The sequence below is a fragment of the Spirosoma rhododendri genome, assembly GCF_012849055.1.
GTDB lineage: Bacteria > Bacteroidota > Bacteroidia > Cytophagales > Spirosomataceae > Spirosoma > Spirosoma rhododendri.
In genome coordinates, this window is sequence record NZ_CP051678.1 from 1 (window position 1) to 115343 (window position 115343).

Consider the following 115343-nt stretch of genomic DNA (forward strand, 5'->3'; position numbering starts at 1 on the left):
TTCGATTCGACAGCAATTAAAATTGGATGTCTCAAAATTCGCTCGACCGTGAGACCTCCCGCAGTATCCCTAACGCCAGCTAACAGTGAATCTACGGCGGACTGAAGAGCTGCGACTAGTCCGGAAAGCCGATCTGACCCAAAAGCAGGAACTAACTATTCAGCCAGCGCAAATGCATACTCAAAGTCTGCAGTTGGGCCAGTAATCAACCCGTGAGTAAGCTGCTCTTCTTATGGAGCTAGCCCATGCTCTTTAATGACCCGTTAACAAATGTAGCCGCAACTGGGTATACAAGACACAACTTACTAAGCGGTTATGGTTTTGCTCGAGTTTGAGGAAAGTGATCCTGCGGGTCCTATCCAGACTTATAGACTGGGTATGCCTACGTTCACTGATTGTAGAAAAACGATCAGCTACCTTATTGGTCAGGGGTGGACGGTTCATTCGGTTCGATTGCTACGAGGCAACATAACAATACCCGTCTCCAGAAGCTTCTTCGCCCCGAATCAGCGTGTAACAGATCAGTTACTATAACAGGCCAAGCTGCTCTTAACGGCCAACTAGATGACTGGGAATGCAGCAACAAGTGGTCAGTTCACCTTAGCCTCCGCTATGGCTGCGGGGCTGAGTAGCGTCATTGGCCGAGTCACCACCGCTCCAATGATGTGGTGGTACGGGTACTTGTGCTGACACATCAGCCGAAACCGCTGTTCTTTTTGGGCCAATGAGTCCGCCCCGAATAGGATACAGGAAAAATAGGTGATGCTGGCAGTAAGATGCTGACTTAGGCGAGCCTCGAAGAGAACAGACGTCATATGATTAGCCGAGTAAAGAGCTAACTTATGGCCTAGTGTATGAAAAGCAAGCATTGTTGACAACTGGTTGGTCAATTTAGTTTACTGCCAATAATTACACTAATTGATTAGGGTATTCAAGTCAAAGTCGACTCCCCCAAGTAGAGCTGCCTAATTTCATAATTCTCTCCATTAGTGCTTGGTTTTGATTAGGCTCAGGACGGCTTCCATCTCAGCATCCTGCTGATGTATGTAGTTTTCGCAACTTTGACTGACGTTGTAGGTGGGCAATACCCCGCATCCATAAGCCATACTTCCTCGAGTAGCCACCGCTTGTTGCAGATCAACAATTGAAAAATGCATCCGGATCTTACTCGTAGGCAGCTCATAGTCCACCGACTTATGCCCGGTGTGACCATAGTAGCCCCCCATCGTTTCTTGACCAATCACTACCGCTTGGCCCTCACTGACCACCAAACTGGCAAACAACGAGCCTGCCGAGGCGACTGCGGGACTGATGAGCAGGTACAGCGTGCCCCTAAAGGCTAACGGGTTGGGCTGCCAGAGGGGGTTGTAGCGGGCAGCTTGGTAGTAACGACCTGGCCGATGGTGGGTAAACTCCTCAACCAATTCAGCCTCCAGTTCGGCCCGCTCCTCTTTTTTTTCTTCCACATAGTATTGGGGGAAGGGTACCTTTTGGAAGAAGGTGAACGCCGTTCTATTTTCTCGAAACGGCTGGTGAGCCAGATAAGAGAAGGTCACTAAATCATTGGGATCGTCGCCCCCCTGTTCTGGCGGATATCAACAATGAGGTGGCGAATGTACTGGTGCTTGATGACCCGAAAGCACGAATCCAACAACTGACGATAGCACCGATGCGCAGCCGCTTGTTCGCCCTTGAACTCGAAGGTGTTCACCGTCAGTAGGGCCGTTGAGGTAGATCGTACTAGCTGGAAGGTGTAGTCGGGGAGGTCCATGGGGGAGGGGAAGGGATTGTAACGTACTTGCCCCTGACTGGAGACCAATGACTGAGCGGCCACGGTGATCGAGTGCGGCGCTCGTTGGCCACACAAGTGATACTCCACCCGGAACGAATGACAGGGTCCATAGGCCAAGCGAAAGAACCAACTAAAGTGTTGGTTGATGCCGATCTGCTTACCAGCTGGGTGGTTGCCATCGGTGGTGTAGAATTGTTCAAGTCGAGCCAGTAGCTGGGCAACCGGTATCCCATTGATCTGATCAATGATAGCCCCTACCGGGATGGGACTACTTCGGGCGTCGCAGACCAATGCGCTATCCAGTAGGCGTACGGGGTACGGGAAAAAGACGGCTTGTCGAGCTAAGCGTTCAGTTGTGGAGTCGGGTAGATTGACCCAGTCGTGTAAGCTGCCCAGATAAGTAATAGCCGCCGTTAGATAGCTATAGAAAGCCACTAGATCGGTTGAGTCAGTGATTTGGTGCTGATAGTGAGCGAACACACTATCGACTTGGTTGGGGGTGTGGTATTTGTAGATACCGGCATGAGCCTGTTTGAGAATCTGGGTAAAGAGCAAGAAGTCCGTTTGAAAGCCCTTGCCAGTGGGCGCTTTCGGGGTAGAGCAGTAGGCAAAGAGGCTGCTTATGGCGACAGCAAGTATGGTTGATAGGCGTAGGCGGTTCATCAATGAGGCTGAATGATGCTTAGCCAAGATAAGCTGGGATGACTTAGAAAGGCGACTTGATTACCGCTGAATCAAGGTAAGAGAAGGGGCGTCGTTTTCTAGCTTACCACGCTAATTATAGCTAGCACATTCTCATTAATCGCTCCTCTGTGAGACAAACGACGTTTATTCTCACAGGGGAGAGAAAAATAGGTCCACAGTATGACTATAGACCTATCTCATTTTTGACGTTTTGCGTGCCAATAGCCAGCACAGTTATAAATATACCGTACAGTGGGAAACGTGGAGTATGCCTAACGGACCTATCACTTAGTATAATCGCTTGAAATAAGCCTTATTCTGAGAATACTTATTCAGTAGAGGATTAGCGAACGGAACTTAAGAGGGCCTTAAGTCTACTACCCTCGCTGCCGCCATAACACTGCCCAGCCTACTCAACGGTCGCTATTTTCTGAACCAGGTTGGAGGGAAAGTAACAGTTGAAGCCAGTCTGGTTTTGTAGATCCGCTAACAAGCTAATCGTTTCTACACTACTCAGGCCGATGGCTTCTCGGTGTTGATCGACTTGGGTCTTCGCCTGAGCCGTTAGAGAACTACTCAAGTAGCCGAAGTGCGTCTGCTGACCATTGGTTATAATAGCCATATACCAGTCATCAATCATGGCAAACTCGTAGGGCGAGATCTGTCCAGATTTCAGGGCCTGCATCAGCTTGGGCCGCACATGGGCATACACCGTATCGTTTAAGGCGTAGGCTTTACTAATCGAGTTGTGATGACTCAACATAACCGCAGCCCAGTAGCCATTGTGAATCAGGCGCTCTCCGGGATAGCCATACTGATCAATAATGGGCAAGAGTTGAGCCATTTGCTGCTTACTGTGTGGCGCAAAGCGCTTCTCGGCGTAGCGTTCTTGGGTAGCTCCGATGCGAAACAGGGCTAATAGGGCTTTTCGCTGATCCTTCTTAAACATCTTCTCAACCCGGGCCCGAACGGCCTGATTTCCCCCGGTTCGGTAGAGTGCTCTGAGCGAATCGTACTGTTGGTCAATAACACGCCACTGCGGATCGGCTTGGAGTGGCGTGAGCAAGGCATTTTTCTTGATGTCGCTCAGGGTCCAGCCCGTAGCGATTGCTTTCCGAAGATAGGTAAGCGCTTGGGACTTCTGGCCCACTTGTAGGGCTAGCTGGGTGGCCACCTTGTAGTCCCTGGAAAAGACGAACTGATACCGATCAAATACCTGATTGTAAAGCGCTAATGCTTCAGAATAGTGCTTGTGGGCAATAAGCTGTTGAGCTCGGGCAATAGTTTGATGGTAAGTTGTGTAGTCGTTTTGATCGGTCTTGACAGACGGACTAGCCGAAGGGAATATACTGAAGCAAGCGGCATTCAGCAGAGAGTAGAGGGTAATGAGGTAGTTCATACGAGCGGTTTACCCTCCCGACGCTGCTAGGGGTCAGACGGTTGTAAGCCGTTATGAAGTTTTAACAAATTAGCGCATAATGAAACTGGTCGAAAAAAACTTTTGGACTAGTGCAGTACTAACCGAGCCTGCACAAACCAGAAAATACGAATGGCAGTTAAGAGTGTTTGCCAGTCAGCGTCCGTTTCTGGCTTGGTGTGGTAAGCCGCGATGCCCTGTTGATAAGACTGGCTTACCTGAACCGTACTATCCTCACATTCCAGCAGCAACACAGGATGGCTCCGGATTAGTGGGTGCCCCGTGAAGGCCTCCAAGGCTTCCCCTGAATCGCTGTCAGTGCGTTTATGACTAGCCAGCAGAATTAGCCGGGGGCAACGGCCTTATTCTCCAGATGACGAATCGCTGCCTCAAGCGTGCTGGTCCGGTGAAGGAGAGCTTCCGGGAATGTGCGCGCTGTCATTCTAGCTATGACTAGAGCAACATTCTCATCGGACTCGATTAGTAAGATGGTGAAGGGAATATTCGGGCGGGACATGTCCAAATATACGCGACCTGTACGTTATATGCTACTTATAGGCTACCCAGTCAGTATATATTCCAATCCTTTTGGGCTTAACCCGGGTTATCTAAGCTGAGTAAACCGTCTAACCCATACTTGCTTATACGCATTGATGACTACCAGTTCTACCAGTCCGATCCTTGTAGTCGATAGCGATACAGATGACACGTTCTTGATCTGTACTGCACTCAGTGCCGTCGCGCCGACCCACCCGATATTATGCTTTACGACCGCCGCCAGCGTACTAACGCATCTGAAAGATAATGCAGAGAAACCCTTCCTGATCCTGAGTGAAGTGATGTTGCCCGGTATGAACGGGCTTGAACTAAGGCAGGCTATTGAAGATGACCCGGGCTTGCGCAAACGCTCAATTCCATTTCTATTTATGTCGAACCCCGCCGTGGATACCACTGTCAATAAAGCGTATGACTTGACTATTCAGGGCTTTTTCGAGAAGCCGGATAAGCATGAAGAGCTGAAGGCAATGCTCCAGGCGATCGTTAACTACTGGTCCTACTGCATCCCGCCCCGGTCCTAACAGAAGCACAACAGAGTAGCCTTAGCATTCACTGATGGCAACCCATCAATGGGTACCGTAAAACGCCTGGGGCCATGCTGATAGTCACTTTATTGAGCTTGGGTTAAAGAATAAAATAAGGCTCTTAGGGTGTAATAATCAAGTTAGCCGGGTCCAGTACCCACTTGCCCGTATGCGTATCGTGGACAAACTCGATAAAACCCGCTGTCGTTTGTATGCTGCCTACCGGAGCATCGCCTGACTGGTCAGTGGGCGAGCTGGTGATCTGTCGTATTTCGTATCGATACCGCGCTTGGTCAGCAGTTGGTTCGGGCAACTGTTCAACTATGGCGGCTAATTCGGATAAGGATACACGACGTTGAATTGTCAGGCATAATAAAGCGTTTACAAGGATTGAACTGAGTAGTAAGCCGGGGTTATAGATTATACGAAGTCTGCGTAGGCCGTTTTTTCGTGCCCCCGTATTTTCTGTACTCGCTATCCAACATAGGGTAGAAGATAAACTCATTTTCCTCGGCAACGTATTCTGCTACGTTGGCCTCACATATTTTTGCTCAATGTTTTTTACACCACTTCGCGTTGTTCAGCTTATTGATGTAGAGGCCGTACTGGTCTTTGTTGTTCCAGAAAGTGACAACGTTACAAGTGTTTGTTGTGCATCGTTCCTTCTTAAACATCTGTGCCGTTGCCAGCCTGGTAGGCTCGTCGGCTTTTCCAGGCACTAATACGGCATAATTGATGAAATTGCCTGGCATCTTTTCGCTAAGTATCACGTAACCGTAGCGGGGCATGTAAACTGTCGTATCTGCGCTTGGCGTAGTAGGAGTAACTTCACCCACTCGATTAATGTAATACAGCGGCAACCCTATAAAGAGAATCACTAGCAGGATAGCAACTATTAATGGCGCATTACTAATTGGTTTTTTTAACGAACGGGAACGCTGAAGCGACATGATAGCGTGGGTCTCAGACACAGAGTGTCAATGTAATCAAACCTAAGCAGCCAGCAACAAAATAGCCCTGTTCGTGAGACAAGTTGGCATCGATAAAGAGCGGGACACTTCATCAAAAGAATGCTAGAGTGACTATCAAGCTGTACCGATTTGCTGAGGAGGTACGCGCCTATCTTAAGAAAGCGACGAACACGCTCAAGTAGGATCATATAGCAGGAGCATAATGCAGTAAACAGGTCGAAGCAATGGGTAGTTTTAGCGGTCGTTCGCGCCACTAATTGACGTCTTTCGTATCTTTAAGCAACCCGCGTCTCGCTCAACTGCGCAACTCGTCGTCATGGCCCAGAACACACCCCCTGCCGCCCCAACATTACCCGAATTAATTAAGCACTACCAAGCACTCACCACCGGTGTTATCAACTTCGAGTTGTATAATCAAATGGTGCATACTCACCATTCTACCGCCATCGAAGGTAGTACACTGACCCTGTTAGAGACGCAGACCCTGTTGGAAAAAGGACTTACCGCGGGGGGAAACCCCTGGAGCACCATCTGATGGTTGTTGACCATCAGACCGCTCAACAGCAGGTCCTCGACTGGGCCACCCAACACGAGCCCCTAAACCGGGCCCGCCTACAGGCTATTGCCGCAGCAGTTATGCGTCAGACGGGCGGTCCGACAAACACCCTGTTATGCACGTTTGACTCCAGTCTGGGCGAATTTCGTACGGTCAGTGCCATGGCTGGCAGTCGTATGTTTATGGATGCCAGGAAGGTGCCGGCCGCCGTTGATACGCTGCTTAAAGAAATGAATACGTTATTGCCCGCGGCTAAAACCGTCCGGCAAGTCTATGATCTTTCCTTTAAAGTGCATTTTCAGTTGCTCAGCATACATCCCTTCGGCGACGGCAATGGACGTACTTCCCGGCTGCTAATGAACTATGTTCAGCAATATCATGGTCTGCCCTTGAGTTTAGTCTATGCCCACGATCGGACGGCTTATATTGCCGCCCTAGAAGAGTCGCGTCGGCAGGAGGACACCAAGCCGATAGCCGATTTTATGTATGGTCAGCTCACCCAATTTTTACTTCAGGAAACCGCTCGATTAAGCACCCCCCAATCGCCTAAGACAAGCAATCCACTGAAAAGTAAGGGGGGACTAACATTGCTTTTTTGACAGGTGACCGGCCCCTACTAGTTTGTGGATAAGCCATTAGTTTAAGCCAATTTATCGCACATGCATTTGCTTCGTGAATAGAGGGCTTCTCAAAAAACGCTTGATATTTTTTACTTCAAGGATCAGCAGCATCCGAAGAAGCCGCTCATCGCTATTGATTCGGCCAATTCGCTAACTCTCAAAACGGTTGAGCCATTTAATACCGAGTCCATACCGTTCCGCGTTGTAAACGCATGATAGCGCTGCTTTTATCGACTATCTACTGAACAACTAACCCACTGATCTCCCTCGTTTTAGACGTCAGCTTCTGTTCGATAATGAGGTAAGGTGCATAGGCAACGGGTATACCGCCACCCATCTATACTCACCCTGCCAACCATGAGAAACCACACCTCTCGACGGGAGAAAACTATGTTTGGTGTTTTCCTATTCCTGTTTCTCTCTCCTGACGCCTATGCGCAAGCCGACTCGCTGCTAAGCAGCCATCGGGTACTTCCAAGAACCCCCGCCCTAAAGCTGGATATTCCGTATCTGGATTATCCCTACCAACTCGATGCCCGCAAAACGACGGGGAATTTCTTCAACGCGTATGCCAATCCCAGCATGCAGCAATCACTGGCGTTGACCACTGACCTGTATGCCTCCGCCCACTTTGGCCTACAACGGGCCGTTGAACCGATTGGCAACAAAGCCGTCCGGACTCTTACGCGGGTAGCCGCCGTCTTGGCCACCGATGTTATCCTCTCCTATGCCCCCGGAGGCGATGGCTGGCTGCATGAAGAATACCACCGATCCCTACTAACCCGCCATCACACCCCGAGTAGGAACGATATGAACACGTTTCCTATTGGGGCTGAGACGGTCAGCGTGAGCCGGGTTACCGACGAGAACCTGGTCCGCTTCAAAGCCCAAAGCCCGGCTGATTTTATCCGATTACCCGTTGCGGGCATCGAAGGGCAATACCTGTTGGTGGAACGGTTACAGCGCCATAATTTTTTTTATAAACAAAATCAGCCGCACGAGATCCAGTATTGGTTATCCGTGCTCAATTCAATCCTGTATGTGAAGACCAGCTCCGACCCCAAACAAGTCGACCCACTGACGGATGAATTGAATGCCCACGAGCCGGACGTACGAACCCGTGACTTTACCGGCCTTGACTTCATGGCCTGGGCTTATGACCTTTTTCGACCGACCGAGTCCTATGCCGATCGGGGTACCCATCCTCTGGGGAATGGCATCAACCGCTACCGTAAAACGACTGATTTGACGGCTGCGGAGTTGCAGTACCTGAGAAAACAGGGAAATCTGCAATGGCTCAATGTACTTTCGCCCATGATGGTTGGCATCAGGCGCATCAATCTTAGCCCGAGTCTATCGGGGAATATAGCCCTGCAACACTGGTTAACTTCATTCGGCAACGACATTGCCCTCAAACTTTTTTTCCGTAAAGAGAGCCTGATAAAAGACCTCAATGCAGTTCTCACGGTGCATACTTACCATAATTTCAGTCATTATTTTCCAGCGGTGGAAGCTGAAGTAGTCGATTATGCGCTGGGGTCAACCAACCGAAGGTGGCTCGTTTCGCCCAGAGTCTTGCTAGGCTTGCAACCCTCTGACCAGCAATTCACTACGGCCAAATCCGAATTTGTGGGGTTACTAGGCGGTCGGCTCGATTTGAGGCTACATAAGAATTTGTTTCCCTATGTTGACTTTGCCCTAAAAAGTGATGGCTGGGTCGGGGGCAACGAATTTCTGGTCAGTAATTTCAGCTGCCGAGTGGGTCTCTCTTGTCGTTTTTTTGACTAAGCCAGGGTCGCTGCGGGACCGTGCTGAGCCTTGGGCTGAAATGGCCATGCCAAGCGATAGGCCTTCGCGTCTGACTGGCCGTCATTTGCACTAAGCGGTGTAAATAGAGCATTTCACAAAACGCTCTCATTTCGTTTATTGAATGAATGACTGAATAAACGCTAAGCTGGTGGTCCAGGTAAGCTCTCTATACCGTTCGTTGGCCAGCTGAGTATGGTGGGTGGTGAACATCGAATACAGGTACTGCCCCTGTTGCCATTTGGCATATAACTCCTGTTCGCCGGCGGGGTAATCGGCTCGTTGTCTTTTTATATGCTGGGCAAAATCGTCCAGACTCGCTAGCTGATGAAGCCTGAACGTCTGACCCGTTGCCTGTTTCACATCTTGCCACAGCCCCGTTGGGCTGATCTGAAAAGAGGCAATCTGTAGGTTCCGAGGGGTCTCATCGTCCAGCGCCACTTCAGCAGTGAAAGCCGCCGTGTCGTCCATCGTGGTGAAATCCAGTGGCCAGTTTGCCTTCTCGCCCCAATAACCGATGCTCTTTTCTTTCAGGTTTAAAACCGGCGTATTATACTGAAGTATATCGGCAAAAGCCCCGTTGAAAACCGAAGTGGCTTGTATGGACGTCTGGTCGATGTAGTCTCGAAAGGCTCTTCGTAAATCAAAATTTCGGTTTTCGCCCGGCATCAGATCCATATAATCCGTGCAAAAGTCAGAGGGAATGAAGCGAGGTACGCCAGCCTGGAGAGCCCCATTCAGAATTCGCTTTTGTAAATCAACAATCACATCACCCAAACCCGCCAACGCCGACACCACGCAGCCAGCGCCCTTACTTGCCTTAACCAGGGCATCGACGTTGTCCATATCTACTTCCTCAACAGTGGCTCCCAGTTGCGCGAGTGTTCGTAGTTTTTCGGGGTCGGTGGCCGTTCGCACCACAGCCCGTACGGACGCCCCTCTTTTTACCAGTTCGCGCACGATCCGGGTTCCTAAATGGCCGGTTGCCCCGAACATGACAATAGTGTTTTTCATCGCTCTTTTCGTTTTACGGATGCATGGATTAATCAGGCCAGAAAACTTAACACGGCATCAAGCACCTGCTCAGGTTGCTCTTCGAACAGGTAATGACCACTGTCTAAAATCCCGACTAGTCGCAGGTCTTTAGCCACGTATGGTAACCCCATTTTCATGTAGCTATAACTTACATAGCTGCCAATGCCTAATACCGGCATGGCGAGTGGGGGATACGTTTTAGCATCGTCTATATCTTGTTGAAAGGTTTGATACCACGCATTCGCTGCCCGAATGCTCTCGGCGTCATTGTACGAACCGGCATACACCGCTCTTTCCAGGGAAGACATCTTGCTATCGTCAAGCATGACATATTGAAAAAGCCAGTCCAGCAAGTACTGGAAACGCCCCGCCAAGAGCTTTTCCGGCAGTTCTTTTACCTGATTGAAACCCATCCACCAAGCGTAGGGTCTATCCGCATCCATTTTCCCGGCAAATGTACCCGGAGCGGGGATCAGACTCATCTGCAGGATACCCTCCGTGGGGTGTGAGCCATCCAGGACAATCAGCTTTTGGGTGAGCTGGGGATAATTAAAGGCAAAACTTATGGCGACCATACCACCGATGTCGTGACCCATTATGTACGCTTTTGTCAAGCCCAGTTGCTCCAGCAAGGCCGCAATATCGGCGGCCATTGTTTTCTTATCGTAGCCGGATTGGGGTTTCTCCGAGCTACCCATCCCTCGGAGATCCACAATAAGGACACGGTACGTTTTGGCCAGCTTCAGGGCAACCGGCTTGTACGAAAACCAGGTCTGCGGCCAGCCCGGCAAGCAAACCAATGGCGTGCCCGTCCCCCCTTCGACATAATGGAGCCGTACGCCATTCAAGGTGGCATACTGATTCGTAAAGCCCGGAAAGTGGCTAAGTAAGTCCTCGTCAGAATATAGATTCTGATCTATCCCTAGGTTCTCGTTGTGCTGAGTCATTGCTTCTTGTTTTAGCGACTCAAAACTACCAGGGGTATCGGCTGATGAAACTACCAAATGGTAGGGAATGCCAATCAGCGAATTTTTTTTCGGATTCGGCTTAAGGCATTAGGGGTAATGCCAAGTACAGCGGCTATCTGCTTGACGGGCGCTTTTTGGATGAGCTGGGAATTCTTCAGGAAGTTCAGATACCGTTCCTCAGCCGACAGCGTTTGGAAATTCATAATCTGGTCGATCATTCGGATAGTGGTAGCCTCCCATAGTTTACGGCCGAATTCTTCCCAGGCTGCCACCTGACCGTATAAAAAGTCCATGTCCTTTTTGTCGATCACGATCAGCCTCGTTTCTTCGATCGCTTCAATGTTGAATCGGGAGGGTGCCTGGGGATGGAGGCTTGAGATTTCCGTGAAAAACTCATTCTCAAACATCACCCAAGTAGTGTTCTCTTGGGCAAGAGCTTGGTAGAAAAACCGGACGCCCCCTGACACGATGAAGAAGTATTGATTGGCAATTTGTCCCTTTCTCAACAGCAGCTTACCCTTAGCAATTTGTCTTTCGCGGCATCGGGACAGCACGAGTTGCAGGTCCCGCTCATCGATCCAGATAAGGCCTTTGATAAATCGAATTAACTCGTCCATTGCGCCTGTTTACGACTTCTTGTGGCAGGGAAGTGTCTAAAAGGCAAAAGTAGTCGTTCTTGGATACATTTTTGACTTATCGCTTAAAACGCTGGTAATAGGGCGCAGGGAGTCGTATCCGGCGTCCTCAGCTACCAGGTAAATCCGCTAAAAAGTAAGAGTTGGCTGCTGGAAACAGGTCGAGCTCGCGCATTCGGAATAGACCAATTCAATACCACACGGAGAGGGGGGCGTAGTATCGATCGGGTGCGAATAGACTAGGCCTATACGGCAGCCCAGTGTCTCGGCTTGCTCGAGCATATCGAATAAGCGGGTTACGCCCACCACGTAAAAAGCATCACAGAGCAGATTGCCATAGCGCCAGTCGGCAGAATCGCGCTGGGCCCGGTCAGCCTTAGCCAAATACTGTTTGTAGAGTTGAAAGCCATTCATAACCGTAAGTATTTTAAGTACAAGTACACGTTTACTTCTAGTAAGAATAGAGTACTTATACTTATCACATACTGTTAGATCTTTAAAATGCAATTAAAAAAATAATTAAATAACTAACTGTCAGCTAATTATAGCTAAGTACAAATGATACATGCTGCAGGTAAAGAATTGGGCGTGAGCTCAATTCGGCTCGTCATCTACTAGGTAATAATACATATTAACATATAGTATGTTAATATTCAGGCATTTATAAAAAGTTAAAATGATCAAGTACACATGTATTTAATTAGGATGTATCGACTTTTTGACACTATATTGTATACATATTTAGACAAGTATATACTATGCATTTAGAATCCACCGTTTGGCGATTTATGCCTCTACATGACCTTGCTTGCCTACAGGTAGTAGCCTATAGTACTATCACTATCGACAGCTGGTTAATCTTCCTTAATTAAGCCTACCTTACCTGAAGTCTACTACTTCTATCCGCCAAGCCGATACAAAACCTGCTGCCAAGCCCAGCGGGTTTTTAGTTTAAAAAAACGACGGCCAGTTGACCGGGCCGCCGGGCGGCGTCGTTTCACTAACGAGCATCATCATTGACTCTCATAAATCATCGACTCGCCAAAACGGGCGATTAATCAAACACTATCCCCGAGCTGTTAGACTGTAAATTTCTATATGATTTTTGTGCAGTTGCGACCAAAAAGCTAAAGGCCCAACTGATTAATGGTTGGGCCTTTAGCTTTGTATAATCTTAGTCAACTGGCTACTGCCGGATCAGCTTGACGGTCTGGTGCTGCGTGGCCGTGCTCACTTTCAGGATGGTCATGGCCCGACCAGCCGGAATCGGAACCACGACTCGCTCCGTGCCGGACACCTGCGGAAGCTGCTGCCGATGCAAGCGATTCCCCGCCAGATCAGTCAGACTCAAGTCCACCGCCTGGCCGGCCACTCCGCCAATCAATACCTCGACCGACTCACCGATGACCGGGTTGCCCAGTACAACGACTGACAGCGGACTACCCGCTTCCGCCACCGCCTGACGACCGTTCGGATTGGTCGCACAGGCGGCCAGCCAGTTGAAGCGGTAGCTCGCCGGCGTGCCGCCTTGAGTCGCCGTCAGGGTGATGGCTGGGTTGTCGGTGTAGAGCCGTAGCGCGTAGGGACCCGGTGCGGTAGTGGTGACTAGCTCGTTGGTGACACCGAAGCTTACCGGCGCGCCCGTCAGCCCGGTGTAGACCGGCGAGAAGCTCAGTTGCCGCTCACCCGCGCTCAGCGTCTCGCAGCGTACGCCCGTCACGCCGGCGATGGAGAACCCGCCCGGTGTGGGGTTGGTTGAAGCGGGCTGCACCGTCAGCACAAAGCTGGTACTGGCCGACAAACCACCCGGATCGGTCGCACTCACCTGTACCGTCGACGTGCCTGCCTGGGATGGGGTGCCCGTGATGGCGTTCTGAGCCGCCGAGAAGCTCAGGCCAGCCGGCAGGCCGCTGACGCTGAGTTGCAGCTGATCGTTGTCGGGGTCAGTGAACGTACCCGCCGGAATAAACAGCGTGTAGCCCTGCCCAGCCTGCGCCGTCTGGTTGCCCAGCCCCGTGCCCACCGTGGGTGGGCGGTTACCCGTCGGGGGCGTGGTCGGCTGGTTCGTACAGCCGGCCAGCCAGTTATAGCGGTAGGTAGCTGTCGCATTAGCCTGAACGGCTTCCAGCGTAATGGTCGGATTATCGGTGTACAGCTGCAGCGTGTAGGGACCAGGCGTCGTCGTTTCACTACTTTCGTTGACAACCCGGAAGCGTACCGGCTGCCCGTTGAGGCCGCTATATACCGGGCTAAAGCTAATGCGTCGCTGACTACTGCTTACGGCTACGCAGGAGAGATTAGTGACGCCGGTGATGGCAAAGCCAGTCGTGGGGGGAACAGGCACGTCGGGTGCACTGACGGTAAAGACCACAGCGGTGGTTGCCTGCAGCCCATTCGGATCGGTTGCGGTAATCGTAGCGCTGGTGGTGCCACTCGTTGTGGGACTACCACCAAGCTGACTGCCCGTCAGCACGATGCCGGCTGGTAATCCGCTGGCCGAGAAGCGCAGCGGCTGCCCATCGGGGTCCGCGAAGTAGCTGGTCAGCACCAGTTGATAGGGCTGGTTTTGCTGGAGTGGCTGGGCCGGAATGGCCGACGCAACAGGGGGGCGATTGGGACTCACGTTGCCAATACAGGCCGCCCGCCAGCTATAGCTGTAACGAGCTTCGGGGCTACCGGCCTGCGTTGCCGCCAGGGTCACGACCGGATTGTCCGTAAACAGGCGGACGGTGTACGGAGCCGGCGCGGCCGTAGCGGCTACTTCATTAACCACGGCCAGGCTCACCGGACTGCCATTGAGCCCGCTATACTGGGGCGCGAAGGTAACCAGGAACTCCCCCCGCGTGGCATCGACCAGCTGGCACTGTTGGGTGGTGACGCCGGTGATCGCAAAGACGCCGGCGCGAATCGTGACGATGACCGGCGGGGCGTCAGCGCTGGTGCAGCTGCCGGTGCTGCAACGGGCCGAGATGGTGTAGGTGCCGGGTTGGGTCACCGTGTAGATGGTTCCGGCTGGCTGACCACTACCGCCCTGTACGAGCCAGTTGATCGCCCCCGGGCAGCCAGCAGCGGTTACTGAGATGGGCTGGTTATCCGTCGCCGGAGCTGAGGCCTGCAATGTAGGGGCAGCCAGTGCCGTCTCACTGGTAACCGTTGTCTGAGCGATGGCCGAGCACCCGCTCGGAGCCGTTACCGTTACCGAGTACACCCCCGCCGTCAGTACCGTAGCCAGTGACCGGGTAGCCAGCTGGGTTGCTCCGGCACTGAAGCGGAAACTGACCCCAAACCCGTTTTCGCCCGCAGCCAGCGTAACCACCGGGTTGGTACAACTTAGCGGGCCACTGTTGACCAGCGTCGCCACGGGCAGTGGGTCAATGATGATTGAACCGGTGGCCGTAGCCGTGCAGCCCCCGAGCTGACGTACTGGTAGACAACGCTATGCGGACCAGCGGACAAATTGCCGGGGATCAGTTGCGTAGCGGGTAGGCCATCGATGGTAAACGTACCCCCCGCCGGACTACCAACCAGGGTAATCGGCGCGGCACACTGCCCCAGCCGACCGGGTAGGCCCACAATTGACACGGCCACCGCTGGCCGTATGGTCACGGCAATTGTTGACCGGGGCCCTTCGCAGCCATTGATCGACTGGCTCACGTAGTAGTAGCGGGTGGGTGGTTCGCTTTCGGCCGTCGAGGGGGTCGGGTAAACCGGTGACGGCGTACCACCCACGGCCTGGGTATACCAGCTAAGAATGCCATTCGGGGCGGTGGCCGTAGCCGTCAGGGGGCTGGCGAGGGCACCCTGACAATACACAACGGGTGTCGGGCTGACGAGTGGCGCGGAAGGTACCGGGTTGACGGTTACGGTTATCACAGCGCGCTCACTCTGACACCCCTCGGCGCTGGTCTGACTCACGGAGTAGCGAACTGTACCGGTAGTGCTCGTCGGGGGGTAGGCGCACCAGTCAATGGTTGGCCATCGGTCCCGTACCAGGTCAGCGTGTTAGTGGAAGTAACCGTTGCACTCAGCGGAGAAGCGGGTGCCAGCTGACAATAGGTAACGGGTGTGGTAACGGCTGGGCTGGGCGGCAGCGCATTGATCGTCACCGTAATCGAAGCCCGTGTGCTACTCTCGCAGCCATTGACCGTCTGGCTCACGTAATAGATCTCACTGGCCTGGGTTGAGGGCGTCAACTCGATAGAGGGTACCCCACCCGAAGCCTGGGTGTAGAAGTTAAGTATACCACCCGGCGACGCGGTTGCCTGCAAGGGCTGGGCGACCGCGTTCTGGCAATAGGTTACCGGAGTCTGTACCGCAGGCGGATTGGGTCGGGCGTAGACCGTATAGGTAATGGCCGCCCGGCTACTCTCACAACCACTGGCGTTCGTCTGACTGACGTAAAACACCTGCGAACCGGTTGATGCCGTCCCGACCTGCGGGGCCGCGGCCAGACTGGCCGATGTGGGCGAGGTATACCACTTGAGCGTACCCGTAGCCGTCACGCGGCTCACCAGTGATACCGGTGCGCCCCCCTGACAGGCACTGGCCGGACTGGTGGCGGGCGCTACCGGCAGTGCATTGATGGTCACTGTAATCGGAACGCGGTCGCTTTCGCAGCCACTGGTATTGCGCTGACTGACCTGGTAGGTGCTTGTTCCCGGATTGGTCGTTGACGGGGTTGGGGCCGTACTACCCAACGCCGTTCCCTGACTAGTGTACCAGTTGAGTGTATTGCCCGATGTAGCCGTCGCTTGTAGCGGCTGCGCGGTCGTATTCTGACAGTAGGAAACTGCCGTATTGGTAACCGCCGGTGCCGGTGGGGCTGCGTTGATGGTCACCGTCAGCGGTGTGCGCGCACTTTCACAGCTGTTGTTATCCGTCTGGGTGACGTAGTAAGTCGTCGAACCGGCCGTACTGGTCGAGGGCGTAACCGTGGTGGAAGGCGTACCGCCACCGGCAGCGGTGTACCAGCGCAGGTTCTGGCCGGAAGCCGTCAGTGGGGCCGCCGTCGCATTCTGACAATAGCTGATGTTGGTTGTTGTGGGCGCGTTTGGCAGGGGATTGATGGTGACCGTCAGCACAGCCCGGGGCCCTTCGCAGCCGTTGATTGTCTGGCTGACGTAATAGGTTGTTGATCCGACCGTTGAGGTTGGTGGCGTCGGGGCGGTAGCACTGCCTACGCCCCCGTGCTGGCGGTGTACCACTTCAGGTTTTGTCCTGTCGCCGTCAGGGGGGCACGCCCGTTGTGCCCTGGCAGTAGGCTAGATTCGTTACCCCCGGTGCGGCCGGTACTGCACTAATGGTAAATCCGGCACTTCGAGGGCTGTTGTAGGTAGAGTTAGTGGCGGATACTCGTGTAATACCGACCGTGTAAGTCCCGGTAGGCAGACCGGCCGGAATGCTTAGATTATCGGAATACGACCCGGGCACCCAATTGACGGTTGTCGGTCCTTTTACCGATACCGCCGACCCATTCGCGTTATATAAGTATAACGTGTACGTTCCTGTGCCAACAAACGAATGTACGTACGAAACCGTAACTGCCGCACCAGCACAGACGGGATTGGGATTGACCGCCGTAATAACGATCGATTGCGCGCTGGCCATGCCTGCATGCAACAACAGTAGTGCCAGGACACCCTGGTAGAGTACGAGCTTTACGACGGTGTCGGTCAACAAGGTTATTCTTTGTAGCGTGTGTTTCATAAGCTGATCAATTTGCGGCAGCCATTTATTAGCTGTTAGCAAAAAAAGTTAGCTTATTGTTATCTACTCTCGCATAAAGGCAAATACGTATATCAGCTATATTTATTTGTATGTGAAGCCTGATTAAGCCGTAGAGCAGCACTCCTGTGGTAGCAAAAACCCAAGCGGGTTAGCCATCGACTTGCTTTCGGTAACGCTTCTTTTTCAGCCGTTGGCTAACATAACCGCCCGGATACGGTCAGTCAAAGCATCTCTCCGATCCGCTCGTTAGTTGTTCCCCATTCTATTCACTTTGTAGCTTGATATGATGTTAGACGGTTGCCGCGATGTTGCAGATCGCATCCAGCATTAGCTTCAGTTGTGACTGTCCGCTGGTTCAGACGAGCGTTTTCTCATAAAATGCTAGGTTAATGACGCCCTAGCGCTCGCACAATTAATCGTGTCGTGCCGTACTTTTGCAGGGGGTAACCCTATTCCCGTTGCCTCTTCTAGATGACTGGCTCTCTGCGTTGCGCGATTATCGAAGACGAACCACTGGCTCAGGAGCTACTCCAAAAATACGTCCGGCGTGTCCCCTCGCTGGACCTGGTAGCCACCTTCGACGACGCCATTGCCGCCTTCGAGCGGCTACCCGCCCTACAGCCCGAGGTTATTTTTCTGGACATCAACATGCCCGAAATGACGGGGCTGGAATTTTTACGGGCCTATCCCTCACCCCATCCCTTGTCGTGATGACAACGGCCAATCCCCATCATGCCGTGGACGGGTTTGAGCTGGGGGTGGTCGATTATCTGCTCAAACCTATTGCCTTCGACCGGTTCCTCAAAGCCATTGGCCGGGTTAAAGAGCGGGCGCCCAAATCCGTTCTGCTCTCATCAGACACCGGGTTTGTGTCTGATGAGAGCAGAACACTTTCGGCCATTGGGCCGGTAGCGGTTGACTCACCGGCCGCCGAATTCATCTACCTCAAGACTGACAAGAAACTTGAACAGATCCACCTCCATGACCTGGTCTACGCCGAAGCGCTGGGCGATTATATCAAGGTCTTTCTGCCGGATCGGTTCGTGGTGACGCATCTGACAATGGCCAGACTGGCCGAAACCCTGCCTCCGGACCGCTTTCTGCGGATCAACCGGTCGTTCATTGTTCAGCTCCGTCACGTGACAGTGCTGGAAGGCAACTCAGTCCGCTTATCAACCGGCGAGAGTCTGGTGGTGGGGCCAAACTACCGGGATGCTGTTAAAGAGCGGATCCGGCGGGAGCAGATTGGCTAACCGGTGGGGTTTCCTAGCGCATACGGTCCTTCTCGTCATCGTTGCCCAGTGTCGCGGGCCGGGCCATCTTAACGGTCTTTTTACCGAAACTATAGCTGAACGACACTTTGACGCGCTGGCTGTCATTGTAGCTCCGCATGGTGAAGTTCACCTGCCCGTAGTTCGATTCCAGTCGGCTGGCCATCGTCCGGAATACGTCGCTTACGTCGATCCGCAGGGTCGCCTGTTTGGCCAGCAGGGATTTCGTTACGCTCATCGATACACCCCAAAGCCTTTCTGGGTGAACAAGCCCGACCGGGCGGGCGACATGTAGTGCGCCGTCAGCTCGTATTTCCAGTCGCGGGGCAGGGTAATGATGTTCGACGACGTAGCCGTCACCCACAATCCGGTGGCCTGATAGCGGCTCAGTTCGTTAACGGGGCTGCTGGTGTAGTTGCCCATGCCCATCAGCGTGGTATTCGTCTGCCAGACTTTCGTTACGTTCTTGGCGTAGGTCGCGCCCAGATAAACCTCATGCCCGTGACGCAGATTATCCATCACCTGGGTGTAGACCAACGTGGCCGGATCAGCGCGTAGTACGGTGGTCATCTGATCGCGGATGTACGAATAGTTGGCGAACAGATTCAGACTGCCGAGCGAATAAACCGCGTCGAGCGTGTGGGCGAAGGACGGGCGAATCAGCGGATTCCCTTCGATGATCGTGTACGGGTCGATCAGGTTGCGGTAGGGAACTAGGCTGCTGAGGCTGGGACGGCTTATTTTCCGGCTAACCGTCACGCCCCACGAGTGTCCGTTCGACAGGCTTCGGTTCAGCCCCATACTGGGGAATAATCCCGCATAGCTGCGAGCCAGCGCCGATTGAGTCAGGTGCTGCTCGGTCCGTTCGACCCGTAGTCCAGCCTGCCACGACCAGCCGTGGCCAAACGAATGGCTCAGGTTCGAATACGCAGCGTAGGTATGCTCCTGATAGAGCCCCGCCTGACTGAAGGCCGGATCGAACTGGTACTGGCCGTCAACAAGGTTGTCCTGCCGAAGCGTGTTGTCATTGCGGATAAAGACGTACTTCGCGCCCAGGTCCAGCCGCCAGTTGCTGCCCAGCACGGGGGTACCGTAATCAAGCTGGCCGATCAGATTTCGTTGCTGATTCGGGTTCAGAATACGAAGCCGGGTCACCGGACCGCTGGCGACCTCATCCGCACCGATACGCTGATAGGTAATGAGTTGGGACGCGTCTACATCAACCAGTGACTCGGTCACCAGAACGGTCAGCTCCCTGGCTTTCGTCGGACCGAAGCTCGCTTTGTAGCTCAGGTTCAGGTCATAGACACTGGCCTGGTCCAGCCCGGCATTTTCCGTGCGGATCGTCGAGTCAACGAGCGGTGCGGCTATAGACCGGGTACGGGTGTCGGTATTCCGATTGTCCCGGCGCCAGTTGCCATTCAGCCGCAGACTCAGCACGTGCTGGGGGTTAAAAGCATAGTCGAGACTTAGATTCGTCGCCAGTGAGCGGTAGCGGTTGAGGGTAATCAGGTTATTCTGCTGCGTAATACCGGGGAACGTCCGGTTCAGGTCCTGAGTCGAATACGATGTCGAGGGCAGGGTAGCGTTGAGACTGCCGAACACCGTCCATTTCCCCTGCCGGTACGTCAGCGACCCATTGGCCGACGAACGACTATATTGGCCCTGCGAATACGTCAGCGTCGAGCGGCCATTGATGCCCTGCTCCCGGCTCTTTTTGGTGATGATGTTGACGACCCCGTCCACCGTCGCGTCGTAGCGGGCCGACGGGTTGGTGATGACTTCGATGCGGACAATATCTTCGGCCGAGAAGGTTTGCAGAAAACTGGCCAGACTCCCCTGCCCCAGCTGCCGCCCATCGACCAGCACCAACACGTTGGCCTTATTGCCCACGCTGATCGTTCCGCCGTCGTAGCGGACGCGGGGGATGTACCGGAGTAGGTCTTCCGCTTTGTTGCCGCGTGTAATCACGCTGCCTTCTACGGTCAGCACGATCCGATCGGCCTGCTGACTAACCAGGGATTGCGGTGCCTTTACGGTGACTTCGGCCAGGTTACGGGCGCTGGCGTCCAGAGTCAGCACCCCCAGGTCAATCGTTGGTGTATCCGCGTTTAGCGTCAGCACGGCCGAATACCGGTCGTTGTACCCCACGGCGCTGATCCGGGCGCGGTACGTTCCCGATGCGAGTTTATCCATTCGGAAGCGCCCGGCTTCATCGGTGATGGCCCCTTTGACGATTGATGAATCAGCGGATTGCAACAGGGCTACACTGGCGTACAGCATGGGTTGATTGGCGGTATCTGTGACCCGGCCGGTTAGCTGGTGCTGGGCGAGGGTCTGTAGGGAGAGAAGGAACAGAAAAAAGGTCAGACGTGCGTTCATGGGGTAATTTGTGCTGCGTGATTGATGAGGCAAACCTACCCTTACCCCATCGGCAGGCCCAGTTAATTCGGTGAACCCGCTGTTCTTTTCGATCAACCTTTCTCGCTCATGTTCATCGAAAAAATGGGCAGGTTGGTCGAAAAAAGGGGGACCAATCCCGCGAACACGCGATGTTTGACCCATGAAATTTCCCCGCATCCAACAACCCTTTCTTACCACGTCAGCCCGTGGGATACTGGCGCACGCCGTCGTTGTTGTCACCCTGTACGTGCTGGTCAATGCCGACGGGCTGGCGGTCAATCTGCGTTACCGCTACGACGGCATCGGGCAATGGTTCACGTACGGGCAGTTCGGGTTGCAGTTGGGTATTTACTATAGTTGGGGGTACTGGCTTTTTCCCCGCTACCTCTACCGGTTCCAGCCACTGCCGCTGCTCGGTCTGGTGCTACTCACCTACATCAGTGCCTATCTGGCTAACTATGCCGGTTTCGCCTGGCTTCATCAGACCGTAGGCTTCCCCGATACGGTTTCTTCGTCGTTGCCCCGTTCAAGTTTATGGTTGAACCTGACCGCTATGTGGCACCGGATGGAGCGACACGGCCCACTTGGCCTGTTTACCAATGTGTCCTTATTTGGCTGGAACTTCCTGCTCTCGTTTGCTTATCCAGCCTTACTGCTGGCGATCAAGGCGCTGTACGACAACATGGCCGCCCAGATCAGCAACGCTCAGCTGAAACAGCAAAACGTACAGCTGGAACTGGGCTACCTGAAATCGCAGATCAACCCTCATTTTCTGTTCAACGTACTCAACAGCGTGTACGCCCTGACGGAAGAGGATTGCCCGCCAGCCGCACAGCTGGTCCATCAGTTGTCCGGCCTGATGCAGTATACCCTATACGAAACGGCCGAGCCGACCGTACCGCTGCAAAAGGAGCTTCAGTTTATCCGGGATTATATCGCCCTGGAAAAAACCCGGACGGGCAACCGGGTTGATCTTCAGCTATCGCTGCCCGACACCATTGACGAAACCCGTCACATTGTCCCGTTTGTGCTGATTCCTTTCGTGGAGAACGCCTTCAAGCACGGGGTTCAACGCAGTGCGCGCAAATCCTGGGTCCGGTTAGCGGTAGTAGTCGATGAGGCTGGCCTGCAATTGACTATCAGTAACAGTAAACCCGCCAGGCCGGAAGCCAGCGTCGGTGGATTGGGGCTGACCAACGTGAGAAAGCGGCTGGATTTATTGTACCCGGACCATACGCTTCGCATCACCAGCAAGCCGGATGAGTACCAGGTCGATCTGAGGCTTCCGGTTATGGTAGTCACTAAGGGCGCCAATGCAGTGGCATGAGTGGGTAGTGACACGGCTACTTTTGCCCATTCGACAGTAGACATAGACGTTAATGATAGGCAGAAATGCGATCCATGGCCCATCAGCTATTTGGCGTGCTATCGTCCTGCTGGTTGCTGGTCAATCCTGCCTGGGTAGCGTATACTTTCTCTTTGTATGAGCCAACTGCTAGCCCTTGGGGGTGCCTTGTTCAGGATCAACACCCTATTGACTTGTCCTGAAAAATGTTGACCATTAACAATCAACTTATGGACAGACTTGTTAGACTACGTATGAAAAAGCCAACCGGTGTCGTACGGCAGATCGTCGCCCAAATTCTACTGGGCGAACTCAACATTGACCAAGCCGCTGAGCGCTTGAAAATCAATTGTCAGCTGGTACAACACTGGGTCGAAAAGATTGAAGATGAGGTTGACGCCAGTAAGCGGCCGGCTCCAATCGACACAAGTCCACCGCCCCAACCGACATCAGTTCCTCAGCGCACCCGGAAGAAGAAAGAACCAGAAGTAGATGAGCTGCGAGCTAAAGTCCAGGCTCTTGAAGAACAACTGGAGGTAGCCAACTTCAAAGCGCTCTATTACTCAACCTTAGTCCGAGTGGCTAAATACGAACTGGGGGTGGACGTCGAAAAAAAGTCCGTTACCAAGCCATCCGGTTCATGTTGACGAATCATCCCACTATCTCAATTCGTCAGCTAGAGGGTGTGCTTGGCTTTACCCGGCAGGGCTACTACCAATATTGGCAACGGCAGACTGAGCAACAGGACGATCTTAACGTGCTACGGTTAGTGAGACCGATTCGGCGGGATCATCCCCGCATTGGTGGCCGTAAGCTCTACAGTTTGTTGCAGAAAGACTTTTTGGAAAGGGGAATAAAGCTAGGCCGGGATGGGTTCTTCGAGCTTTTAGCTCGGAATAAGATGCTGATTCGCCAGCGTCGACGACGCGTAAAGACCACTTTCTCGGGTCATCGCCTGCGCAAATACCCTAATCTAATTAAAGAACTAGTTCCAGACCGGCCTAACCAACTGTGGGTAGCTGACATCACGTATTGGTTTACGCAGTACGGCTGTCTGTACATTTCACTGGTAACAGACGCCTATTCCAAACGCATCATGGGCTACTGCGTTGGCCCCACGTTGGCAACGGCTTACTGCCGGGAAGCCCTGCAAATGGCCCTCAAGAAGGTCAATAAACGAACGGCCAAAGCGCTGATTCATCACTCGGATCGGGGCATTCAGTATTGCAGCACAACTTATACTGGGTTGCTGGATGATTATCAAGTTCAGATCAGCATGACTGAGACGGGTGACCCTTTGGAGAATCCCGTTGCCGAACGCGTCAATGGCATCATTAAAAACGAATATTTAGCTCATCTGTCTCGTCCTGAAATAGCTTTACATTAAGCTCATCAGGATGACCAATAACAGGAGGAGAAAAACGACCGCTGGCATCGGAAACCGACGGCCTTATCAGCGTCTAACCGAAGCCCAGAAGCGAAACATTGTTGGTGAAGTCAACCAAGGGCTGATTGGCATACGAGCCGCCTGTCGCAAGTATGGACTCAACCGTAATACATTGAGAAGTTGGCGGGTTGAGCTTTCTTTGCTAACGCCGGAGGAAACTCTCCCTACCGAGCTATCACCCGACATGACTGATCCGCAACCTAATTCAACATTGAGTCGGCAAGTCAAAGCGTTGACCAAAGCCCTCGCCCAGGCCCAACTCAAGATCAGTGGTTATCAGACCATGATCGAAGTAGCTGAGGACAAATTGAAAATTAAAATCCGAAAAAAGTCTGGTACCAAACGGTCAAACGAATGAAGCAAAGTCATCCTCACGTGAGCCTGGAGGAGCTTTGTGACCTGTTTGGTGTGACGCGTCAGGCCTATTATGAAGCGGCCGTTCAGGAGAAGAAAACGAGCGTCGCCCATATGCTCGTGCTTCGATTGGTCAGCGATCTACGCCGAGATATGCCCTTACTGGGCACCCGTAAGCTGTTTTACTTATTGCAACCCGAACTGGAACAACACCAGATTAAAATGGGACGAGATCAACTGTTTGATTTGCTGGGCTTTCATGGCCTATTGATTCGTCGGCGCAAACGGATGGTCAAGACAACGGACTCCTACCACTGGCTGAAGAAGTACCCGAATCGGATCAAGGACATAATCGTAGATGGGCCAGAACAATTATGGGTCAGCGACATAACATACATTAGGACTGTTAATGGCTTCAGCTACCTGAGCCTCGTCACCGATGCCTACTCCCGTAAGGTGGTTGGTTTCAGTCTCTATCCAACGCTGGAAGCGGTGGGTTGCGTACTAGCCTTGAAAATGGCGCTTAAAAATCGAAAGCGGGGTTCAGGGCCTACCTTAATTCATCATTCTGACCGGGGCATTCAATACTGTTCGGCAGATTACATTGCTCTGTTAGAAGCCGATCAGATTGCCATCAGTATGACCCAATCGGGCAGTCCTTATGATAATGCGCTGGCAGAGCGGGTGAACGGCATTATCAAGAATGAGTTCTTCTCCCAGAAAATACACCAAAACCACCAGCAAGCGGAGGAAGAAATTGCCCGGGCCGTTGCTCATTATAATCAGAAGAGGCCCCATGCCAGTGTGGATTACTTAACCCCCGAGTCAGCTCATCTCCAAATCGGGATACTCAAAAAACGGTGGAAGTCGTACCGTCGCCGACCATCCGCGAAGCAGAACGAGCCAACGGAATCGGTAATAGACTGAGAGTCTGATGAGTTAGCGAAAGGGGATAAAACAGGGAAATTACGTGAGTAGTCTTCGCGCCAGCAAGGGGGTATATTGTGGGGTAGTTAGTGTCAAACAGTTTCAGGATTAATTATCGAAAACTGTAAGGTTTTTCCAGGACGAGACATATACTAATACTAAACAAAAGGTATCACCACGTAGCTTCGCCAATATGGCAAAACGGACCAGGTTTGATATCGTCAGTAGCCATTACTTCACGCGTTATAGACCTGAATCAGCCGGGTTGCTCACCCTGGGGCCGCTTGCTCAGAGGCATCCAGCCGGGCCATCGCCAGATCAATCCGTCGTTCTGCCGTTCGCAATACCTCATCACTAAAGTGCTTCTCGGTTGCCAGTGCCACCAGCAGCGTCTGCTGGTAATGGCCCAGCGCGCGCTCGGCAGCCCACTGCTGATTCACCAATCCCTGATCCGTAACCAAGTCTGGAGCCGAGTACGTCTGGTAGAGCGTTGCGTCCAGTTCATGCACCAAAGCCCGGTAGCGCCGGACCAAGGTTTGTTTGAGCTCGCCCCGTAAGTCCAACGGAAAGTCGTTTTCCAGATATGCCAGTGATCGACTGGCCAGCAGTAGCTCCAGGGCCTGATCCGTTCGGGCCTGATCGGTTTGCGGGGGCAACCCTAACAGGCGAATGAGTAGCGGTAAACTCATCCCCTGAAGCACCAGCGTGACTAAAATGACCACAAACGATAAGAACAGAATCAGCGGGCGTTGAACAAACCCCTGACCCGAACTCAACGTCAGAGGCAGGGCCAGCGCGGTCGCCAGCGAGAGGACGCCCCGGGTGCCGGTCCAGGCTACAATCAGTACGTTCCGCCAGTCTACGGCAGTAGCCCGATCATCCGTATCCGAAGCGGTTGACCAGCCCAGCAGGCGTGGGTAGTAGGTGCTGAAAAACACCCATAAGATGCGAATCAGAATGGTAACAACGCTGACCGTAACGCTGTACAGGAGCAACTGATTGGTCGTATACCCGTGCAGATCGGCTACAATGGCCGGTAGCTGCAGGCCAATCAGGAGAAAGACCAGGCCTTCGAGCAAAAAAATAAGGGTGTCCCATACCGCCCGGGATTCCAGGCGTGCCTGCGGTAACAGGACTTCCGGTGCCTAACGGGTAATAAATAGCCCCGCGCTGACGACAGCCAGAATACCCGAGGTATGTGCGTGTTCAGCGGCCAAATAGGCAACATAAGGCGCCAGTAAGAGCAGGCTGGTTTGACTGGTAGCGCTGCCGATTCGACGGAGCAGTAGGGTTACTAACCAGCCCAGCAAACCACCAATCAACAGTCCGCCCCCGGCCACCAGCGCAAATTGTAGACTGGCCTCCCACAGCACGAAATGGCCCGTCAGTACTGCCCCCACAGCGTAGCGGTAGGCAATTAGCGCGGAGGCATCGTTGAGCAGGCTTTCGCCTTCCAGAATGGCAATCACGCGTTTGCTCAGGCCCAGGCCTTTGATAATGCTATTGGCCGCTACCGCGTCAGGGGGCGAGACAATGGCCCCCAACACAAAGGCCATCGGCCAGCTAAAGTGGGGAATAACGTAATGAGCCGCCAGGGCCACGGCGCTGGTGGTAAAAAAGACCAGCGTAACGGCCAGGGTAGTAATGGGGCGAATGGATCGGGTAAATTCCTGCCAGGCTGTTTTAGAGGCGGCCTGATAGAGCAGCGGTGGAAGGAAAATAACGAAGGTGACCTCCGGATCAAGAGCCAGATCAGGCAAAAATGGGACGAAACCAATCAACAGCCCGGTACCCACCAGTAAAACCGGGTAAGGCACCTTAATTTTATGGGTGATCGTCGACAGCCCGATCAGCACCGCCAGCATAAAGACAACTGTTTCAACGTGGACCATATGTCGCCAGTTTGGATGATGAATACGGCCGATCCGCTGCGTTAGAACCGATACACCAGGGCATTGATATTCATACCGGCCCCCACCGAGGCCAGCACAATCGTGTCGCCCGCTACAAGCCGTTGATTCGTTAATTGCCCCCGGTAAACCAGGTCCAGTAACGTGGGTAAGGTTGCCACTGAGCTGTTGCCCAGCCAACCAATCGTCATGGGCATCAGAGCCCGATCAGGACGCCCATAGTCGTACAATTGGAAGAGCCGCTCCAGCAGGGCTACGTTCATTTTGTGGTTGGCCTGATGGTAGTAGTACCTTGCTCACGTTTGCCAGCTCCAGGCCCGCTTTAGTCAGGGCGGTTTGGATGATTGCCGGCACATGGTGCAAGGCAAACTCGTAAAGTTTACGCCCGTTCATTTTCAGAAATCGGTCGGGGCTTACTACGGGCTGCGGGGCATAGCCGGGTCCCATGCCAAGCAACCCGGCGTACTCGTAGGCGTGGGTCTGGGTATGATGCGCTAGGATGCCCGCTGACCCGGCGGGAGCCGCTTCCAGCAGGACGGCTCCACTGCCATCACTGGACAATAAGGAATCCCGATCGGCAGGATCAATCACCCGCGACAGGGTTTCGGCACCGATCACCAGGCAACGCCGGGCCTCCCCGGAGCGAATGTAGTAGTTGGCCTGAATAAGGGCTTCCAGCCAGCCCGGGCAGCCAAAAACCAGATCATAGGCGACACAATTGGGGTTGTGAATGCCTAAGCCGGCTTTGATACGGCTGGCCACTGAAGGCACCATCGTCACGCGATTGCTCTCGACCGCTACATCACCGAAGTTGTGCGCCACAATCAGATAATCCAGCGTTTCGGGATCAATACCCGCGCTGGTCAGGGCCTGTTCGGCGGCTAGTAAACCCAGCTCAGAAGCCTGCTGATCTGGACGGGCATAGCGCCGTTCAGCGATGCCGGTGATGGCCTCAAACTGCTGTAAAAGGACCGCGGGCTCGGTGGCAATGGCCTCCCCCAGGGGTGTAAAAAACTGAGCCCCCAAAAAATCCTGGTTTTTGACGACGGTATCGGGGATGTAGCTACCCGTAGCGATGATAACGGATTGAATCATTGATCAGTGTTTACAGGCGAGCGTTCGATGACCACCAAGCGTCAATCTAGTGATCTACCTTTGCTTAGTACCAGTTCGTAACAACCCCTTTCTTGCCCTTCCCCCGATTGGTCCCAGGACGCAGCCTGGGACCAATCGGGGGAAGGGCAAGAAAGGGGCTCGATCGCTTACGATTTAGTTGGAAGCGGGGTATCCTGTTTGGTCAACCCGCTTGTGAGCAGGAGCACGACCGTCAATCGTGGTGGCCGGTAGCTGCTGAACAGGAGGCTGAATTCGATCCGATGTAGGCGGATTTTCTCGGCCAGGGGATACAAATGTCCAGTGTAGGGCATCTGCTGAACAGTTGTCGTGCTTCAGCGTAGCCTCGGTTGGCGACTCGTTCTGAGCTAGTCCCCTGCCGAGTTGATAAGCTTCCTGGGCCGTAATTGATTCGGAAGCGGGTTGGGCGGGGATGGACTGCGCCTGAGACGTAGTGGTAACCAAACCGGTAGCTACTAAGAATAATATAAAAAATGTTGATTGACTATTCATTGGATGGTCCGCCACTAGAGGAGGATATACAGTCAACAGGTCCTACTAAAAAATAGTTACAAACAACTGATAACTAACATATTAACGAAACTTCATTGTCACCTATAAGCCCTAGTAATTATGCCTTTCCTTATGTATCCCTCTGTGAACGTGCTCTAACAGGCTGATCACCGAGTATGAAAAACACAATTTATTGACTGTCGGCCGCCGACCGTTGGTCTTGCTCCTGGCCTTGATTCTTTACCGTTTTAGAAACCGGGGTGAATGCTAGTGTTAATAGAGCTACCTTGCGTAAATGCATACGCTAACTGAATCGGAACGGTATTATAACGACTGGCACTTTACCAGTTACCCAAGCGGTACGGCCTATAATCAACTGACCGCTCAGCAGCAACACTATATGCGGCAAGGGGCCGGCTATTCACTTTGGCGAGCGAGTCAGGTAGCCTGGCCCTTTCAGCGGGCTTTCTGGCAGCGAAGAAATACATGAGTTGATCCGCGCCGTACTGATCAGGCAGCGAGACTGCCGATTAAACGCTACTTCAGGCGCACACGTCCAGGGTTTGTTACCTTGACTGAACTAATACGACAGCATCTAGCTTATGAATCGTATCTCGTTGACAGCTGCTTGATTCGACTGGTTGTCATGATCAGTTAAGCTGTCCACCCCAATGAGGCAACGGACTGATGTACGTGCTCCCCACTTCCTGTCAACGTCTGCTGTTGATTGATCTCCGAAACGCTACAAGCTAGCAATTATTAGTTCCTTCGCCAGCCAGCGATTGCTGCTGTCCGCTACGTAGCCACAACGCTACAGGTGGGAGTTGATCTCAACGCTCATAAAGGAAGCTAGCAAACAACTCACGAAAGACCGCCACCCTGGCGGACAAGCAGGTAAGCGGCTTGTCCGGTAGCCTGTTTTGGTGGGGCAAACGACCGCTTTTCTGGAACAAAAGGCTGACATTGTACGGCCGGGATGGCGCTGTCGCAGCGCTCATCTGTAGCCAAACCGGCCAAGAAAAAAGGTCGTTAACTACCTCACCAGACTACAGAGTAGGCTCTACTTCTGTATTAATCACCTAAGCTAACTGTGACTCTCATGGCTAATCAAGACAAGAAAAACAAGAACGTCAAAAAAGCGCCGACCAAGTCTGTCAAGACGAGCGGTCTGGCTAGCATACCCGCTTACCTACGCCGGGAAGCGGCCTTTACGGCGGCTCACCCGACTGATAAGAAACCGAACAAGTAAGCTAACGGCTTCCATAAACGCCGGTGTCTATCCTAGGGAGTTCGACAACGCTCCTGTCAGCCCGCTCAGATTGCTCGCTCAGTTCTCCGCTAATCGATATAAGCCCATGCCTAATCCGCTGCTTGGTAGCACCGCCCCCGCCGATAGTACGCTGATCCGCCACCATCTGGACCATCACCAGACCCGGTTGGTTGTCTTCGATGATCACGATCCGCATCGATTGCCATCGCTAAAGGCTTATGCCAGCGAGGGGTATCTGCCGACAAAACGATCCATTCGGCATAAAGTGATCCACACCTTGCTGGGGGACGAGACCCAGCTGACAGAACATCAGTTGGCTGACCTGCGGCTTTACCAGGGTTTATAACCCGCCCTTTCATTACCAACAGCTGTCGTAACAGCCTCTGGGTCAGCACTCCTATCCTTACCAATTGCCTTTACAACCGAAGTTTTTCGTTCTGATGACTCATACACTACTGATTATTACTGGCTACGGCTCGGTGAGTCCCAAGGCCTGGAAACGAGGCTACCTCGACGTAAGTGAGCCCGAAGCGAGACGACGGTTTCTGGCCAACTATCCCAGTGCGCGGGACATCAGTTTACAAGCAGTTGTGTTTGCCGACGAACTAACCATCAGCTCGAACAGCTTGATTGCCTCCGCTTCGAGCCTGGTACTGTAGCAGATAATGGACCCGTTTTACTCCTTCTCTTATGAACTACCCCGCTAATCCAATCCCGGCCAAACTACGTCAGCTGTTACCGACGGCACGCATTCCCGCTCACAAGCAGCCTTATTTGCTACAGGGCAGCCCGGATACCATCTTATATCTGACGCTTAGTCAAGCCAGTAACCGCCGTGATCTGATTGCCCAGTTCTCGGCTATCGCCCCCTGTTAGGGGGCCACTAGGCTGCTGTTCAGCATCCAACAATCGTATTTCAACTGACCATGAGTTACGCGACCCGAATGAATTTTAATCAACTTTTTACCGTCGACGGTCCGGTAATGACCCCCAACCGGTTGGTTAACATCATGGGTGTTTTCCGGGGTGGTGCTGAGATGAGCATGAGCCATAATTCGATCAACGGTGTTGACCTGTTGAGCTGGCAGGGGAAGGATTTGTTGGTAGAAGTACGCCAGTTTGCTGGTCAAGAAGAGCACTATATACTGGGTCTGGCCGTGCAATAGCCTGATCGCATGTTTGTTTACTCTTGCGCGCTAATGCCAGCGCTGCGGTTAAGTGCCTGCAAACCAATCAATCCCGCCGACTCTGAAGAGGGCTACAGACAAACCTCACGTCATGACGAAAAAGTTACTTTAGACGGCCCGCCAGTGGCCCACTCATTGATGAAGACGTACACCGAAATACCTGATACCAGTGATAACGAGTATTGGCAGATTAAGCCCAACGATGGTCAGATCCGAAGCACAACCTTTATCCCACGCGATAAGGAGCTGCATCAACAACTTAAAGTTTTAGCCTGGGCTATCATTCAGGCCGCTCAGCCCCGCCGAAAACGTAATGCCAAAGACTAACTGATTGTAATGACCCGGTTCATGCTGGCGAATTGGTCGTGCACGGGGTGGGCAGGCTCAGTAAGGGACTGAGTTCGCCCAGCTCACAGCGCCGGGATTGATACAGTTCCAGCGCTTATCACAGTGCTTATTTCTGGTAGCAGGCCAACCTGGTCCTGATCGACCGCGATGATCGCTTTAGTTAGCCCCCGGAAAACCGAGGCAGCCTGTAGTGGCCACACCCTGCCAGGTATGAACGGGGGTTTGTGTCGACGCAAACCTGCCTGACCTCTAAGCAAGCCCTGCTCAGTGACGGGTGCATGATTGATTGACTCGTTGACGAGCGCGTTGGCACATCCGCTCCCTTTGTTTTTTGGCTTGGTAAAGACCCCTAAAAACGATCCGACTGCCCGTGACAGGGTACCATCCGTCTTTAGCTCATCGTCGTAACTACCCGCTGGTATGGGCCAGACCGCCTAGGTAACGCGCTCATTAACTTCTTCCCGCTACCATGCGTTTAGCTAATTTTTTTACCAGCGACATTGCCATTGACCTGGGTACGGCCAATACATTGATCATGTACAATGGTCGCATCTTGGTAGATGAACCATCCATCATTGCCCTCGACCAACGAACTGGTAAAGTGCTGGCCATCGGCAATCAAGCTATGCAAATGCAGGGCAAGACTAACGAGCATATTAAAACCATTCGCCCCCTGAAAGATGGGGTGATTGCCGACTTCACTGCCGCTGAGTTATTGATCCGGGGCTTAGTGAAACTACTCCCCACAGGTAATACCCTGTTCAAAGCCTCCCATCGGATGGTGGTTTGCATTCCGTCGGGCATTACAGAGGTGGAAAAACGAGCTGTTAAGGATTCGTGTGAACATGCTGGGGCCAGAGACGTGTATATGGTGTACGAACCCCTGGCGGCCGCTGTGGGCATCGGTATTGACATCGCACAGCCTACGGGCACCATGATCATTGACATCGGTGGGGGCACCACCGAAATTGCCGTCATTGCCTTATCGGGCATCGTTTGTGAACAATCCATCCACATTGCGGGCGATGTTTTTACCCGGGACATCGTCGATTATATGCGTCGGGAACACAATCTGTTGATTGGGGAGCGGTCGGGGGAAGCAATAAAAGTGCACGTCGGTTCGGCGTTGCCTGAGTTGATTAGTCCCCCGGCGGATTATCAGATCCGGGGTCGGGATCTGATGACGGGCATCCCCAAAGAAATTAAGGTAACGTATGGGGAAATCGCCTACTGCCTCGATCGATCGATTGCCAAGATTGAGGAAGCCACGTTAAAAGTGCTGGAAATGGCGCCCCCCGAATTATCAGCTGATATTTATACTAATGGTATTCACCTGACGGGTGGTGGGGCGCTGTTACATGGGTTAGGAGAGCGCTTATCGGTCAAAACCCACTTGCCGGTCCAAGTGGCCGATGACCCCCTACGCGCTGTGGTGAGAGGGACGGGGGCGTTCCTGCAGGATTTGGTCCGATATGAGTCAGTCCTGATTCGGTAAACTGAAGTTGACGGGGTTACTAAACCGGGAAAGTTGGGACTGTTTCCTTCCTGGGTTTGGGCCGTCTGCTGTGCCTTGAGTAGGAATAGATAACCAGATAAAGTAAAGCTTACGCGCTGGGCTAAGCGTCAACGGGGCCAATTGATTTGGCTAGCGGCTGGCGTTCCGTAAAGGACCGATTAAACGCAATCAGCCGTATGCGATATCTCTTTCGTTTCGTATAGGAGCGGATTGTGAGACTGAAGCAAATTGGCATTTACCAGTGAGGTCCGAGTTGACTTTTACCCCTCTCCACGAATACGAACCCCTCACTAGGCCGGCAAATACACGCAGAACGTGGCTCCTTCGCCGGGCGTACTGTTGGCCGTAATACCACCCCCATGATTCTCCACCACCCGCTGACAAATCGCCAGCCCGACGCCCGTTCCGGCAAACTCATCTCTACCATGCAGGCGCTGAAAGACCTGGAAGATGCGGTCTAGATACTTGGTATCAAAACCCACCCCCTGGTCGCTCACGCTGATCTGGTGATAAAAGGGCGTCTCCCGGTTAGGTCTTACTTCGGGCGGCAATTCACCCATTTGGCGGCAAAAGTACTCCACCTTTATCTGCGGAGGCTGCCCCTGGGGGGTAAACTTGAGGGCATTACTGAGTAAATTCTGAAACAACTGACCCAACTGCGAAGGATCCCCATTGACAATGGGTAACTCAGCCGTCTGAAGCTGGGCCTGACGCTGCTCAATCTCTAGCGAGAGTGTCTCCACTACGTTCGCCATGACTGCGTTTAACGAGATGGGGCCAAAGATTTGCTGGCGTGTGGCAATGCGCGAATAGCTTAACAAGTCTTTGATCTGGCCCGACATGCGGGCCGCTGCGCCCGTAATTCGTTGAAGGTACGTTCTGCCTAGGTCGGTGAGCTGGCCTTCAGCCTGCTGTTCCAGAAGGGTACTAAAGGATTGAATCTTGCGTAGGGGCTCCTGCAGATCATGGCTGGCCACATAAGCAAACTGTTGCAAATTGTCGTTGGAACGCTTCAGGTCCTGGTTGGCTAGCAGCAGGTCCTGGGTACGCTCGTGTACCTGGCTTTCCAGAGTCAGTTGGAGGGCCCGGATGGCCGTAATGTCGCGGCTAAAGCCCTGAAGTAAGGCGGGCTTGCCAGCTGAGTCAAAATACATTTGACCCACTGAGTGTAATAAGTAGACCCGACCCGTAGTAACGTTTTTCAGCCGGTATTCCACATCAAGCTTGCCGCCTGATTCGACCGAATAGGCTCGGCTAAAGGCTGCGTTAAAAGCGGGGAGATCATCTGGATCAATAGCCGCCACTGCAGCGGGTAACGTTAAGGGGTCAGGGCTACCAACCCACTCGTTGACCAGCGGTGAAAACTCAGCCTTTTGCGTGGTAACGTCAATTTTCCAGATGCCTAGCTGGGCTAAATCGACGGCGTTCTGCACCGATTGCTGGCCCTGCTCAACTTGCTGATGCAGTAAAAACTCCTGGGTTACATCAAGGGCTAAGTCCATGATGGCATACACCCTGCCATCGGCATCGTGAATGGGCTGATAGGTAAAGTCAAAGTAGTGGGTTTTCAACTCCCCGTCCATCACTAGATCCGCCCGCATCCCGTGGCCCGTATAGGCCACCCCGGTCGCGTAAACCTGATCAAGAAGCGCTGGAAATGGCTGGCCGACTAATTCGGGCAGAGCTTCGATCAGCGGTTTGCCCAGCACGGAAGCACCTTTGCCCCACACGGCAATCATCAGCTCGTTGGCCATCTCGATTCGCAGATCCCGACCCACAAACAGGCCAATGGCTACGGGGGACTGTTCGATCAGGGATCGGAAACGGGCTTCACTGGCTTGAAGGGATTCCCGGGCCTGGATCTGCTCACTGATATCCACGGCCAACACAATTACCCCCAGCACCTCCCCGGCCTCGTTTCGGTGAGGGGTGTAGGTAATATCCAGCCACCGCTCCCCGGCTAAGGGCGCAGGTCCCTGCATCTCGTAGCGTACCGGATTACCCCCGTACGCCACGGCCAGATAAGGCGCTACGACCTGGTAAGCCTTCTCCCCCAGAAACTCGCGTACCGTCTGGCCAATCACCTGGGTTCTGTCCACGCCAAACCAGTCCATAAAGGTTCGATTATAGGATTGGTAACGCTGCTGCTGGTCCAGATAAAAGATCATTGAGGGCACGGTGTCGCTTAACAGGTTCAGCTTGGCTTCGCTGGCTTCCACCTGCTGGCGGGCCACCACCTGGGAGGTCACCTCGGTGGCGATCATCAGGATGGCTGAGGGGAGATCATCGCTCAGCCAATGGGGCTGGTAGGTAAAGGTAAAGTATGCCGTCTCCAGGCGCCCCTGACGAATGAGCTGGGCGGGTACTTCCTGAGCGGTGTAGGGCTGTCCGCTGGTCAGAACGCCCCGCAGCAGCGTATCAAAGCCCAGCCCCCGGACTTCGGGAATGACCTCGAAGAGGGTCCTGCCCACCAGTTGTTCCGGTGAGCGGCCCACGATTTGGCCGTAGAAGGGGTTGGCCGAGCGAAACGTCAGCTCTTCACCACTTATGGTGGCAATGCCTACCGGGGCCTGTTCAAATTGGGTCAACAACTGCTGCTGGGTACGTTCCAGCTGCTGGCGGCCTAGCACTTGCTCGGTGACGTCCTGGGCCATACCGCCAAATCGCGTCAGTTCACCCGATGAGGAGAAATAGCTCCGGCCCCAAAAGCGGACCCAGCGCAGCTGAGCATCATCCACACCCAGGGTACGGTAGGTCTGATCAAACACCCCATCGGATAGGGGATTGATGGCCCAGGCAACGGCCTGATCGACCCGCTGTTTATCCTGGGGATGGATGTGCTCAATGGCCTGCTCATAGGGCATGCTGTGGCTTTCTGAGATGCCAAACAAGGCCTGGGCTCGTCCATCCCAGTTCAGCAGTCCTGTAACGGGGTCATAGTCCCAGACGCCAAGTCCAGCGGCCTGGAGGGCAAATTGAAGGTAAAGATGGTGGACAGGATTGGGGCTGGATTGCTGCTCAGTCATGGCTAGTGCGTCATGAATTGAGGAGCAAAAATAGAAAAATTGGTCAAATCTGAATCGATTCCCAAGCCGTTGATTAGGTTAAGCAGCGTCTTAAACTAAGCTGTTGTCAGCCAGAGCCAGGTGTTTAATAAGTGTCTTGCCAAACGCCCGTTTATACGAGTCAATGAATTCCTAACGCCCATGATCATAGCTCGCCATGTAGTCGATTCTCAAATTGCCATCTCATTATTCAACGTCTCTTTTTCGGCGATGAATTAAGTTTGTGAAACAGAGGTCGCTCCGTTTGTAGCGTTTCACATTTATTAAACGTCTGTTCAATAAATGTGAACTGGTTATGTGGGAATGAGTGTAGACTTTTCGAAGGACCGTTATAAACAGGTTGCAGAACATTGACAGCGTTCCTAGGCTTGGCTGTTCAGCGAGTCGTGTGTCTCGGGGCTACCTTTGAAGGCTAATTAACTGTTCATCATGGCCGCCCTGTTGTTCAAAGCCCAACTCATCAATCAGGACCAGGAAGTGAAAGCGGAGTTGGCCCGCATTCTGTTCGGGGTTGACTCTGTAGAGGATAAGGAGAAAGCGTTTCGCGTCATCTGCCAAACCGTTTATCCAAATCTTCGCATCCGGGAGCCCTTGAGTATTTCGCCAGCCAATCCAGGCTGAACTCTACCCGGCTACTCAGCCAAGCCTGGATTCGTCAATGTAGTCGACATCGCTACAGTGGGTGAGCAGCGTAAGCTTAATTTTAGAGCCGGTCAAAACTTGTAAGTAGGCCCCAAAAGCCGACATTTGTCAGGCGTCAATACCTTACTTATGGAGGGATTAAATCAGTATCTAATTGACCATATAGTTTGGTTAAGTTGGTTGGATTACGTTGATACGGTTATACTGACTGCTTTCGCCGGTTATGGTTTGTACCGTATCGATAGTAAAATCAATCCGCTGGTTCGGCAGATTGAGGAGTTGACCCAAACCAACCGCCAGCAGCAGGACCTGATCGATTCGCAGACTGACGAGTTGTTCGACTTACGCCAACAGGTGCAGGAACTGGGGTACCAGCACCGGGAGGTGACCGAACTGTTTAGCGAGCGCAACCGGTACCGCGATAACTGATGCCGCGCCGTTCGATGACTACCCGAATCGAAGTAAGCTAGCTATCGACCGTGAGCGGTTCGGCTGTGGCCAAAAGCTTCTGGTAGTTCGTTTAGAAGACAACCTCCAAGCCTGTATCAACCAAAGCGGATAAATATGAAGGTCACATTATTAACTCTGTCACAAAAGACCTTCGCTTGATCGATTGTTTAGCCGAGCTAACGGTTTGATCCGATTATTAACTAAAGACCTAGTTTACCCGAGGCATTGTGTTTGCGAATATTGCGTCGTCGGTCATAGCGCTGGATCATGGTCGTAGTGCGATGCTTAGTCTGATTCATCACCTCCAGATCGTCCGCCCCGTTGGCTTTGGCCACAGTCACGAAACTGGCCCGCAGGGAGTGGGCGGTAAAGGACTCGCCCAGCTGCTGCTGGACCAACACGTTTACCCACTCATCCGACAGTCGGGCCTGGGTCACTCGTTCCCCTTTCCGAATACGAACGAACAACGGTCCCTGCTCCCGATCAATCACGGCTAACCACTGTTGTAGTGCCCCGATGGGACAATACTCAGGTTCATTGGCGTAGGCCACGGCTTTTTCCTCGATTTCCCCGAATTGATTGGTTTTCGAGCGGTGTAGCCGGATGACCAGGCCAGCGTCATCAATCAGCAGGTGATTCACGTCGAGGCTAGCCAATTCACTCCGTCGAAACGCGCCGGTAAAGCCCAGCAGAAGAATGGCCCGGTTACGTATTCCCGTGGGCGTGTGGGGCAAGCTATCGATGGCCTGCCGCAACTGCTTGACCGAAAAGTCCGGTGCCTGCTTCTGGCGCGCGGTCTTCTTCAGCTTGACGCCTTTCATGAAGACCTTGAACTGCTCGTCGGTGGTGGGTGATGGCACGTTGTGCTGGCGGTGCAGCTTAGCCAGGCTGGCCAGGTGGCGCTGAATGGTAAAGAACGAGCGTGTCCGTCCCAGGAAGGTGACGTACTCAACCAGGGCCACGGCCGACAGGGGTGTTAGCGGATAGCTATTGTGCTCACACCAGTCGCTGTACTGGCGGATGTCAGTGGTAAAGGCCCGTTGCGAGTTGGCGGATCCTTGCAGGCCCGCCCGCAGATACTCGCGGGCTTCCCCATGGAGCTGCTCGTCGACGCGTAATGACAGGCGCTGCTCTTGGGCCAGCGTAATCGTTACGGCATTGGGATCAGTGGCGGGTTGCTTCATGGGAAAGGGGAACGAGCAGCAGCGGACAAAAAGGGGCCAACTTGACTTGTTTTGACAAAGATAGGGTTACTCGCGATAAGTGGGTTTTATCACAAGTAATAAAAAGTATACCTAAGAATTAATATTGTTTTTCTACACCATCGGTAAATTCATTGACCGACTGTGAAACATGTTCCACGATTGTGTCTACAACAGTTACTATGGCGTTACCATAAGCAATAAAAAAGCCTCACCCATTGATTGAGTGAAGCTGCTGAATCATAACAGATAGAAAGGCGGTAGAAGGAGCCGCTTATTGTAAAGATTGAAACATAGTGAGCCTAGTTTTCTCATTTTTTGGGCGCAGCAGATTACACCGGCGTTTTCTAAACGAGCGACTGAAAACAGCCATAAGCTACTCTACCAAGAGCCGATTTAGGAATTAGCAACCGAAAAAGCTTATTTAGCCATTGGCTTACGCCTGCTGGGCTTTCCCAAGTAAGGTGCCTTGGGCGGAACAATCTTAGCCGTCAATGCTAACTTGTAGCCGGTGATACCTTCCTGATAGGCGAAAGGCTTTAGGGTAAAGCTGTACTTATCAATTTTATTTACCGTAAACTCACCTAGTATTTGAATATAAATTTTCACCATATTAATTTATATTCAGACCCCACAACACAGGAAGAAACTCTTATTGTATTAAGTGATGTTGCCAAAATGAAACTTCGTTTATGAAAAAAATTTTGATAAAAGAGCTCTTTTACTATTCTAAAGCGTTAATGATATGTACGATTTAAAAGCGACAATTGCTAATTACAATCCTACAGTGGAGAAATTAAAATCTAAATTTCGCTACTGGCATATAGAAGCTTTATTAAACCAAGCAGCAGATCTAGTTGAAAAGTGTATTCAAGAATTAAAAGAATATAATGCTCTTAATTACGCATTCAATCAACTGCTTATCGAAATAGAAGTAGAAGAAAAAGCCCTTGAGCTTGACAGGGTTCGTTTGGAAGATGGTTACTTTAATCGGGAAGAAAGACTTGCTGATATGAAATTAACTTTCTTTGATAAGTCTATAAAAGATTTTGATATGTCTCTTGCCGAGGCACAAAAGCTTCATAATTATCAGACTAATGAGGGTCAGGGTGCTGCCGGTTGGACACGAGCTGGTCAAAATTTGAATGAGAAGGAAATTGAGTATTATTCAAGGGTTGTTGAAGAAGATTTAATCATGTTACAACGAAAATGGGCTAGGCATGAAGTCGATTATAATATTCAATCCTTCCGAGATCGTTATGATGCCCTAGAAAAGAAAAAGAGTTTTGTAGCCGAGGGTATGCCGTTTGCTATAGACAGACAGAGAGATGAGGTTGCAAAAAGAGTGTCTAGAAATTACGTAGATGCATTAGATCGTTCTAAGGTCACTGAACAAGGTTTAGAAATAATATACGGTTATAACGAAAAAATTCCTACAGATAATTTTGATAATAAACCTACTGATCAACTTGTCACATCTCTGGCGATCTGGATTCGTAACGCAATTGAATTTATTGTAGCTTATCAACAAAGGGAGCAAGGGTTCACACGAGTTGTTTCGGTTCGCTCATTGCTAAGCAACCAAGAATGGATAGATCTTGAAAAACATGATGTTCTTTTGCGTATTCCTACATACTATTTTGAAAACCATGACAATGTAAGAATACGTGGTATAGGAGCGTCGATTGTCGGTAATGCAGGTAAGATTCCTTGGACCATTAAAATTAAAGTTCCAAACAGTGCGCTTTACACCAGAGAATTAAACGAGATTAGAGTCGATCAATCAGATCTACCAATGTGTTTGTTAGGTCGTGTAGAGAATCGATCATCTCCCAATCCAATTGAGATATGTGGTATGACTTCGTTAATAAACTCAAGCCCTATAGGAATAGATCCAATGGAACATGTAGATAATAAAAGTAAGTGGTTAATAAAAATTAATGACTCTGCTAATCACAATGAGAAATTTAGTGATATTGACGACATACTTTTAGAACTTATTTTGGTGGGCATACCTAAAAATTAAATTTATTTCATCATGAATAAAGGTCTTCGTGCTACAATCGGTACACATGATATAAGTGGGGGATTTGTAAATTTGTCAAACCCTCATAATAATATTGGTACAGGGGTTGCTGATGCAATTGAAATAATAAAAGAATATAATTCAATGCTAAGAGATATTTCAGAAGTTGGTCGCTTGGTAGAATTGACTAATTTGAAAAATTATTTGGAGCAACGTTTGCCAAGCGGACAGGAAGCGCAACTGTACGTCAGTGATTTCCAAGTTGGTAAGGGTTTTAATGAAGTTAGAGTAATAGCGGTCAATCAGTATAGTATCGTAAATGATGATAAAGTTACATTACAACGTCCAATGATAATTAAATTAATTGGTAAAGCTGATAATTTTTCAACGCATCAAAGTATTCGTGCCCGACCTACTAGCATTTCTATGAGTAATGAAGTGAACTCTTTTAATTCACCTCAACAACAAAAAACTAATAGTCGAGAAGATGGAATAAGAATTGAGCCAAGGCGCATTGATCATATGGGTAAGGCAGAGCGAGATTTTTATGAGCATCCTGATCGCCGAATAGCATGAGTTAAGATCAGGATGGCAATGACTTGATACATAAATCACTAAATATGAAGATTAAACTATGTGTAAATAATAGGGGGAGCTACCTAATATACATTAGTTGTAAAGGTCATCTTCAATGTAATACAGATTAACACAGTAAGGATGGAAACACTGGTTGAAATACCCGTTCGAAGAAAAGACAACGAAAATTCTTTTTGTTATTCGAGTCAAGATCGCTCCCGAGCCATTTTATGAACCAATTCGACACCACTCTTATGTGGACTTATCTGCCTGTAATTTAGGAAATTACGAGTCGATCAAACTCGTTGAATGTACTAATTATTTAAATAGCGCTGAGTTCTCGTAAAGTAAAAATTGAGCCTCATGGCACATGCTTGATTGTCGACAAGCCCCCCGCTCGCTGCCTATCAATAACCGGACTACCCGAGTACGTTATTACGCTGACACCGTCTGCCGAGGCCGACAAATTTTCGGTTACATCCACGGTAGCATGACTGGCACCGTTCAGTGTCAAATCGGCTTTGGCAATGCGTAGCTGTTCGGCATAAACACGACTCGCTCCGTCTAGTTGGAAGTCAGCCTTCTGCGCTTTCCCCCGAAGCGTTACCGACGAAGCCGCCTGTAGCCTGACGGTGAGTTGCTGCACGTCGAGATCGGCCGTTAGTCGGCTGGCTTCGTTGAGCGAGACGGTAAGCTGATCCGCGACAACCGGTACGTCTGCGGTAATCGTGCAGGCAGTGTTGGCCTGAATCGACCGCAAGGCAGCCCGGTGAATGGTTACCGTAACGGGTTTGGTGTCGTTGAATTTGGCCTTGCGTGACAGACCAATGCGCAGTTCACCGCTATTAACGGCAATTTCTACGTAGGGCAAGACATTGTCTTCGCCTTCGAGAACCACCGTTCCGGGCGCTCCTTCGGCAATGTGTACCTTTATCGTAAAGTCGACCAGTAACCGGTCGTAGCTGGCTACCGTGCGGGTTTCCTCGATGGTTTTTCCGCTACCAACGATACCGCCACTGGTACGCTGGGCGAGCAAAGGCGCGCTGAAAAGCAGCAGGCTCAGTAACAGCAGGACGCGAGTGTTTTTCATAACAGCACTGGTTTTAACTTACTTTTTTTTGACAATGGGTTGACTGGCAGATAGTACCGAAACTGCTTTGTCCAGCACCACGTCCTTACCGCTGATCAGACTTTGCACGGTAGGCGCGACCAGCACGTCAGGGATCACCCCCACCCCAACGAAGTCGGTTCCATCGGCATAGGTGTCGCGTTTGGTACAGATGCGGGCCGAACCACCACCGGGCAGGGAAAACGACATAGGCTGACCGGTGGACCCAGTCGACGGCTCCCCAATAATGGGAATCCGGGTTGACTTTAACTGACGAATGATAATGAGGAAATCTTCGGCCGCCGACCCCGTGTTGTTGCCCGCCAGCACGACCACCGGCGCGCGTAGTCGGGGTTCACGAACAGAATTGTCGAAGGTCATCGTATCGCCTTTGTACCAGAAGTCGCCTTTGGCCGTTTTCAGTGCCCGCTGGTAAAAATCGCTTTTAGCCTCGGCCGAATCCAGTTTTTGCGTAGCGTAGTAGTTGCCCCAGGCTTTGAAGGCAGCCCGGTGTTCCCGCGTACGCCAGACCGACCCGACCAGCTTTTTCTCGTCGGTGAAATACTTCAGAATTTCGGCCCCGATACCCGTATCGCCACCACCGTTCTGCCGGATATCCAGGATTATCCCTTTAGCCGTCTGTAACTGGGGCAGCATCGCCTTGAATTCATTGACAATGGCTTCCCGGCCAAAGCTATTCAGTTCAACACGCGCGATACCATTGGGTAGCATCGTCAGCCGCGACAGTTGCCATTTGGCCGGGCTACTGCCATCGCCCAGTATCGCCTGCGACCCGTCGCGCTCGCGCTGGGAAAACAACCGCGAGTTAAACGAGATGACCTTTCCAGCCGGTGTTCGGAACGTCATGGGGTAAACCGTCGACGTATCCGTCGTGGCGCTCCATATATTCGTCAGCGCCGTATTCCATTTTTCATGGTCAGTCGACGCTGAGATATAGGGAATTACCTCCGTAGTCAGATACGACTGAACCGGCTGGTTGTTGACGGTCAGTAATTCGGAACCGATCGGTACGCTGTCCGACAAACCTTTCAGCACACGGGCGACATACGGTTTTTTGTCGATCAAAACAAATCGGAGCGGCACATAGGTCGAGTAGGTGTAGAGCGATTGGGGGGCGTTGATATTGGTATGCCCGTCTTTCAGGAGCGCGCAGAAGCGTGCGAGGGTTCGGTAGTAGTCGTAGGTGGTTTTGGTCGCCAGCACCTGCGGAATGAAGGCGTGGTAGGCGCTGTCCCAGTTGATGTGGGCTTTGTCGAAGTAAGCGAAGTTGTAGCTCGCTTCGGACCAGAATTTCGACAGACCAGCGATCTTGTCGGTATCCGACAGGTTGGCGGTACGACTCTGTGCGCTGGAAGACAACCAGCTCATACACAGGAACAAAGGCACTAGAAACAAGGAACTAGTTTTCATCGGTAGGCAGAATTTATGGTAGTTAACGGGCGCGGTTTTCTTCGTCGGCGCTTCCGGAAGTGCGGTTGGTCCGCGTAAAGGTCGAGCGGCCGAAGGCGTACGTAAATCGAATAGATAGCTGGCGGCTGTTGCGCTTCTGTAGCGTCCAGACGTCCAGGTTCTGGAACTGCCCATAGAACAGCTCCCGGTAGGTGTTCAACAGGTCGCTGGCGTTGAGTTGCAGGTTACCCGCTCCGCCCAGCACGCTTTTCTGTAACCCCAGCGACAGGCTTCCGTTGGAGGCCACAGTATAGATGTAATCGACGGTGGGCGAACTGTAGTAGTAGCTCAGATCGATTGTATAGCCTTTCCCCACCGTAAACGTGTGCCGGCCATCCAGGTAACAGCTCCACGCCTGCGAATCGATCTGCCCACCAGTCGGGTAAGCCGAGCGCGTCTGGGCGTACTGCACCTGCGCGTAATGCTGCGTCTTCCACCAGGGGGTCAGGGCGTGGGTAACGGCCACGTCGAACCAGGCCCGTTGCTGGGTGTTGAGGTTTACCCGCGTGTATCGAACGATTTTGGTCCGATCGTCCTGAATCGGTAATTGCACAAACACGTCCTTGTCCAGCCGGTAGTTCAGGCTAACCGTAATGGCGCGGTGGGTGTAGGTCAGGTCGGCGGTGTTGTTGGTGACGGGTAGCAGGAAGGGATTGCCTTCGGTATACATGTACGGATCGACGTACAGCGTAAAGGGATTCAGCTCCCAGAACGCCGGGCGACGCATTTTGCGGGTAAAGCCGGCCGACAGTACGTTGGCTTCGCTTAGTTTCCACTGCACATTCAGACTCGGTAACCAGCGGAAATAGCGCCGATTGATGACCTCATTTAGGGTCAGTGAGTTGCCCGTCGAACGGGTATCTTCAACACGTAGACCGGTGTTAAACTCGACCTTTCCAATCGTCCCGCTCCATTGCCCGTAGGCAGCCAGGATCGTCTCGTCGTACAAAAAGCGGTTGCTGCGCGACGGGTCGAAGACGAAGCCGGTAGCCGCCAGTGTGTCGTAGCGCAGGTCGCTGTCAGTCGTTGTCCAGGTCAGTTTGGTACCCGCTTCCAGCTTACCGGCCTTGCCCAGCGAATGGCTGTAATCCGTACGAAACGAACGAATGTAAATCGTACTGGGAAACTGCCCGGTCATGACCATCGGCGACCGCACAGCATTTCCTTCCGGCGTCAGGTAGTCGTTTCGAAAGTCCTGACTCTTCTGCGTCGCATACGACGCATAGTCCAGAAAAGCAGTTAGTTGGTCACCCCTGGCGTTGATGGTGCCTTTGTAGTTCAGATCGAGCGCCACGCTTTGATTGCGCCCTTGGGTTACGTTGAGCGTTTGCAGTAACTGCGTGTTAATCGTGTTGGCACTATAGTCCTGCTGCTGATTCAAGTTAGTCAGCCGGTCGATATTAGCGGTGCGGTTGCCTTTAACCAGCAGCCCGAACTGGTGCGCTGAATTAGGGGTAAAGTCAGCAGAGAACTGATAGGTCAGCGGCATAGCCGTTCGCTTGTACCACGAATCGGTCACAAATTCCGTTCGTGTGGTATCGCTTCGCACCACCCGATGTCCCAACCCCAGCAGGTAGTTGTTGTTGATGCTGTAGCCCAGTCGCCCGTAGTACGACCACTGCCGGGTTTTGTAGGTTGCACTGCCGCCCAGCTCTCCCCCGCTGTAGCGTTGATTTTGCAGGAAGCCACTGTACAGACTTCCTTTCCAGCCCAGCGTCTTGTCGCGTTTGAGTTTGATGTTGATCACCGCCCGCGTTTCGCCGTCAAACTGAGCCGAGGCATTGTTGATCACCTCGATCTGTTCGATATCGGATGCGGCCAACCCCCGCAGCTCTTCGGCCGTCAGCGGTAACTGCTTTCCTTCGATGTAAACGACTGGCGCGTATTGCCCCTTGACCGATATACTGCCATCCTGACTGACGATCAGCCCCGGTGCGCGCCGGAGCACGTCAAGCGCGTTAGTAGCAGTCTTAAAAAACGAGTTGGTTACGTTGAGTATCAGTTTACCCATCGACCGCTCAACCACGGGCCGCTCTCCTTTTACGGTCACTTCGTTCAGATTCCGGCTGTCGGCGCTAAGCTGCACACGCCCGACATCAACGAGCGATTCTACCGTTTCGACCGTATGCCGTTGACTAAAAAAGGGTCGATAGCCAAGCGCCGTAACCCGTAGGAGGTAGACGCCGGCGGACAGCTGTTGCAGCGTGAAGTGACCGGTGGAGTCAGCGATACCGCCTTTCACGAACGACGAATCGGCCGGTTGCAGCAGCGCGACGGTTGCGTATTCAACGGGTTGCTGGCGTTCGTTCAGGACAACCCCCGTCAGGCTACCCACCTGCCCTATGCAGCGCAGGGTGATCAACCAGAAGAGAGCGATAACCAATAGCGTTTTCATGATCTATGTCGTGCATTGTATCGCACAACCCAGACAGATCAAGCCGCATACCACAAAGTTAATTCATTCATTTACAACCCCTTCCCAAAAATGTCCAATGTGAAACTGTTCGAAAACGAGCACGTATCGTTCGGATACGAACAGGCTCAGTCGGTGCGCAGGGCGCGTGCCGGGTTGGTTCGGGCGGCTCGCAACGTATGCACCAGCACGGTTAGCAGCGTCGTTATCGTCACCAGCAGCAACCCCATTAGCAGCAGGTCGGGCGTGAACGCGATGTGGCTTTCGTATCGGCTTAGCCACTGATTCATCACCCACCAGACCACCGGCGTGGCCAGCCCGAACGCAATAGCCAGCAGGAGGGCAAATTCCCGCAAGAAAAGCCAGACGATGGCTCCTTCCGACGCACCCACCGCTTTCCGAATGGCAATCTCCCGCGTCCGGCGGCTGGTCAGAAAGATGACCAGGCCCAGCAAACCAACGGAGCCGATCCCGATGGCTACCCCTGCGGCTAGCTGTACGAACCGAAGTTGCTGGGCTTCCTCCGCGTAGAAATCCGTCATGATCACGTCCAGGTGTACCTCACCGTAGATATTGTTCGGGAAGTAGCGCTCCCAGACGGTCTGTACGCGGGCCATAATCGCGGCCTTCCGACCGGTTGCCAATCGTAGATGACAACTGCTAAAGCTGTGGTGATTGGTGAACAGCACCGTGGGTAGAATTGGACTTTTGAAACCACTTTGCCGCCAGTCACCTACCACCCCAATAATTGGCTTGGTAAGCGTGTCTCTGTACGGAATCGTCAACAGCTTACCAATCACTTGCTCCGGCGATGAGAAGCCCAGCATCCGAACGGCGGTTTCGTTAAGCAAAAAGCCACTGACCGTGTCGCGGTTCGGTAACTGTTGTCCGGCTAGCAGTTTGATGGCATAAATCGGTACATAGGCCGAATCAACGACCATCGTCACTAGTTGGTATGGCTCCACGGCCGGACGATCCGCGAATCGAACTGGGTACGTATTAATCGTACCACCAATGGGGGCCTTACTGCTATAACTGACAGCCTCAACCCCGTCGATTTGCAGCAATGCCCGCCGGAATTGAACGAGGTCCTGATTACCGTTCTGGTATACCGGAAAAGTGACGCGCTGGTCGGCATCAAAACCAGCGTCGGCCTGCAGCCAGAACGCCAACTGCCGGCTCATGACGATGACCGCTGTGACAAACGCCATGTTGATCGCCAGTTGCCCAATCACCAGCAGCCGACGCAGGGGCAAACCCTGAATCTGCTGCTGTGTGGCCTGTCCATTCAGCACCAGTACCGGTTTGAAGCCCGCCAGCACCAGCCCAGGGTACGTGCCCGCCAGCCCGGTAACCAGCCCGACCAGCATCAGCAGAAACCCCCAGTCGATCAGGTCCAGCCCGAACGGTACCGGCGTCTGCGTCCATTGCCGCAGAATGGGCAGAAACGAATAGGCCAATACGATCGCCATACCCGCGGCCAGGCTGGCAATCAGTGCCGTCTCGGTCAGGAACTGCCAGAATACGCGTCGACGCGTAGCCCCGATGACGCGCCGAACGCCAATTTCACGGCCCCGGCGCAGGGCCTGCGCGGTGGCCATATTGATGAAGTTGACACAGGCCGTCAGCAGGAGAAGCCCCCGATGGCGGCTAACACTAGCAGCACATCGCCCCGAATACCGGTATAGTAGTTAGGAGCGGTATGCTGGGCGGTCAACGGGAGCACCCGGTACTGGTATGTATTCAGACTAGCCGGATGCCGCTTCCGGTGGAAGGAAACCAGTTGCCGCTCCAGCCTGGTCACAGACTCGGCGGTTGGCAGCAACACCCAGCACTGCGTCGGTGAGCTGATGCCAGCCCACTGATCCAGCGCTGTTCCGCTGTGAGCGTAATACTCCAGCGTTTTGTAGGAAACAAACAGTTCGTAGGGTTGGTCGGTATTGTCCGGCAGGTCAGCCAGTAGACCGGTGATGGTCAATTCCAGCCGGTTGTTCATGCACAGGCGCCGACCGATGGGATTGCCCACACCAAAGTACTTACGCGCCAGCCGCTTCGTCACGACGGCGGTAAACGGCTGGCGCAACGACGTATCGGGCGACCCGCTCAGCCAGGTATAGTCCAGGATGCGAAAGTAATCCGGCTCGACATACGCCATCGTCCGGGCTTCGGTGAACTTGTCGGTTAGTTGGCCGGCCCGGCTTTCTACCTGAATCAACCGATACTCCTGCCCAATGACCATCGCCACCGCCGTCAGCCAGGGCATATCCTGACGCAAGGCAGGCCCGACGGGCGTCGGAATCCCCGATGAGTAGCTTACCGTGCGCTCATGCAGTTCGGTTACCAGCCGTACGACGCGGTCGGTCTGTCGGTGGTACCGGTCGACGCTTTGATGAAACCGGATGTACCAGAACAACAGCAGGCAACTACCAATGGCCAGCGCCAGACTCACCGTATTCAGGGCCACGTAAGCCGGATGCCGGCGCAGCGTACCGAACGCGTATCGAAAGCCAGTCATGCGCATCAGTCCATCAGTTGTCCGTCGAGCATCCGCACGATCCGGTGGGCATACAGCGCATCCAGTTCGGAGTGGGTGACCATAATGATTGTTGTGCCAGCCTCGTTGATGTCCGTCAGCAGGCGCATAACAGCTTCCCGGTTTACCGAGTCGAGATTACCCGTCGGCTCGTCGGCCAGCAGCAACGACGGCCCGACGGCCAGCGCCCGGGCGATGGCGGTTCGTTGCTGCTGGCCGCCCGACAACTGAGCCGGGCGGTGGTGTCGGCGGTGCATCAGCCGCAACTGCTCAAGCAGGTCGGTCACGCGCCGGCTCCGTTCCTGGCTGGCCACCCCTGCATACACCAACGGCAGCTCTACGTTTTCGTAAATACTCAATTCATCGATCAGGTTGAAGCGCTGAAAAATGATGCCGATATGCCGATGCCGAAATTGGTCTTTCTGCCGCTCAGACAGCCGCGTTACATCCGTCTGGTTAAACACGTATTGCCCGTCATCAATATCATCGAGCAACCCCAATAGATTCAGCAGGGTCGATTTACCGCAGCCCGACGGCCCCATAATCGCCACAAACTCCCCCGCCTGAACCACCAGCGATAGATTCATTAACACCGCCGTTTCGTGCGCGGCCGACGGGTACGTTTTCTGGATGTGGCGCAGTTCGATCACGGCAAGTCGGGCAACGTCGCTGGATGTTGTATCTTTCCAGTCAAATATAGATGCTTTCGACCAACGCTCAAGCCGGTGCCCGTCGGTTCGGTTGTGGCCTGAGCAGCGGGCTATGTGGTTTCCTATGGCAGTACAGTTACTTAAAAAAGCGTCGGTGCTGGTGGTGGATGACGACACGGATGTGCTGACGTCGATGGCCATGCTGCTGCGTCCCGAAGTCCGGGTTGTTCAGACCGAAAAGAACCCGGAACGACTACCGGCGCTGCTCCGGCAGGAGACCTTCGACCTGGTTCTGCTCGACATGAATTACCACCGGTCAGTCAACACCAGCAACGAAGGGCTTTACTGGCTTCAGCAACTGCGTACGCTGGCTCCGGCATCGGCGGTGGTGTTGATTACCGCCTATGCCGACATTAACCTGGCCATCCGGGGCCTGAAAGACGGAGCCGCCGACTTCGTTGTCAAACCCTGGCGCAACGATAAACTACTGGCGTCGCTGGACGAGGCCCTGACCCGACGCCAGCTCACCAACAAATCGCACCGTCAGTTGCCTAAACCGGCGGTATCACCCCTACTCGGCGAGTCGACGACCATGCAGACGCTGCGCCGTACTATCGAGAAGATCGCGCCCACCGATGCCAACGTGCTGATTCTGGGCGAGAACGGTACGGGCAAGGATGTCGTTGCCCGGCTGATTCATGCCCAGTCGATGCGGGCCAGTCAGCCATTCGTTGGCGTCGATTTGGGGGCACTGAGCGAGCCGCTGCTGGAATCCGAGTTGTTTGGCTACGTGAAAGGCGCCTTCACCGACGCCCGGCAGGATCGGGCGGGGCGGTTTGAAGCGGCAGCGGGCGGCACGCTCTTTCTGGATGAAATCGGTAATCTGTCTCTGCCCGGACAGACCAAGCTGCTGACGGCCCTGCAACAGCGACAGATCACGCGGCTGGGTAGTCACACGCCGATTCCGGTCGACGTGCGGGTGGTGTCGGCGACCAATGCGCCTATTCAGCACCTCGTACAGACCGACCGGTTCCGGAAAGATCTGGTCTACCGCCTGAACACCATCGAGCTGACATTGCCCCCCCTGCGCGAACGCGGAGACGACGTTCGGTTGCTGGCGGCACATTTCCTCGAACAGTACGCGACCAAATACGGGAAACCTACCCCCCGACTGGAAGGGCGAGCCCTGGCACGGCTGCTAAACTACCGGTTTCCAGGCAACGTCCGGGAGCTTCAGCATACGATGGAGCGGGCCGTTGTTATGAGCGAATCCGAGGTGCTGACCGCCGAGGATCTAGTGTTTTCATCGGTCGAAACAACCCTGACTGCCGGGCCGGAAACAACCCGGCTAGCGGAACTGGAGAAAGGAACGATTCAGAAGGTCGTCGACAAACATCACGGCAACATCACCAAGGCCGCCAAAGAGCTGGGTATCACCCGAATGGCGCTGTACCGGCGGCTGGGCAAATACGATTTGTGAGATGAACACGTCTGATTTCGCCCTCCCCTGCGCGCGAGTTTACTGCTGCTTACCCTGACCGGACTGGCCTACGCCCTGGTGACCCGGCAACCCGTTTACTGGCTGCCGGCATTACTGGTTGGGGGTGGACAGGTTGGGGAGCTGATGTATTACCTGAACCGACAGAACCGGGAGCTAACCGACTTTCTGGACGCGCTCCGCTGCCAGGATTTTTCGAGTAATCTGAGCGCCATTCACGCGCCGACTTCCGTTCGACAGGCGCGGCAGTTACTGAATCAGATCAATCAGACGTTCAGCGCCCTGACCCGCGAGAAAGAAGCCCAGCATTTGTATTTGCAGAACGTGCTGGCGCTGGTAAACACAGGCATCCTGTCGTATCGCGACGATGATCTGACGGTGGGCTGGATGAACGAATCCCTAAAACGATTCCTTCAGGTGCCTTACGTCAAAACGCTGGAAGGGGTCCGACGTCGTAATCCGGCCCTGCACGCGCAGTTGCTGTCGCTACGACCGGGGGAAAACAAGGTGTTCAAAATGGGCGCTCAGGCCGTACTATTGTCTGCTACAGCCTTCACGGATGAGACCGGCCGGTGGCGGCTGATTGCCTTTCAGCCCATGAGCGAAGCGCTGGAGGCAAATGAAGCGCTGGCCTACCAGAAAATTCTGCGGGTGCTCAACCACGAAATTATGAACTCGATTGCGCCCATTGCGTCGCTAGCGGAAACGCTGCACCAACGGCTGCATACGGAACAGGGCACAGTCGATGAGCTACGGACGGGCATTGGCATTATCCGCGCGCGCAGCGAGGGTTTACTCCAGTTTTCGCAGACCTATCGGAACCTGAGTAAATTCTCTGCTGCGTCGCTTCAGCCGGTGCGTATCATCGACCTAATCGAAGCCGTACTGACGCTGTTCGATCCTACCCTCACTCAACGCGGCATCGACCCGGACGTCATCGTACCCGACATGGACCTGATCGTACTGGCCGACCCGGTGTTGATCGAGCAGGTACTCATTAACCTGCTTACCAACGCGCTGGACGCGCTGCGTAATCAGCCTACCCCAACACTAGCCATCACCGCAGCGCGCAACGACGATAACCGCCCGCTGGTTTCCGTAACAGACAACGGGCCGGGTATTCCCGACGACCTGATCGACGAGATTTTTATCCCCTTTTTCACGACCAAACAGCACGGCAGTGGCATCGGCCTCAGTTTGTCGCGTCAGATCATGCAGTTGCACCGGGGCAGTATTCAACTGCAATCAACAATTGGACAGGGCAGCACCTTCAGCTTATTATTTAGTGCAGTATAGTCAGCCCAAGATAACCAAGTTCAATCTGAAGCCTTTCATTGAACGATTCAATCAAGACTGTAATTTGTATTCAATAGAGAAATAATTGATTCAGGTATTGTCGATACCGGCTTGATCAGGTGTGACTTAATCTGTGCTTACCAAAGGTGAGAAACAGGCCCGCTAACAGCACCGCAACACCTAACCCAAGAACAACTTTTTCTGTAACCGCTGACGCTTTCGTCGCCGTGATCGGTTGAGGTTGTCGTTCATAGCGGCCATCCGTTACGGCCAGAATAAGCGCCACCGTTTCTGCCGGCACATCCAATTGCGGAACGTGCCCACAATTCGAAAACCAGTGTAGCTGAGCGTCAGGAAACAACGTCAGGGCTAGCCGTGATTGACCAGGTGGACAAATACGGTCCTGTCGGCCCCAGCCAATGACCAGATTCGGGATAGAGCCAATCGGTGCCCCCTGCTGGGGAGGGCCATGGGCCAGACTATCCAGTAACCTGGTAAAGCTGGGGGTCGGTAAAAACTCCCGAAATTCATGAAGTGCTACTTGGGATGGGATCGTCCAGGGATGAGCCGAAAATTGAGCGAACAGCACCGTTCGGCTCAGGGGATTGTTGACCAGAGGCGGTAGGATGGGCTGGATGAGCCTGGATAATTGAGCCGATAGCCGAACCGAGTGATAGAAATAGGCGACCTGCCAGCCTTGCCAAAACCCACCAGGATCCAGCGCTACAACCGAACCAACCACCTGACCTCGGCGGCCTAGCTCAAGCACTAGCCGCGCGCCCATCGAATTGCCCACCGCATCGATGCCCAGCAGTTGGTGTTGGGTCAAAAAGTCGGTTACTGCATCGGCTAGGGTAGGAATGGAAACCTCACCCGGTAGAGCCGGTGACTGACCGAAACCAGGCAAATCCAGCGCAATTACATCCCGCTGGGTAGCCAACTCATTCACAATGAGATCCCAAACCTTCAGGGAACTCCCCAAGCCATGGAGTAGTAAGAGTGGTTTACCGGTCCCACGCCGGATATAGTGCATCGTCATACGTTTGAGTCAACAGGTCTAAAAGCTGCGCTGAACCGCTTAGCGTCCTATGAACGGCAACGGGGGCATATAGTTTAGATAGGTGAAGTGGCAACAGGGTACCGGGACAGCTTACCTTAAGCATGCTCTTGCTACCCGGTTCTCTACAGCAAATCCATACCGAGCGTTTACTGATTAACTAGGCTAGGTAAGTGCTGCTAAATCGTAGATTGATTACTACTTGCGACGGTTCACTTAATTTATCACTTAGTTAAACTGCTGGACTTCTCCTCCGTCGATCAGCTCATTAACCAACTGAGTAGTAGCCGTCCCAGCGGTATTCATTTCCGTAAGTCCAGCAAGCTGGCCGAACACTCTACGTACGTTAACACCTGGATACGCTACGTCAGGTATCTGTCGATGACTCAAAAAGCGTCCGCCTTTGACCTTACATATAAAGATGCACTACTCGCCGAGTTGAAAAAACTGTTTCTAGGCAAGAACGTACTTGACAAGCTGCCAACCGTATTGCAGAAATATGGTATTCTGTTAATCGTTCGGAGTAAGCCAGACCATGCGCCCTTAGATGGGGCCGCTTTTTGGTCTAAAGACAATCCTGTCATTGCCTTAACGCTACGGTACCAACGGTACGATAACCTAATTTTTACGGTGTACCATGAATTGGGACATATCTTTTTGCACCTCTGTCACGATAAGGAATCGTCCTTTGTAGATAGTCTCGATGATGGCAAAGATGCGTCCAGTCAGCAAGAAGACGAAGCCAACGAATTTGCCCGGAACACACTGGTACCGTCCGAACGATGGCGACAATTTACGCTGGGCCGGAGCGGGTTTACGGATGAGGCCATTCAGCAATTTGCGGATAGTATGGGCGTACCTGCCCCAACCATTTGGGGGCGGCTCTGTTTCGAGGGGCGAATGAAGTATTCCTGCGCGTCCGTGCATCAGAAACGTAACCAGATTCCCTAACCGCCTAAGCGGAAGTTCTGGCTATATTGCCAGACTATTTTTTTGCTGGTTATAATGTCATCTACGATTACTGCGGGAGTTAACGATCTTTTATTTGACCGAATTCTGAGGAAACAGGAATTCGAGGAAAGCCTCTGGAATGCGGCCGACCAACTGCGGTCGAAGGCCAAACTCAAATCGAGCGAGTATGCCTCGCCCATGCTGGGCCTGTTCTTTCTGCGCTACGCGTCCAACCGCTTCGATAGGCTGACCCCACAGGCCCTTGTCGACTACGAAGCCACCAAAGACAGCCGAAACGCCGAAACCATCGAAGCCGTTTACCTGCGGCTCTGCGGCTACTATCTGCCCGAAGCCGCCCGCTTTGATACGCTGATGAACCTGAGTGGTGAAGACAACGCCATTAAAGCCGTAAAGAAGGCGATGGAAGCATTCGAGCAGGCCAATCCGGGGGCGGGTATCGAACTGCCCAAGAACGACTACGAGAAAATACCGGATGCCACGCTGCGGAAAATTCTCGCCGAAGTAGCCCGGATTACGATGGCCGAAGGCGATTCGTTTGGCAAAATTTACGAGTATTTTTTAGGCAAGTTTGCCCTGTCGGAAGGGCAGAAAGGCGGGGAATTCTACACGCCTACATCGGTGGTGAAGCTGATTGTCGAGATTCTGGAGCCGCACGAAGGGCGCATCTTCGACCCCGCCTGCGGCACGGGTGGTATGTTCGTGCAGTCGGCGAAGTTTATCCGGTCGCACAGCGGCACTAACCACGTCTCCATCTACGGGCAGGAGAAAGTCAAGGAAACATCGAATCTGGCTAAGATCAACCTGTTTGTCAACGGGTTAAAGGGCGACATACGCAACGTGGATACCTCACTGGCGGCTGCGGCTTACGTTGAGAAATACGCTGATACGGAAGGTAAGTTCGACTACGTGATGGCGAATCCGCCCTTCAACGTCGACGGGGTGGCGGTAGACGACATCGATGGGCATCCACTGTTTGCCCACTACGGTCTGCCGGTTAGTGCCGCCAAATCAGGGAAGAAAGCTGATGCGTTTTCGAACGCCAATTACCTGTGGGTGTCGCTGTTTGCTACGGCGCTCAACCCAACCGGGCGGGCGGGGTTCGTAATGGCTAACTCGGCCAGCGACGCAAGGGGTGGCGAGGCCGAGGTGCGGAAAAACCTGGTTAATTCGGGTATTGTGGATGTAATGGTGACCGTCTCGTCGAACTTCTTCTACACCGTTACACTGCCCGTTACGGTCTGGTTTTTCGACAAGGCGAAGACCGACGCGCAACATCCGAACCACGACCGAACGCTGTTTATCGACGCCCGGAGCATCTACTACCAGACCAGCCGCTCGACGCGGGCGTTTACGGAAGCGCAGCTCATGAACCTGACGTCAATTGTGTGGTTGTACCGGGGCGAAACGGCGCAGTACGACGCGCTGCGGCAACGCTACCAATTGGCCCTGACCACTTGGCGCGACCACGACGTAACAACCGGTGCACCGGTGCGACCCGACGACGTAAAAACGTACCGGGGCGTTCAATCCCACCAGTGCCGGGTGGCCGATGCCTTCGGTCAACTGGGCAGCAGCATCCGGTTCTGGCTCAACACCATCGACCTGCTGCTGACCGACGAGGCCCGTCAGGCCCTGACCGACAACCCGACTTTTGCGGCCACGCTGGACGTGCTGACTACCGTAACGCCCGACGCGCTGCCCGACAAAGCCGCTATCAGCGCCCTCTACAAACGGGCTGATGAAGCCGTTACGTTTGCCGACAAATCATTACGGCCCGACAAAGTGGGCGGCAAGCCCGACGCGACGTTTAAAAAAGCCGACCTGCGCGGGTGGCTGCGGAAACTGGCTACCGAGCGCGACGACCTGCTGTTTGTGCTGGAACGAGTGGCGTATTTCGAGTCGCAGCTTCACTGGCAGGACAGCCATTTCCCCGACGGGCAGTACCGCGACGTCGAAGGCCTTTGCAAACTGGCCAGCCGCGCCGACATTGCCGGACAGCAGTACTCGCTCAACCCCGGCCGCTACGTGGGCGTGGCGCTGGAAGACGACGGCCGCACCGACGAAGAGTTCCGCGACTTCATGCACACCCAGACCAACACGCTGACGACCCTGCACACCGAAGCCGACCAGCTCCAGCAACAGATCGAGACCGACATGACGTTTTTATTTCTGGACGTAAACGCGGAGGAGACGGTATGAACGGGTGGGAAATGGTTAAGATTAAGGATATAGTGAAAGGGTTCTATGACGGTCCACATGCTACTCCAAAGGAGTCGGACACAGGAGCTGTTTTCTTGGGTATTGGTAACATAAAACCAGAGGGAGGAATTGATCTATCTGATATCCGATACATTGCGATGGAAGACTTCGCTTTGTGGACTAGAAGAGTAAAACCGCGCAAAAACGACATCGTCTTTTCATACGAAGCAACTTTACATCGGTACGCTCTTATTCCTGATGATCTGCTTTGCTGTTTAGGGAGACGTCTTGCTTTGATACGCGTTGACGACACGAAAGCGGACTTCAGGTTTATCTACTACACGCTATTAAGTCCTTTTTGGAAAAATCAAATTGAAAGTCGATTGATAGCAGGAGCGACAGTCGAACGGATACCCCTCATTGAGTTTCCAAATTTTCAACTTCCCCTCCCTCCCCTGCCTATTCAGCGCCGGATTGCGGACATTCTGGGCCGGTACGATGCGTTGATTGCGAATTACCAGCAGCAAATCAGCACGCTGGAAGGCATGGCGCAGGAACTCTACCGCGAGTGGTTCGTTCGGGGCCGCTGCCCCCACGCTGAACCGGGCGAAGACGGCGGATTGCCGGTGGGGTGGCGTGTTGGTAAGCTCCGGGAAATCATTTCGCACTATATAGGTGGCGGTTGGGGAAACGACGAGCCAAGTGCTGATTTTCCGATAGGTGCTTATGTTATCAGAGGAACCGAGATTCCTAATTTAAAACAAGGTCAAATTAATTCTGAGGTATACCGCTACCATAAACTCTCTAGTGTTGAGAGTCGCCAACTAGCCGCTGGAGACATCGTATTTGAAGTATCAGGGGGTAGTATTGACCAACCTTTAGGTCGTAATGCCTTAATTACTGATGAGATTCTAAAGCAGTATGGTGATACGGTTATTTGTGCAAGTTTTTGCAAACAGATAAGGGCTGATGGAGCAGTTACAAGCTCATATTATCTGCAACTCCTGTTCGACCAACTGCTTGAAACCCAAGAAATGAATCAATTTGAGGTTCAGAGTACAGGTATCAGCAACTTCCGTTTCGAGGATTTATTAGATTATCAGCCCGTCCTTTTACCTGTAAAACACGTACTAGATAGTTTTGATAAGATTGTTAGTCCAATCCGAAAAAAAGTTGGTGTCCTAAATATTCAGCTAACTACGCTCCGTCAGACGCGGGATGCGCTGTTGCCGCGTTTGCTGAGCGGGCAGTTATCAGTTGAAGAAGAAAAATTCGGGTCGGTAAACGGACGGGAGGAAACGGATTATAGCCAATTGTGAACGCGGTGAGTTCACAATTGAGATGGGCGCATCGTAAAGCACTGATGCGGGTCGAGGGAGCCGGAATCACCGACGCCGAACCGCCCATTTGATTTCAAAATGTGTTATCTTGTAGATTCTTTATTCACCCATTTTTATGGAACATGTGTTCAATAGCCTGTTAGCCGACGGTGCCCCTGACGAGAAACCAGTTGGTATTCAGCCGCTGTACGGAGGTAACCCAAAAGCCGTGCAGGACATGAACCCGGACGATTTCCGGGCGGCTTCGGATGCCGTACTGGCGAAGGTGCGGGAGCAGGCATTCAGCCGGGGGCTACCCATTGTCTACGAAATAGCCGGGCGTACCGTTCGTGAGTACGCCGACGGTCGGCTGGAGCCTGTGCGCTGATGATGCCCAGTTGTTACGTCATTGCCGGACCCAACGGTGCGGGCAAGTCGACGGCGGCTTACGCGCTGATTCCGGCGGGCGTTGAGCAGATCAACCCCGACGACATCGCCCGGCAGCTTCGCCAGCACCTCGCCCAGCAGGAGGTCGTACTGCAACAAACCAATGACGAAGCCCGCCGTCGGATGGACGCTCATTCGGCGCGTCGCGAATCGTTCAGCGTCGAAACCAACCTCTACGACGAAGCCACCTGGCAGTACTTCATGGCCCAGCAACGGCGAGGGTACGGTTTCACGCTGCTGTTCCTGTGCACCTCGCAGCTAACCACACTGGTGGAGCGAGTAGTGAACCGGTGTCAGCAGGGTGGTCATTTCGTCCGCGAAGACGTCATCCGGGAGCGGTACGTAAAGGGGCTGTACTGGCTTAATCGCTTTTTCGATCAGCCTGATTCACTGATTCTCTTCGATACGTCCCACGGGCCGCTAAATCCGGTCTACAAACGGGTCGGGGGCGTGGTCGAACAGCAGGCCGACCCATTACCGGATTGGGTCGTTCAGCATCTGGGTAGGCACTTCGGGGTCAACACCAATGTATCCGCCCCCTCCGTGCGGTCGGCAGCGTCGGTCGATGAGGTCCGCAATCTGTACGACCGGCTGAAAGGTAAGCCCCCCACCTCATCTTGATCGATTCCCGCTGCAACGTTAGTCCACAACCTTCTTTGATACCTACCCTACGTGGCCAATTATATTTCCGAAAACGACATTGAAGCCGACTGTGTACGCGTGCTGATGGACGAACTCCGCTACGACGAGCACCTGAACCTGTGGCAACTGCCCGACGACGGCAACGCCCGCTTTGGCCGCTCGCAGTCGGCCGAGGTGGTCCGGCCCGGCACCCTCCGCCAAAGCCTGCGGAAGCTGAACCCAACCCTGTCGAACGCGGTGTTGGACGAAGCCGCGCGGGAACTGACCAAATCCCGCGCCCAGCAAAGCCTGTTCGACGCCAATCAGGCCATCACTCGGCTGCTGCGGGAAGGCCACGACGTACCCACCACCGATGTCGCCGGTAACTACGTAACCGAGCGGGTACGCTTCATCGATTTCACCCATCCCGAGGCCAACCATTTCTGCGTGGTGCAGCAGCTTACCGTCCGGGGCAAAGCCGCCCGCCGACCCGATTTAGTGGTGTATGTCAACGGCCTGCCGATGGTCTTCGTGGAGCTAAAGAACGCCGTCGAATCCACCCAGCAAGCGTACGCCAAAAACCTGACGGATTACCGGCGCGACATCCCCGCCCTGTTTCACTACAACCTGGTGGTGGTGCTGTCGAACTCCATCGATACCAAAGTGGGCAGCCTGACGGCCAACTACGAACAGTTTTTCAACTGGGAGAAAGTAGCCGCTGAGTCGGAAACGCCCGTACCTACCAACGAGGTCGACTTGCTGCGGGTGCTGCGCGGGTTGTTTCAGAAGCACGTGCTGATTGACCTGCTGGAAAATTTCGTGCTCTTCTACGCCAACCGGGCCAAGATTGTCGCCCGGAATCACCAGTACCTGGGCGTCAACAACGCGGTAGATGCCTTTCGGCAGCGAGGGCAGAATGGGGGAAAACTGGGCGTTTTCTGGCACACGCAGGGCAGCGGCAAAAGCTTTTCGATGGCGTTCTTCGTCCAGAAAGTACAGCGCAAAGTCAAGGGTACGTTCAAGTTCGTGATCGTCACCGACCGAGAAGACCTGGAAGCCCAGATCTACAAAACCTTCGTGCGGTCGGGCAAGATCGAGCTGACCCAGGGCACCAGCAAAAGTAGTGGCGCACAAACCTATCGGGCACCCGACGGGGCCTCGCTGCCCGGAATGCTGACCGATGCCTCGCCCTACGTCTTTACGCTGATTAACAAGTTCCGGATTAATCCGAACCATAAGGGCCTCCCCTACCCCAAGCTGACCGACAGCGCCGACGTGGTGGTGCTGGTCGACGAAGCGCACCGCAGTCAGTACGCCGACATGGGCGAAAACATGCACCGCGCCCTGCCCAACGCCAGCTACATTGCCTTTACCGGTACGCCCCTGCTGGATGCCGACGAGAAAACCAAAGAATGGTTCGGCGACTACGTCAGCCGGTACGACTTCGCCGATAGCGTGGCCGACGGCTCGACGGTGCCCATCTTCTACCAGAACCGGGTGCCCAAAGTGCTGTTGCAGAACGACACGCTGAACGAGGAATACGCCGAAATCATCGAAGACGAGAACCTAAGCGACGAACAGCAGGAACGGCTGACCCGGCAGTACGCAAACGTCACGACGGTAATTACCGACAAAGACCGGCTGGAAACCATTGCCAAAGACATCGTGCAGCACTTTCCGGACCGGGGCTACCTGGGGAAAGGCATGGTAATTTCCATCGATAAGTTCACCGCGCTGCGGATGCACGACTTCGTAAAACGCTACTGGGAAGAGCGCATCAAAGAACTTCGCGGGCAAATCAACGCCCTGCCTATTGGTTCGGCCGAACGCGCCCACCTGGAAATGAAACGGAAGTGGATGCGCGAAACGGAGATGTGCGTGGTGGTGTCCTACGAAGCCGACGAAGACAGTAAGTTCAGCAAAGCGGGACTGGACATCCGGCCCCACCGGGCCATGATGAACCGAACCTGGGGCGACGACCACGAAACCATCGAGGACGTGTTTCGCAACCCGGCCGAACCGCTGCGGCTGGTCTTCGTGTGTGCCAAATGGCTGACGGGCTTCGACGCCCCCACGGTATCGACGCTGTATCTGGACAAGCCGATGCAGAACCACACACTCATGCAAACCATTGCTCGGGCGAACCGCGTAGCCCCGGCCCTGCGAACGAACGGCAGCGTAGCCACCCCGGACGATGCATCGGCGGAGGAACTGGTCAGCCACGAGAAGAAGGCGGGTATCGTCATAGACTACATCGGAGTGTTTACCCGTCTGGAGAAAGCCCTGGCCAAATACGCCCGCCCGTCGGGTAAGAAGCGGGACTACCCAGCCGAGGTGTTCGAGGATTTATTGGGTTGTCTGGATGCTGCCATTACCGAAGCCATCCTGTTTATGGCCAGTCAGGGCCTACCCGTAACCCAGCTTACCGACAGCCCGCAAACCTTCGACAAGCTGGCCCAGTTTCAGGCGTTCGCCGATTATCTGTCGCGCACCGAAGAACTGAAAAAGGAGTTTTCGGTCTTCCAGACGGCCATTACGTCTTTTTACGAAGCCTGCAAGCCCGACATCCTGACGGAAGACCTGCTCCCGGCTTCACCCTACCGGGGCCGGTACCGGCGCATCAAAGAGGTATTTGAGTATCTGCGTAAAATCATCAGCCGCAAACTGGACGACACCGGCGATTTCGACGGGGCCCGGGCCAAGGCCGACCAGCTCATCGACGAATCGATTGTGGCGGAAGCCTACGTCATTTACAACACGGCGGCCGTTGATTTGAGCGACATTGATTTCGATGCCCTGCAACAGAAGTTTCAGGCCAAACCCTATAAGCATCTGGCCATCACGGACATGGTCGACTTTCTGCGGCAGCAGGTGCAGAAGATGCTCAACCGAAACGTCAACCGGGTCGACCTGGCGCAGAAGCTCAACGATATTATCGCCAACTACAACACCGTCAGCAGCGACGTCGAAGCGTTTTTCAAGGCCCTAAAAGAATACGCGGAGCAACTGCGGGAAGAAGAAAAACGGGCCGCTGCCGAAGGACTAACCGAAGAAGAGTTGGAAATTTTTGACCTGCTCTTCAAAGACGAACTGAGTCAGTCGGACAAAAACAAGGTGAAAACAGCCGCACAGCATCTGTTGCAGAAGTTGCAGGAAGCCAACATTCAGAAAACCGTGTTAACCGTCGACTGGTACAAAGACGTCATGCTACAGGGGCGGGTCAGGAAGCTGGTTGGTGACATTCTCAACGACGACCTCCCCGATTCGTACGACCGGCAGGTTTTTACCGAGAAGCGCGACACGGTGTATCAGCACGTGTACAACTTGGCCGAACAGGGTCAGCGGTACTGGGCGTAGCAAACCAAATAAACCATCATGATCGACATAAGCCCATCGGAATTAAGTTTATTCGACAGTTATTTACTTGACCTACAGTCATATGTGACAAATGGCGAGTTAGACCGAAAATTCTACAGCCGCTGGAAAAGCAGGATAGAGCAGATTACTGAAATTTCGGCTCGGCTGGACTCCTATCTGGCCAGCAAAGATGCACAAGCAGCCAACGAGGTGGACTATAGTAAACGCGTCGCTCTGCACGATGATGAATACACCGTGTTCAGAAAACACATTGACTACTACCGTTCCGGCATAAAAACGTACCTGACTGAAGTCGAAGCGACTTTGTTACAGGGCGACTTGCTGACTAAGAAAATTCAGGAAATGACCGGCTTTGAGTTCAGGACCCTGCTGTTGGTAACGCTTAGTGAGCATCAGAGTCGCCAGCAGCCCTGATTGATACTATTCCTTTGTATTACACCATGCCAGCCAAGAAAACGACAGTTTCTAAATCGGCCACTCCGAAAGTAACACCTGACACGGGTGGTAAAAAATCGGTAAAACAGGCATCAACCGCTAAGAACCTGGCAAAAACGGGAGCGGTAAAAGCGAAGCCTTCCGGTACAATAATACCGAAACCTGAACGCACTGACGTATTTGTCAGCTACAGCCATGCCGACAAGGAGTGGCTTACCAAATTACAAATTCATTTAAGGCCGCTTAAGACGCATCACAACGTTGTCATCTGGGCTGATACAGAGTTGCGGGGTGGGGATAAATGGCGGACGGAAATCGAGAAGGCACTGGCCAGAGCGAAGGCGGCTATTCTGCTGGTGAGTGCTCACTTCATGGCTTCTGATTTTATCATTAACAATGAGTTGCCGCCCCTGCTTAAAGCAGCCGAAAAAGACGGCGTACTAATTCTGCCCATCATTGTCGGGCAAAGTGGGGGCTTTACCATCAGTAACCTGAGCCAGTTTCAGGCGATGAACGGGCCTACCCAACCCCTGAATTTGATGAGTCCGGGACAAGTGGACCAAATTCTTACCCAAGTCTTTACCCGCGTTTATGAGTTCTTCGTAAAACCGACTACTCCAGCAAAATCCGGTAAAAAAAGCACGTCTAAAATTACACCGGAACCAGTCGTACAACCCTCACCTGACAAACGGCCTGTTCGGATAAAATTGGAATCCCGCCCAAAGCAGACTGAAAACTCTAGGTCCGGCGGGAACAAGGCGCTACTCGTTAAACAAACGGGCGAGTGGGAGATGATTACGGTTACTAAGTCCAGTGTGAAAAACAACCTGACTGTATCGCTCAACGCAACTACGTCACAGCAACGTGCCTTTCTAACGTCACTGCGTCAGCAGAATCAATTAAAAAGCATCGTGTTGGGATTGCAAACGTACGTATGTACGGACGTCGACATTCATCAACAAACAGAGGGAACCAAAGAAACCTGGCATCTGACGGCTTCGGTGCAGGCGCTCGCCCGCAAGGCTCAGATTACGTTCAGCGCCGTGACGCCGGATATGCAAGCTGAAGCGCAGGCAAAACTCTTGCTGCTCAATACGCCTTTACCCAATGATCAGTCCTATCCATATCGACTTACGTCTTTGGCGGCTCCCTTTACGGCTTCCTGCTTCCCGGCGCTATTCAGTCAACTCAGTAAGCAACAAGCACTTTTCAAGCAGGCGGCTCCGCTAATCGCAACCTGGTTTCTCCAGATGAACAACATTGTCGAGCATATCCTGCTCCTCTCATTGACGCTGAAAGGGAAAGTTCTGGACGTTCACTTCAAAGGTCAACGCAGTACGCAGTATCCTCAGGAGAAGCCAGCCGTTGTTGAGATAAAAGGAAAATGTGATCTATCCAAATCGGAGGGAGCGGACTTGATAAAGCTTGGCCCAGTGAACCGCTATTGACTGATTCAGTTGACAATACGATTTAAGCGTTGCATGTCCATTCTAAAATTGAACTCCATTGGGATAGCTACTAAAATGACTCTGGCGGATACAATTGACCAAAAAAAGCGGAAAACGACTCGACTGGCTTAACAAGAAAAGTGGACGGATTTTCTTGTCATGAGAAAGCCACTTTTCGCTTATTGACCTCTCCCCTACCCCGCGTTCAGAAAAGGGTCGAAACTGGTCCGGCTGACCGTCCTTGACCCGTTCTGAAATAAGTTGACCGTCATTGCAAATGAATCATCAAACCCGCAGTCTATCAAGCACCTCAATAACTTTGATCATCTCTTCGGCTTTCCATTTCTCGGGATGCTTGACCCGGTAGTAGAATAGATCTCTTGTCATCTCAGCCTGCTCCAGTACCAGTCCGATTGAGCGGGTGTCCCCGAGTCGTTCGCGCAGGTCGATCTGCGCTTTGACAAAATTCTGAATTATCTGTTTGTCGTCAGTTGATCCGTGAGCGATTACGACGTTTTCAAAATCCTTGGCCGTCAATGGCTTGTGCCCTAGTTTCTTAAGATAAACCGTTCCTGGCTTACCGGATAACTGTCGATCTTCCGCTAAATCCAGTAGTGCGGGGGTCTTTTGTTGAAGTGCGATGTACCGCTGAGCAGCATTCAAAATAGCTGCATCTGATTCTATTAAAGCCATGTCCTCCTCGTCGATAGAGGACAATAATACGCAATTAGTTTGCACTGGACCGGCTATTACACCGGTGTGCGCTTTGAAATATATTAGCTATTCACAATAAAGTTCATCTAATCGCTTTGGATAATAGTAGTTCTTTATAGATTTACAAAAGATAAATATTTATCCTACTTGTTTGTATGCTCACACACGATAAGTTAGTCAAGTTTCTAAGAGCGAAACCTGCGCTAAACCTCTCCCAAATTGAGAAGGAGGCCGGTATTCCTTCTAAAACACTTCACAAGGCACTCACCAATCAGAAAGAAGTACCTGCTAAACACTTTCCTGCATTAGATGCAGCATTGAGACAGTACGGTTACTCAGAAAACTTGTTCGACAAGGCAACTGTGATTTCTGTTGTTAATCACAAGGGGGGGTTGGTAAAACTACGACTACGATAAATGTCGGTAAGGCACTCAGTGTACTAGGCAACAAAGTGTTGTTGGTAGATATGGATTCGCAGGGTAATCTATCACAATGCTTCGGTGTTCACGAGCCAGCCGATCAAGTGATCGATTCTTTACTAGGTAGCTCCCCTCTACCAATGTTAGAAGTAGGTGAGCGGCTTTTTCTCACTCCCTCTGACATTCGGATGGCTTATAAAGAATCGGAGTTAGCCAACGCAATAGGTGCGGACCGGCGTCTAACGGTCAAACTTGAGGAAGCACGGTCACAATTTGACTATATCTTAATCGACTGTCCACCCAGTTTAGGTATATGCACCACGTGTTCATTGGTTGCTTCTAATCATTGTGTTGTACCCATACAGCCCGAAGCGTCAGCTTATCATGGTGTTGAAAGCTTATTCAACCGGATAGCTGAAGTAAGAACATACATCAATCCTTCCTTGACGGTCAAAGGCATTGTGTTCACGATGGTACATAAAAATCAGAGTGTTCATAAAAGTATGATGACTCATATCCGAGATACGTATCGCAACTTTCATATTTACGATGCAGTCGTTGAAGTATCAACTGTTATCAAACAGTCTCAAGTAGCGAAAGAAGATCTATACAGTTATGCACCAAAATCACCCTCATGGCAGCAGTATCATCAATTGGCTACTGAAATTATGACCTTGTAACATGGCAAAGAAAGACTTTATGACGCTGATGAAAGAAAAAACCGTCGATGTGAGACCTTCCCTCCTATCAGCCGAGGAAAATATCAAAAATCAAATTGTTATTCTCGAACAGCTTCGCGACCTCATTCCACCTTTAACAGCAGATGAATTAAACCAGCTAGAACAGAATGTTTTGAAGCATGGTGTGAAAGATCCATTGACAATATGGGAAACGACAGCCAGCGTAGCAGGAACCGGGTCTGAAAGTACGCCCGTATATGTTCTCATTGACGGTCATAATCGCGAGCAAATCATTCGGAAACATCAACTTGACTTTCGTATCAACTTAGTTCGATTTGATTCACTTGATGAGACAAAGGACTATATGATTGCCTACCAACTAGGCCGACGAAATCTAACCCCGGAACAGGCCTCTTACTTACGAGGATTACGCTATAATCAGCAAAAAACGCGACGTGGGAGCAATTTGCAGGCCGGTGTCTCACAAGTGAACGTGGCCGAAGCTTTGGCAAGTGAATACAATGTCAGCAGTCGGACAATAAAACGAGACGGTGAGTTTGCTGCTAGCCTCGAACAAACTGACTCTGACACTAAACACAAGGTATTAGCTGGCAAACTGCCTAAATCAGCACTTCAAACTAGAAACGAGCCTGATTTGAGCCTATCAAGTCATTTGGACGGTGAGTTAAGTAGAACTGATTCTACTGTCTTATCTAAAAAATCTACAAAAAGAGCTGCGGACTTGAAAAACCAGATTCAGAAGCTTGCTAACGGCAATCTAGATTTGCAGGCATGTACTGAACTCATCAAAAAGATAAATGAATTATCGAACTTACTGTCTACGAAGTGACAAGCTGTCACTTCTGGTAGATGGATTCATCACCTAAAGTATGAAAGACCTATTGTAAAGAGCGAAGTGACAGCTTGTCACTTCGCTCTTTTGTCTTGTGTATTATTGAGTTCTATCAGGTTACGAGCTGGCCTAGAACCGCATCATCGACTGCTTACCGAATAATTAAGCCACGCATTACTACATATCACCGTAGCTCTTGCAATACCTCGGTATGATTTCGTATGTACTTCAGATAGTATCAAGCTGGCATCGGTATACACATACAGCCATATAATTGATTTTTGCTAATAGCGCTCACCATAAAAAAATTTAATGTCAAGGTATATATCTAATTGCGAGTAATGTACCGTCGCGCCTGTACTCATTAACATGTAACAGTCCAGTTTAATAATCAATTGGACTTTTTGAAACACGTTTAAAAATGCCAAGCCATTGTATTAATAAGCTTAGCATTAGAATATTGTAAGCTATTATTAAATTAAGATCACGCTAACTATTTGATTATCAATATTTTACAAGGTTAAATTGCGAGTAATATACCGCTAATTACGAGAGATGTACCGTCCAATTGCGAGGGATGTACCGTCAGATGCGAGAGATGTACCGTTTAAATGCGAGGGATGTACCGTCAGATGCGAGGGATATACCGTATCTGTGAGGAAACTACCGTTAATTATGAGAAAACTACCGTGTAGAGTCATTACTTAACAGTTGTGGTGAATAATATCTGAATGCTAGGACGACTATATGGTATCATTGGGGTGCATGCTGTTACTGAGTTGTTTTATTGCGAGTTAGAGTACGTTAGACAGGCAAATGAGGTACACTAACTGCGAGTAAAGTACCGTAAAGAAAGCTATGCAATGTTGTATCCAGTGATCTACATGTTCGTGTAAGCCTAATAATACGAGTAAAGTACCGTTGCCAATAGGCGAAAATCGACGGCAGAGAGTAGAAAAAAATGTAGGCTGTCTGCCCGACGGGTTTTTACTCGCAATTCAATTGTGAACATCGTATGTAGCTCAATAACTGATTTGATTGGGTCTTCACCTGGTGAGATTGTTCGTTGAATGGTTATCTTTAGCTTCGTAATAAGGTGACCTTCTTATGACAAAAAGTAGTACTTCCGCTAGTTCACAAACTGAGTTGTTTAGCAACGACTCTGAGTTTCTGGAAGCAGATCAGCGGGCGACGACAAGACAAATCCGACAAGATAGCCTAGTTGCTCAACACAACGATTTGATTCGGGCGCGTTATGATATGTCATTGCTTGAATCACGTCTGTTTGTTTGTCTGTTAGGCCGGATTGATCGGAAGGATAAAGATTTTGTGCTGTGTCGTATTCCAGTGTCAGAGTTGTATCCAGATGAGAAAGTAGGAGGGAAGGCTTATGCTCAAGTAAGAGAAGCAGTTATACGATTAGCCAGTCGAATCATTCATGTTGAAACTAAAGACGAGCAGGGACGTCGAGAAATAGTGAGTAATCCTCTCATGGCTACATGTCGTTATAAGGAAGGGTCGGGGTATTTAATTGCTCAGTTTAACAACTTCATAAAGCCCTACCTTCTAGAGTTACAAGGCAACTTTACTGTAGCTGAGATTCAGACTCTGTTAGGATTCCGAAGCTTTTACTCGTATCGGCTCTACTGGTTACTTAAATCCTCTGCTTTCCACAAAGACACGATTGTGGTGGAGCTAGCTACATTGAAAAAGACCCTCAACTTGGAGCAGCGGTATCAAAACTTTGCTGACTTCAAACGATTTGTCCTAGATGTAGCTAAAAATGAGCTTAGTCAGACAGACATGGCTTTTGAATATCAGCAAGTAAAGACAGGAAGAGCCGTAAGTTCTCTACATTTTTATCTGAGCCGACCTACTATCATTGCGCAGAGTGATGTCAAATTACCGGAAGGTACACAGCAAATACTCACTGAGATAGGTATTAGCTTAAAATCACTTAATGATATAAAGAACCGGTTTCAGCAGGGAAGGCTTTCAGAAGAATATTTACGGTTCGCAATAAAATACTATCAGGAAGCGAAGAAGAATGGGCGGATAAAGTCACCAGCAGGTGCTATATACAAAGCCTTAATGACAGATCAATTGGATCAAGAGTTTAAGACATGGAAAGCTGAGCAACCCGTTTATAACTCACCAAGAGCTACGGCAAAGGGGCCGAAGACAGAGATTATAGAGTTAGACATGTTAAGAGAACAGTTTACAACCTTGCACGAAAAAGGGCTTTCTAATCATAACTCATTTGATGAATACTTGAATTGGATGTTGCAACAGGATGAATATGATATGGACGTACTTGATGGACGAGAAATACTTACATATACCGAGTCAAAACTATAAGTAGGAGAGCAGAAGTGCCTCATCAGAATGAGTGAGAGACTGCACCAGCAGGCGCAGAAGGACGCCCGAAAACTAGGTCTATCTTTTTCCGCGTATGTACGCTACCTGATTAGTTGGCAAGCGGAAGAGAATCAGAAGAAGGGGTGGGGTTGGATGTTTATAGGGCCAATAGCTACGGATAATAAATATACTTCGTTACGTTCGTGCATGCTGACTATTTTAACTAGATAACAAGCACATTCTTACCCTGAAGTATGCTTACAATAGGAGACATAAGAGAGTCTTTATACGCTGTACTTGATGACGCACTCGAGGCCGAGAAACTGCTAGACACATTAGATACTCCTTTTCATAGACGGACATACATTCGGAGTGTTTTTTCGGGTATCGAAGGCTGTATATGGCTCATGAAACAAACGTGCTTAAAGGCAAAGTCACCGGATGCCAAGCGTCATGTTAGCTTAGCCGATTATCTGATTCTAGCAGAAGTGGAATATGACGTTAGGGACAATGGTACAATTAAGACCCAGTCAAGAAGTATAAAGCTTACCCATAATCTTAGGTATACAATCAATACGACTAATCATCTTATAGGAACTAAGATAGATCTAGGTGTTAGCACGGCAAGTTGGGAGGACTTTCAAAAGGCGGTTAAAGTGCGAAACCGGATTACTCATCCTAAAACTGCCGGAGACGTTACCATATCAGACGAGGAAATAGAGTTATGTAAACGGGTAAGCAGCTGGTTTAATATAATGACCGCGGCCTTTTTTCAGGCTATAGTGGAGAATAGTGAGAAAGCTCAAGAAAAAACGAACAATGACAATAATGACGTGAAGTTGGAAATCGATAACCAGACTAGCTAATGCCGATGAGCGTTAATCTGTTCATGCATAGGCGTGCGCCGAACAGCCTGACTGCTTGAGTTCACATAAAATCCTGTTGCGCTTTCATCCAATCGAGTAGTGCATAGAAGTGACCTCGTCTTGCTTCATTTGACTTTGGCCGGTTGAAGTCTTTATTGTGGATTAGCCCCCATAGCAACAACAGTATCCGGCCAAATTCCCAAAGGTCACTTTCCTCATCTCCATCTGTTAGGTTCTCGAGTATACGAGTAAGACGCTGATCGGTGTCTGGGTGAGACGGGCCACCACTCCAAGTGGATTCGGGAAAAAGAATCGATCCACTACCAAGTAGGGTGCCAAGCTTAATTGAGTTTACTTCATCTAGACCTCTACCTTCAGTAGCTCTACGCATAGTCTTAAGCGCTCCTTCATCTGCTGCAAATTCATCTTTGATGGACTCCTCAGTGGAGATTGGTTCGGAACTATGTCCTAGTTGTTGGTGAGTGAATTCGTGACATAAAACGAATGCTATTCCGTACAGAAATAGGCCGTTCACCGCACTAATATGTTGCGTCTCAGCTTCGTCAAACTCTTCAGGGTTAGCCAAGAGGTGTTTGTCCCAAGGCGACCAGTGCTGATAGAGGGAAAGGCCATAATTAAAAACATCGACATCTGGCTGGAAATTAGGCTTATGTGTTCCGTTTTCCTTGTAAATAGTTAAAACTGCATAGCACAAACACCAAAGAGCTGCACAATAAGACTCTTTGACGTATAAATAAGAGTTAGGTGTTCCTAGTTCACCGGGGCATTCTTGGGGCATTAAACAGGCACGATCAACTATAGGTGTTTTGTGACAATCGTAATAAACCTTGGGCTGTAATCCGCCATATGATAATTCGTGCTTTATCTCATCCGAAAATCCAGTATATAGTTCTTGAAAATGACTAAGAGTGTCTTTGCTGAAAACCCTGATGGGTAAATTTCCTTTGTGCCGCTTTTGCAATACGGAAACTCGCTTCATACTTACATCAATTTATGTACGCTGAATAACACTTCGGGAGGATACTGACCGACATAACATTAATCGACCTAGTTCGCTTTTTCGCCACTGAACACGAAGAGTCAGACACTGTCGAATTTAAGTCATATTACGAGAAGGGTCAAAATAACCACAAGCATAAGGAGGATGCTGTGCTTAAAACGATTTGCGGCTTTCTCAATTCGAGTGGAGGGTTACTTGTGTGGGGCGCGCCCGAAGGACATATTCCCGCCGGACGACAGACCAAAGTCTTCACCGGCGCTTTATCGCCCGTTTCTAAGCTAATTGAGAAAGACACCTTTATTTCCCGTGTCGCCAATGCCATTGTGCCCTTGAGTAATCTGGTAAAGATGCACCGGGTCGAGATCAGTACTGGCGAATATGTGTACGTATTTGATGTGGAGCAGAGCGTTCACAAGCCCCATCAGTTTGATAATCGCTACTGGGTGCGGCTGGATGGGCAGACCAGTGTGGCCCCCCATTATCTGATGGTTTTGTCTGCCTGTGTACAGCCTGAGCGGAAACACTGATACAAAGAGGGCGGCCCACATGACCGTCCTCTTTGTATATATTCCAATGTATATTTACGAACGCGTTGGGCGAAGCACATATAAATGGAAAAGGGGATAAAAGAACAGGTTGCCGAGTTGATACGGGAAAGCCGGAAGGCAAGGGGTCTAACCCTAAAAGAACTGGGTGAACGTATTGGTGTTGCTGAATCAACGGTTAGTCTGTATGAATCAGGCAAACAGAATCTAACGATTGAGACTCTAAAAAAAGTAGCTGATGCACTAGACTTACAATTTGAAGCAGTATTTAAGTAGATATTTTTTTGCCTAAAAACTTTGTATTTATACAAAGTTTAGTTATTATTGTACTGTCGAACGACGACAAAAAAAGCCCCAACGCTTACATTCTTGGCGGAACTAGCGAAGGGGCGCGTATCAACCACTTACAGTTAACACTATGCAAACTTACACCTTACAATGCCCCGTTGCAATCCCCATCGAGCCAACGGACGCCGAATGGCCCTCCTTCGCTGACGTTATCGAGCATTTACAGAATCTCGAATTAACCTCTCGAGCCATTACTCGGCGCGACCCGGCCAACTACCATCTACTACGTTCAGCTGAGGTACTTAAGCAGGAGTTTCTGGACGCTATGGAACGGCTGCATCCTGAATGGTTGGAACTCATCGGATACTCCAAGTGTGAAGTCTACCGGTCCAGCCAAGCCCAAGCACAGTCCCACAATGAGCTATGAAACGGGTAAGTCATGGAGATTCCCCGCCGACATTTACCAAGAGTGTTTAATCATACTCCATGCCTAGCCATGTTCGGCTGGTCTGCTGCCTAACAAGGTGAAGAAGTGTAGCATATGTAATACGTATGAGATGTTATGCTTCTTGGTTGATCGAGCGATCCCTAACTAGTAATAGCTGTACACACAATCTGATGAAGACCGGAAAAATAGAAAGATCTATTTCGGTAAGTAATCTCATTCGTCAAATTCGCTGGATGGATGAGTACGAAGCATGGAAACGAGCCGTATTTGTGCGTGATCGATTCACTTGTCAACATTGCGGAGCCAGAAATGGACGCAAACGTGTCATTGAAGCAGACCATATTATCAGCATCAGCACGATAGTGCGAGATAATAAGGTATGTGACTTGGAGACAGCTCGTACCTGCGTTGCCTTGTGGGATGTGAAAAACGGACGCACTTTATGTCATTCGTGCCACGAAAAAACTGAGTCGTATCCCGTTCGTTTTTCTCGGCATTAAGTTGAGTAATTTGATCGGCTTCTAGACATTACAGTGTCTAGAAGCCGATCAAATTACTCAATACTAAGCGAAATCTTCCCAGCTATCGGAGTTTCCTTGTGCTTCTTTGCGACTACCCCTAGTGGGTGGGAGTGGACCGTCGCTACTTTCAATGCTCTCTTTGAGAATTCGTCTAACATCTTCCTTTATCTGTCGGAAATTGTTACGCTTATCTGCTTCACTGACAGATACGAACGGTTGGATAGTAACAGCTTTAGAGTGTGGAGCGTCAAATTGAGATACAAATTCAGATACGTTGCCCTCTGCTATGAATCCTGCAAATTGACCCGTTCTCAAGTCCCGTATGGATTGCATAGGTAGGCGGTCTCTCTGTTGGACTGACGTACTTATATTTTGACTACTCGAAGAACTTCTGTCACCTGAACTTCTACCTGCCGAAGTGCTTTGGTATTCGACATCATGTTTCCCAAACAAAGTTGTAATTCTTTGTAGCGTCTTAGGGTTAGTCGAACGTCCATAAAACTGGTTCGATAGGTTACCAAGCAACATCTCCGACTGCTGAGGTCCTAACTGGCCCTCCATCTGTGAAATGTCTTGTACTGCATAAACAGTTGCTACTTGATTAGCGCGTGCCGTAGCGGGTAACTCTTGGAAGTTAGGTATGAATAGGGTAGGTGCCTCATCTAGAATAACAATGCTAGGCAGCTTGTTAGGCTTGTTCATGCGCTTGGTAGCGGTGGCAATAATCAAAGAGATTAAAGGTGAATATGTAGCAGGTAGATCAGCATCATTACCCACTACCAGGAAACTTGGCTTTAAGGGATCGTTCAAGTCAAACGGAACGTCATCTCCACTCATTACCCAAAATATCTCCGGTGTATTAAGAACACCCAAGTAACTTTGTACGGTTGTGAATATGCTGGCTAAGGTTTTCTCTGAATCCTGACTGCTAGTGATCGCTGCAATCAATCCGCGTACCTCTTCGTCTTTATTCAGTAATTCAAGTAAAGCTTTTGGATGTGCCTCAATTATAAGGCTGCTAGCGTGAGGTAAGGTGCAATATTCGGGATAGTTGTTACGCAAATACCATATGCTACCAGTTAGCAAAGCCTCCGCAGTCTGAATCCAAATGTCTCGCTTCTGGCTGGCTTTGTAGTCTAGATTACCAATTGTGGTTACTGCGGCTTCTCGGGCGTAGCTAGCATTTGTCAAAAGGTTAGGGCCGACGGGGTTGATTCGATGACTTCGGGTTAAATCTGTGAAGTTTACATAGTAGATCGAAACACTACTGGTTTGGTAAGCACCTGCTACTTCAACTGCCAATGTAGGGAATTTGCGGTCATACAAGATACCCGTAAGATTGGCTGCTGCTGATTGTTGGATGATTGGCTCTATCACACTCTTACTCTTACCGCTACCCGGCCCCCCACATATAAAGATTCCTCTAAATATATTATAGAGATTGATATTGCCTTCCTGTGTTGAAAACGAAAAGCCTTCAGGTTCCTTTGAGTCCTGGTCAGAGTTGGAAAGGACGAAGGGAGAGGGCTTTCCAATGCGAATCCAATACCCATACGCAAATGTTATTATAACGCTCAGATAGAACCACGCTGAGGAAGAGAATGCACTAGGAATAAGTGGCTTTAGCAAAAGAGAAGCGAAAGTGCCACTAGCGGCTATTGCAAAAGCTAATACGCCAAAACGGAGCCACAATTTATTCCATAAAACGTGGCTTCTGAAATAAGCTTTTTGGTCGTACAAAATCATTTGCAAGGCTGTGTTTACAATAAAGTCTACGCCTAAATTGCGTAGCAAGCCTAGAAAAATGGTAATTATTAAACCTATTAAACCGAATGCGACAATCAAAAATATAGCATTAGTCAGCATGAGAGGAAGGGGTAGTTGTTTAAAATCAGGGTAACTTACAATGACAAATCACGGTCGGAATTGTCGCGTGTATTAAACTGGTTGACTTTATTTTCTTGCTTATTTACAGACTTATTAAGTGAGTAGTTAGGGCCATGCTGGAGGGCTTCCAGTCTCAATGCAATTCGTTCTTCTTGACTTCCTTTCCGCATCATATTAGCATATTGGAACGTTTCTGTAAGCGGCCTCTCATAATTGAACTGACGATCGAATTGTGTTTCGACAGCTTGTTTGAAATTACTGCGGTCAAAACCACCTTTGACTGCTCCGCTATCAGTTGCTCGGTGATTAGTCGCAGGACTTAATTTAAGTGGGTTCTTTCGATCTACTGAACCTGTCTCTCTCTGATACTGATAAAGAGATAAATTTTCAGTACGGCTGACAATTACGTGGATATGAGCTTGGGGTCCTTCCTTTGATTGCCCTTCAAATTGTTGTTGCTTCTGTACCGCTTTATCAGTGTGAGAATAGCTTCTTTGTTGTTCAATTTTAGCATACCACAATAGGTTTTGGCTTTCTATCCCCTTTCCAAATTGTTTCGCGTAAGCTTGCATTGCTTCTCGAGTAAAAGATTCTAATTGAGAACGATTTGATCCGATGTGTTTTTGTTCAGATTGACTTGGACTTAAAATGATTTGGTAATACTTGTCATCTTGTTTTCCTAAGTTTCTTTTATTAGAATCGATGTCGCTAACAACTTGAAACATTGTTACATCTCCCTTGTCAGTTGTAAACCATTCGCCTGGTGTTTCTTTTTCTAGATACTGAGCTAAACCTATACAACTTCCTTTTCCTCCTGCGGTGATTTTTGTAATCATTTGACCAACCTCAAATTTTAGTTTGATTTCTTGATTAGTTCTTCATACACAGTTCTGAACCGGTCAGTTTGAAACTCTGGTTTTAGAGCCCCACCAATAGTTTTTATCTGGCCTTGTCTCAACGTCTTTGGTAACTCTTGGCTTACTAGTTGAATCAATAGTTTAATATCATCATTAATCGGTCGTAATAAATCGTTTTCTTGTTGACGGATAAAAGATACAAGCCGCTTGTCAAGTGCTTTAATTGCGTCAGTTGGATTATCTGTTTTCGGATTACGTGGATCAGCTTTAGTTGCTTTAAAATAGAGAATCATTGCTTCTAACAGCCCTTTTTTCGTTAAGCCATAGCTTTCAGCCATACGCTCAAAATCAGAAAACAAATCCACTGAGATAAGTACTTGCTTATCTTTCTCTTTGTTGGGTTCCATAATTATCAGGTTAGTAATCAGTATTTGGTGTCTGATAGTGAGGTAGTTAAGGTAAAATATCAGTTTGCTACTGACATTTTAGTAAACGCACCATCAGAATCTGATTTTGAGACAAAATAAAATGTACTGACAATCAACAAGTTAGATTAGAAGTGTTTGAGACGGAAAGGCGGATATAGGTGTCTATACTGTTCCCGCTCGCTGCCATATCTACTTCCATACCTGTAGGCTCCTCGGTTGATTCTAAGTGATACATGGTCACAGCACATCGTACGAGTCTCGTTCTATACACATTTGTCACTTATAAACGTGTATAGTATATTGATTTAATTTGTACAGGTTCATTAAGTTTAACTGTAACTGCAATAATGATGTGTATCAAAGAAGAACTTAGATAGTAGTATAGCAATTGAAATATGGAGTATTAAATGTAACTTATAAATTTAGGTTTTTATCAAATGTGTATCTAAATAAATAATAGTCTCTCCAAATATTTTCTTATTGAATTAAGTAGTACATTTTCTTTCTTTATGAGAAAGCTCGTTTTTCTGATAAATGTGTTCGTTTGGCGAAGTAGTAAAAATTGGTTTGTAGTTTATTTGGTAGAATACTCCTCCCAAAAGAGGCAATTAGTGTCGTGGCTTTTTTTATTAGTGTCTCTTTCTTGAATACTTGGACCGGGAGTTAGTAGAGAAGATGTAGGGGAGGGGGTAGCCTGCTTGACTTTTTTTGCCAGTGCCTTCATCTGGTCGATGCCCAACGACTTGATTAGGTAAGCCGTCGGGTTTTTGATATTCGTCCGTAGGCCGTTGCCTAATTCGGAGTCGACGCGCAGGAAGGTTGCAAGCAGCTCGGGATCCGAAGCGATAAGGTCTTTCTGCCAGTCTTTGAGCTTGTATCTTTTCATCAACTGCCAAGCGGTAGATACCGCTTCGTTAATTGACATTTTGTTGATTTGTTGACGCTCTTTCTCAATAGCGTCTATAGCCAGCTCCTTGGCTGTCTTAATAGTAAATTCTAGTTCAACGACTTTCTTACCAACCTTCTTACTGGGAAGCCAAGTAATATCAAGGCCTGCCTTGTTAGTAAGTTCACGCTGAGCAACATTGAGTGCATAGAGACAGAAGTCGTTGTACCTGTAAGTCTCTGGACAATTCAATATTACCCGTAATTCGTCTACCTCGTACTTAAACTGATACTGATTCCGATGATAAAACATGCTGACAATTTCAAACATACGTTGAGCATAGGTTGAACTCAATGATAGCATTACATTAATGTCATACTTAGTATACCGTTGTCCTAATTCGGCAAAATATGGAACAACATTAGCCAATAGTGTAATTTCAATCACCTTTATCCCATTTACAACCGCTGATTGAACCAGTGGAAATGGAGTCATGAAAGTAAAATCACCGCTTTTATCATTACGAAAAGACAATCGTTTCTTGCTAAGAGATTCAGCTGCTGTTGCAACTTGATCATATCGTGCTCTAGAAAGTTCTAAAAAAGGGACTTGAAGAACTACATTCATTTTAGGCTCTATTTCATTCTTCAAGGCCATATGTCCAATCTGATTAACTACTAGCGTTACAATCTTCTTCTCCATTTCCGTGAACTCCTGGCGAGATTCGGTGAAAAGATTTGATTGATAATTAGTCGGATACTTACTAAATGTAGAACGCCTTACACTGTATACATCTTGATTATCAGTACTCATAGCTATCATTAGATTAACACGCTAATATAAAAAACAAGTTTGCTTTACGCAACTTGTTTTCTGGTCTCCAGTACCTACTAAACCTTGTTTTTGCTCGTAAAGCGCTTAACATTACCCTATACAACATTCCTTCTCTTAGTTCTAAAATTGCACTTTTTTAATTATAAACAAAATATAAACAAGATTATTTCTTTCACCTACTAAAACTTGTAATTGAACAAGTGTACCTACTGAAACTTGTAATATACTATACCGAATCTTGTTTTTTAAGTATACTGAATCTTGTAATAATGGGGCCGTTGTACCTACCAAATCTTGTAATGGTACCTACCAAACCTTGTAATAATCGATATAAACTACTCACATACAGCGAGTTGTAGACCTCTTAAATCAATCAAATAATATATTGATAAAAGGGGATAATAGATCAACCTTTTTTTGGAAAGGGGAAAGAGAAGGAGTTAAATAAACATTTATTTACTTCTAAGGGAAATAAAACCACTATCTTGCCTCCCTATACCACCCAGTAGGGGAGACGCAAGACACCACCGCCTAAACCTCCGTTTGCTATGGAAGATCAGCAACCACCAAAAACCAAACCCGCTAAACGACCCGATAATGCACCCATTGATGCATTGCGCTTGATCCTTAAGCAACAGGCGGTAACACTCACGCCCATGGTCAACCAGGTCAGTGCTATGCCAGTAGACGATAGTCTGGAGTACTACTTCATTCCTATGCAGTACATGAAGCAGTATGCGCCATACCACCGGCCCGGTAAGCCCTTCAAAAACTTCAAACTCGTCAACTTCAACCAGCCCGCCATATCACTCTCCTTCTTCTACAAGTACAAGTACTCTATCCAACGCAGTCCCACCCATGACGAAGTGATGCTACACCTGCGTAACCAGCGGAACGAATTGCTAAACCGGTCCCTCTTTGAGCAACTCAGTGCTACTCAGAACGAAGAGCTGCGACAGGTCGATGGGCTCATGCGCGCCTTTCGGGATAGTCCCGACGCCTACCAGGCCTGTTTCTCCAACTACCACCACTACTACCGCTACTGGACCTGTGCCTACCGCTATTTTGAAGATGCTACCCTCACCCAAGCTAACAGTCTCACCGAGCACCTACTCAAGCATACTGAGCGCATCAAAGGACAAGTTCATGAGCGCGTCAACGTGATCTTCATCGATCCTCACTACATCACCCGGCCCGTGCCAAACGATAACAAGTTTATCGACCGCGAACTCGATACCTTTCCCCTGCAACTGCGCCAAGGTATCACTACGCTCTATCTGCGCAAAAACCCGTTTACTGACGAAGCTGCTTGACAATGTTTCCTAACGACTCGTACTTTGGGGTAACAGCTAAATAGAGATGAACATGAAAACAGGTAGCGGCATCAAGAATATAATTAAGTACCGGCTCACCGGTACGCCCGATGGTAATCTGCTGGTGAGCTTTTACCACCTGAACGTCTTTGATCAACAGGCCGTCAACTGGCGCATTGCCGAACAACTCGTCGACGAGAAGATGGGCCCTGAAGTGCTCTACGAAGGCAATCTGAACAATAACACGCACTACCAGCCCGCTATTTTCAATCTACTGCGACGGGTAGAGGTGTATGTCAACTGTGTGCGCATCGAACGGACCAGCTGATAGGGTATACCCTATAGTTATTGAAGCCGTGGCGAGAGATACAAGGTTCATGTACGTAAACCCAATATGCCCCAACAACTCCGCTAATGCCTTAATATACTTTTTATGAGCGAACAACCGTGAAATCTAGTTTGGCTCAGTTGATAAGAACGGTTGATCTATTCGAGTTAAATAAACAAATTGCGTTGGTAAGTCAAGCATTCGATCTGATAGTCTACACCCCAGCTATTGCCGGCGTCAATAGGCTCAATACGACTACCAATCACATGCGTTAGTGCCATCATGCCTGGGCTTCATTCGAATGACCCGCCTCGTCAAGGTGATCGAAGATGCCAGTAGAACTACCCGTTTAATTGTAAAAGCGATCACTTGCCCTATTAGTAGCTGCGCCTTGGCTGCGGCATTATTGAGCTAATAGTATCCAGAGATTAATGTCAAACGATCAGCAGCCTACCGGTGCGATAACCTCGCTTGAACAACGACTTAACGTTGACTTTGCCCTGCAGGCCGCTGGCTTAGGCATTTGGGAGTATGACCCGGCTTCCAATCAGGTACGGTGGGATGAGCGGTGCCGGGCTCTCTTCGGCCTGGCGGCCGATAACCGGATGTCTTACGAACAGGCATTCGCGCACGTTCATCCCGACGATGTGGCCCGGGTCGATCAAGCCGCCCGGTGGGTGATGAATACCCAGTCGGATGGTGTATTTGATGAAACCTACCGCACCATCGGGGTGGACGATGGCCAGTTGCGCTGGGTGCGCTTTCAGGGCCGGGTTGACTTTACGCCGACGGGGACGGTGCAGCGCTTCGCCGGCATTGCCCAGGAGGTGACCCAGCAGGTGCAGGACCAGCAGGTAGCGGCTGAAAGCTGGGCGCAGCTACGCCGACTAATTGAGGCCACCCCCGTGGCGATGGGCCTGCACGTAGGGCCTGCACTGCGTGTTGAGCTGGCCAATGACACCCAGCTCAGTTACTGGGGCAAGGATCGCTCGGCACTTGGTAAGCCTTTCCGGGAGGTATTACCCGAGCTGGACGGCCAAGGGTTTTTTGAACTCTTTGAACAGGCGTATGCGACCGGTCAGCCCTACCAGGGACAAGCCGCACCAGCTCACTTAAGCTTAAACGGTAAGTTCGGTACCTACTACTTTGATTACTCGTTCAACCCGATTCGCAATGAGCAGGGCCAGGTGTACGCGGTCCTCAATACGGCCATCAATGTGACCGAGCAGGTACTGGCTCGCCAACAGCTGGAAGAAAGCGAACGCTTTGCCCACACCCTTTTTGAACATTCACCGGTGGCCAAGGCCGTGTTTGTGGGCCCCGACATGATCATCCGTACCGCTAACAAAAACATGCTCAGCATGTGGGGTAAAGAGTCGTCTGTCATTGGCAGTCCGTTTATAGAGGCGCTGCCGGAACTGGTCTCCACCCCGCAGGTAGACCGGCTCCGGCGGGTACTCATGACCGGGGAGAAATTCTACCAGGCCGAAGAGAAATTCGAGTTGCTACGCTACGGACAGCCCTATACGGGCTATTATGAGTACACCTACGAGGCCCTGCGCGCAGCCTCGGGGACCATTTATGGCGTCATCTGTGTAGCCAGCGAAGTCACCCAGCAGGTACTAGCCCACCAGCAGGTTGAAGAACAGGAAGCGGTTCTGCGCAATGCCGTTGAACTGGCTGAGCTGGGCACCTGGACACTGGATATCGCCAGTGGCGAGATGGCATTGTCCCCTCGTCACGCTGCTATGTTTGGTTTAAAGTCAACGGTTATGTCCTACGAGACGGCGCTGGCCATTGTCCATCCCGCTGATCAGCAGCGGGTACGGGCTGCCTTGGCGGCGGCGTTGCAACTGGATTCTGACGGCCGTTACCAGGCTGAATACCGTATTCTCAACGCTAGCAATGGCCGTCAGCAAGTCATCCGGGCCAGAGGTGAAACAAGACGGGATGCCCAAGGGAAGCCCCGGCGTATTGCCGGCACGGCTCAGGATATTACCCTGGAGCGGGCGTTACAGGTGTCGTTGGAACAGCAGGTGCACCAACGGACCCAGGAACTGGCCGCTATGAATGAAGAACTGACGGCGAGTAATGAGGGATATGCGGCTGTTAACGAAGAATTAACTGAATCGAATGGGCTACTGATTCGCTCCAATGAGAACCTGCAAACCTTCGCCTATATCGCCAGCCATGATCTGCAGGAGCCGCTGCGCAAGATTCAGCAATTTGGTGATTTACTCAGGACGCGCCTGGCTGATTCAATCGGTAGTGAGGATCTAGCCTACCTGGAACGGATGCAGGTAGCCGCCAGCCGCATGTCAACCCTGATTCGAGACCTGCTGGCCTTCTCCCGCATTTCGACCCAGCGCAATACCGAAGCGCTGGTTTCGCTTACTGATGTAGTAGGCACCGTGGTAAGCGTACTGGATCTGGTCATTACCGAGACCAATGCCCAGGTGATCATTGACCCCTTGCCGACCGTATCAGGGGATGCCGTTCAACTGGGCCAGCTGTTTCAGAATCTGCTGAGCAACGCCCTGAAATTTCGCCAGCCCGCTACCATGCCCATCATTCGGATCAGGAGTCAGCTCGTAGCCGCTACCCAGTTACCCGCCACTGTCCAACCGACCCGGCGGACTGATAACTACCACCTGATCGAGGTCGCTGACAACGGGATCGGCTTCGATGAAAAGTACCTGGACCGCATCTTCCAGGTCTTCCAGCGGCTACATGGCAAAAGTCAGTACGTGGGAACGGGGGTTGGCCTGGCCATTTGTGAGAAGGTCGTTACCAATCACGGGGGCACGATCACAGCGAGCAGTCAGCCCGGGCGGGGGGCCACGTTTTATGTGTATTTGCCCGCCCAGACTAGCTAACAAGCTGGCTAATTCAATTAACTCGATTACCGTCTATAACTAATCACCCATGCAATCTAACCAGGCAATTGATCTGCAAGCTATGGCTATTCGACTGCTCTATGAGAAGGAGCAGGAAACGATGCGGTTACTAACGCTGGTGCAAAACCCCTACCAGGCCTTACTCGCCCAACACCAGCAGCAGCAAGCCCTGATAGCTCAACAGCAACAGAGCATTAACCAATTAGAGGCTGAATTACGGGCTTGCCGCTCCGCTCAACAGCAAGCATTCGGGCTGGTGCATACAAATTGAACTAATCATACGACGGCAGAAAATCCCCCCCGCCCTGCTCACTTCAGAAGAGTCCGATCCGAAAGGGCACGCTATGCTGCTTGCTATAGCGGGCAGCAGTGCTATTCGGGGTGGGTATACACCCAATGAACATCAGTTCTATTAGCACTGCGAGCAGTACGACCGCTTCGATGACGAACCCGTACCGGGTTTGCCGTGCGAGCAGGAAATCAATAAATGTCTGGAATAGGAAGTGGAGGTGGTCTACCCTAAGGGATACGAAGAGGTCGGATGGGGCAATACCGCTACCCATTGGATGCTAATGCCTATCCACCGACAGAGCAAGATCGCCACTTGTCTATTTGTGAAGGGGCGGGATTATGCTGTAGGCTTACGCATTACTTAGACTCAGCTCGCATCCTCTGAGCGTCCTGCTTTATGATAGAAAAAACAACCGTCAGGCGATCTGTTATCGATCTGGCCCTAACAGCACTGGCTACTCATACACCCCGGCTCGATGCCGAAGGCAAGCTGGTGCAGCGGGTATATGTACCCCATCACCGAGCACCTGGCAGCTTCCCCAGAGACGTAACCAGTGGGGGGCTGTTTTTACGGTTTGTGCGCGGTACGACGTTGGATCAATGGCAGTTTGATTCGACGGACTACGTAATAAAGGAGGATCTATGACACGTACAGTGTAGCTTAACAAACTAGTGCCGAGTGAGTTATAAATGCCTTATCAAGCGAACATACAATTGACTAAAAAGACACCCTACAATGCGGATTGCCTTTTTTTGTTGCTAGTAGATTCTATGACAATCCTACAGCAATGACTATATGGGCGCGGTTGCAGAGTAAGTTTTGTACGGAAAAAAGATAACCGCCAAAAGGCTACCTGCGCTGTAGGTGGCCTTTTGGCGGTTGAGTGACAGCCATTCACATAGTGTCTGTTTCAGCTAGCTTACTACCCACTCATGGAGTTTACGCCGATTACATAACTAATTCATCAACAGTCTATAAGAATACCGGTTTGCTAGATATAAGGTTACCAGTGCCAACCTCCTCGTAGATCTATTTTGCCATGACTAGCCCTGTTCTTGTTTCCTGTCATTTCGATGAAATGGCTAACTTAACGCGTATCACCTGGAAGCACTTTGACAAAGGCTGGCAGTACTTTATAACGCACCATGCGGGTTATCGTCGTAGTGCCCCTGTTAAGCCATTTTCATCGTTTACTGTTAAGCAGTAACAGAAAAGCCCCGACCCGTGATGGGCGGGGCTTTTTTTGTGGTACATTTAGTTGACAGTACGATTTAAACAACTGTCACCCGCTCCGAATGGACAAGCAATTTGAACTTAGCCATAGTCGAATTATAGCCGATAATGAGGCCTGCTTGCGGAGGATTGAAGCGAGTCGGCAACGGGTGTGCAGGCTGCAAACGAGTGTTGAATTGAAAATTGACGTATTTCTCGACGAAATTCTACGGCTCAAGAAGCATAAATGAGGGCACAAAAAAGTCCCGCCCATCACGGGTCGGGGCTTTTTTTACATCTATGGGTTAGTTAGGTGTGTTCAGCACACAACGATTGGACGCAGACACCGCCGGGGTGGTCACAAAAGAAAGCCCCACCCAACACCGGGCAGGGCGTCTATAGTACCCACCGTAAATTGATCATAACTATCCATAGGACGTACTACTTCATCCGGTGTCACTCCCCTTATGCAAGATCCTTAAGAAAAATTGAGGCCATGTATGGGGTATCCCGTATAACTGGTACAAAAGTTTCATCTGTTTGCTCGAAATAAACATTAACTGTTTGTCAATCAGCAGTTTATTGTATAATGATTTCGCAAAAACGGTCCTTTTTTGCGTTGATGAAGCAGCATTTAGCCGCTGAGGAATCGATCTACGTGCGGAGTTTAAGGAGCAGGGGCGGGCTCATCTTATCGCTAAAACTACTGACTAGGCCAGTTTGGATTCATGTTTGCCTGTTCACTTACGGAGTTGTCCCCATTTCAATGACTACTCTATCTGACGTGAGTTCCTGATCCGATGAGCTGATGTCCGAGCTACTAACGGCCTTCGCCACCCGCCAGCACTGGACCGACTTGACTCACTATCATCAGGTAGCCAACGAGATTATCCGGCAGTGTCTAACTGTACGCTTTCATAGTTTTATTCAGACCCAACTAAGTTACTGACACGACCAGACCGCCGTAATGATTGGGGTGGTAACATAGCTATGTTACCACCCTTTTTTCTTCCCTTTTCAACCCCTTTGGAAATTGCACTATTTTGAGGGCTGTTGTGTATCAGTTCTTATAGTAAGAAACTTTTCCAAGAAAAGCCCTTTAGCAACCGGTAGGTGTAAACTAGTATAATCCGGGTAACTTTGGCGGACGTGACGAGCCAAACTAGTGGCTGTCGTCCCCACCATGCATGACCAATCAACAACTCATTACCGTGCTCATTATCGACGATGATGCCGATGATCGCTTCTTTATGGAGCACGCACTAAAGACGGATTCGGCACATACCCGACTCTACTTGGCCGACAGTGGCCAACAAGCACTCGACATGCTGGTACTGGTGCACCCCGCACCCGATGTCATTCTCTTAGATCTGAATATGCCTGGGTTAAGCGGTTTAGAGGTGCTCGGGCAGCTTAAACAGTCCACGCGGTACCAGCACATACCCGTCATTGTCCTGACGACTTCTCATGCGCCAGCGGACAGAGAACGGGCCTATCAGTTAGGGGCGAGTGGATTCATCACCAAACCGACGACACAACAGGGATTGAGCGCGATAGCCAAGCAAATTCGTCTTCAGTACGCTGTTTAAGTCCTGTAACGAATGTTAAGGGATTAAACTCAGATTAGGGATAAGAGGTAAGCGACTAAAATGCATTCTCGGTGGCGTTGACTCACTAGCTGGATCGTCACTACCTTGCGGGATAGATTACTTGACAAGCTCATGCCTGATCCGCAACAGCCCAACCAACTATCCGCTCATCAGTCGTCGCAACCAAACATTACTTTTGCCCTGCAAGCCGCTGGCATCGGCACCTGGGACTTGAACATTCTCCAGCAGGAAGTGTGGTGGGACGAACGCTGCAAAGAACTCTACGGCTTTGATAAAGATGATATCGTGCCGTATAACCAGGTACTCTCCTACATGCATCCTGATGACCGTTCCCGCGTCGATGCGGCGGTGCAGTGGGCGTTGAATCCAGACTCGCAGGGGCACTATGATATTCAATTTCGCACGGTTGGGGCCACCAATGGCCAACTGCGATGGCTGCACTGCCGGGGACGAGCCTTCTTCACTACTCAGCGCGTAGCCTACCGGTTCTCGGGTATTGCGCAGGATATTACCGAGTTGGTAGCTGTTCACCAGCAACTCGACGCTAGTAAGGCCCAATTTACTGACCTGGTAATGGCCACGCCCACGGCCACGGCCGTTTTTGTGGGCCGGGATATGCTCATTCAGCAGGTCAACGGCCCTATGCTGACCATCTGGGGCAAAGACAACTCGGTGATCGGTAAAATCCTGCACGTAGCCATGCCCGAACTGGAAGACCAGCCCTTTCTGGCCCAGCTTCAGCATGTTTTCGATACAGGCGAACCCTTTCGCCATGATGAAAGCTTAACCGACGTACTCGACAAGGGGCAGCTAAAACGGGTCTGGTTCAATCACGCCTACAACCCGCTTTATGACCAGCATGGGCGGATTTATGGGGTGATTAATACCGCCACCGACGTGACCGCTCAGGTAATGGCCCGGCGGCAGTTGGAGGAAAGTAAAGTCGTGCTCCAAAACGCGGTTGAGTTGGCCGAACTCGGCACGTGGAGCATGGATTGCCAAACCGGCGAAACGCAGCTCTCCGAGCGCCATGCCGCTATGTTCGGTCTGACGACGACGTTGATGCCCTATGAACAAGCGTTGATCATCGTGCATCCCGATGACCAGCCGCGGGTGAAGGCCGCTTTCCTGGCCGCCCAGCAGCCGGATTCTGACGGCCGCTACCAGGCGGAGTACCGAATCATTAACGCCCACACGGGTCAGCAGCAATACATCCGGGCCGTGGGGGAAACCAGCTTTGATGAGCAAGGACATCCCATCTGTATCACTGGTACGACCCAAGATATTAGCCTGGAGCGGGAGTCGCAGCGCTTGTTAGCGCGCCAGGTGCAGGAGCGGACCCAGGAACTTCAACTGGTTAATCAGGACCTGCAACGCTCGAATGATAATCTGCAACAGTTTGCCTATGTGGCTTCTCACGATTTGCAGGAGCCGCTGCGTAAGATTCAATCCTTCGGTTCGCTGCTAGTGGAGCAGGACGCCGACCGGCTTAGCGAGACCGGTCAAAGCTACCTTCAGCGCATGATGAGCGCCGGTGCCCGCATGTCCATATTAATCAAGGATCTATTAGCCTATTCACGAATTGCCACCCGTCAGCAGACCTTTGGGCTGATCTCGCTGGAGACCGTTCTGGAACAGGTGCTCGCCACCCTCGACTGGGTAATTGCAGACCGGAAGGCGCAGATTGAGCTGGATGCATTGCCGCTGATCAGTGGCGACGAATCGCAATTGAGCCAGTTGTTTCAGAATCTATTCAGTAACGCCATTAAGTTTACCCCCGCTGGCCAGTCTCCCCGGATCCGGGTTACGTGCTTTCAGCGCGAGCGATCCGAACTACCCATCGACGCAACGCCCACGAGCCCTGCTCTGCATTTCATTCAGATCAGCGTGAGCGATCAGGGAGTGGGTTTCGACAAGAAGTATCTGGCTCGCATTTTCCAAGTGTTTCAGCGACTGCACGGGCAGAACGAGTATCCGGGTACGGGGGTTGGGTTGGCCATCTGCCAGCGAGTGGTAGAAAATCACGGGGGCGCTATCACAGCGGACAGTCAGCCGGGACAGGGGGCTACTTTCTGCGTGTATCTGCCAGCTACTTGGTAGGGCGTATGCTACGGATAGTAGTTGACAATAATTAAAACAAGCCGGCCGATTAAATACCCATTTTTGCAGGTTGTTGAATCTGCGCCGTCGGTGATGATGGCTTGCTAGTAAATGGATTCCGCCCGGCGGCCCGGTCAAATTGTCGTCCGCTTCGGCGGTCCGATCACGAATCAACGTTTCTTTTTTGGTGCAGGGTTGAGTTTGTGATACACTGATCACCATAGTAAGGTCAAGCTTATAAGTAACTATGAATCTTCGATTTAGATTCCTTGGCGGGATGACGTGAAGCTATACATCGTCATCTATATGCCTACGCAGTCCGCCCAACCGCTGCCCTTTCTCTTAACACATACACCCTATGGGCGTGTTGGTGTATACGTCGTCGCGTGCGTGTCGATAGGACGCGTCAAAAACGGCACCGTCGTCAGTATTAAGTGATGAAACTGTCATTTCTCATAGTATAGTATTTTCACACCGTACAATTGATCGCAGTACTGAACGAACACCTTGTTTCTATGCATAGCTATACCAATAGTCACCGGATACTGGTCGCCTTAGACTGTATCATCTTCGGGTTTGACGGTAAATCGCTCAAACTGTTGTTGATCAAGCGAAACTTCGAGCCTGAGTTTGGCAAGTGGTCGCTGATGGGTGGCTTTCTGGAAGAAAACGAAGATTTGCATTCGGCCGCTTCGCGCATCCTGTTTACACTGACCGGCCTGCACAACAACTATCTGGAATATCTTCAGACGTTCGGCGCGGTTGACCGGGATCCCGTCGAGCGAACTATATCGGTGATACACTATGCACTGGTTACGATTGACGATCAGGACCCGGCCGCGCTGGAGGCTCATAACGCGTCGTGGATCGATTTGGGTGATAAACCGACCCTGATTTTCGACCACAATCAGATGGTGGAAACGGCCCTGCGGCAACTGCGCTACAAAGCGGCCATGTACCCCATCGGGTTTGAATTGCTGCCCGAAAAATTCACGGTGCCGCAACTGCATAAACTTTACGAAGCGATCTATAACGTGCCGCTTGACCGGCGGAATTTTAGTCGGCGAGTGATTGCCACTGATCTGCTGCGCAGGACGGGTGAAAAAGACGAAACATCATCGACCAAGAAAGGCCAGTTGTACGCGCTCAATACCGAAAAATACCAGGCCTATCTGAACGGGTACGCCACGTTTATGCCCGAGCTGGCCGAACTCACAGCATGTTAACGTTTTCTATAGCTTCCACTTTTTTATCGTTTCTAAACCGATCATCAATTGACTTACCACCACACTGGCACTGCTGGCAACGGGCTACCTGCGCCTGTGCCGATCAACCAGGTCGAGTTGACCGACAATTTTTTTAATTTGTCCAAGATCAAAACGATGCAGGCAGTGACGATCCCGTTTGGTTTCAATAAGCCGGATAAGGCCTTCTTCCAACGGGGCGGTTTTACATGTTAAACAACTAAGAGTTGTCGGGCGCAGTAAAGGTAGTTCACCCCCATGCGCAATAGGGTTAGCATGGTTTGACGATATTGACGGTGGCTTAATCCGAATTAATATGGCAGTCGCTATTCCATTTGCCACTCGTCAACAAATTATTCAGATGAGAGCTCAGGGCAAGTCCTATTGTCAAATCAGCCAAGAACTAAGCGTGAGTTACGATGCCGTTCGACGCATCAGCAAACGACAAGGCCAGTTTGGGGAAGTCGGACTGCTGCCCCGCTACAAGCAGTGTGGTACCGTCGGCGTTCGCTTGGCGGCTCTTTATCATCGAGTTAGTCTATGGCTGAAACGGGCTCATCCCCTCTGGGGTGCTCCTTATATTCGCTTGCAACTCAATGCACGTTACGCCATGGGATGCTTGCCCTCCATTCGGACGCTCCAGCTTTGGTTTAAGGCGGCTGGTTTGACTAAACCGCGCCCGTAGCTCTTGATCACGCCTAAAGTGTGGGCTGAATATCCTCATAAGGTCTGGCAAGTGGATGCCAAAGAGCACCAACGTACACTGGATGGTAGCAGCGTATGTTGGCTAACGATCGTCGATGAAAAGAGCGGAGCGGCTAACACCGCTCCGCTCTTTTCATCGACGATCGTTAGGTTTGAAGGTCGGTACGATTCCAAGATTTGGTAGCTTACCGATGAACGAAAAACAAAGCGGGCTACCTATCGCTCGGCAAGGTTCGTGGCCTATGGGCCGATTCAGGACCCACCCTGTCTCTACTTGAATGGCTCGTATAGAAATGTGGGACATCAGACCTGTTAGCAAGGTATTGAGCACAAACCAAGTAGACATTCGGCAGCCTTAAATTAGAAAGCATCATGGATATTCACTACTTCGTGGGCATTGGCATTGCGAAGGCCACCCTGGACTGGACCATTTAAAATGGTAAAAAGATGGTGCTGCAAACCAGCACACCCAATTCAGTAACGGGCATCAAGACCGATTTACGACTGCTGAAAGCACTCCCAGACTGAAACCCTAAGCAGGCAGTCTTCTGCATGGAACATACGGGTATCTATAACGCCCATCTGTTGGACTTTCTCCACAAACTTCATTTCCCCATTTGGTTAGAGTCGTCGTTGCAAATCAAAAAAGCGGGCGGGTTGCAATGAGGTAAGACCGACTCCATCGATGCCCAGCGTATCGCAGAATATGCCTACCGCTTTCGCGACCAAATTCGTCTGTGGGAACCGCCCTGTCAAGTCATCCAGAAATTAGCTTTATTAAGTGCTGCTCGTCAGCGACTTCTCAGCGTTTACAACCAGCTTGCCGGTCCACTAACTGAACACCAGGGTTTCATTGATCCCACTCTACAAAAGCAGCTCAACAAAAGTTGTCAAGTCTCTCTGACCGCTCTGGAGAAAGATCGTAAGGCAGTCGATAAAGCCACTGATGCGCTTATAGCAGCCGATCCTCGTCTGAGCCAACTCTTTGAACTGGTCATGTCGATTCGGGGCATTGGCACGGCTACGGCTACTGAGATTGTCAGTGCCACCAATGAAATGAAGACGATCACCGACCCCAAAAAGATGGGCTGCCATGCCGGGATAGCCCCCTTTAACTAGCAGTCGGGCAGTAGCGTCCGGGGACGCCCCAGTGTGAGTCAACATGCTCGTAAGCGGCTGAAGTCTCTGTTTCATTTGGATGCGATGTCAGCTATCCGTGCCAAAGGGGAATTGCAGGATTGCTACCAGCGCAAAGTCAAGGAAGGAAAGAATAAGATGCTCGTCCTCAATGCGGTTCGTAACAAACTCATCCGTCGGGTGTATGCGGTGGTAGCACGGGGCGGGAAATATGACAAAAACTATCTGTCATCAGTTCATAAACCATAGAAATCGGCCCGGCTATGGCCGAATTGGCCAAGTGCCCCTAGGCTCAATCTGTGAGCAACTAAGACTTGTTTTCGAGCAATGGGGGTTGCCTCAGTTCATCAAGATTAATAATGGGCGACCGTTTGGTGACCCGAAGCGATTACAGATTCCACTGCTTCCACTTTGGCTGGTGGGCTATACCATTAAGCCGATCTGGAACCGAGCTGCTCAACCCACCGACAACGCTAAGGTAGAACGGGCCCAAGCTACCACCACCAAATGGGCTGATTTGGCGACTTGCTCCGACATCACAGATCTTCGGCAGAAACTAGCTGGGCTTATTCTCACCCAGCGCGGACGCTATCCGGTTTGGCGATTGAATGAGTAGACTCGCCAGCAAGCCTATCCAACCATCAACACTCTGCTATGCCCCTTTGACGTAAACCAGTTCGACTATCAACAGGCCCTAGGCTTTCTCCAATCGCAGTGCTGACATCGGAAAGCGAGCAAGACTGCGGTTATCTCCTTCTATTATCAACAGTGGTTTGTGAATCGTTCGGTGGCGGATCAGGGAGTGAGTATTCGGTTAGATGCTAGCAGCAATGAATGGCTGATTTTTACCGATACGGGTGAGTTCATCAAATCCTTTTCCAACACGGTCATTACTCAGCAAGCTTTGTTACGCCTACCTACAAGCCAAACGAACTCGGACGAATCATGCTAACTGTATTGCGCATGGGGGTGAGCTATGTTTACTACGCCCGACAGCTCTTAGTTGTTTAACGTGTAAAACCGCCCCGTTGGAAGAAGAAGGCCTATAGCCGCCAAGTTACTGGACATCCATCCATTGGGACGTCAACAGATTCTAAATGATGGATGCCAAATAGCGAATCAAGTGAGTGAATGACTGCGCATGACCAGGTAGACTAGTGATGCTTTGACCAACGAAAGAACCGTTGAACGACTCCCATCCCAATATACCGGTTGCGGCAACGAGCCTTTTCAACCGCTTCTTGCAAGGGCACTCTATAAACCATCACCGCCCGATGGCCCGCAACAATAGCGATGAGCCCCCTACTCTGTCCATCGTTTTTAAACCAGATCGCCAGAGTGATGCCACTCGTCAATGGTGACGTCTTGCGTTTTGACGGGGCCACCCCGCGGCTGTTTACTGCCCGTTTCAAGCCGCTATCAATGCGGTAAGCTTCCGGCATGTCGACCCTGTGAGCAGGACGGGAAGTGAGGTATAAACAAGGTCAATCGAACATAGCGCCGAACAGCAGATAAACATATATAGACGCATTCGTACTCAGAAAATGGTTACATCGGACTCAAAGTAGTGCTACTAAACCCGTTGAAAGAAAAGCTACGTATACTTTTGACTGTGATTCACCCATAATGCTTCAGCTATCGTTCTCGCCTATCTGTTCCGCCCCGAGACAGCTCGGTGGCGTGTTGACCAATGGTCATCGGGGCTACTACGTTTTCAGCCTGCCCAGTTTGCATCAATTAATCAATCACACAATCGCATGGTCAATTCTACCTACTATTTCGGCGACCGGAGAAACCGGCGCTGGTATGGGCTTACCCTGCTTGGCTGGCTGCTGGTAGGGGGAGCCTTTTTGGGCAAACCCAGGACTCTTTTTTCGAACCGGTGTCCACGGCTCAGGCACGCCTGGCGGCAACGACCCCGGCTATGCCTAACGCCAGGCTGTGCAAGCTCAATGAAGCTGGACTGCGCAGCGCGCTGATTAACACGGCCAAGCAGGACGAGCGCGGGAAAACGGCCGTAACGATTGCCCTCCCCTTACCCAACGGCACGAGCGAACGCTTCACCCTGCGTGAAACCCAGGTACTCGCCCCCGCGCTGGCGGCAGCCAACCCCACTTTTAAAACCTACGAGGGCACCGGCACCCTTCATAAGGAGTACATCATTCGGATGAGCCTATCGAGTCTGGGTCTGGAAGCCCTGATCTGGGGCGTTGACAACGATGCCGTTTACGTCGCCAAAGTAATCACTCCGTCCGGTAGCCCGCTGTACCAATCGTATTATGCCCGCGATGCCAGGAAGGCCGGCGCGGTCAGCCAGCCAGCGGGGGATCACCACTGCGGCACTGTCGGTACCACCGACAAACCAGCGTTACCCGGCCTGAAAGCAACCGACAAAGGACTACGCATGGGGGCTGGCACGGCTGCCATCAGCAATGGTAAAACCATTCGCGTGTTCAGAATGGCCATTGCTACCACCGGCGAGTGGACCCGCAACGCCGGCAGGTACACCGAATCGCCCGATGATTTAGCCAAAGTGCGGACCAATGCCCTGGCCGTCGTGATGAGTTCGGTTAACCGCATCAACGGCATTTACGAGCGCGAACTGGCCTGCCGCTTTACGCTGGTTAACCCGGATACCAATGGGCCTGACAATATCATTTTTGACGACCCGGCTACTGATCCTTACGACAATACGTCCAGTTCAGCCCAGTTAGCCCTTAACCAGAAAACGGTCGATGCGAAAGTAAAAACGGCAAACTACGATGTCGGGCATCTGTTCGGCACGGGAGGGGGTGGCGTGGCCGCATCGCCCTCGCTCTGTAGTGCCGGGGATAAAGCACGGGGATACAGTGCCCGGGGCACCAACACGGGTGATCCGTTTGTGGTCGATTATTTTGCCCATGAACTGGGCCATCAGTTTAGTATGGATCATACCTACAACGTGAGAGATGAAGATGGAACGACTTGTTACACGCGGGCCGCAGACGAAGCCTACGAAGTGGCCTCCGGTTCCACCATCATGAGCTACGTGGGCATCTGTAGCGAAGGGCGTAACTTACAGCAGTACAACGACTTTGCCCTGCCGGCCTTCCACATCTCCAGCATCACCAAGGCGACCACGTATCTGGCATCGGCCGATGTAGCAGGTTGTGGTACTGCCGCCGGCAATACGAATAGCATTCCCACCGTTTCGGCGGGCAGCGCGTACGTCATTCCCCGCCTGACGCCCTTCACGCTGACGGCTACCGGGGCTGATGCTGATGCCGGCGATGCGGCCAACCTGCTGTATTCGTGGGAAGAATTTGACCTGGCCCCGGCCAATGGGGCTTCCGGCTTCGGTGGTAGCCCGTCGGGCGTCTACGACATCGATGGTGATGGCGTAGCCCGGCCCATCCTGCGGGCCTACTCGCCGGTGAAGAGTCCCCAGCGCACGTTTCCCAGCCCGGCCTTTATTCTCAATTCGCAGACCAATGCAACACCGGGTGATAATCAGCCGGGTTTGTTCTACACGGGCACCCATCCTACGGGTTATCCGGGTGCCACCTGCCCAACGGGCCAGACCTGCCTCATCGGCGAACGCCTGCCCGCCATTGCCCGGACCATGACTTTTCGGGTATCGGTGCGTGACCTCCGGGGTGGGGTGGCCGACGCCGGGACAACGGTAACCGTCGTGAACACGCCGGGGGCGTTCCGGCTCACCAGCTTCGATAACGCAACGACGGTAGCGGGCAACTCCCAACAAGTGGTTACCTGGAACGTAGTGGGTACCAATCAGGCACCCATTAATTGCGCTACCGTCGCCATCAAACTCTCGACCGACGGTGGTCTTAGCTTCCCAACTACGCTGCTGGCCAGCACACCCAACGATGGGTCGGAGGTGGTGGTGATGCCGAATAATGTTACAACGACGACGGCCCGCCTGCGGGTGGAGGCGGTCGGCAACATCTTTTTCGACATCTCAAACACGAACTTCAGCATCAACCCAGAGGTATCCCCAGGAGAACCTATTGTGAAAGTAACCAGTACGGATCCCAACGCGTCGGAAGGCCGCCCAAGCGGCGGTGGCCGCCGGGCGGCTTCGGGAGCCAGACAAGCAGCGGCTGATCCGGGGTTTATTCAGTTTGAGCGTAACACCAGCCAGGGAACGCTGGTAGTTAACTACATGATTGGTGGTACGGCCACTAGTGGAGTCGATTTTGAAACCCTGCCCACCTCCATTACGTTTGCCGAAGGCCAAACGGTATTTATCGAAGAACTGGATCCGCTGGAGGACGACATTGTTGAGGGCGACGAGACAGTGGTGATTACCCTGCTGGATAGTGATAACTACGATCCCGATCCTAATGAACTGACTACCACCCTGACGATAAAAGACGGTACGGTAACGCCCAAGGCTCCATTTTCGATTACGAGTGTCACGACGGTGAGTTGCACAACGGTTACGGCCGGCGAACGCCGGTTAACGTTTACCCCCCAGTACGCGGGTGACAACGGGAGTCCCATCAGTTTCTCGGTCGTCAACGAGCTGCTGCCTACTACCAACCTGGGTCCCTACTCGCTACGGCTCTACACGGATAACCCAACCGTCACTCTGAGCGCGGTACAGCGCGGCACCGTGAGTACATTTAGCTACAATTGGCTCGGCGAATGTACCGGTGGTACAACGCCCCCTACTACTCCGCCAGTGGGTCCGTTCAGCATCACGGGTGCCACGACGGTGCGCTGTGAAGTCGTCTCGGGGGGTGAGCGCCGGCTGACCTTCACGCCAACTTACGCCGGTCAGGATGGCAGCCCCGTCAGCTTCTCGGTCGTCAACGAGCTACTGCCCACCACCAGCCCGGGACCCTACAGTCTGCGGATCTATACGGATAATCCGGCCATCACGCTCAGTGCCGAGCAGCGCGGGGTGGTCAGCCAGTTCAGCTACCGCTGGCTGGAGGCCTGTAACGCAAATGCCCGGCCATCGGCTGAGCAGGAAGGTACTTTAACGGTGACGATATTGGGTAACCCAGTAGCCGGGAATCAGGTAGAGGTGGAAGTTCGGGGGGCTGAGGGCCAGCCACTGCATCTGTCCCTCCGTGATGAACACGGTCATTTGGTGAGCCAGCAGACGGTCGAACGGTCGGGAGCGGTGGTCAGTCAGACGCTCCGGTTTGGTCCCCAGCCGGCGGGTATACTGGTGCTGCTAGTTAGTACACTTGGCCAGAGCCAGCGGGTCAGAATCCTCAAGGTAAACTAACGCTGGCTTAAGTCGTTAGCCCGCATACCGGTCCATAAACAGTCGTCCTCGTAGCGAGGACGACTGTTTATGGATTTATTTCGGCCATAATCGGGCCGTGGATATGCGCCATGCCTGGTAAGATCGCTTTGTTGACAAAAACCCACGCTATTGATGATACCCTGCGTTGCTGAAGAAGGGGTAGACGGGTTCGAACCGGTACAGGTGGAGTCGGCTCAATACTGCATTTTTTTGACCGGAGCCGGAGCGCCCCAGCTACTCCCTGAGCTGGCCGTACCCCACGGCTATCAGCCCCATAAAGGCGATATTTTAGCGGGAAGGCAGGGACTTTACCGGGTGACGGGATACGTTAGCTATCAGTACCCGGAGCACCCTATGGTGGTCAGTATCTCCGTGCTTCCTTTGGCTGATTCCGGTCAAACGGTAAAGTAGCTGACTCAGGGGCCCCGCGGTCAAAAATCGCCCGTTTACGGTTGCCAGTCCAACTAGCCTATTGCCAGTTTACTGGTAAAAAATCAACTGAATGCCCAGATGCTCTGCTCTACGAGGGCAACCTGTAAGACAGCACCGCACCGGCGGCCCGGCCACCATCAAATCGCCACTGACAAGCGGCTCAAGCGGGTAACCTCATGCGTCAACTGTATGCGCATTGAACGAATTACGTAACTAGTTCGACACTGCTTACCACAAGCTCACTATACAGCATCTTATCTTCTCAAATTAATATACGCGTACAAATGAAAATTTTAAATGACATTATTAAACAGAATATCGGGAAAATGTATTCTGCTTATGATGAGCAAAAGGTTATTTTGACCTATCTCACCAAAATTCAACATAAAAAAATAGTAGTTGATATTGCGGCACAGGATGGCGTAAACATGTCAAATACATATAGCTTGTACAGAGCTGGCTATTCAGGATTAGCCGTCGAATGCAATAGTAAATTCTTTGCCTCGCTGGCGAAATCTTATAAACGCTTAGACCAGGTAATGCTTAGTAAACTATATGTTTATCCTGAGAACGTAGTTCAACTATTAGAAGCGTATCAGATTCCTTATGACTTTGGTTTCCTCAACTTTGATATTGATGGTTATGATCACTTTGTACTCAACCAATTGCTGACACAATACCGCCCATCCTTGATATGTGTTGAAATCAACGAGAAAATCCCTTATCCGATCAAGTTTACCGTCAAGTATAGCCGCGATTATGTATGGGATAGGAGTCATTTTTATGGCCAGTCAATCGCTCAATTGTACATTTTGTGTGAGCGATACAACTATGATTTGGTCGAACTACATTACAACAATGCCTTTCTCATACCAGCAGAACAAAACAAACTATTTCCCAGCTTACAGCCGGGAGAAGCCTATAAGAAGGGCTATAAATGTCAGCCTGATAGAACACAAAAATTTCCGTGGAATAAAGACATGGACGCTGCCTTGGATCTTTCTCCCGATAAAGCGTTGGCCTTCATCAATGACTACTTCAGTAAATACGAAGGGCAGTATGAAGTAAGTATTTAATTGATCAAATCAACAAAACAGAGGTAGTAGGGTGGACACCCACATTCGTACGAAATGTTTCATCAGAACCAATCTGGTTCACCCTTCAAAAGTTAATTCGATTCTAAGCTGATCAGATTACGTAAGATGTCTTCCGAAAAGTCATACTCGCCCGCCCGGCGGCCCGGCTGGAAGTTGATCTGTTTCCGACTTAACGGACTTCTTTTGGTAAATCGGGTCAGTTGTCTAGGCGGTACAATACTTTTATACAGGAACATAATTAATTGCAAGCCAATAATTTGTAGCGGTATTTTGACGGCCTGTGCACCCAAAATGAGCAGTATAGTTACCAGGTTTCAAAAAACTCGATAATTGATGCGATTAAGTGAGTCGGATGGCAACGGCCCGCACGGGCGGCCCCGAACCGTCGCCGAAGCGATTTGATCCTACAGACACAGGATCAACCGTTTTAAGGGACTATAAATGCGAACTTACTACGTAACCTGTTATTTTTATTCAATCCACCGGTTGATTGAAATCTTCATTGTAACTAGTCAGTAATTAGTTGATTGACTATCCTACACGAAAGTAGTGTACCACTTATACAGCGTACCCGAAAGATGGTCATTTTTGCCGCATGGAGATACTTTCCCGCCTTGGTAGTATAGTACTGATTTGCTGTTTGGCCGCCTGTCATCAATCGACCGAACAGTCAGTCAGTCAACGAGATCGTTTTTTGGCTGACAGCGCGACGCAGCTACGGTTCATTTGGGCAGGTAACGAAGAGTACCGGCAGAAGAAAGGGTTTGCCTCGTTTACTAAAAGTCTGGCTTATTACGACAGTGCTCAAGTCATTGCCGACCGGTGGAAAAACCGCCGGATGCTGGCCCGGGCCGCTAATGCCAAGGGCCGGGTTTACGATGCCTGGGAGAAAGAGCCCCAACTTACGATTCGTTATTATGGCCGGACGGCTGCGCTGTACCGACCGATGACCGATGAGCAGTATCGGTACCTGTATACGACGCACCTGCTGGCTCATGCCTATGAAAAAGCGCGCGATACGCTCCACACCGTAGCCGTGCTTACCAAGCTTTACCATGAACTGGTCTGGCGCGACACCACCCAGTTGAAGATGTATGATTTTACACCGGAGATGGCACTCATCGCAACCGGGGTAGGCGCTAACTCGCTGGCAACCCGGATACTGACTCATCTTACCCGTCGTGCCTGGATCGTAAACGACTCCATGACGTACAGTTATCTGGACCATTATTATTTAACGCGCAGTCGAATCGATGCCTATACCAAACAGCATCACCACTCGCCTTATATTGACTCCCTGACCCAAGTTTTTGCCGGAAGCCGGAACATGCTGGACAGCCTGTATTATGCGGAAAATCTAGCCCGACTCCACCGCCAGCAGCAGCGCCATCAGACAGCCAGCTATTTTTACGAGTTGGCCAACGAACTGACGCATCGGCTCAACAACACCAGTGCTGTGGCTCAGATGCAGACCGCACTGGTCAGCAGCGAACTACTGGTTGAAAAAAATAAACTGGCTTATCAGACGGCCGTACGGGAAATTCGCTGGCAGACGGTCTGGATCCTTGGTGCCCTACTGCTTATCATAAGCTTACTAAGCTTTTATCTGTTTCGTCGAAACCGGCTGATCGAAACGCAGGCGAAACGACTGACCCACCTCAACGAGCAGCTCGATGATCAGATTGCGCAGGTACAACTGCTGAACAAGGAAATTCAGCACCGGGTTAAGAATAACCTGTCGATGATTTACAGTCTGCTGCGTATGCAGGAGCGAAAAGCGGAGCATCCTGAAACGTTGATGCAGTTGCAGCAGGCCCGGTTACGCGTGGAGTCCATTGCCACGCTGCATAATCAACTGATTAGCGAAGCGAGTTTGATTAATCTTGATGCTTACATCCGATCAATGCTCGATTCGATAGTCGGGTGTTACGACAAAGTTGTGTCAACGCAGTTTGAGATTGCGCCGGTTTCGATTCCAAACAAGTACTATCTACCGCTGGCACTGATGCTGACGGAGTGGGTTACCAACTCACTGAAACATGGCTTACCGCCGGGAGATGAACTGACCATTCAGATTACGCTTTGCCAGCAGCAACACGAATTGCGTGTCAGCTATGCCGATAATGGTCAGCTAGTGAATCAATCGCCTACGCCCAACTTAGGCATGGACATTGTCACCTTGCTGGCCCGCCAGATCAACGGTGATTTAACCGTTTCACCGCATAATCCTTACCACTATCAACTACGCTTTACGTATGGCTGATACTATTTCCATTTTGATAGTCGAAGACGAGTTATTGATTGCGGAGACGTTACGGTACAGTGTGGAAGACCTGGGATTTACAGTTATCGGCATTGCCAGCACGTTCGAGCAGGCCATTGCGCTGATCGACCAGCATCGACCTGATCTCACCCTGCTTGATATTAATTTAAATAGTGAGCGGACAACTGATAGTGGGCTTGCCCTTGCCGACCGGTTGGCTAATGATTATCGATCAGCCTTTATTTTTCTGACAGCTTACTCCGACTACGACACTATTTTACAGGCCACCCGGTTACGCCCCGGTGGTTATCTAATCAAGCCGATAAATCCAGCCACCTTATTTGCTGCCATTCAGACGACTATTGAAAATCAGATTAATTCAACTAAACCAGCTGCTACCGCTAACCAGCCGACCCAACAGCGCGATTTCTTCTTTATCAAAGTCGGCAACCGGAACGTAAAAATTCATTGGCGTAACGTCTACTGTCTGGAGGCCAGTAAAAACTACGTTCAAATCAGAGTCATCGGTACACCGGTAACGTACAATGTAAGAGGAACGCTTAGTTTTGTGCAACAACAACTGGTTCCGGTGGCTATTCAACCCTACCTCAAGCAGTTCAGTCGTAGTACAGTCATCAATATTCAACACGTCACTCATTTCGATGCTGATTTCGTCTACTGTGGCTCATTCAAAGCTGGCAATTCCCGCTTCAGCTATAAAGAATTACAAGTACTGTTGACTGATCTACCAGCCTCACTGTGACGAACATGGGGGTAGCTAACACAGTTGGGACGGTCCCGCGACGGCGTACCGTGCCGCTGCCGTATATTCGCCACGTGAAATCTGTAATATTCTATCAGTCAATCAGTTATACAGATTTAACTGTTTAAAACAGGGGTCGTTTCGACAAGCAGAGTATACTACTCGCAATAGATGTGAATCTGGGCTGCTAACCGCTATACTTCGGACTTGGATATTCTTAACATCGTTTTTAGGTTACAACTACCGAAGCGGGCCAGATATCAAATAGCCCACTTTGAGTCAACCGAAAAGGTGTAAATCAGCGTTAAAATGGTCTTTTCGAGCAACTGAAACCATACGTTTTCATTTGACTATAGGGCAAATCAAAAGGAACGTTTATGCTTGTCAATCAGCGATTTATAACCCTGTTTTATATCTGGCCTGCTTCGGTAGTTGCAACCCTAGTTGAGTGTTTGTTCAACAGACTAACGAGGGGTGTAGTTTCCCAACCCAACGAATGCGTTCACAGACAAAAACTCGCAGCCATCAAGTCATCAGCAGACAGGCCAATCTAGCGCTTGCGGCTATCACTAGACTGGGTAAATCAACGGATAGGGGACAGACCACACCCCAGTAATCTGATCATTTGGGCGTAAACAGTCTCACAAACTCAACCTATCATCGAAAAAGAAACATTGATTTTTGAGATGGCAATTTGAGAATCGATTGGGCACTGAACCATCATCGCTTACGCGACCGATTCACCGACCCGTAAAAACGGGCGTTTAATTGGACGCCTTGTTTTAATTACGATCAACGACTATCCGTTGCATATGCCCCAGCGAAAATGGGAAGCGACACAGCTCATTTACGACACCACGACAGCCACCGGGGCGCGGCCGTGCCCTGGTGGCCACCTGTTCAGAAATTCTGCCCAACTTAATAGGGCGCTAAGCTATTGAACGCTTCTATTGTAGACATCGTCAACGTTGCTCTTAGTAAGTCAATGGCGTTTATCATTCGCCAAGACGTCAGGCCAGCCTATCAAATCGCTCAAGGTTGTCATTTGTTATAACAACCTGTTCGTACCCCTTCAGTACTACCACTACTTTTTCCGTAATTTTGGGCTGAAATCATACTTCGTTACTAGTTATTATGATTGGCTCGCTACGCTGTGCTATTATCGAAGATGAGCCATTAGCGCAACAACTTCTCCAGAAATACGTCCGGCGTGTTCCCTCGCTTGATCTGGTGGCGACCTTCGATGACGCCATTACGGCCTTCGAGCAACTGCCCGGCATACAGCCCGAGGTTATTTTTCTGGATATCAACATGCCTGAGATGACGGGGCTGGAGTTTCTACAGGCTTACCCTTTGCCCCACCCCCTCGTGGTGATGACAACGGCTAATCCCCATCATGCCCTGGAAGGCTTTGAGCTGGGCGTCGTTGATTACTTACTTAAGCCTATTGCCTTCGATCGCTTTCTCAAAGCCATCGGTCGGGTTAAGGAGCGGATGCCCAAAACGGCTCCGGGCCCCGCAGCCAACCATCCCTTGTCGGATGAAGCCAGAACACGTTCTACCGATGGGCCGCTAGCCATTGATTCGCCGACAGCCGACTTCATCTACCTGAAGACCGACAAAAAGCTCGAACAGATTCACCTCCATGAGCTGGTCTACGCCGAAGCCCTGGGCGACTATATCAAGGTATTCCTGCCGGATCGGTTCGTGGTCACCCATTTAACGATGACCAAGCTGGCCGAAACCCTCCCCCCGGACCGCTTTCTGCGGATCAACCGGTCGTTCATCATTCAGCTCCGCCATGTAAAAGTCCTGGAGGGGAACTCGGTGCTGTTGTCGACCGGTGATAATCTGGTAATTGGTTCCAGTTACCGCGATGCCGTTAAGGAGCGAATCCGGCGGGAACAGATCGGCTGACAACCAGCGGGCTACTACCGCATCCGGCTCTTTTCATCGTCGTTGCCTAAGGTCCCTTGCCGGGCCGCTTTGACGGTCTTCTTGCCAAAATTATAGCTGAACGATACTTTAACACGCTGGCTGTCATTGTAACTCCGCATGGTGAAGTTCACCTGCCCGTAGGCAGACTCCAGTCGGCTGGTCATGGTCCGGAACACATCGCTTACGTCGATCCGCAGGTTCGCCTGTTTTGCCAGCAGGGATTTTGTTACGCTCATCGATACGCCCCCAAATCCTTTCTGGGTGAACAGGCCCGACCGGGCGGGCGACATGTAGTGTGCCGTTAGTTCGTATTTCCAGTCGCGGGGCAGGGCGATAATGTTCGAGGACGTAGCCATCACCCACAGGCCGGTGGCTTGGTAGCGGTTCAGTTCGTTAACAGGGCTACTGGTGTAATTGCCCATGCCCATCAGCGTGGTATTCGTCTGCCAGCGTTTCGTTACGTTCTTCGCGTAGGTTGCGCCCACGTAGAAATCGTTGCCGTTTCGCAGGTTGTCCATCACCTGGGTGTACACCAACGTAGCCGGATCAGCCCGTAACACGGTGGTCATCTGATCGCGGATGTAGGCATAGTTCGCAAACAGGTTCAGGCTCCCAAGCGAATAAAAGGCGTCCAGGGTGTGCGCAAACGATGGGCGAATCAACGGGTTTCCTTCAATGATCGTGTAGGGATCGATCAGGTTGCGGTAGGGAACCAGGCTGCCCAGGCTGGGACGGCTTATTTTCCGGCTGAGTGTCACACCCCACGAGCGTCCGTTCGGCAGGTTCCGGTTCAGCCCCATACTCGGGAAGAGTCCGGCGTAACTACGGGCCAGCGCCGATTGAGTCAGGTGCTGCTCGGTACGTTCTACCCGTAGGCCACCCTGCCACGACCAGCCTTTACCAAACGAGTGGCTCAGGTTCGAGTAAGCGGCATAGGTATGCTCCTGGTAGAGCCCCGACTGACTAAACGCCGGATCGAACTGGTACTGACCGTTGACAAAATTGGCTTGCTGAAGCGTGTTATTATTACGGATGAACACATATTTCGCACCCACGTCCAATCGCCACTTGCTGCCCAGTACGGGGGTCCCATAATCCAGCTGACCAATCAGGTTTCGCTGCTGATTCGGGTTCAGAATACGGAGCCTTGTCACCGGGCCGTTCGCTCCCTCATCCGATCCAATTCGCTGATAGGCAATAAACTGAGACGCGTCTTTATCGACCATCGACTCGGTTACGAAAACGGTCAGTTCTTTGTTCTTCGTCGGGCCGAAGCTCGCTTTGTAGCTTAGGTTCATGTCGTACACGCCAGCCTGTTCTAGTCCCCTGTTCTCGGTGCGGATGGTCGAGTCAGCCAATAATGCAACCATCGATCGGGTACGGGTGTCCGTATTTTTGTTATCCCGGCGCCAGTTGCCGTTCAGGCGCAGGCTCAGTACGTGCTGGGGATCGAAGGCGTAATCGAGACTCAGGTTGGTCGCCAGTGAGCGGTACGTATTCAGGGTAAGCAAGCTGTTCTGCTGTGTAGCACCGGGGAAGGTCCGGTTCAGATCCTGGGTCGAATAGGACGTGGAAGGAAGGGTGGCATTCAGGCTACCGAATACTGTCCATTTACCCTGCCGATACGTCAGCGATCCGTTGGCCGACGAGCGGCTGTATTGGCCCTGCGAGTACGTTAGCGTCGAGCGGCCATTGATGCCCTGCTCCCGGCTCTTTTTGGTGATGATGTTGATCACCCCGTCCACGGTGGCGTCGTAGCGGGCTGATGGATTGGTGATAACTTCGACCCGGAGGATATCTTCCGCCGAGAACGTTTGTAGAAAGCTGGCCAGACTGCCCTGCCCCAGCTGTCGCCCATCGACCAGCAAAAGGACGTTGGATTTGTTGCCGATGCTGATCGTTCCGCCATCGTAGCCTACGCGGGGGATGTAGCGGAGCAGATCTTCCGCCTTATTGCCCCGCGTAATAACACTGCCTTCTACGTTGATGACAAGCCGATCGGCCTGCTGGCTAACCAGTGATGGCTGCGCTTTTACGGTGACTTCGGCTAAGTTTCTGGCACTGGCGTCTACCGTCAACACACCTAGATCCACGGTTGGCGTCTCGGCCGTTAAGGTGATCACGGACGAGTAGTGGTCACTGTAGCCCACCGCGCTGATCCGGGTGCGGTAGGTCCCCGACGCGAGTTTATCCATCCTGAAACGCCCGTCCTCGCCGGTGATCGCTCCTTTAACGATTGACGAGTCAGCCGATCGCAGCAAGGCTACGCTGGCGTACAGCATCGGTTGATTGGCGGTATCGGTAACCCGGCCGGTTAGCTGGTGCTGGGCGATCGCTGGTAGTGAGAAGAGGAGAAAAAAGAAGGCAAGACGGGCGTTCATGGGGTGATTTGCGTTGCGTGATTGATGAGGCAAACCTAGCCCTGGCCCGTTGGTAGCCCCAGTTAATTCGGTGAACCCACCGTTCTTTTCGACCAAGTCCTTCCGATCATATTCATCGAAAAAATGGGCAGCTTGGTCGAAAAATGGGTCATACATTAGGGAAACACGCGAAGTTTGACCGATGAAGTTCCCCCTGGTTCAATTATCCTTTCTCACCGGCTCAGCCCGTCGGCTACTGGCACATGCCCTTGTTATTTTTGCCTTATATGTATTGGTGAGCGCTGATGGACTAACGGCAAGTTTGATTTACCGCTACGGTGATACCGGACAGTGGTTCATGAACGGGCAGTTTCTGTTGCAACTGGGTATTTACTACGGCTGGGGCTACTGGCTTTTTCCCCGTTTTCTGTATCGATTCAAGCCGCTTCCCCTGCTGGCGCTTATTCTCCTGACGTACACGGGCGTTTATCTGGCCAACTACGCTGGCTTCAGCTGGCTTCATCAGACCGTCGGCTTTCCCGACCATGGCCTGTTGTCGGTACCCCGTGCTAAAATCTGGTCGAATTTATCGCTGATGTGGCACCGCATGGAGCAGCACGGACCGCTGGGCCTGTTTACGAATGTTTCCCTGTTCGGCTGGAATTTCCTGCTGTCGTTTACCTATCCGGCGCTGCTGCTGGCCTTTAAAGCGCTGTACGACAACATGGCCGCCCAGATTAGTAACGCTCAGCTCAAACAGCAAAATATGCAGCTTGAACTGGGCTACCTGAAAAGCCAGATTAACCCACATTTTTTATTTAACGTGCTGAACAGCGTATACGCCCTGACGGAAGAGGATTGCCCACCAGCGGCCCAACTCGTCCATCAGTTGTCCGGCCTGATGCAGTATACCCTGTACGAAACCGCTGAGCCTACCGTCCCGCTGCAGAAGGAACTTCAGTTTATCCGGGATTATATCGCCCTGGAAAAGACCCGGACGGGCAAACGCGTTGATCTTCAGGTATCGCTGCCCGCAACCGTCAGCGACAGCGTTCACATTGTTCCTTTCCTGCTGATTCCTTTCGTGGAGAACGCCTTCAAGCACGGGGTTCAACGGAGTGCCCGTAAATCCTGGATCAAGCTAGCGGTCGTGGTTGATAAGGCTGGTCTGCAATTAACCATCAGTAACAGCAAACCTGTTACGCCAGAAGCGAGCATTGGCGGGTTGGGGCTAGTCAACGTCCGGAAGCGGCTGGCTTTACTGTACCCGGGTCATGTTCTTCAGGTAGTGAACGAGCCGGACTGCTACCAAGTCGATCTGGCTCTCCCGTTTGACGCCGTTAGGTAATCCAACCGGCTAGAAGCCATTGGCTATCGATCAGCTTGCCGCTACGTTCTACCTCAACGTACTGTTTACCTAAGAAATGACGGAGGGCCTCCCACTCGCGGATTTTGCCGCATTTTGTGTGGCTTGCCGTCAAAAATTTCGTTCTGGTAACTGGTTAGCCTTACTTCTACTGCGACAACGTACGTAAGAGCCTGTTTGTGGCAAGGGGTCAACTATCTCGCTAAACCCTCACGAGGGAGACGAACTGAGAGTTAGATTAGGTAGAGAGCTTACCGAGATTGAGAGTACCCCTTACCGGCTGCACGAAAAAGGCAGATTTGTTCGGATCTCGTGATCTTCGCCTAACGGATTGACAAAGCGGGCTTGACCAAGTACGCGCAGGGCTTCTTTGTCGTAAGCCGCCCCTAATGAACGCACTACTTGTAAGTCTTTAGGTAACCCATTCTTATCAACAGTCAACTGGACAGTAACCGACCCCTTCAACCCTTTTTCGGTTGGCGGGCAAACGATACGCTGGTAGAGGTTACTCCAACCGCCAATTAAGTCCACCGAGGCTGGGGCAGTAACGACTGACTTATAGTATACACTGTCCGGGTTCGCGTGATCCGCCGTGGGTACTTGGTACACGATATGCCAGTGGCGTAGGTAGTCTTCCAGGGGAGCAAGCCCCACGGCTGCCCGTCGTTGATTGACCTGGGCTTCGTCTTCGATCGGCATCACTTTAACGCCTTGCTTTGTCTCCCGCAGCTGGGAGCCATACAGTTGCTTTTGACCCCGGCCAACCCGAACTCGGTCCGTAAATATAGCCAGTGAAGCGGCTTTTAGTTCACCCTTGGCGGCCGCCTCAGTCAGCAGCGGCAGGTATTTTTCTTGCGTCTCCAACTCACTATGCTGAATGACCAGAAAGGCAATCGCTTGCCGCTGCTCTCCCACCAGCGAGCGCCCCGGATAGCCATAGCGAGCGATGATACGTTCGATTTTAGTCAGATTGAATCGGTCCAGGACAGCTTGTTTTGCCATGTTAGCGTCATCCTCTTGTTGGCTCGTGGTCGTTTGGCGCAACGAATCGTTACGATAGCGCTGATCATCCTGGGCAATAGCGTCGAGTTGAGTAATCAGTGCCTGCTTGTCAGCTTGGCCAAGAGAAGGCAGTACAGGACACAAAAGCGCGATGATACACCAGATTAATCGACAATCGACCATACGAAGCAGCGCGGTGGGTTGAGCCGCAAATGTAGCCGTTGCTCGCCTGACTTGGTTACATCGAAGTAAAATTAGGTATTGACTACTACTGAAGCGCTTAACCCCCTTTCTGCTAGCTGTATACTGCGCGGCACTAGCTCAAATGACCAACGTACGTATGTTGAGGGCCTTTGCATTCACAAGGCAAAAAGATTATCTGGATCTAGCAGCCTGGTCAGTCATAATAGTTGATGAATGATCATGTAGCGGTTACTTTTGGGGGTTACATACTGACCATTTCCTTTGATCTGCTTGACAATGCCCCCTCGTTTTTTGATTACTGGCTGGCTGTTACTCTGCCTATCGTTCAATACGCAAGCCCAAAAACAAAAACCTTTCGATCCAGCCAGCGCCAAGGCGACGCTTGGTCTTCCGCTGACCAAGGTGATGGTCCTTGGCGTGTGGCATCTTGACGCAGCGGCTGACAGCTTCAAAGTAGCTTGGTTAGAACCCATCCTGTGTCGACTGCGGACGTATAAGCCTTATGTTATCCGAGGCCATGCCCGGCGAGCAGGTCATGGGTCTGGAGGCCTACGCTGCCTACCACGGTAACGCTGGGCAGTACGGGGGACCAACCCTGGAGATGGCAAAAACGGCGCAAGTTCAGCTACAGCTCTCAGCCGCTCAAGCCTTGGTGCGGGCTGATAGTCTAGTGGCAAAAGGGAATCTGAGCCCGGCTCAGCGACGTCAATTGGCGGTCTGGTTCGTGGCCGCCGCGGAGCCCTTCTCGGCCACGGTACAATGGCTGCGGCTGGCGCCCGCCGAACGCATCGCTGAGGATGGCGTTTCGGCCTCCCTGGTTAAACGACTCAACCGATTTGCCGGCCTGCGCAGTGAGCTGACCTCAATAGCCGCCCGACTGGCAGCTGATGTGGGTTTAGAGCGGCTCTACGGCGCGGGCGATCACGCCAGTGATGTATCCCTGCCTGCTAGCGCGGACATGGCCGCAGCGGTGGCGGCTGAACCGGGCTTGACAGATCTCTTTAACCATCGCACGGCGGCGTTCGCGGCCGTGCCCGAGGATACCATGAAGCTACGCTCAGCGGCTCAGGTGATGCCCCTGTTCAAATGGAAGAACTCCGATAAATTCGGGGCCCTGGATGCCGACGCCCAATGGTTCTCGATGTTACGCAGTACGAAGATGGGTCGGTTGGGTCGCCAGCGGGTAGCGGCCTGGGAGGCTCAGAATTTGCAGATGGCGGTGGCCGTTCGGGAGGCGACGGCTCCAATTGCTGGGGGGCGGGCCCTGTTGATCGTTGGTGCTGCCCACAAGCCGTTCATCGAAGCCTATCTGCGGAGCTTCACGGATGTGGAGATTGTTTCAGTGCCGGCCCTATTGAATTCCCGGACCGGTGATTGTCCGAACTGACAATTAGCTTCTATTTCTCTCGATTGCTCCCATTCGTAGCGTATCGTGGGGGACCTTGGTTTTCTGAGCCCACACTCAATTCTCTTGCAGGAGCTTGCTGTGATTACGGTGCTGCTAGTAAATAGCAGTTCTTATTGAGTATCTTCCCCTTAGATTCACAACTGCTTTCACCCATATCACGAAACGCTACCCTATGAGACATTAAACAAATTCCCTTAATTTGTTGTGTAATTATAGACTATATTTGCATCTTGGCTAATCAATTAAAGGATTTCTGCTATGATCGCGCAAAATAAATTCGATAGCATGCAGGAGCTAAAAGCGACTGTAAAACCGATGGAAGAGCATTCCCAGCGGTCGCGGCAAAGCCATGTCCAGCAAGAACGCCTTGTCAATTTCTTTAAAGAGGGCGTCATCCGACACGCTGCTCCTTCTCGCCAAGCCGCCGCGAGCAAGGAAATACCATATGGGGTATAGTACCGACATCAAAATATTTTCCACCCTCCAGAAATATGATGTTGACTATCTGATCATCGGCGGCACAGCTGTGTCATTTTACGGCGAATACAGAAAGTCAAGACTTGCCAATGGCCAAGTCGTTGAAACCGCTGATTACGATTTTTGGTACAATCCGAACCTTGGAAATTACTACCGGTTGCTGAGTGCTGTCGAAGAGTTAGGAAAGGATGTCGCCCGGTATCGCGACGAGACGCCCGACCCCAAAAAAGATGTGTTTAAATTCGAATTTGAGGAAGAAAACTACACGATAGATTTTCTGCCTCATATCATGGTGCCGATCAGCTTCCGGGAAGCCTTCGAACGACGCACCATGGTCGAGCGCGATGGCATTGTCGCGTATTTCATCGGCCTGGATGATCTGATCAATGACAAGCAGGCGTTGGGCCGTCAGAAAGACTTCGACGATATTGACAACCTGCGAAAACATAATCCTGACAGCTTCCCGCCGCCTCATCCTTAATAGTCCTTGGGTCGACGCCGGATAAATCGGATCGTGACCTCATTGATGCTGGCGACAAACTCTCCCGCTTCCGTCGAATAAAACCAGGTGGATTCATCACTGATGATATCCTTCAAAAGCTTAGAAGTTTCATTCAAAGGCACTTTCGAATAAAAGTTACCGTCCGCGAATTTCACCTCGCAATCCTTCCAGCACAATACGCTAGGTGGCCGGTGCCAATCTCTTCTATAACGGAGTATTGACGTCGGGTCTGACGTTGAATGTTTTTGATAATTGATAAGGCCGACTTGCGCTCGGAGGTAGTTGTCGAAGCAGATTGAGCCGTTTTGGAACGGTTAGGCGGGGATTTTTTGGTTGTATTACACATAACCAAGGTGGTTTAAGTGAAATAACCGAGTCGCCGGTGCAATTACTGAATTGTCTCTGCTCATTTTTACCCCTTTTGTCAACTTTCATTTGACGACGCACATTTTACCGACGTAGGATGGTTTTCTGAAGGCCAAACAATAGAAGGAAAAGGGGCTATCCATCCCTAATCGTCCTTAAGTTGGTTAAGGAGCAATTAGGTAGATTAAGCCGTAATGCCTGAAATATAACGAGTCAGTTCACTAGCCACCAGATTATACATTCATCTCAAAAAAGGCTCCCATTTAAGACGAAGGAGCGTTTTGATGAACCGCACATATCGAATGGTTTATTGCTCCACCAGACTTAGGCTGCCCTCGGCGGTGTTGCTAATAAACGCTACCCGCCGGCTATCCGGCGACCAGGATGGCGTGTTGATGGTCCCCTGACCCCCATACACGTAAGCGATTACCCGGGGCTGGCCCTGGCCTGATACCGGTAACAAGCGCAGATAGACATGCTTGTAGAAAGGATGATCGTCAGCTTTTACTTCCTCCTTCAGAAACGACAGAAACACCAGCCACTTACCATCCGGTGATACATGGGGAAACCAGTCCTGGTACTCCCCGTTGGTCAACGCCTGCTGCTCGCTACCATCGGCTTTCATTCGGTAGAGCTGCATGGTGCCCGTACGGGCCGAATTGAAATAGATGTACTGGCCGTCAGGCGAATATTCCGGCCCATCATCTAACCCCTTGGCTTGGGTAAGCCGTACTTCAGGACCACCCGCCGAGGGAACCCGGTAAATGTCATACTCATCTTGGCGCGAACCGGTAAAGACCAAGTGCCGTTTGTCGGGCGACCAGCCATGCAGGTACGAAGGGCCTTGAGGAGTGATCAGGGTGGGCGTGCCGCCCCGGACAGGTACGGTGTAGATGACTGAACCGCCCCGCTCACTGACCCCACTGCTGAGCCCCAACAGCTGGCCATCGAACGACAGCACATGGTCGTTGTTATTGTTGGTAACCGCGCCGGTGGGGAGAACTTTAGGGGTTCGTTTCGCCAAGTCAAAGCGGTACATCAGGCCCTGGCTGTTATAGAGCAGGGTTTTGCCATCGGGCGTCCAGTTGGGGGCCTGAATCGAGTTGGGATTCGTGTAGATGAGCTGCCGCGTGCCCGTCGTTACGTCCAGGATCTCCAGATTGCTGGCCAGGTACTGGCGGTAGGGCACTAAGCTTTCCGGGGCCGGTACACTGATGCGGACGTCGCGGAAAACACCCTGCTCCAGCACGTCTTTATTGTGCGAGCTGATAAACAAGCCCACGTAGACCTGCTCGCCCAAGGCCAAATCGGTTACCTGCTGAGTCACAAAGGGTTCTCCGAACTTAGCCACCCGCATGGTATAGGTAGTCCCTTTGCGTTCGAGTTGAATAACATCCGCATGGGTGATTGTCGCGCGAATCTCCTGGGTATTGGCCCCGGTCGTCGGCCGGTATTGAAGCGAAGTCAGGCCGTCACCATGTACGACCGCGTTGATGTGGGCCGAGTTGGTATCCAGACTACTGCGCACCATCCAGCCCACTTTACGGTGGGGGTCAACGCCGTTGCCCAGCAGTGCAGCCCGGGCGTAGAGAATAAAGTCGCCGTTGATGGGTTTGTACATAAACTGAAATTCATCATGATCGAACCACACATTATAGCCTGAGCCGGCCATATGGTACTGATGGGTTCGGGCATCATAGCGGGCAGCACCCGGTTGATGCACCTTACCGATATCCTGGTGGCCGGTAAACAATCCCAGCTTGGGGGATTGAGCGTGGCTGCAACCAGGCCCCGAAAGGAGCAGGCTGATCAGGTAGATAAGCCAGGTTGGTTTCATCGTTTTCACGGGAAAGTTGGTTGTAGGTCAGGGTCAGCAAACTGATAGTGGTGTAAGCGCTTTTGTGTGCACTCATACTGTCGGCAAGGCCTTCAATCCATACAACTGATTGACTGGTCGCCCGTCCGACAAGGAGCCACCCAGCAGATAGTAAATCGTCAAACAAGCAAAATCCTCACAAAACGCTCGTTGATGATTCCGTCCGCTACCGGTCCCTGTCATCAAGCGAGCTCAACCACATAGTGGACGCACTCTCCTTGGCCGGGAAACCGCCCCCCCGGCGAACATAATCCGTTCGTTAGTGAAGGTGTTTTGTGTCAACGATCACTCAAGTTGATACGGTACAATACCTCATCGAGTAACCATACCAATCACAAACCAGCAACAGCGACTGGTGACACCAACGATGTCTTTACTAAACTAGCCTGCGCAACTCACCCGTAATGGCAGCCCCTTATCCAGTCAACACGGCATCGCCCAAGCGTGGTTACACCTGCTCATCATAGTAATACGACAAGGCCCCGGCGATGACGACACTACCCAACGCTAGCCAGACCGTTAAGTCGAACAGCAGACCAACCAGACAACCGATGAACAAGCCAAAAACCCATCGTAGGTAGACGACTGACTGGCTGCCGAGCCGATAGAGCAGGCTCCGGAACAATAGGCTCAGGCCCAGCAGTAAGCTGCCGGCCCATAGCCCGTCGGCTAAGCCACCAACCCCCACCAATCCCAGCAGTTCGGGCAGCAATAGAACCCCCAACTGGGCCCCCTGCTGACCAAATACCTGCCAGCGGCTGTAGGGCAGATTACGGCCAAAGCGTAGATAAAACCGCTCAAATTCACGCGATTGATACAGCAGCATGGCGTGACTCACCGCGCTGCATACGCTCAGTAAACCAACGAGCCGTAACCCCGTTAGGTCATTCGCTAGTATGCTGTACGCCAGGCCTATACTAGCGAACGAAGCCAGCTTGGCCAGGCCATAGCTGAGCCGTCGGTTGAGGACAAGTTCGTAGAGAAATAAACTGAAGAACGGCTTGGGCCAACCACGGAACCAATCCAGCTTACCGGGGGAGGGCTGCTGGGTGGGCGCATCGAGCAGGCGGCTGTAGCGCCAGCCACTGTAGCCCACCAGGCCACTCAGGTACAAGGGAAGCAGCGTGGGTACGAGCCAGTGACCGAATCGAAAACCGATCACGCTCGCAAACAGCCCGATACTCCACAGGGGTAGCATCATAATCAACTGAACCCAGGCCCAGCTTTGGTGCTGGCGTCGTCGCGGTAAGGCGGTGGCGGTGTACCGAAGAAAATAGACATCGGGACGGTGAAGCCGGCCGGTCACATACTGCCAACATTTGTGGCAATAGAGCCAGCAGATGCCCACCAAAATCACCACACCCAGGGGCTCACTAACCGATGTCAGCACCAGCTTGAGGGCATGCTGGATAATCTGGGGTTGGGTGAGGTGGGTCTGGTTGAGGACGCTGGTATAAAAGAAATTGCTCACCAGCAGGATAAACAGCGATAGCAGTAAGCCCGTGTGCTGGCGATAGAAGTCGGCCGCGATCACGTTGATCAGTACGCGGGTGAGGGGCCGGCTCATGCGGTGAAGCGGATAGTGGTTTGTGCCACAACAATAGCGGGCCCGGTTAGCAGTCCGCCGGCCTCCAGGGGCTGATGGGACGAGAGCAGGACCACGGCCTGGGTTTGTTGGCTTAGGCGGGCAATCCAGTCGTAGAGCACCGGTAAGGCGTCCACTTCCAGGGTTGTCAGGGGCTCATCGAGCAGCAGGCAGCGGGGCTGTCCCAGGAAGGCCAGTACCAGGGAAAGCTTCTTAAGCATGCCGCTGGAATAGCTGCCAACGGGCTGGTTGACGTAGTCGTTCATGCCCATGCTATCCAGGTAAAAGACTTCCTGGTGGGCTGGGGCCTGCTTGGCCGCTTTGACGAGTTGAATCAGTTCGGTGCCGGTCAGAAAGGGAGGAAAGATGGGTTCAGCTTCGGCAAAGTTGACCAGTCGTCGATAGGCCACGGGCTGTTGTCTGAGACTAACCTGGTCCAGATGGACGTTCCCCTCGAACGCGGTGATGCCCGCCAGGGCGGTAAGCAAACTGCTTTTACCCGATCCATTGCGCCCCCGCAGCCAGTAGACGCCGGGTCGGATGGTAAAAGCGTCAATCTGGAGTACCAGGTGCTGATGATGAGCTTTGCGGAACGCGTGAAGATGCAGCATAGCGATGACAGGCTCTACCCCCATTAAGTCAGACGATGCGTGCGAGTGGTTTGGGGGCATCGAGGGGCCGGCTGCAAATAGCCAGCTAGGTTGTGGGCAGCCTACTAAACTGGTAGGAGCGGCTAAAAGCCGGGATTACAGGCTCTACGGGTTAACTCGATCCGGCGGGGCGACTGGGGCCGGTTGGCGCTACCGGCTAATTCGGGTTGGGGCCCATTACCAGCGATCACTTGTCCAACCTTGACACCACCCCGGTAAACTGGTTGTGTTACCGCCTGATCCATAGCACGCGTACGACTGCCCTTGTATTCCACTTGTCTTAAAAAAGGCTCCTCATGATACATGGAGGAACGTTTTGATAGTGAAGACTTTTAGACTGAGTGTTAAGTTACCACTCTCAGCTGGCCGACTTATTCAAAAAATGTCACATTTGTGTGTAATTTATACTACCTTTGCGACATGAAAGATACGAGGCAAGCCCTCATTCAAGCAGCGGTGGTCGCTCTCAATAGCGACGAATCAGCCACCATCGAACACATTGCCGATCAGGCTGGTGTAACCCGACGAACCGTGCATCGCTATTTCAACGACCGCAATACGCTCCTGCAGGAATGCAAACAAACCATGCTCCGGGTTTGCAATCACAGCATGATAACAGCCTATCAGAGTAGTCAACAACCGGCGGTTCAACTGGAGAACATGTTCTACGCGGCCCTAGAGGTAGGGATCCAGTATTCATTTGTTAAGAAAGTGGCCAAACGGCAACAGTACGCTGACCTACTCGACAATCAGGAACTGGCTTACGACGATGTCAAAACCAACTGGTTTAAGCTAGTCGAGCAGCTCCAGCAACAGGGCGCCATCAGTTCTAAGCTATCCATTCCCTGGATCTACAATCTGTTCGGGGGTATGGTCGACATCGCTATCGAAGCACACCAGGCCGGCGACGTAGCGCGCAACGATATCAAGTCCTTTTCATGGGCCTCATTTAAAGGCAGTATTGGCCTTCAATAGCTAACTCGCAACTCTGTGCAATCAATTAACGCCGCCAACATCGACAACGAATTAGTCAAAAGACTCCCCGGTTTCACTAGCCACTACCTAACGGTTAATGACGTTCAACTCCACTATATTATTGGTGGTCAGGGTGAGCCGCTCGTTTTGTTACCCGGCTGGCCGCAGACTTGGTGGAGCTATCACAAAATTATGCCTACGCTGGTCGACAGGTATCAGGTTATTGCCGTTGAGTTGCGGGGCATGGGCAGTTCGGACAAACCGATGGGGGGCTACTCTAAAAAGGTGATGGCAAGTGATGTGGCCGCCTTACTCGATCAGTTGGGCATTGGGCGAAGTAGCATTGCTGGACATGACATCGGGGCAGCGGTGGCCTTTAGCTTCGCGGCCCACTTTCCGCACAAGACAAAAAAGCTCATTTTGTTAGACACTCCCCATCCTGACGAGAACATGTACAGGCTTCCCATGTTGCCGACCGGCCTGGGTCTTCACCCCTGGTGGGTCGCTTTCAACCAAGTCAGGCACTTACCGGAACAGCTACTGGAAAACCGCTTCCACTTGGTGCAGGATTGGCTTTTTGATCAATTATTGGTCGATAAGACAGCCGTCAGTTCATTTGATCGGCAGGTGTACGCTCAGGCTTACGCCAGTCAGGACGCGATCCGAGCTTCCAA

Annotated in this window: 91 protein-coding genes and 2 pseudogenes (1 of these 93 running past the window's edge); 59 read left to right on the forward strand and 34 right to left on the reverse strand. The window is 51.5% G+C overall.

The features are described from left to right. Window positions 1–986 precede the first annotated feature (986 nt). From HH216_RS24270 to HH216_RS24280, 3 genes are all read right to left on the reverse strand, one after another. Window positions 987–1556 (reverse strand): S41 family peptidase, encoded by a 570-nt coding sequence (locus HH216_RS24270; RefSeq protein ID WP_169553510.1) that lies wholly within the window; start codon window positions 1554–1556, stop codon window positions 987–989. Then, window positions 1556–2455, reverse strand: coding sequence for a hypothetical protein (locus tag HH216_RS24275; protein WP_169553511.1), 900 nt, complete (start codon window positions 2453–2455; stop codon window positions 1556–1558). Before HH216_RS24275 ends, HH216_RS24270 begins: the two co-directional genes overlap by 1 nt. Before the next feature lie 430 nt (window positions 2456–2885). Beyond that, window positions 2886–3875: a hypothetical protein gene (locus HH216_RS24280; protein ID WP_169553512.1), complete on the reverse strand. Its 990-nt coding sequence runs from the start codon at window positions 3873–3875 to the stop codon at window positions 2886–2888. A gap of 671 nt (window positions 3876–4546) precedes the next feature. Between HH216_RS24280 and HH216_RS24285 the strand changes: the two genes are divergently transcribed. Further along, window positions 4547–4972 carry a response regulator gene (locus HH216_RS24285; RefSeq protein WP_169553513.1) on the forward strand — a complete coding sequence of 142 codons (426 nt, stop codon included), beginning with the start codon at window positions 4547–4549 and terminating at the stop codon, window positions 4970–4972. A 554-nt stretch (window positions 4973–5526) separates the two neighbouring features. Here HH216_RS24285 and HH216_RS24290 read toward each other — a convergent pair. Continuing rightward, window positions 5527–5946: a hypothetical protein gene (locus HH216_RS24290; protein WP_169553514.1), complete on the reverse strand. Its 420-nt coding sequence runs from the start codon at window positions 5944–5946 to the stop codon at window positions 5527–5529. Window positions 5947–6262: 316 nt separating this feature from the next. Between HH216_RS24290 and HH216_RS24295 the strand changes: the two genes are divergently transcribed. The 3 genes from HH216_RS24295 to HH216_RS24305 all read left to right on the forward strand — a co-directional run bounded on the left by HH216_RS24295 (window position 6263) and on the right by HH216_RS24305 (window position 8910). Beyond that, the gene (locus HH216_RS24295) at window positions 6263–6481 is read left to right on the forward strand and encodes a hypothetical protein (RefSeq protein ID WP_169553515.1); all 219 of its coding nucleotides are present in this window, start codon (window positions 6263–6265) and stop codon (window positions 6479–6481) included. Next, window positions 6481–7101, forward strand: coding sequence for a Fic family protein (locus HH216_RS24300; RefSeq protein ID WP_169553516.1), 621 nt, complete (start codon window positions 6481–6483; stop codon window positions 7099–7101). Before HH216_RS24295 ends, HH216_RS24300 begins: the two co-directional genes overlap by 1 nt. 378 nt (window positions 7102–7479) lie before the next feature. Further along, complete coding sequence (locus HH216_RS24305) at window positions 7480–8910, forward strand: hypothetical protein (RefSeq protein WP_169553517.1); 1431 nt, start codon at window positions 7480–7482, stop codon at window positions 8908–8910. A 135-nt stretch (window positions 8911–9045) separates the two neighbouring features. On the opposite strand, the gene HH216_RS24310 is transcribed toward HH216_RS24305, so the two are convergent. The 6 genes from HH216_RS24310 to HH216_RS24335 all read right to left on the reverse strand — a co-directional run bounded on the left by HH216_RS24310 (window position 9046) and on the right by HH216_RS24335 (window position 16770). Next, window positions 9046–9942, reverse strand: a complete 897-nt coding sequence (locus HH216_RS24310) for an NmrA family NAD(P)-binding protein (protein ID WP_169553518.1) — start codon at window positions 9940–9942, stop codon at window positions 9046–9048. 32 nt (window positions 9943–9974) lie between these two features. Beyond that, window positions 9975–10910: an alpha/beta fold hydrolase gene (locus HH216_RS24315; RefSeq protein ID WP_169553519.1), complete on the reverse strand. Its 936-nt coding sequence runs from the start codon at window positions 10908–10910 to the stop codon at window positions 9975–9977. Between the two features lie 74 nt (window positions 10911–10984). Beyond that, a complete protein-coding gene (locus tag HH216_RS24320; protein WP_169553520.1) occupies window positions 10985–11548 on the reverse strand; it encodes a Crp/Fnr family transcriptional regulator in 564 nt (187 codons plus the stop codon). Window positions 11549–12752: 1204 nt separating this feature from the next. Next, window positions 12753–14927 (reverse strand): putative Ig domain-containing protein, encoded by a 2175-nt coding sequence (locus tag HH216_RS24325; protein WP_169553521.1) that lies wholly within the window; start codon window positions 14925–14927, stop codon window positions 12753–12755. After that, window positions 14897–15481 (reverse strand): immunoglobulin domain-containing protein, encoded by a 585-nt coding sequence (locus HH216_RS24330; protein ID WP_169553522.1) that lies wholly within the window; start codon window positions 15479–15481, stop codon window positions 14897–14899. Before HH216_RS24330 ends, HH216_RS24325 begins: the two co-directional genes overlap by 31 nt. Then, window positions 15478–16770, reverse strand: a complete 1293-nt coding sequence (locus HH216_RS24335) for an Ig-like domain-containing protein (protein WP_169553523.1) — start codon at window positions 16768–16770, stop codon at window positions 15478–15480. Before HH216_RS24335 ends, HH216_RS24330 begins: the two co-directional genes overlap by 4 nt. 994 nt (window positions 16771–17764) lie before the next feature. Here HH216_RS24335 and HH216_RS24340 point away from each other — a divergent pair. Next, window positions 17765–18004, forward strand: coding sequence for a LytR/AlgR family response regulator transcription factor (locus HH216_RS24340; RefSeq protein ID WP_169553524.1), 240 nt, complete (start codon window positions 17765–17767; stop codon window positions 18002–18004). Beyond that, window positions 18004–18546 (forward strand): LytR/AlgR family response regulator transcription factor, encoded by a 543-nt coding sequence (locus HH216_RS24345; RefSeq protein ID WP_169553525.1) that lies wholly within the window; start codon window positions 18004–18006, stop codon window positions 18544–18546. The genes HH216_RS24340 and HH216_RS24345 overlap by 1 nt, the downstream gene beginning before the upstream one ends. 13 nt (window positions 18547–18559) lie before the next feature. On the opposite strand, the pseudogene HH216_RS24355 reads toward HH216_RS24345, so the two are convergent. After that, window positions 18560–21144 (reverse strand): annotated as a pseudogene (locus HH216_RS24355) (TonB-dependent receptor domain-containing protein). On the opposite strand from HH216_RS24355, the gene HH216_RS24360 reads away from it, so the two are divergent. The 5 genes from HH216_RS24360 (at window position 21128) to HH216_RS24380 (ending at window position 25040) form a co-directional block, all read left to right on the forward strand. Beyond that, on the forward strand, window positions 21128–22294 hold the full coding sequence (locus HH216_RS24360) for a sensor histidine kinase (RefSeq protein WP_169553528.1): 1167 nt from the start codon (window positions 21128–21130) through the stop codon (window positions 22292–22294). The pseudogene HH216_RS24355 and the gene HH216_RS24360 sit on opposite strands and share 17 nt — an antisense overlap. Before the next feature lie 272 nt (window positions 22295–22566). Continuing rightward, window positions 22567–22959: a hypothetical protein gene (locus tag HH216_RS24365; RefSeq protein WP_169553529.1), complete on the forward strand. Its 393-nt coding sequence runs from the start codon at window positions 22567–22569 to the stop codon at window positions 22957–22959. Beyond that, window positions 22953–23699, forward strand: a complete 747-nt coding sequence (locus tag HH216_RS24370; RefSeq protein ID WP_169553530.1) for an IS3 family transposase — start codon at window positions 22953–22955, stop codon at window positions 23697–23699. Before HH216_RS24365 ends, HH216_RS24370 begins: the two co-directional genes overlap by 7 nt. 10 nt (window positions 23700–23709) lie before the next feature. Next, window positions 23710–24117, forward strand: coding sequence for a transposase (locus HH216_RS24375; protein WP_169553531.1), 408 nt, complete (start codon window positions 23710–23712; stop codon window positions 24115–24117). Then, window positions 24114–25040: an IS3 family transposase gene (locus HH216_RS24380; RefSeq protein ID WP_169553532.1), complete on the forward strand. Its 927-nt coding sequence runs from the start codon at window positions 24114–24116 to the stop codon at window positions 25038–25040. Before HH216_RS24375 ends, HH216_RS24380 begins: the two co-directional genes overlap by 4 nt. Before the next feature lie 269 nt (window positions 25041–25309). On the opposite strand, the pseudogene HH216_RS26365 reads toward HH216_RS24380, so the two are convergent. From HH216_RS26365 to HH216_RS24395, 3 genes and pseudogenes are all read right to left on the reverse strand, one after another. Further along, a pseudogene (locus HH216_RS26365) lies at window positions 25310–26932 on the reverse strand (Na+/H+ antiporter). Window positions 26933–26973: 41 nt separating this feature from the next. Then, window positions 26974–27213: a 3-oxoacyl-[acyl-carrier-protein] synthase III C-terminal domain-containing protein gene (locus HH216_RS26795; RefSeq protein ID WP_332871532.1), complete on the reverse strand. Its 240-nt coding sequence runs from the start codon at window positions 27211–27213 to the stop codon at window positions 26974–26976. Further along, window positions 27158–28045 (reverse strand): 3-oxoacyl-ACP synthase III family protein, encoded by an 888-nt coding sequence (locus tag HH216_RS24395; RefSeq protein WP_332871533.1) that lies wholly within the window; start codon window positions 28043–28045, stop codon window positions 27158–27160. Before HH216_RS24395 ends, HH216_RS26795 begins: the two co-directional genes overlap by 56 nt. Window positions 28046–29675: 1630 nt before the next feature. On the opposite strand from HH216_RS24395, the gene HH216_RS24400 reads away from it, so the two are divergent. From HH216_RS24400 to HH216_RS24430, 7 genes are all read left to right on the forward strand, one after another. Beyond that, window positions 29676–29825 carry a hypothetical protein gene (locus HH216_RS24400; protein WP_169553535.1) on the forward strand — a complete coding sequence of 50 codons (150 nt, stop codon included), beginning with the start codon at window positions 29676–29678 and terminating at the stop codon, window positions 29823–29825. Window positions 29826–29931: 106 nt separating this feature from the next. Further along, the gene (locus tag HH216_RS24405; protein ID WP_169553536.1) at window positions 29932–30192 is read left to right on the forward strand and encodes a hypothetical protein; all 261 of its coding nucleotides are present in this window, start codon (window positions 29932–29934) and stop codon (window positions 30190–30192) included. 94 nt (window positions 30193–30286) lie between these two features. After that, window positions 30287–30505: a hypothetical protein gene (locus HH216_RS24410; RefSeq protein WP_169553537.1), complete on the forward strand. Its 219-nt coding sequence runs from the start codon at window positions 30287–30289 to the stop codon at window positions 30503–30505. 31 nt (window positions 30506–30536) lie between these two features. Beyond that, complete coding sequence (locus tag HH216_RS24415) at window positions 30537–30722, forward strand: hypothetical protein (protein WP_169553538.1); 186 nt, start codon at window positions 30537–30539, stop codon at window positions 30720–30722. Between the two features lie 50 nt (window positions 30723–30772). Next, complete coding sequence (locus HH216_RS24420) at window positions 30773–31012, forward strand: hypothetical protein (RefSeq protein ID WP_169553539.1); 240 nt, start codon at window positions 30773–30775, stop codon at window positions 31010–31012. Window positions 31013–31045: 33 nt separating this feature from the next. After that, the gene (locus tag HH216_RS26370) at window positions 31046–31360 is read left to right on the forward strand and encodes a hypothetical protein (RefSeq protein WP_254448883.1); all 315 of its coding nucleotides are present in this window, start codon (window positions 31046–31048) and stop codon (window positions 31358–31360) included. Between the two features lie 490 nt (window positions 31361–31850). Continuing rightward, on the forward strand, window positions 31851–32876 hold the full coding sequence (locus HH216_RS24430; RefSeq protein ID WP_169553540.1) for a rod shape-determining protein: 1026 nt from the start codon (window positions 31851–31853) through the stop codon (window positions 32874–32876). Between the two features lie 311 nt (window positions 32877–33187). Here the strand turns inward: HH216_RS24430 and HH216_RS24435 are convergent, their stop codons facing one another. Continuing rightward, the gene (locus HH216_RS24435; RefSeq protein WP_169553541.1) at window positions 33188–35923 is read right to left on the reverse strand and encodes a PAS domain-containing sensor histidine kinase; all 2736 of its coding nucleotides are present in this window, start codon (window positions 35921–35923) and stop codon (window positions 33188–33190) included. Window positions 35924–36391: 468 nt separating this feature from the next. Here HH216_RS24435 and HH216_RS24440 point away from each other — a divergent pair, with 468 nt between their 5' ends. Further along, window positions 36392–36583: a hypothetical protein gene (locus tag HH216_RS24440; RefSeq protein WP_169553542.1), complete on the forward strand. Its 192-nt coding sequence runs from the start codon at window positions 36392–36394 to the stop codon at window positions 36581–36583. A 249-nt stretch (window positions 36584–36832) separates the two neighbouring features. Continuing rightward, entirely contained in the window at window positions 36833–37033 is a 201-nt protein-coding gene (locus tag HH216_RS24445) for a hypothetical protein (protein ID WP_169553543.1), read from the forward strand. 221 nt (window positions 37034–37254) lie between these two features. Here the strand turns inward: HH216_RS24445 and HH216_RS24450 are convergent, their stop codons facing one another. Continuing rightward, window positions 37255–38238 carry a tyrosine-type recombinase/integrase gene (locus HH216_RS24450; RefSeq protein ID WP_169553544.1) on the reverse strand — a complete coding sequence of 328 codons (984 nt, stop codon included), beginning with the start codon at window positions 38236–38238 and terminating at the stop codon, window positions 37255–37257. Window positions 38239–39001: 763 nt separating this feature from the next. Between HH216_RS24450 and HH216_RS24455 the strand changes: the two genes are divergently transcribed. Further along, window positions 39002–40282, forward strand: coding sequence for a hypothetical protein (locus HH216_RS24455; RefSeq protein ID WP_169553545.1), 1281 nt, complete (start codon window positions 39002–39004; stop codon window positions 40280–40282). A gap of 12 nt (window positions 40283–40294) precedes the next feature. Then, complete coding sequence (locus tag HH216_RS24460; RefSeq protein ID WP_169553546.1) at window positions 40295–40858, forward strand: hypothetical protein; 564 nt, start codon at window positions 40295–40297, stop codon at window positions 40856–40858. A 361-nt stretch (window positions 40859–41219) separates the two neighbouring features. Here HH216_RS24460 and HH216_RS24465 read toward each other — a convergent pair whose 3' ends face one another. The 6 genes from HH216_RS24465 to HH216_RS24490 all read right to left on the reverse strand — a co-directional run bounded on the left by HH216_RS24465 (window position 41220) and on the right by HH216_RS24490 (window position 49032). Then, window positions 41220–41948, reverse strand: a complete 729-nt coding sequence (locus tag HH216_RS24465) for a head GIN domain-containing protein (protein ID WP_169553547.1) — start codon at window positions 41946–41948, stop codon at window positions 41220–41222. Between the two features lie 18 nt (window positions 41949–41966). Then, window positions 41967–43397, reverse strand: coding sequence for a S41 family peptidase (locus tag HH216_RS24470; protein ID WP_169553548.1), 1431 nt, complete (start codon window positions 43395–43397; stop codon window positions 41967–41969). A 22-nt stretch (window positions 43398–43419) separates the two neighbouring features. Continuing rightward, entirely contained in the window at window positions 43420–45831 is a 2412-nt protein-coding gene (locus tag HH216_RS24475; RefSeq protein WP_169553549.1) for a TonB-dependent receptor domain-containing protein, read from the reverse strand. A 146-nt stretch (window positions 45832–45977) separates the two neighbouring features. Further along, complete coding sequence (locus tag HH216_RS24480) at window positions 45978–47450, reverse strand: FtsX-like permease family protein (RefSeq protein ID WP_169553550.1); 1473 nt, start codon at window positions 47448–47450, stop codon at window positions 45978–45980. Between the two features lie 23 nt (window positions 47451–47473). Continuing rightward, window positions 47474–48364 (reverse strand): ABC transporter permease, encoded by an 891-nt coding sequence (locus tag HH216_RS24485; RefSeq protein WP_169553551.1) that lies wholly within the window; start codon window positions 48362–48364, stop codon window positions 47474–47476. Between the two features lie 5 nt (window positions 48365–48369). Next, window positions 48370–49032: an ABC transporter ATP-binding protein gene (locus HH216_RS24490; RefSeq protein ID WP_169553552.1), complete on the reverse strand. Its 663-nt coding sequence runs from the start codon at window positions 49030–49032 to the stop codon at window positions 48370–48372. Between the two features lie 124 nt (window positions 49033–49156). Between HH216_RS24490 and HH216_RS24495 the strand changes: the two genes are divergently transcribed. After that, the gene (locus tag HH216_RS24495; protein ID WP_169553553.1) at window positions 49157–50512 is read left to right on the forward strand and encodes a sigma-54-dependent transcriptional regulator; all 1356 of its coding nucleotides are present in this window, start codon (window positions 49157–49159) and stop codon (window positions 50510–50512) included. Window positions 50513–50590: 78 nt separating this feature from the next. Next, a complete protein-coding gene (locus HH216_RS24500) occupies window positions 50591–51826 on the forward strand; it encodes a sensor histidine kinase (protein ID WP_169553554.1) in 1236 nt (411 codons plus the stop codon). A 115-nt stretch (window positions 51827–51941) separates the two neighbouring features. Here HH216_RS24500 and HH216_RS24505 read toward each other — a convergent pair whose 3' ends face one another. Then, complete coding sequence (locus HH216_RS24505; protein ID WP_169553555.1) at window positions 51942–52865, reverse strand: alpha/beta fold hydrolase; 924 nt, start codon at window positions 52863–52865, stop codon at window positions 51942–51944. A gap of 399 nt (window positions 52866–53264) precedes the next feature. Between HH216_RS24505 and HH216_RS24510 the strand changes: the two genes are divergently transcribed. The 8 genes from HH216_RS24510 to HH216_RS24545 all read left to right on the forward strand — a co-directional run bounded on the left by HH216_RS24510 (window position 53265) and on the right by HH216_RS24545 (window position 63702). After that, complete coding sequence (locus tag HH216_RS24510) at window positions 53265–53834, forward strand: ImmA/IrrE family metallo-endopeptidase (RefSeq protein WP_169553556.1); 570 nt, start codon at window positions 53265–53267, stop codon at window positions 53832–53834. Window positions 53835–53888: 54 nt separating this feature from the next. Then, the gene (locus tag HH216_RS24515) at window positions 53889–56054 is read left to right on the forward strand and encodes a type I restriction-modification system subunit M (RefSeq protein WP_169553557.1); all 2166 of its coding nucleotides are present in this window, start codon (window positions 53889–53891) and stop codon (window positions 56052–56054) included. Then, window positions 56051–57373: a restriction endonuclease subunit S gene (locus HH216_RS24520; protein ID WP_169553558.1), complete on the forward strand. Its 1323-nt coding sequence runs from the start codon at window positions 56051–56053 to the stop codon at window positions 57371–57373. The genes HH216_RS24515 and HH216_RS24520 overlap by 4 nt, the downstream gene beginning before the upstream one ends. 136 nt (window positions 57374–57509) lie before the next feature. Next, complete coding sequence (locus tag HH216_RS24525; protein WP_169553559.1) at window positions 57510–57761, forward strand: hypothetical protein; 252 nt, start codon at window positions 57510–57512, stop codon at window positions 57759–57761. After that, entirely contained in the window at window positions 57761–58441 is a 681-nt protein-coding gene (locus HH216_RS24530; RefSeq protein WP_169553560.1) for an AAA family ATPase, read from the forward strand. The genes HH216_RS24525 and HH216_RS24530 overlap by 1 nt, the downstream gene beginning before the upstream one ends. Before the next feature lie 51 nt (window positions 58442–58492). Then, window positions 58493–61798 carry a type I restriction endonuclease subunit R gene (locus tag HH216_RS24535; protein WP_169553561.1) on the forward strand — a complete coding sequence of 1102 codons (3306 nt, stop codon included), beginning with the start codon at window positions 58493–58495 and terminating at the stop codon, window positions 61796–61798. A gap of 18 nt (window positions 61799–61816) precedes the next feature. Next, entirely contained in the window at window positions 61817–62233 is a 417-nt protein-coding gene (locus HH216_RS24540) for a hypothetical protein (protein WP_169553562.1), read from the forward strand. A 26-nt stretch (window positions 62234–62259) separates the two neighbouring features. After that, window positions 62260–63702 (forward strand): toll/interleukin-1 receptor domain-containing protein, encoded by a 1443-nt coding sequence (locus tag HH216_RS24545; protein ID WP_169553563.1) that lies wholly within the window; start codon window positions 62260–62262, stop codon window positions 63700–63702. A 285-nt stretch (window positions 63703–63987) separates the two neighbouring features. Here the strand turns inward: HH216_RS24545 and HH216_RS24550 are convergent, their stop codons facing one another. Continuing rightward, window positions 63988–64395: a hypothetical protein gene (locus tag HH216_RS24550; RefSeq protein WP_169553564.1), complete on the reverse strand. Its 408-nt coding sequence runs from the start codon at window positions 64393–64395 to the stop codon at window positions 63988–63990. 176 nt (window positions 64396–64571) lie between these two features. Between HH216_RS24550 and HH216_RS26375 the strand changes: the two genes are divergently transcribed. The 4 genes from HH216_RS26375 to HH216_RS24565 all read left to right on the forward strand — a co-directional run bounded on the left by HH216_RS26375 (window position 64572) and on the right by HH216_RS24565 (window position 68726). Then, window positions 64572–64832, forward strand: a complete 261-nt coding sequence (locus HH216_RS26375; protein ID WP_254448884.1) for a hypothetical protein — start codon at window positions 64572–64574, stop codon at window positions 64830–64832. Next, window positions 64829–65515, forward strand: coding sequence for a ParA family protein (locus tag HH216_RS24555; RefSeq protein WP_254448894.1), 687 nt, complete (start codon window positions 64829–64831; stop codon window positions 65513–65515). The genes HH216_RS26375 and HH216_RS24555 overlap by 4 nt, the downstream gene beginning before the upstream one ends. Before the next feature lies 1 nt (window position 65516). Next, on the forward strand, window positions 65517–66365 hold the full coding sequence (locus HH216_RS24560; protein WP_169553565.1) for a ParB N-terminal domain-containing protein: 849 nt from the start codon (window positions 65517–65519) through the stop codon (window positions 66363–66365). A gap of 1110 nt (window positions 66366–67475) precedes the next feature. Next, the gene (locus HH216_RS24565; RefSeq protein ID WP_169553566.1) at window positions 67476–68726 is read left to right on the forward strand and encodes a replication initiation protein; all 1251 of its coding nucleotides are present in this window, start codon (window positions 67476–67478) and stop codon (window positions 68724–68726) included. Between the two features lie 927 nt (window positions 68727–69653). Here HH216_RS24565 and HH216_RS24570 read toward each other — a convergent pair. Continuing rightward, a complete protein-coding gene (locus HH216_RS24570; protein WP_169553567.1) occupies window positions 69654–70592 on the reverse strand; it encodes a phage exclusion protein Lit family protein in 939 nt (312 codons plus the stop codon). Window positions 70593–70654: 62 nt separating this feature from the next. Between HH216_RS24570 and HH216_RS24575 the strand changes: the two genes are divergently transcribed. Further along, entirely contained in the window at window positions 70655–71140 is a 486-nt protein-coding gene (locus tag HH216_RS24575) for an AlbA family DNA-binding domain-containing protein (RefSeq protein ID WP_254448895.1), read from the forward strand. 84 nt (window positions 71141–71224) lie between these two features. Beyond that, on the forward strand, window positions 71225–71434 hold the full coding sequence (locus HH216_RS24580) for a helix-turn-helix domain-containing protein (protein ID WP_169553568.1): 210 nt from the start codon (window positions 71225–71227) through the stop codon (window positions 71432–71434). A gap of 1023 nt (window positions 71435–72457) precedes the next feature. Here HH216_RS24580 and HH216_RS24585 read toward each other — a convergent pair. From HH216_RS24585 to HH216_RS24600, 4 genes are all read right to left on the reverse strand, one after another. Next, a complete protein-coding gene (locus HH216_RS24585; RefSeq protein ID WP_254448885.1) occupies window positions 72458–74281 on the reverse strand; it encodes a type IV secretory system conjugative DNA transfer family protein in 1824 nt (607 codons plus the stop codon). Between the two features lie 35 nt (window positions 74282–74316). Continuing rightward, window positions 74317–75138, reverse strand: a complete 822-nt coding sequence (locus HH216_RS24590) for a DUF5712 family protein (protein ID WP_169553569.1) — start codon at window positions 75136–75138, stop codon at window positions 74317–74319. 17 nt (window positions 75139–75155) lie between these two features. Further along, window positions 75156–75566, reverse strand: a complete 411-nt coding sequence (locus tag HH216_RS24595; RefSeq protein WP_169553570.1) for a BfmA/BtgA family mobilization protein — start codon at window positions 75564–75566, stop codon at window positions 75156–75158. 595 nt (window positions 75567–76161) lie between these two features. Next, window positions 76162–77286: a replication initiation protein gene (locus tag HH216_RS24600; protein ID WP_169553571.1), complete on the reverse strand. Its 1125-nt coding sequence runs from the start codon at window positions 77284–77286 to the stop codon at window positions 76162–76164. Window positions 77287–77855: 569 nt separating this feature from the next. On the opposite strand from HH216_RS24600, the gene HH216_RS24605 reads away from it, so the two are divergent. From HH216_RS24605 to HH216_RS24680, 16 genes are all read left to right on the forward strand, one after another. Next, entirely contained in the window at window positions 77856–78620 is a 765-nt protein-coding gene (locus HH216_RS24605) for a hypothetical protein (RefSeq protein ID WP_169553572.1), read from the forward strand. Between the two features lie 46 nt (window positions 78621–78666). Next, a complete protein-coding gene (locus HH216_RS24610) occupies window positions 78667–78948 on the forward strand; it encodes a hypothetical protein (protein WP_254448886.1) in 282 nt (93 codons plus the stop codon). A 431-nt stretch (window positions 78949–79379) separates the two neighbouring features. Continuing rightward, window positions 79380–81824 (forward strand): PAS domain-containing sensor histidine kinase, encoded by a 2445-nt coding sequence (locus HH216_RS24615; protein ID WP_169553573.1) that lies wholly within the window; start codon window positions 79380–79382, stop codon window positions 81822–81824. Between the two features lie 49 nt (window positions 81825–81873). Beyond that, window positions 81874–82116, forward strand: coding sequence for a hypothetical protein (locus HH216_RS24620; RefSeq protein WP_169553574.1), 243 nt, complete (start codon window positions 81874–81876; stop codon window positions 82114–82116). A gap of 417 nt (window positions 82117–82533) precedes the next feature. Next, window positions 82534–82782 (forward strand): hypothetical protein, encoded by a 249-nt coding sequence (locus HH216_RS24625; RefSeq protein ID WP_169553575.1) that lies wholly within the window; start codon window positions 82534–82536, stop codon window positions 82780–82782. Window positions 82783–84536: 1754 nt separating this feature from the next. Further along, entirely contained in the window at window positions 84537–84938 is a 402-nt protein-coding gene (locus HH216_RS24630; protein WP_169553576.1) for a response regulator, read from the forward strand. A gap of 132 nt (window positions 84939–85070) precedes the next feature. Beyond that, a complete protein-coding gene (locus HH216_RS24635) occupies window positions 85071–87059 on the forward strand; it encodes a PAS domain-containing sensor histidine kinase (RefSeq protein WP_169553577.1) in 1989 nt (662 codons plus the stop codon). Window positions 87060–87341: 282 nt separating this feature from the next. Next, on the forward strand, window positions 87342–87497 hold the full coding sequence (locus tag HH216_RS26985) for a hypothetical protein (RefSeq protein WP_408641811.1): 156 nt from the start codon (window positions 87342–87344) through the stop codon (window positions 87495–87497). 77 nt (window positions 87498–87574) lie between these two features. Next, on the forward strand, window positions 87575–88285 hold the full coding sequence (locus tag HH216_RS24645) for an NUDIX hydrolase (protein ID WP_169553579.1): 711 nt from the start codon (window positions 87575–87577) through the stop codon (window positions 88283–88285). 379 nt (window positions 88286–88664) lie between these two features. Next, the gene (locus HH216_RS26990) at window positions 88665–88988 is read left to right on the forward strand and encodes a hypothetical protein (RefSeq protein ID WP_408641812.1); all 324 of its coding nucleotides are present in this window, start codon (window positions 88665–88667) and stop codon (window positions 88986–88988) included. A 1016-nt stretch (window positions 88989–90004) separates the two neighbouring features. Next, a complete protein-coding gene (locus tag HH216_RS26995; protein WP_254448887.1) occupies window positions 90005–90127 on the forward strand; it encodes an IS110 family transposase in 123 nt (40 codons plus the stop codon). 1942 nt (window positions 90128–92069) lie between these two features. Next, window positions 92070–95384: a reprolysin-like metallopeptidase gene (locus tag HH216_RS24660; protein ID WP_169553581.1), complete on the forward strand. Its 3315-nt coding sequence runs from the start codon at window positions 92070–92072 to the stop codon at window positions 95382–95384. Window positions 95385–96121: 737 nt separating this feature from the next. Then, window positions 96122–96913: a hypothetical protein gene (locus HH216_RS24665; protein WP_169553582.1), complete on the forward strand. Its 792-nt coding sequence runs from the start codon at window positions 96122–96124 to the stop codon at window positions 96911–96913. 715 nt (window positions 96914–97628) lie between these two features. After that, the gene (locus tag HH216_RS24670) at window positions 97629–99197 is read left to right on the forward strand and encodes a sensor histidine kinase (RefSeq protein ID WP_169553583.1); all 1569 of its coding nucleotides are present in this window, start codon (window positions 97629–97631) and stop codon (window positions 99195–99197) included. Further along, window positions 99190–99960, forward strand: a complete 771-nt coding sequence (locus tag HH216_RS24675) for a LytR/AlgR family response regulator transcription factor (protein WP_169553584.1) — start codon at window positions 99190–99192, stop codon at window positions 99958–99960. Before HH216_RS24670 ends, HH216_RS24675 begins: the two co-directional genes overlap by 8 nt. Window positions 99961–101094: 1134 nt before the next feature. Beyond that, on the forward strand, window positions 101095–101877 hold the full coding sequence (locus HH216_RS24680) for a LytR/AlgR family response regulator transcription factor (protein WP_169553585.1): 783 nt from the start codon (window positions 101095–101097) through the stop codon (window positions 101875–101877). Between the two features lie 14 nt (window positions 101878–101891). On the opposite strand, the gene HH216_RS24685 is transcribed toward HH216_RS24680, so the two are convergent. Then, window positions 101892–104279 (reverse strand): outer membrane beta-barrel protein, encoded by a 2388-nt coding sequence (locus HH216_RS24685; RefSeq protein ID WP_169553586.1) that lies wholly within the window; start codon window positions 104277–104279, stop codon window positions 101892–101894. A gap of 181 nt (window positions 104280–104460) precedes the next feature. Between HH216_RS24685 and HH216_RS24690 the strand changes: the two genes are divergently transcribed. Beyond that, window positions 104461–105606, forward strand: coding sequence for a sensor histidine kinase (locus HH216_RS24690; protein WP_169553587.1), 1146 nt, complete (start codon window positions 104461–104463; stop codon window positions 105604–105606). A 291-nt stretch (window positions 105607–105897) separates the two neighbouring features. On the opposite strand, the gene HH216_RS24695 is transcribed toward HH216_RS24690, so the two are convergent. Beyond that, the gene (locus HH216_RS24695; RefSeq protein ID WP_169553588.1) at window positions 105898–106809 is read right to left on the reverse strand and encodes a TonB family protein; all 912 of its coding nucleotides are present in this window, start codon (window positions 106807–106809) and stop codon (window positions 105898–105900) included. 523 nt (window positions 106810–107332) lie between these two features. Between HH216_RS24695 and HH216_RS24700 the strand changes: the two genes are divergently transcribed. Both HH216_RS24700 and HH216_RS24705 read left to right on the forward strand, forming a co-directional pair. Further along, window positions 107333–108217 carry a DUF5694 domain-containing protein gene (locus tag HH216_RS24700; protein WP_169553589.1) on the forward strand — a complete coding sequence of 295 codons (885 nt, stop codon included), beginning with the start codon at window positions 107333–107335 and terminating at the stop codon, window positions 108215–108217. Between the two features lie 370 nt (window positions 108218–108587). Further along, window positions 108588–109196: a nucleotidyltransferase gene (locus HH216_RS24705; RefSeq protein WP_254448888.1), complete on the forward strand. Its 609-nt coding sequence runs from the start codon at window positions 108588–108590 to the stop codon at window positions 109194–109196. A gap of 694 nt (window positions 109197–109890) precedes the next feature. Here HH216_RS24705 and HH216_RS24710 read toward each other — a convergent pair. From HH216_RS24710 to HH216_RS24720, 3 genes are all read right to left on the reverse strand, one after another. Then, window positions 109891–111420: a TolB family protein gene (locus HH216_RS24710; RefSeq protein ID WP_169553699.1), complete on the reverse strand. Its 1530-nt coding sequence runs from the start codon at window positions 111418–111420 to the stop codon at window positions 109891–109893. Between the two features lie 487 nt (window positions 111421–111907). Next, window positions 111908–113026 (reverse strand): hypothetical protein, encoded by a 1119-nt coding sequence (locus HH216_RS24715; RefSeq protein ID WP_169553590.1) that lies wholly within the window; start codon window positions 113024–113026, stop codon window positions 111908–111910. After that, a complete protein-coding gene (locus HH216_RS24720; RefSeq protein WP_254448889.1) occupies window positions 113023–113715 on the reverse strand; it encodes an ABC transporter ATP-binding protein in 693 nt (230 codons plus the stop codon). Before HH216_RS24720 ends, HH216_RS24715 begins: the two co-directional genes overlap by 4 nt. 399 nt (window positions 113716–114114) lie before the next feature. Between HH216_RS24720 and HH216_RS24725 the strand changes: the two genes are divergently transcribed. Both HH216_RS24725 and HH216_RS24730 read left to right on the forward strand, forming a co-directional pair. Continuing rightward, the gene (locus HH216_RS24725; protein WP_169553591.1) at window positions 114115–114669 is read left to right on the forward strand and encodes a TetR/AcrR family transcriptional regulator; all 555 of its coding nucleotides are present in this window, start codon (window positions 114115–114117) and stop codon (window positions 114667–114669) included. A gap of 15 nt (window positions 114670–114684) precedes the next feature. Beyond that, on the forward strand, window positions 114685–115343 hold the 5' portion of the coding sequence (locus tag HH216_RS24730) for an alpha/beta fold hydrolase (protein ID WP_254448890.1). 226 nt of this gene lie beyond the right edge of the window; only the first 659 of its 885 coding nucleotides appear in the window; its start codon is at window positions 114685–114687; its stop codon lies beyond the right edge, outside the window.

Excerpts from the sequence above, each read along its gene's own strand:
- HH216_RS24275 (WP_169553511.1), bottom strand. The coding sequence starts at position 2,455 with ATGAACCGCCTACGCCTATCAACCATACTTGCTGTCGCCATAAGCAGC.
- HH216_RS24280 (WP_169553512.1), bottom strand. The coding sequence starts at position 3,875 with ATGAACTACCTCATTACCCTCTACTCTCTGCTGAATGCCGCTTGCTTC.
- HH216_RS24285 (WP_169553513.1), top strand. The coding sequence starts at position 4,547 with ATGACTACCAGTTCTACCAGTCCGATCCTTGTAGTCGATAGCGATACA.
- HH216_RS24295 (WP_169553515.1), top strand. The coding sequence starts at position 6,263 with ATGGCCCAGAACACACCCCCTGCCGCCCCAACATTACCCGAATTAATT.
- HH216_RS24300 (WP_169553516.1), top strand. The coding sequence starts at position 6,481 with ATGGTTGTTGACCATCAGACCGCTCAACAGCAGGTCCTCGACTGGGCC.
- HH216_RS24305 (WP_169553517.1), top strand. The coding sequence starts at position 7,480 with ATGAGAAACCACACCTCTCGACGGGAGAAAACTATGTTTGGTGTTTTC.
- HH216_RS24310 (WP_169553518.1), bottom strand. The coding sequence starts at position 9,942 with ATGAAAAACACTATTGTCATGTTCGGGGCAACCGGCCATTTAGGAACC.
- HH216_RS24315 (WP_169553519.1), bottom strand. The coding sequence starts at position 10,910 with ATGACTCAGCACAACGAGAACCTAGGGATAGATCAGAATCTATATTCT.
- HH216_RS24320 (WP_169553520.1), bottom strand. The coding sequence starts at position 11,548 with ATGGACGAGTTAATTCGATTTATCAAAGGCCTTATCTGGATCGATGAG.
- HH216_RS24340 (WP_169553524.1), top strand. The coding sequence starts at position 17,765 with ATGACTGGCTCTCTGCGTTGCGCGATTATCGAAGACGAACCACTGGCT.
- HH216_RS24345 (WP_169553525.1), top strand. The coding sequence starts at position 18,004 with ATGACAACGGCCAATCCCCATCATGCCGTGGACGGGTTTGAGCTGGGG.
- HH216_RS24360 (WP_169553528.1), top strand. The coding sequence starts at position 21,128 with ATGAAATTTCCCCGCATCCAACAACCCTTTCTTACCACGTCAGCCCGT.
- HH216_RS24365 (WP_169553529.1), top strand. The coding sequence starts at position 22,567 with ATGAAAAAGCCAACCGGTGTCGTACGGCAGATCGTCGCCCAAATTCTA.
- HH216_RS24370 (WP_169553530.1), top strand. The coding sequence starts at position 22,953 with ATGTTGACGAATCATCCCACTATCTCAATTCGTCAGCTAGAGGGTGTG.
- HH216_RS24375 (WP_169553531.1), top strand. The coding sequence starts at position 23,710 with ATGACCAATAACAGGAGGAGAAAAACGACCGCTGGCATCGGAAACCGA.
- HH216_RS24380 (WP_169553532.1), top strand. The coding sequence starts at position 24,114 with ATGAAGCAAAGTCATCCTCACGTGAGCCTGGAGGAGCTTTGTGACCTG.
- HH216_RS26795 (WP_332871532.1), bottom strand. The coding sequence starts at position 27,213 with ATGAACGTAGCCCTGCTGGAGCGGCTCTTCCAATTGTACGACTATGGG.
- HH216_RS24395 (WP_332871533.1), bottom strand. The coding sequence starts at position 28,045 with ATGATTCAATCCGTTATCATCGCTACGGGTAGCTACATCCCCGATACC.
- HH216_RS24400 (WP_169553535.1), top strand. The coding sequence starts at position 29,676 with ATGGCTAATCAAGACAAGAAAAACAAGAACGTCAAAAAAGCGCCGACC.
- HH216_RS24405 (WP_169553536.1), top strand. The coding sequence starts at position 29,932 with ATGCCTAATCCGCTGCTTGGTAGCACCGCCCCCGCCGATAGTACGCTG.
- HH216_RS24410 (WP_169553537.1), top strand. The coding sequence starts at position 30,287 with ATGACTCATACACTACTGATTATTACTGGCTACGGCTCGGTGAGTCCC.
- HH216_RS24415 (WP_169553538.1), top strand. The coding sequence starts at position 30,537 with ATGAACTACCCCGCTAATCCAATCCCGGCCAAACTACGTCAGCTGTTA.
- HH216_RS24420 (WP_169553539.1), top strand. The coding sequence starts at position 30,773 with ATGAGTTACGCGACCCGAATGAATTTTAATCAACTTTTTACCGTCGAC.
- HH216_RS26370 (WP_254448883.1), top strand. The coding sequence starts at position 31,046 with ATGCCAGCGCTGCGGTTAAGTGCCTGCAAACCAATCAATCCCGCCGAC.
- HH216_RS24430 (WP_169553540.1), top strand. The coding sequence starts at position 31,851 with ATGCGTTTAGCTAATTTTTTTACCAGCGACATTGCCATTGACCTGGGT.
- HH216_RS24435 (WP_169553541.1), bottom strand. The coding sequence starts at position 35,923 with ATGACTGAGCAGCAATCCAGCCCCAATCCTGTCCACCATCTTTACCTT.
- HH216_RS24440 (WP_169553542.1), top strand. The coding sequence starts at position 36,392 with ATGGCCGCCCTGTTGTTCAAAGCCCAACTCATCAATCAGGACCAGGAA.
- HH216_RS24450 (WP_169553544.1), bottom strand. The coding sequence starts at position 38,238 with ATGAAGCAACCCGCCACTGATCCCAATGCCGTAACGATTACGCTGGCC.
- HH216_RS24455 (WP_169553545.1), top strand. The coding sequence starts at position 39,002 with ATGTACGATTTAAAAGCGACAATTGCTAATTACAATCCTACAGTGGAG.
- HH216_RS24460 (WP_169553546.1), top strand. The coding sequence starts at position 40,295 with ATGAATAAAGGTCTTCGTGCTACAATCGGTACACATGATATAAGTGGG.
- HH216_RS24465 (WP_169553547.1), bottom strand. The coding sequence starts at position 41,948 with ATGAAAAACACTCGCGTCCTGCTGTTACTGAGCCTGCTGCTTTTCAGC.
- HH216_RS24470 (WP_169553548.1), bottom strand. The coding sequence starts at position 43,397 with ATGAAAACTAGTTCCTTGTTTCTAGTGCCTTTGTTCCTGTGTATGAGC.
- HH216_RS24475 (WP_169553549.1), bottom strand. The coding sequence starts at position 45,831 with ATGAAAACGCTATTGGTTATCGCTCTCTTCTGGTTGATCACCCTGCGC.
- HH216_RS24480 (WP_169553550.1), bottom strand. The coding sequence starts at position 47,450 with ATGGCCACCGCGCAGGCCCTGCGCCGGGGCCGTGAAATTGGCGTTCGG.
- HH216_RS24485 (WP_169553551.1), bottom strand. The coding sequence starts at position 48,364 with ATGACTGGCTTTCGATACGCGTTCGGTACGCTGCGCCGGCATCCGGCT.
- HH216_RS24495 (WP_169553553.1), top strand. The coding sequence starts at position 49,157 with ATGGCAGTACAGTTACTTAAAAAAGCGTCGGTGCTGGTGGTGGATGAC.
- HH216_RS24505 (WP_169553555.1), bottom strand. The coding sequence starts at position 52,865 with ATGACGATGCACTATATCCGGCGTGGGACCGGTAAACCACTCTTACTA.
- HH216_RS24510 (WP_169553556.1), top strand. The coding sequence starts at position 53,265 with ATGACTCAAAAAGCGTCCGCCTTTGACCTTACATATAAAGATGCACTA.
- HH216_RS24515 (WP_169553557.1), top strand. The coding sequence starts at position 53,889 with ATGTCATCTACGATTACTGCGGGAGTTAACGATCTTTTATTTGACCGA.
- HH216_RS24520 (WP_169553558.1), top strand. The coding sequence starts at position 56,051 with ATGAACGGGTGGGAAATGGTTAAGATTAAGGATATAGTGAAAGGGTTC.
- HH216_RS24525 (WP_169553559.1), top strand. The coding sequence starts at position 57,510 with ATGGAACATGTGTTCAATAGCCTGTTAGCCGACGGTGCCCCTGACGAG.
- HH216_RS24530 (WP_169553560.1), top strand. The coding sequence starts at position 57,761 with ATGATGCCCAGTTGTTACGTCATTGCCGGACCCAACGGTGCGGGCAAG.
- HH216_RS24540 (WP_169553562.1), top strand. The coding sequence starts at position 61,817 with ATGATCGACATAAGCCCATCGGAATTAAGTTTATTCGACAGTTATTTA.
- HH216_RS24545 (WP_169553563.1), top strand. The coding sequence starts at position 62,260 with ATGCCAGCCAAGAAAACGACAGTTTCTAAATCGGCCACTCCGAAAGTA.
- HH216_RS24550 (WP_169553564.1), bottom strand. The coding sequence starts at position 64,395 with ATGGCTTTAATAGAATCAGATGCAGCTATTTTGAATGCTGCTCAGCGG.
- HH216_RS26375 (WP_254448884.1), top strand. The coding sequence starts at position 64,572 with ATGCTCACACACGATAAGTTAGTCAAGTTTCTAAGAGCGAAACCTGCG.
- HH216_RS24560 (WP_169553565.1), top strand. The coding sequence starts at position 65,517 with ATGGCAAAGAAAGACTTTATGACGCTGATGAAAGAAAAAACCGTCGAT.
- HH216_RS24565 (WP_169553566.1), top strand. The coding sequence starts at position 67,476 with ATGACAAAAAGTAGTACTTCCGCTAGTTCACAAACTGAGTTGTTTAGC.
- HH216_RS24570 (WP_169553567.1), bottom strand. The coding sequence starts at position 70,592 with ATGAAGCGAGTTTCCGTATTGCAAAAGCGGCACAAAGGAAATTTACCC.
- HH216_RS24580 (WP_169553568.1), top strand. The coding sequence starts at position 71,225 with ATGGAAAAGGGGATAAAAGAACAGGTTGCCGAGTTGATACGGGAAAGC.
- HH216_RS24585 (WP_254448885.1), bottom strand. The coding sequence starts at position 74,281 with ATGCTGACTAATGCTATATTTTTGATTGTCGCATTCGGTTTAATAGGT.
- HH216_RS24590 (WP_169553569.1), bottom strand. The coding sequence starts at position 75,138 with ATGATTACAAAAATCACCGCAGGAGGAAAAGGAAGTTGTATAGGTTTA.
- HH216_RS24595 (WP_169553570.1), bottom strand. The coding sequence starts at position 75,566 with ATGGAACCCAACAAAGAGAAAGATAAGCAAGTACTTATCTCAGTGGAT.
- HH216_RS24600 (WP_169553571.1), bottom strand. The coding sequence starts at position 77,286 with ATGAGTACTGATAATCAAGATGTATACAGTGTAAGGCGTTCTACATTT.
- HH216_RS24605 (WP_169553572.1), top strand. The coding sequence starts at position 77,856 with ATGGAAGATCAGCAACCACCAAAAACCAAACCCGCTAAACGACCCGAT.
- HH216_RS24610 (WP_254448886.1), top strand. The coding sequence starts at position 78,667 with ATGAACATGAAAACAGGTAGCGGCATCAAGAATATAATTAAGTACCGG.
- HH216_RS24615 (WP_169553573.1), top strand. The coding sequence starts at position 79,380 with ATGTCAAACGATCAGCAGCCTACCGGTGCGATAACCTCGCTTGAACAA.
- HH216_RS24620 (WP_169553574.1), top strand. The coding sequence starts at position 81,874 with ATGCAATCTAACCAGGCAATTGATCTGCAAGCTATGGCTATTCGACTG.
- HH216_RS24625 (WP_169553575.1), top strand. The coding sequence starts at position 82,534 with ATGATAGAAAAAACAACCGTCAGGCGATCTGTTATCGATCTGGCCCTA.
- HH216_RS24630 (WP_169553576.1), top strand. The coding sequence starts at position 84,537 with ATGACCAATCAACAACTCATTACCGTGCTCATTATCGACGATGATGCC.
- HH216_RS24635 (WP_169553577.1), top strand. The coding sequence starts at position 85,071 with ATGCCTGATCCGCAACAGCCCAACCAACTATCCGCTCATCAGTCGTCG.
- HH216_RS24645 (WP_169553579.1), top strand. The coding sequence starts at position 87,575 with ATGCATAGCTATACCAATAGTCACCGGATACTGGTCGCCTTAGACTGT.
- HH216_RS26990 (WP_408641812.1), top strand. The coding sequence starts at position 88,665 with ATGAGAGCTCAGGGCAAGTCCTATTGTCAAATCAGCCAAGAACTAAGC.
- HH216_RS26995 (WP_254448887.1), top strand. The coding sequence starts at position 90,005 with ATGTCGATTCGGGGCATTGGCACGGCTACGGCTACTGAGATTGTCAGT.
- HH216_RS24660 (WP_169553581.1), top strand. The coding sequence starts at position 92,070 with ATGCCTAACGCCAGGCTGTGCAAGCTCAATGAAGCTGGACTGCGCAGC.
- HH216_RS24665 (WP_169553582.1), top strand. The coding sequence starts at position 96,122 with ATGAAAATTTTAAATGACATTATTAAACAGAATATCGGGAAAATGTAT.
- HH216_RS24675 (WP_169553584.1), top strand. The coding sequence starts at position 99,190 with ATGGCTGATACTATTTCCATTTTGATAGTCGAAGACGAGTTATTGATT.
- HH216_RS24680 (WP_169553585.1), top strand. The coding sequence starts at position 101,095 with ATGATTGGCTCGCTACGCTGTGCTATTATCGAAGATGAGCCATTAGCG.
- HH216_RS24685 (WP_169553586.1), bottom strand. The coding sequence starts at position 104,279 with ATGAACGCCCGTCTTGCCTTCTTTTTTCTCCTCTTCTCACTACCAGCG.
- HH216_RS24690 (WP_169553587.1), top strand. The coding sequence starts at position 104,461 with ATGAAGTTCCCCCTGGTTCAATTATCCTTTCTCACCGGCTCAGCCCGT.
- HH216_RS24695 (WP_169553588.1), bottom strand. The coding sequence starts at position 106,809 with ATGGTCGATTGTCGATTAATCTGGTGTATCATCGCGCTTTTGTGTCCT.
- HH216_RS24700 (WP_169553589.1), top strand. The coding sequence starts at position 107,333 with ATGTTATCCGAGGCCATGCCCGGCGAGCAGGTCATGGGTCTGGAGGCC.
- HH216_RS24705 (WP_254448888.1), top strand. The coding sequence starts at position 108,588 with ATGTCCAGCAAGAACGCCTTGTCAATTTCTTTAAAGAGGGCGTCATCC.
- HH216_RS24710 (WP_169553699.1), bottom strand. The coding sequence starts at position 111,420 with ATGAAACCAACCTGGCTTATCTACCTGATCAGCCTGCTCCTTTCGGGG.
- HH216_RS24715 (WP_169553590.1), bottom strand. The coding sequence starts at position 113,026 with ATGAGCCGGCCCCTCACCCGCGTACTGATCAACGTGATCGCGGCCGAC.
- HH216_RS24720 (WP_254448889.1), bottom strand. The coding sequence starts at position 113,715 with ATGCCCCCAAACCACTCGCACGCATCGTCTGACTTAATGGGGGTAGAG.
- HH216_RS24725 (WP_169553591.1), top strand. The coding sequence starts at position 114,115 with ATGAAAGATACGAGGCAAGCCCTCATTCAAGCAGCGGTGGTCGCTCTC.